81 protein-coding genes, 1 tRNA gene and 2 pseudogenes (2 of these 84 running past the window's edge) are annotated in these 115343 nt (G+C 73.0%); 46 read left to right on the plus strand and 38 right to left on the minus strand.

Translation table 11 applies throughout. The features are described 5' to 3' along the window. Positions 1–900: the 5' portion of an ArsR/SmtB family transcription factor gene (locus tag ACFVFH_RS04215; protein WP_383763062.1), read on the minus strand. 78 nt of this gene lie to the left of the window's left edge; only the first 900 of its 978 coding nucleotides appear in the window; the start codon lies at positions 898–900; its stop codon lies off the left edge, out of view. A gap of 61 nt (positions 901–961) precedes the next feature. On the opposite strand from ACFVFH_RS04215, the gene ACFVFH_RS04220 reads away from it, so the two are divergent. After that, on the plus strand, positions 962–2209 hold the full coding sequence (locus tag ACFVFH_RS04220) for an MFS transporter (protein WP_383763064.1): 1248 nt from the start codon (positions 962–964) through the stop codon (positions 2207–2209). Positions 2210–2243: 34 nt separating this feature from the next. Here the strand turns inward: ACFVFH_RS04220 and ACFVFH_RS04225 are convergent, their stop codons facing one another. Beyond that, a complete protein-coding gene (locus ACFVFH_RS04225) occupies positions 2244–2891 on the minus strand; it encodes a DsbA family protein (RefSeq protein ID WP_383763066.1) in 648 nt (215 codons plus the stop codon). A 131-nt stretch (positions 2892–3022) separates the two neighbouring features. Between ACFVFH_RS04225 and pepN (ACFVFH_RS04230) the strand changes: the two genes are divergently transcribed. The 5 genes from pepN (ACFVFH_RS04230) (at position 3023) to pepN (ACFVFH_RS04250) (ending at position 15070) form a co-directional block, all read left to right on the plus strand. Continuing rightward, the gene (gene pepN / locus ACFVFH_RS04230) at positions 3023–5638 is read left to right on the plus strand and encodes an aminopeptidase N (RefSeq protein ID WP_383763069.1); all 2616 of its coding nucleotides are present in this window, start codon (positions 3023–3025) and stop codon (positions 5636–5638) included. Between the two features lie 606 nt (positions 5639–6244). Further along, positions 6245–7321 carry a hypothetical protein gene (locus ACFVFH_RS04235; protein WP_383763072.1) on the plus strand — a complete coding sequence of 359 codons (1077 nt, stop codon included), beginning with the start codon at positions 6245–6247 and terminating at the stop codon, positions 7319–7321. Between the two features lie 500 nt (positions 7322–7821). Next, positions 7822–11133 (plus strand): S8 family serine peptidase, encoded by a 3312-nt coding sequence (locus ACFVFH_RS04240; protein ID WP_383763075.1) that lies wholly within the window; start codon positions 7822–7824, stop codon positions 11131–11133. Positions 11134–11314: 181 nt separating this feature from the next. Then, positions 11315–12343 carry an aspartate-semialdehyde dehydrogenase gene (locus ACFVFH_RS04245; RefSeq protein ID WP_383763078.1) on the plus strand — a complete coding sequence of 343 codons (1029 nt, stop codon included), beginning with the start codon at positions 11315–11317 and terminating at the stop codon, positions 12341–12343. Positions 12344–12493: 150 nt separating this feature from the next. Beyond that, positions 12494–15070: an aminopeptidase N gene (gene pepN / locus ACFVFH_RS04250; protein WP_383763080.1), complete on the plus strand. Its 2577-nt coding sequence runs from the start codon at positions 12494–12496 to the stop codon at positions 15068–15070. Between the two features lie 407 nt (positions 15071–15477). Here pepN (ACFVFH_RS04250) and alc read toward each other — a convergent pair whose 3' ends face one another. From alc to ACFVFH_RS04275, 5 genes are all read right to left on the minus strand, one after another. Then, positions 15478–16617 carry an allantoicase gene (alc, locus tag ACFVFH_RS04255; RefSeq protein WP_383763083.1) on the minus strand — a complete coding sequence of 380 codons (1140 nt, stop codon included), beginning with the start codon at positions 16615–16617 and terminating at the stop codon, positions 15478–15480. A 55-nt stretch (positions 16618–16672) separates the two neighbouring features. Then, positions 16673–17596: a LysR substrate-binding domain-containing protein gene (locus tag ACFVFH_RS04260; RefSeq protein WP_383763085.1), complete on the minus strand. Its 924-nt coding sequence runs from the start codon at positions 17594–17596 to the stop codon at positions 16673–16675. Between the two features lie 164 nt (positions 17597–17760). Then, on the minus strand, positions 17761–17973 hold the full coding sequence (locus ACFVFH_RS04265) for a hypothetical protein (protein ID WP_383763595.1): 213 nt from the start codon (positions 17971–17973) through the stop codon (positions 17761–17763). Between the two features lie 83 nt (positions 17974–18056). After that, complete coding sequence (gene malQ / locus ACFVFH_RS04270; RefSeq protein WP_383763088.1) at positions 18057–20270, minus strand: 4-alpha-glucanotransferase; 2214 nt, start codon at positions 20268–20270, stop codon at positions 18057–18059. Then, complete coding sequence (locus ACFVFH_RS04275) at positions 20271–20540, minus strand: hypothetical protein (protein WP_383763091.1); 270 nt, start codon at positions 20538–20540, stop codon at positions 20271–20273. Between the two features lie 310 nt (positions 20541–20850). Here ACFVFH_RS04275 and ACFVFH_RS04280 point away from each other — a divergent pair, with 310 nt between their 5' ends. Further along, entirely contained in the window at positions 20851–23856 is a 3006-nt protein-coding gene (locus tag ACFVFH_RS04280) for a beta-N-acetylglucosaminidase domain-containing protein (RefSeq protein WP_383763094.1), read from the plus strand. A gap of 46 nt (positions 23857–23902) precedes the next feature. Here ACFVFH_RS04280 and ACFVFH_RS04285 read toward each other — a convergent pair whose 3' ends face one another. Beyond that, on the minus strand, positions 23903–24439 hold the full coding sequence (locus tag ACFVFH_RS04285; protein WP_018552807.1) for an HNH endonuclease: 537 nt from the start codon (positions 24437–24439) through the stop codon (positions 23903–23905). 321 nt (positions 24440–24760) lie between these two features. Between ACFVFH_RS04285 and ACFVFH_RS04290 the strand changes: the two genes are divergently transcribed. The 14 genes from ACFVFH_RS04290 (at position 24761) to ACFVFH_RS04355 (ending at position 43904) form a co-directional block, all read left to right on the plus strand. After that, a complete protein-coding gene (locus tag ACFVFH_RS04290) occupies positions 24761–25825 on the plus strand; it encodes a mechanosensitive ion channel family protein (RefSeq protein ID WP_383763098.1) in 1065 nt (354 codons plus the stop codon). A gap of 220 nt (positions 25826–26045) precedes the next feature. Continuing rightward, positions 26046–27269 carry an ROK family transcriptional regulator gene (locus ACFVFH_RS04295; RefSeq protein ID WP_383763101.1) on the plus strand — a complete coding sequence of 408 codons (1224 nt, stop codon included), beginning with the start codon at positions 26046–26048 and terminating at the stop codon, positions 27267–27269. A gap of 62 nt (positions 27270–27331) precedes the next feature. Continuing rightward, the gene (locus ACFVFH_RS04300) at positions 27332–28669 is read left to right on the plus strand and encodes an ABC transporter substrate-binding protein (RefSeq protein ID WP_383763104.1); all 1338 of its coding nucleotides are present in this window, start codon (positions 27332–27334) and stop codon (positions 28667–28669) included. Positions 28670–28676: 7 nt separating this feature from the next. After that, positions 28677–29618, plus strand: coding sequence for a carbohydrate ABC transporter permease (locus ACFVFH_RS04305; protein WP_383763106.1), 942 nt, complete (start codon positions 28677–28679; stop codon positions 29616–29618). 1 nt (position 29619) lies between these two features. Beyond that, a complete protein-coding gene (locus ACFVFH_RS04310) occupies positions 29620–30522 on the plus strand; it encodes a carbohydrate ABC transporter permease (RefSeq protein WP_383763108.1) in 903 nt (300 codons plus the stop codon). A 3-nt stretch (positions 30523–30525) separates the two neighbouring features. After that, on the plus strand, positions 30526–31791 hold the full coding sequence (locus ACFVFH_RS04315) for a 6-phospho-beta-glucosidase (RefSeq protein WP_383763111.1): 1266 nt from the start codon (positions 30526–30528) through the stop codon (positions 31789–31791). Then, on the plus strand, positions 31782–32756 hold the full coding sequence (locus tag ACFVFH_RS04320; RefSeq protein WP_383763114.1) for an N-acetylglucosamine kinase: 975 nt from the start codon (positions 31782–31784) through the stop codon (positions 32754–32756). The genes ACFVFH_RS04315 and ACFVFH_RS04320 overlap by 10 nt, the downstream gene beginning before the upstream one ends. A 352-nt stretch (positions 32757–33108) precedes the next feature. Then, entirely contained in the window at positions 33109–34500 is a 1392-nt protein-coding gene (locus tag ACFVFH_RS04325; RefSeq protein WP_383763117.1) for a hypothetical protein, read from the plus strand. Positions 34501–34511: 11 nt separating this feature from the next. Further along, entirely contained in the window at positions 34512–35585 is a 1074-nt protein-coding gene (locus ACFVFH_RS04330; RefSeq protein WP_383763120.1) for a glutamate ABC transporter substrate-binding protein, read from the plus strand. 105 nt (positions 35586–35690) lie between these two features. Further along, positions 35691–37016, plus strand: coding sequence for a hypothetical protein (locus ACFVFH_RS04335; RefSeq protein ID WP_383763123.1), 1326 nt, complete (start codon positions 35691–35693; stop codon positions 37014–37016). A 61-nt stretch (positions 37017–37077) separates the two neighbouring features. Continuing rightward, the gene (locus ACFVFH_RS04340) at positions 37078–39792 is read left to right on the plus strand and encodes a tetratricopeptide repeat protein (protein WP_383763125.1); all 2715 of its coding nucleotides are present in this window, start codon (positions 37078–37080) and stop codon (positions 39790–39792) included. Beyond that, positions 39789–41078: a protein phosphatase 2C domain-containing protein gene (locus tag ACFVFH_RS04345; protein ID WP_383763127.1), complete on the plus strand. Its 1290-nt coding sequence runs from the start codon at positions 39789–39791 to the stop codon at positions 41076–41078. Before ACFVFH_RS04340 ends, ACFVFH_RS04345 begins: the two co-directional genes overlap by 4 nt. A 126-nt stretch (positions 41079–41204) precedes the next feature. Then, the gene (locus tag ACFVFH_RS04350; RefSeq protein ID WP_383763130.1) at positions 41205–42563 is read left to right on the plus strand and encodes a VWA domain-containing protein; all 1359 of its coding nucleotides are present in this window, start codon (positions 41205–41207) and stop codon (positions 42561–42563) included. 108 nt (positions 42564–42671) lie between these two features. Continuing rightward, positions 42672–43904 carry an FHA domain-containing protein gene (locus tag ACFVFH_RS04355; protein ID WP_383763132.1) on the plus strand — a complete coding sequence of 411 codons (1233 nt, stop codon included), beginning with the start codon at positions 42672–42674 and terminating at the stop codon, positions 43902–43904. A 5-nt stretch (positions 43905–43909) separates the two neighbouring features. Here ACFVFH_RS04355 and ACFVFH_RS04360 read toward each other — a convergent pair whose 3' ends face one another. After that, positions 43910–44890 (minus strand): methyltransferase domain-containing protein, encoded by a 981-nt coding sequence (locus ACFVFH_RS04360; protein WP_383763135.1) that lies wholly within the window; start codon positions 44888–44890, stop codon positions 43910–43912. Positions 44891–45092: 202 nt separating this feature from the next. On the opposite strand from ACFVFH_RS04360, the gene ACFVFH_RS04365 reads away from it, so the two are divergent. The 6 genes from ACFVFH_RS04365 to ACFVFH_RS04390 all read left to right on the plus strand — a co-directional run bounded on the left by ACFVFH_RS04365 (position 45093) and on the right by ACFVFH_RS04390 (position 55659). Continuing rightward, positions 45093–45497: a globin gene (locus ACFVFH_RS04365; RefSeq protein WP_383763137.1), complete on the plus strand. Its 405-nt coding sequence runs from the start codon at positions 45093–45095 to the stop codon at positions 45495–45497. A 170-nt stretch (positions 45498–45667) separates the two neighbouring features. Beyond that, on the plus strand, positions 45668–48982 hold the full coding sequence (locus ACFVFH_RS04370) for an ABC transporter permease (RefSeq protein ID WP_383763140.1): 3315 nt from the start codon (positions 45668–45670) through the stop codon (positions 48980–48982). Position 48983: 1 nt separating this feature from the next. After that, positions 48984–51803: an FtsX-like permease family protein gene (locus ACFVFH_RS04375; RefSeq protein WP_383763143.1), complete on the plus strand. Its 2820-nt coding sequence runs from the start codon at positions 48984–48986 to the stop codon at positions 51801–51803. Next, entirely contained in the window at positions 51800–52774 is a 975-nt protein-coding gene (locus ACFVFH_RS04380) for an ATP-binding cassette domain-containing protein (protein WP_383763146.1), read from the plus strand. Before ACFVFH_RS04375 ends, ACFVFH_RS04380 begins: the two co-directional genes overlap by 4 nt. Positions 52775–52912: 138 nt before the next feature. Continuing rightward, on the plus strand, positions 52913–54463 hold the full coding sequence (locus ACFVFH_RS04385; protein ID WP_383763149.1) for an alpha/beta hydrolase: 1551 nt from the start codon (positions 52913–52915) through the stop codon (positions 54461–54463). Then, the gene (locus ACFVFH_RS04390; protein WP_383763152.1) at positions 54460–55659 is read left to right on the plus strand and encodes a serine hydrolase domain-containing protein; all 1200 of its coding nucleotides are present in this window, start codon (positions 54460–54462) and stop codon (positions 55657–55659) included. Before ACFVFH_RS04385 ends, ACFVFH_RS04390 begins: the two co-directional genes overlap by 4 nt. Before the next feature lie 79 nt (positions 55660–55738). Here ACFVFH_RS04390 and ACFVFH_RS04395 read toward each other — a convergent pair whose 3' ends face one another. The 8 genes from ACFVFH_RS04395 to ACFVFH_RS04430 all read right to left on the minus strand — a co-directional run bounded on the left by ACFVFH_RS04395 (position 55739) and on the right by ACFVFH_RS04430 (position 66292). After that, positions 55739–56419, minus strand: a complete 681-nt coding sequence (locus ACFVFH_RS04395; RefSeq protein WP_383763155.1) for a hypothetical protein — start codon at positions 56417–56419, stop codon at positions 55739–55741. Next, entirely contained in the window at positions 56416–56838 is a 423-nt protein-coding gene (locus tag ACFVFH_RS04400) for an acyl-CoA thioesterase (RefSeq protein WP_383763158.1), read from the minus strand. Before ACFVFH_RS04400 ends, ACFVFH_RS04395 begins: the two co-directional genes overlap by 4 nt. Positions 56839–56843: 5 nt before the next feature. Beyond that, positions 56844–58508, minus strand: coding sequence for an energy-dependent translational throttle protein EttA (gene ettA / locus ACFVFH_RS04405; protein WP_383763161.1), 1665 nt, complete (start codon positions 58506–58508; stop codon positions 56844–56846). A gap of 290 nt (positions 58509–58798) precedes the next feature. Beyond that, positions 58799–59989 (minus strand): PQQ-binding-like beta-propeller repeat protein, encoded by a 1191-nt coding sequence (locus tag ACFVFH_RS04410; protein WP_383763164.1) that lies wholly within the window; start codon positions 59987–59989, stop codon positions 58799–58801. Positions 59990–60360: 371 nt separating this feature from the next. Beyond that, positions 60361–61818, minus strand: a complete 1458-nt coding sequence (locus ACFVFH_RS04415; RefSeq protein ID WP_383763167.1) for an LAETG motif-containing sortase-dependent surface protein — start codon at positions 61816–61818, stop codon at positions 60361–60363. 293 nt (positions 61819–62111) lie between these two features. Further along, positions 62112–62639 carry a single-stranded DNA-binding protein gene (locus tag ACFVFH_RS04420; protein WP_383763170.1) on the minus strand — a complete coding sequence of 176 codons (528 nt, stop codon included), beginning with the start codon at positions 62637–62639 and terminating at the stop codon, positions 62112–62114. A 99-nt stretch (positions 62640–62738) separates the two neighbouring features. After that, positions 62739–64634 carry a GTP-binding protein gene (locus ACFVFH_RS04425; protein ID WP_383763173.1) on the minus strand — a complete coding sequence of 632 codons (1896 nt, stop codon included), beginning with the start codon at positions 64632–64634 and terminating at the stop codon, positions 62739–62741. Further along, a complete protein-coding gene (locus ACFVFH_RS04430) occupies positions 64631–66292 on the minus strand; it encodes an ATP-binding protein (protein ID WP_383763598.1) in 1662 nt (553 codons plus the stop codon). Before ACFVFH_RS04430 ends, ACFVFH_RS04425 begins: the two co-directional genes overlap by 4 nt. A 328-nt stretch (positions 66293–66620) precedes the next feature. Here ACFVFH_RS04430 and ACFVFH_RS04435 point away from each other — a divergent pair. After that, positions 66621–66693, plus strand: a tRNA-Arg gene (locus ACFVFH_RS04435). A gap of 204 nt (positions 66694–66897) precedes the next feature. Here the strand turns inward: ACFVFH_RS04435 and ACFVFH_RS04440 are convergent. After that, complete coding sequence (locus ACFVFH_RS04440; RefSeq protein WP_383763176.1) at positions 66898–68418, minus strand: FG-GAP and VCBS repeat-containing protein; 1521 nt, start codon at positions 68416–68418, stop codon at positions 66898–66900. Between the two features lie 630 nt (positions 68419–69048). Here ACFVFH_RS04440 and ACFVFH_RS04445 point away from each other — a divergent pair. The 4 genes from ACFVFH_RS04445 (at position 69049) to rhaS (ending at position 73965) form a co-directional block, all read left to right on the plus strand. Continuing rightward, positions 69049–70596, plus strand: a complete 1548-nt coding sequence (locus ACFVFH_RS04445) for a sugar ABC transporter ATP-binding protein (RefSeq protein ID WP_383763179.1) — start codon at positions 69049–69051, stop codon at positions 70594–70596. Between the two features lie 182 nt (positions 70597–70778). After that, on the plus strand, positions 70779–71828 hold the full coding sequence (locus ACFVFH_RS04450; protein ID WP_383763182.1) for an ABC transporter permease: 1050 nt from the start codon (positions 70779–70781) through the stop codon (positions 71826–71828). Continuing rightward, positions 71812–72852, plus strand: a complete 1041-nt coding sequence (locus tag ACFVFH_RS04455; RefSeq protein WP_383763185.1) for an ABC transporter permease — start codon at positions 71812–71814, stop codon at positions 72850–72852. The genes ACFVFH_RS04450 and ACFVFH_RS04455 overlap by 17 nt, the downstream gene beginning before the upstream one ends. A 45-nt stretch (positions 72853–72897) precedes the next feature. Next, positions 72898–73965 (plus strand): rhamnose ABC transporter substrate-binding protein, encoded by a 1068-nt coding sequence (gene rhaS / locus ACFVFH_RS04460; RefSeq protein ID WP_383763188.1) that lies wholly within the window; start codon positions 72898–72900, stop codon positions 73963–73965. Between the two features lie 17 nt (positions 73966–73982). Here the strand turns inward: rhaS and ACFVFH_RS04465 are convergent, their stop codons facing one another. From ACFVFH_RS04465 to ACFVFH_RS04485, 5 genes are all read right to left on the minus strand, one after another. Beyond that, positions 73983–74453 (minus strand): DUF1772 domain-containing protein, encoded by a 471-nt coding sequence (locus tag ACFVFH_RS04465; RefSeq protein ID WP_383763601.1) that lies wholly within the window; start codon positions 74451–74453, stop codon positions 73983–73985. 98 nt (positions 74454–74551) lie between these two features. Next, positions 74552–76138: a von Willebrand factor type A domain-containing protein gene (locus ACFVFH_RS04470; RefSeq protein ID WP_383763191.1), complete on the minus strand. Its 1587-nt coding sequence runs from the start codon at positions 76136–76138 to the stop codon at positions 74552–74554. Between the two features lie 132 nt (positions 76139–76270). Further along, positions 76271–77149 (minus strand): ABC transporter permease, encoded by an 879-nt coding sequence (locus tag ACFVFH_RS04475; protein WP_383763194.1) that lies wholly within the window; start codon positions 77147–77149, stop codon positions 76271–76273. Further along, positions 77146–79806: an alpha/beta fold hydrolase gene (locus tag ACFVFH_RS04480; protein ID WP_383763197.1), complete on the minus strand. Its 2661-nt coding sequence runs from the start codon at positions 79804–79806 to the stop codon at positions 77146–77148. The genes ACFVFH_RS04475 and ACFVFH_RS04480 overlap by 4 nt, the downstream gene beginning before the upstream one ends. Before the next feature lie 132 nt (positions 79807–79938). Next, positions 79939–80661 (minus strand): DUF981 domain-containing protein, encoded by a 723-nt coding sequence (locus tag ACFVFH_RS04485; RefSeq protein ID WP_383763199.1) that lies wholly within the window; start codon positions 80659–80661, stop codon positions 79939–79941. A gap of 260 nt (positions 80662–80921) precedes the next feature. Here ACFVFH_RS04485 and ACFVFH_RS04490 point away from each other — a divergent pair, with 260 nt between their 5' ends. Then, complete coding sequence (locus ACFVFH_RS04490) at positions 80922–82076, plus strand: DUF3103 family protein (protein WP_383763202.1); 1155 nt, start codon at positions 80922–80924, stop codon at positions 82074–82076. A 53-nt stretch (positions 82077–82129) separates the two neighbouring features. On the opposite strand, the gene ACFVFH_RS04495 is transcribed toward ACFVFH_RS04490, so the two are convergent. After that, positions 82130–82735 carry a DUF4291 domain-containing protein gene (locus tag ACFVFH_RS04495; protein WP_383763205.1) on the minus strand — a complete coding sequence of 202 codons (606 nt, stop codon included), beginning with the start codon at positions 82733–82735 and terminating at the stop codon, positions 82130–82132. A 225-nt stretch (positions 82736–82960) separates the two neighbouring features. Between ACFVFH_RS04495 and ACFVFH_RS04500 the strand changes: the two genes are divergently transcribed. Continuing rightward, positions 82961–83692, plus strand: a complete 732-nt coding sequence (locus ACFVFH_RS04500) for a VC0807 family protein (protein WP_383763207.1) — start codon at positions 82961–82963, stop codon at positions 83690–83692. A gap of 296 nt (positions 83693–83988) precedes the next feature. Here ACFVFH_RS04500 and mmsA read toward each other — a convergent pair whose 3' ends face one another. Genes mmsA through iolC form a run of 5 tightly spaced genes read right to left on the minus strand, consistent with a single transcriptional unit; the run spans position 83989 to position 90195 of the window. Beyond that, positions 83989–85488, minus strand: a complete 1500-nt coding sequence (gene mmsA, locus ACFVFH_RS04505; protein WP_383763210.1) for a CoA-acylating methylmalonate-semialdehyde dehydrogenase — start codon at positions 85486–85488, stop codon at positions 83989–83991. Between the two features lie 12 nt (positions 85489–85500). After that, positions 85501–87381 carry a 3D-(3,5/4)-trihydroxycyclohexane-1,2-dione acylhydrolase (decyclizing) gene (iolD, locus tag ACFVFH_RS04510; RefSeq protein ID WP_383763212.1) on the minus strand — a complete coding sequence of 627 codons (1881 nt, stop codon included), beginning with the start codon at positions 87379–87381 and terminating at the stop codon, positions 85501–85503. After that, positions 87378–88262: a 5-deoxy-glucuronate isomerase gene (iolB, locus tag ACFVFH_RS04515; protein ID WP_383763215.1), complete on the minus strand. Its 885-nt coding sequence runs from the start codon at positions 88260–88262 to the stop codon at positions 87378–87380. Before iolB ends, iolD begins: the two co-directional genes overlap by 4 nt. After that, entirely contained in the window at positions 88259–89203 is a 945-nt protein-coding gene (locus ACFVFH_RS04520) for a deoxyribose-phosphate aldolase (RefSeq protein ID WP_383763218.1), read from the minus strand. Before ACFVFH_RS04520 ends, iolB begins: the two co-directional genes overlap by 4 nt. Then, a complete protein-coding gene (gene iolC / locus ACFVFH_RS04525) occupies positions 89200–90195 on the minus strand; it encodes a 5-dehydro-2-deoxygluconokinase (RefSeq protein ID WP_383763221.1) in 996 nt (331 codons plus the stop codon). The genes ACFVFH_RS04520 and iolC overlap by 4 nt, the downstream gene beginning before the upstream one ends. Positions 90196–90549: 354 nt before the next feature. On the opposite strand from iolC, the gene ACFVFH_RS04530 reads away from it, so the two are divergent. The 5 genes from ACFVFH_RS04530 (at position 90550) to ACFVFH_RS04550 (ending at position 96046) form a co-directional block, all read left to right on the plus strand. Then, complete coding sequence (locus ACFVFH_RS04530) at positions 90550–91485, plus strand: sugar phosphate isomerase/epimerase family protein (protein WP_383763225.1); 936 nt, start codon at positions 90550–90552, stop codon at positions 91483–91485. A 122-nt stretch (positions 91486–91607) separates the two neighbouring features. Further along, positions 91608–92009, plus strand: coding sequence for a peptidoglycan-binding protein (locus ACFVFH_RS04535; RefSeq protein WP_383763227.1), 402 nt, complete (start codon positions 91608–91610; stop codon positions 92007–92009). Between the two features lie 133 nt (positions 92010–92142). Then, the gene (locus tag ACFVFH_RS04540; protein WP_383763230.1) at positions 92143–93141 is read left to right on the plus strand and encodes a PrsW family intramembrane metalloprotease; all 999 of its coding nucleotides are present in this window, start codon (positions 92143–92145) and stop codon (positions 93139–93141) included. A 106-nt stretch (positions 93142–93247) separates the two neighbouring features. Next, entirely contained in the window at positions 93248–93559 is a 312-nt protein-coding gene (locus tag ACFVFH_RS04545) for a heavy-metal-associated domain-containing protein (protein ID WP_383763231.1), read from the plus strand. 120 nt (positions 93560–93679) lie between these two features. Beyond that, positions 93680–96046, plus strand: coding sequence for a heavy metal translocating P-type ATPase (locus ACFVFH_RS04550; protein ID WP_383763234.1), 2367 nt, complete (start codon positions 93680–93682; stop codon positions 96044–96046). A 552-nt stretch (positions 96047–96598) separates the two neighbouring features. On the opposite strand, the gene ACFVFH_RS04555 is transcribed toward ACFVFH_RS04550, so the two are convergent. The 6 genes from ACFVFH_RS04555 to ACFVFH_RS04580 form a co-directional block, all read right to left on the minus strand. Continuing rightward, positions 96599–97888 carry a citrate synthase gene (locus ACFVFH_RS04555; protein WP_093548651.1) on the minus strand — a complete coding sequence of 430 codons (1290 nt, stop codon included), beginning with the start codon at positions 97886–97888 and terminating at the stop codon, positions 96599–96601. A gap of 129 nt (positions 97889–98017) precedes the next feature. After that, entirely contained in the window at positions 98018–100318 is a 2301-nt protein-coding gene (locus ACFVFH_RS04560; RefSeq protein ID WP_383763604.1) for an ATP-dependent RecD-like DNA helicase, read from the minus strand. Positions 100319–100395: 77 nt separating this feature from the next. Continuing rightward, the gene (locus tag ACFVFH_RS04565; RefSeq protein ID WP_383763236.1) at positions 100396–101712 is read right to left on the minus strand and encodes an alpha/beta hydrolase family protein; all 1317 of its coding nucleotides are present in this window, start codon (positions 101710–101712) and stop codon (positions 100396–100398) included. Between the two features lie 504 nt (positions 101713–102216). Then, a complete protein-coding gene (locus ACFVFH_RS04570) occupies positions 102217–103044 on the minus strand; it encodes a sugar phosphate isomerase/epimerase family protein (protein WP_383763239.1) in 828 nt (275 codons plus the stop codon). After that, on the minus strand, positions 103041–104192 hold the full coding sequence (locus ACFVFH_RS04575; protein WP_383763242.1) for a dihydrodipicolinate synthase family protein: 1152 nt from the start codon (positions 104190–104192) through the stop codon (positions 103041–103043). The genes ACFVFH_RS04570 and ACFVFH_RS04575 overlap by 4 nt, the downstream gene beginning before the upstream one ends. 78 nt (positions 104193–104270) lie before the next feature. Then, positions 104271–105422: a Gfo/Idh/MocA family protein gene (locus ACFVFH_RS04580; RefSeq protein ID WP_383763244.1), complete on the minus strand. Its 1152-nt coding sequence runs from the start codon at positions 105420–105422 to the stop codon at positions 104271–104273. 109 nt (positions 105423–105531) lie between these two features. On the opposite strand from ACFVFH_RS04580, the gene ACFVFH_RS04585 reads away from it, so the two are divergent. The 4 genes and pseudogenes from ACFVFH_RS04585 (at position 105532) to ACFVFH_RS04600 (ending at position 108756) form a co-directional block, all read left to right on the plus strand. Beyond that, positions 105532–106638 carry a LacI family DNA-binding transcriptional regulator gene (locus ACFVFH_RS04585; RefSeq protein ID WP_383763246.1) on the plus strand — a complete coding sequence of 369 codons (1107 nt, stop codon included), beginning with the start codon at positions 105532–105534 and terminating at the stop codon, positions 106636–106638. 316 nt (positions 106639–106954) lie between these two features. Beyond that, positions 106955–107578, plus strand: a pseudogene (locus tag ACFVFH_RS04590) (S8 family serine peptidase); the annotation flags it as partial. Between the two features lie 100 nt (positions 107579–107678). Continuing rightward, positions 107679–107918 (plus strand): annotated as a pseudogene (locus ACFVFH_RS04595) (GAF domain-containing protein); the annotation flags it as partial. 46 nt (positions 107919–107964) lie between these two features. Beyond that, complete coding sequence (locus tag ACFVFH_RS04600; RefSeq protein WP_383763248.1) at positions 107965–108756, plus strand: sugar phosphate isomerase/epimerase family protein; 792 nt, start codon at positions 107965–107967, stop codon at positions 108754–108756. 316 nt (positions 108757–109072) lie between these two features. On the opposite strand, the gene ACFVFH_RS04605 is transcribed toward ACFVFH_RS04600, so the two are convergent. After that, positions 109073–109585 (minus strand): DinB family protein, encoded by a 513-nt coding sequence (locus ACFVFH_RS04605; protein ID WP_383763251.1) that lies wholly within the window; start codon positions 109583–109585, stop codon positions 109073–109075. Between the two features lie 254 nt (positions 109586–109839). Here ACFVFH_RS04605 and ACFVFH_RS04610 point away from each other — a divergent pair, with 254 nt between their 5' ends. Next, complete coding sequence (locus tag ACFVFH_RS04610; protein WP_383763253.1) at positions 109840–110574, plus strand: MgtC/SapB family protein; 735 nt, start codon at positions 109840–109842, stop codon at positions 110572–110574. Between the two features lie 217 nt (positions 110575–110791). Here ACFVFH_RS04610 and ACFVFH_RS04615 read toward each other — a convergent pair whose 3' ends face one another. Continuing rightward, positions 110792–111064 carry a DUF6087 family protein gene (locus ACFVFH_RS04615; RefSeq protein ID WP_383763255.1) on the minus strand — a complete coding sequence of 91 codons (273 nt, stop codon included), beginning with the start codon at positions 111062–111064 and terminating at the stop codon, positions 110792–110794. Between the two features lie 215 nt (positions 111065–111279). Continuing rightward, the gene (locus ACFVFH_RS04620) at positions 111280–112248 is read right to left on the minus strand and encodes an EamA family transporter (protein ID WP_383763258.1); all 969 of its coding nucleotides are present in this window, start codon (positions 112246–112248) and stop codon (positions 111280–111282) included. 135 nt (positions 112249–112383) lie between these two features. Here ACFVFH_RS04620 and ACFVFH_RS04625 point away from each other — a divergent pair, with 135 nt between their 5' ends. Both ACFVFH_RS04625 and ACFVFH_RS04630 read left to right on the plus strand, forming a co-directional pair. Next, positions 112384–113307, plus strand: a complete 924-nt coding sequence (locus tag ACFVFH_RS04625; protein WP_383763261.1) for a LysR family transcriptional regulator — start codon at positions 112384–112386, stop codon at positions 113305–113307. A gap of 296 nt (positions 113308–113603) precedes the next feature. Then, on the plus strand, positions 113604–115343 hold the 5' portion of the coding sequence (locus tag ACFVFH_RS04630; RefSeq protein WP_383763264.1) for a glycoside hydrolase family 3 protein. It continues 126 nt past the right edge of the window; only the first 1740 of its 1866 coding nucleotides appear in the window; it begins with the start codon at positions 113604–113606; its stop codon lies beyond the right edge, outside the window.

The raw sequence follows: 115343 nt of genomic DNA on the forward strand, positions 1-115343 counted from the left end.
GCGGTGCGCCAGGCCCGCGTCGAGGAGGATCTTCAGATGGCGGCCGACCGAGCCGAGGGCCTGGCCGGTCAGGGCGGCCAGTTGGGTGGTGCTCTTCGGGCCGGCGAGGAGGACCAGGACCGAGGCCCGACCCGGGCCGAGGAGGCGGGACAGGCTGTCCGGGACCCGGGTGCGGTCCGCGTCGGCCAGGGTGCCGGAGCAGGGGTGGACGATCGCGTACCGCTGGGACTCGTCGTCCCAGGAGACCCAGCCGGAGCGCTGGGTGACCGGGACGAACAGCAGCCGTACGCCGGAGAGTCGCTTCGGGGGGTAGTCGTGCGCGTTGATCCTGAGCCGGCTCCCGCCCAGCCACCGCATCCCCGGGCGCAGCCCGCTCAGGGCCGCCGCCCAGCCGCCCTGGCTCAGCTGTCCGGTCCGCGCGACGATGTCCGCCTCGATGATCCGGCGGCGGCGCGGCCAGTCCGGCAGCACGGTGTGCCGCCAGACCCAGTCCAGGACGTCGGCGGCGCGCTGCGCCAGGTCGTCGCGGTCCAGGGGCGGCGGGAGGGGGGTGCCGCCGAGCGAGACCGTCAGGTCCGAGCGGGCGCGTTCCGAGGTGGTCGCCCGGACGGGGGCCAGCTCCTCCTCGAAGGCCGGGGTGCCCTCGCCCGTGGGCGTCGGGGTGATGAAGTCCGCGTTCCAGCTGCCGCCGAGCGCCGCCGGTACGAGCAGGGCCGCGACCGGGTCGGCGGTCTGCCGGGCCCGGTAGGCGGGCAGATGGGCGTCGAGCCAGGTCCGTTCGCCGGGGTGATCGGGGCGGGCCCGTTCCAGGGCGTTCAGGGCGGAGATGGTCTCCGCGAGCGGCGAGACGACGAACCGGCTCCCGGCCAGCGTGTCCGCGTTGATCTGCCACGTACCCATGACGTTTCGCCTCCGCGCGAAACTCTAACGGTCCGCCCGGACCGCCCCCGAGACTCCCCGCATGCGCACCTACCGGGAACTCTTCCGCACGCCTCAGTTCGGGCCGCTCTTCGCGACCAGTGCCGTGCAGGTGGCCGGAGCGACGATGAGCGGGCTGGCCCTCGGCACCCTCGTCTACACCGCGACCGGCTCGCCCCTGCTCGCCGCCCTCTCCATGTTCGGGTCCTCTCTCGCCCAGGTACTCGGGGCGACCGTGCTGATGTCGGCGGCGGACCGGCTGCCGCCGAGGGCCGCGACGACCGGACTGGCGCTCTTCTTCGGACTGGCCACCGCCCTGCTCGCCGTCCCCGGGCTCCCGCTGCCGGTGGTCTTCGCGATCATCCTGGCCGAGGGGGTGGTCGCCGCCGTGGGCGGCGGGGTGCGGTACGGGCTGCTCAACGAGGTGCTGCCCAAGGACGGCTATCTGCTGGGGCGTTCCGTACTGAACATGTGCTCCGGCCTGATGCAGATCGGCGGCTACGCGCTCGGCGGGCTCCTGGTGGCGACGCTGTCCGCGCGCGGCACGCTGCTGGTCGCCGCCGGGCTGTATCTGGCGGGCGCGGCGGTCGCCCGGTCCGGTCTGGTGCGGCGGCCCCCGCGCGCCACCGGTCGGCCGTCCGCCGCCGAGACCTGGCGGATCAACGCCCTGCTGTGGTCGTCCGGCCCGCGCCGCCGGGTCTATCTGGCGCTCTGGGTGCCGAACGGGCTGATCGTCGGCTGCGAGTCGCTCTTCGTCCCGTACGCCCCCGGGCACGCCGGGCTGCTCTTCGGCTTCGCCGCGCTGGGGATGCTCATCGGGGACACGCTGGCGGGCCGGTTCGTCGCGCGGCACCGGCGGAGGCGGCTTGCCGCACCGCTCCAGCTGCTCCTGGCCGTCCCGTATCTGCTCTTCGCCGCGCGTCCGGCGCTCCCGCCGGCGTACGCCCTGGTGCTGCTCGCCTCGGTCGGGTTCTCGGCGAGCCTGCTCTACCAGGAGCGGCTGATGGCCCTGACGCCGGACGAGTACACCGGTCAGGCGCTCGGTCTGCACTCCTCGGGGATGCTCACCCTGCAGGGCGTCGCGGCGGCGCTGGCCGGCACCCTCGCCCAGCGGACCTCCCCGGCGACGGCGATGACCGTGATGGCGGCGGCCTCGGTCGCGGTCACCCTGGCCCTGACGGCGGCCGGGCGCCGGGCTGCGGGGGCGGTGGGGGCCGCGGAGGCGGTGGACGGCCTCGCGGCCCCGGGGACTTCGGGAGGGGCGATGGGCGGTGCGGGCCCTGTCCGCTGACGGGGCCCGCACCGCGCTCGCGCGGATCGGCGGGTCAGTCGAAGACCGGGCCCTGGGTCCGGGTCCGCTTGATCTCGTAGAAGCCGGGGATCGACGCCACCAGCAGCGTGCCGTCCCACAGCTTCGCCGCCTCCTCGCCCTTCGGAGCGGGGGTGACGACCGGGCCGAAGAAGGCGATCTGCTCGCCGTCCGCGCCCGGCACGGCGATGACCGGGGTGCCGACGTCCTGGCCGACCTTGTCGATGCCCTCCTTGTGGGAGGCGCGCAGCTCGGTGTCGTACGCGTCCGAGTCGGCGAAGTCCGCCAGCTCGACGGGCAGGCCGACATCCTGGAGCGCGCCCACGACGGCCTCGCGGGTGGCGCCCTCGCCCTTGTTGTGGAAGCGGGTGCCGAGCGCGGTGTAGAGGGGGCCGACGACGTCGTCGCCGTGCTTCTGCTGGGCGGCCACGACGACGCGGACCGGGCCCCAGCCCTTCTCCAGCAGCTCGCGGTACTCCTCGGGGAGCTCGTCGAGTTTGTCCTCGTTGAGGACGGAAAGGCTCATCACGTGCCAGCGGACCTCGACGTCGCGGACCTTCTCCACCTCCAGCATCCAGCGGGAGGTCATCCAGGCCCAGGGGCAGAGCGGGTCGAACCAGAAATCGACAGGGGTCTTGCCGGTCGCCGTGCTGTTGTCGGACATGTCTCTCCTCGTAAGAGCGCTCGCATCTGTGCGCAGAACGTTCCCGGGCGCCCCGGCCATTCCCGCATGCCGGGCCGAGTGGCGGCATGGGAGGATCAAACTATTCGAACGTGACACAAAGGAGTGTGCCCGTGCCCGGTGAGAACCTGTCGCGCGACGAGGCCCGCGCAAGGGCCGAGCTGCTGACCGTCGACGGTTACGAGGTCGAGCTCGATCTTCGTTCCGCCATCGGTGGGCCCGACGAGGACGCCGCTGCCGGTCCGCGGACCTTCCGCTCGGTGACGACGATCCGGTTCCGCAACGCGCGGGCGGGGGCGTCGACCTTCGCGGATCTGGTGGCACCGTCCGTGACCGCGGTGACGCTGAACGGCCGGTCGCTCGACCCCGCCGCCGTCTTCGACGGCACACGGGTGGCGCTGGAGGCGCTGCCGGAGGGCGAGAACGTCCTGGTGGTCGACGCGCAGTGCGCGTACAGCCGGACGGGCGAGGGCATGCACCGCTTCGTCGACCCGGAGGACGGCGAGGTCTACCTCTACACGCAGTACGAGCCGGCCGACTCCCGGCGCGTCTTCACCAACTTCGAGCAGCCCGACCTGAAGGCCCCCTTCCGGTTCCAGGTGACGGCGCCCGAGGGCTGGACGGTGTGGAGCAACGGGGCGGAGGAGTCCCGGGAGGACGGGGTCTGGCGGTTCGCCGAGACGAAGCCGATCTCCACGTACATCACGGCGGTCGTCGCCGGTCCGTACCACTACGTGACGGACTCCTACAGCCGTACGTTCGAGGACGGCACGACGCTGGAGATCCCGCTCGGCGCGATGTGCCGCAAGGGGCTCGCCCGGTACTTCGACGCGGACGACGTCTTCCTGATCACCAAGCAGGGCCTGGACTTCTTCCACGACAACTTCGACTACCCGTACCCCTTCGGGAAGTACGACCAGGCGTTCGTGCCCGAGTACAACCTCGGCGCGATGGAGAACCCGGGCTGTGTCACCTTCCGCGAGGAGTACATCTTCCGGGGCAAGGTGACGCAGGCGGCGTACGAGAGCCGCGCCAACGTGATCCTGCACGAGATGGCGCACATGTGGTTCGGCGACCTCGTCACCATGCAGTGGTGGGACGACCTGTGGCTGAAGGAGTCCTTCGCCGACTTCATGGGTGTCTTCGCGATGGTCGAGTCGACCCGGTTCGAGGACGGCTGGATCACCTTCGCCAACAACCGCAAGGCCTGGGCGTACCGCGCGGACCAGCTGCCGTCCACCCACCCGGTCACGGCCGACATCCGTGACCTGGAGGATGCCAAGCTCAACTTCGACGGCATCACCTACGCCAAGGGCGCCTCGGTCCTGAAGCAGCTGGTGGCGTACGCGGGGCGGGACGCGTTCCTGGAGGGCGCCCGGCGCTACTTCAAGAAGCACGCCTACGGCAACACGCAGCTGGGCGATCTGCTGTCCGTGCTGGCCGAGACGTCCGGGCGCGACATGACCGCCTGGTCGCGCTCGTGGCTCCAGACCGCGGGCGTCAACTCGCTGACGCCGGTCGTCACCTACGACGCGGCGGACCGGATCACGGAGCTGGCCGTTCTCCAGGAGGCGGCCGAGTCCCACCCGGAGCTGCGGCCGCACCGGGTCGCGGTCGGCCTGTACCGGCGCACCCCCGACGGCGACCTGGTGCGCTACGCGCGCGCCGAGGCGGACGTGTCGGGGCCGCGCACGGTGATCGAGGAGCTGGCGGGGGCCGAGCGGCCCGAGCTGATCCTGGTCAACGACGACGACCTCACGTACTGCAAGGTGCGCTTCGACGAGGCGTCGCTGGCCACCCTGCGGGCCCACCTCGGCGACATCACGGACCCGCTCGCGCGGGCGCTGTGCTGGTCGGCGATGTGGAGCCTGACCCGGGACGGGCTGATGCCCGCCCGCGACTTCGTCTCCCTCTTCCTGGACTTCGCGGGCCGGGAGACCGAGATCGGTGTGTTGCAGATGCTGCACACCTGGGCCCGGACCGCGCTCGTACAGTACGCGGCGCCCGAATGGCGCAAGGAGGGCGGCCGGGCGCTGTCCGAGGGCGCGCTGCGGGAGCTGAGGATCGCCGAGCCGGGCAGCGAGCACCAGCTGGCGTGGGCGCGGTTCTTCGCGGCGGTGGCCGATTCCGACGCGGACTTCCAGCTGCTGACCGGACTGCTGGACGGCTCGGCCCGGATCGACGGGCTTGATGTCGACCAGGAGCTGCGGTGGGCGTTCCTGTCCCCGCTGGCCTCGCACGGCGTGGCCGAGGAGTCGGTGATCGACGCCGAGCTGGCCCGTGACGACACGGCGTCCGGCAAGCGGCACCAGGTGCGGTGCCTGGCCTCCCGGCCCTCCGCCGCGGTCAAGGCACAGGCCTGGGCGGGCGTCGTGGAGTCGGACGCGCTGTCCAACGCCCTGGTGGAGGCGACGATCGCGGGCTTCGGCCAGTCGTCGCAGCGGGAGCTGCTGGCGCCGTACGCGGACCGGTACTTCGAGGCGATCGAACGGGTGTGGGCCGAGCGGTCCATCCAGATCGGCATGGCCGTGGTGCGGGGCCTGTTCCCGGCCCTCCAGGACGACCCGTCGACGCTCGCCGCGACGGACGCGTGGCTGACGGCCCACGAGGACGCGGCGCCGGCCCTGCGCCGGCTGGTGCTGGAGGCCCGGGACGAGCTGGCGCGGGCCCTGCGGGCACAGACGTGCGACGCGGGCGCGGCCGCGGCGGAGGCATCGGCCGGAATCTGACGCGCGCGGGGCGGTGCGGTGAGCGGTGCGGTAGCGGTGCGGTGAGCGGGGCCGGGGCCGGGGCCGGGGTCGAGATTCCAGGGCCGTTCCCGCACCGCCTGGCCCGGGGCCGGGGTTCTGGGGCCGGGGCTCCGGGGCCTGGGGTTCCGGGGCCGTCTCCGCACCGCCTGGCCGGGGCCTGGGGTTCCGGGGCCCTCTCCGCACCGCCTGCCCCGGGGCCTGGGCCTGGGCCTGGGCCGAAGGGTCCGGGGCCGTCCCCGCACTGCCCGGCCGGGGCCTGGGGTTCCGGGGTTCCAGGGCCGGGGTTCCGGGACCGCCCCGCACCGCCTGCCCCGGGGCCTGGGCCTGGGGTTCCGAGGTTCCAGGGCCGGGGTTCCCGGGCCCTCTCCGCACAGCCTGCCCCCGAGGCCGGGGGCTCCGAGGCCCGGCCCGGGTTCCAGGGCCGCCCCCGCATCGCCCGCGCCGCCCCACCACCGGGGCGGAAGGTGGTGGAGACGGGCCTTTTCGGTCGTCGAACGCGCGTACTTTAGTACGGCGTTGTCCTGAATTGTCGACGAGCGTGTAACAGGGGTTAGCGCCGCCGTGCCGTGCGGGATACCCCGGAGCATGACCCAGAACACGCCGCTCTCCCCCTGCCACCCCCGCCTCACCGGCGACGTCCGCCAACGCGTGCTCTCCACCGCACAGTTGAGGGCGCGAGGCGTGTCCGCCGCGGCGGCCGCCGCGCACTGCCGGACCGGTGGGCCGTGGCAGCAGCCGCTGCCGGGTGTGTACGTCCTGCACCCGGAGCCGCCGACCGGCGAGGAGCGGCTGCGCTCCGCCCTGCTGTACGCCGGCCGGCCACCGGCCTCCGGCCGCCGGGGCGTTCCGGCCCAGCCGGAGCGGGAGACCGGGCCGGAGACCGGGTACGGCGAGGCCATGATCACCGGGCTCGCCGCGCTCGCCCTGCACGGGTTCGCCGCCGTGCCGCCTCCCGCGTCCGCGCCCGTCGTCGACGTACTGGTGCCGCGCACCCGGCGGCTGCGCTCGGTCGGGTACGTCCGTCTGGTGCGCTCCTCCGGGGCGCCCCGCGCCGAGCAGGTGGACGGTCTGCCGGTGGCCCCCGTGGAGCGGGCGCTCGCGGACGCGGTCGCCGGGCTCGCCGACCCCCTGGCCGTACGCGGGCTGCTCATCGAGGCGGTGCGCGGCGGGTACTGCGAACCGGCCGCCGTCGTAGGCGAATTGAGCCGCGCCAAGCTGCTGGGCCGGCCGCAGGTGGTGCGGGCCGTCGATTCGTTCCTCGCCGAGGGGCGGGCGGTGGCGGAGGGCCGGCTGTACGACATGGTGCGGACGCACGGTCTGCCGGAGCCGCTGTGGAACGTGGACCTGCGCCTGCCCGGCGGCCCCTGCCTCGGCGGCGTGGACGCCTACTGGCCCGAGCAGTCGGTGGCCGTGGAGCTCGACGCCAGGGCGCCGCTGCTCGGCGGGCCCGACGACGGCGGACGCCGGGTCGGACACGGGACCGGCCGGACCGGGTACACCGCCGAGCGGGAGCACCTGGAGCGGCTCGGCGTCACCGTCGTCCGCCTGGCTCCGAGGGGGCTCCGCGACGCGAGCGAGCAGCAGGCGGTCGTGGTGCGCACGGCGCTGATGGCGGCGGCCGACCGCGAACCGGCGGCGTACGTGACCGTCCTGCCCCGCTGAGAACGGCGAAGCCGGTCGCGGAGGCTCCGGACGTCACGGGACTCACGAGCTCGCGGGTCTCGTGCACCTCGTGCGGCTCACCAGCCTCACCGACCTCACCGACCTCACCGACCTCATACGCCTCGCAGACCTCATGAGCCTCACGAGCCCCATGGAGACCACAGACGCCACGAGCATCACAGTCACTACGGGCCATGGACGCCACGAGCACCACAGATGAAACAGACACCACCGACGACACCAACGCCACAGGCACCACAGACACCACCAACGCCACAGACGCCACAGACGCCGCAGACGCCGCAGAGCTCACGAACGCCGTGAACATCACGGGCGTCACTTATCCCCCGCTTCATCCCTGGTGGCACATCGGAACCAGTGGCGGAAGTCCGCCATGTCCACATCCAGTCCCCTTCAACTCTCCACAAACCCCTGTCATTTACGAAAGGGTGAGCGGTCATCCGGTACCGAATTCCGGACTCTCTCTTTCATATCCAGGGATGCTGATGACCACCGAGTCCCCCAGTTCCATACCCGGGGCGAGACGCGCGGCCCGAGTCGCGGCTGCCGCCGGCCTGGTGGCCGCGCTGGCCGCCACCGGCGCCGCCCCCGTCTTCGCCGACGACGCTCCTGCCCCGGCACCGGTCAAGACCGCCGCCGAGGGTGCCACGGCCGACAAGCTCGGCACCAACGACGCGCAGCTTCTGGCCAAGGCCCAGGCCGAGGGCGAGAAGAACATCACGATGATGGTCGCCACCGCTCCCGGTGCGACCGCGCAGGTCACCAAGCAGCTGAGTGCCGTCAAGGGCTCGGTGCTGGGACGTGCGTACGACAAGCTCGGCTACGTGCGGGCCACCGTGCCCACCGCGACCGCCGAGGCGACCATCAAGGCGGCCTCCAAGCTGTCGTCCGTCCACGGCATCGATCTCAAGCAGGAGATCAAGCTGGACGACCCGACGCCCGCCGCCGACCGGGCCGCCGGTGCCAAGACCAAGGCCAGGTCGACCGGTTCGTACCCGGCGCCCGGCAAGAAGACCCCGGCGAAGAACCCGTACAACCCGTCCTTCGAGACGGGTGCGGTCGACTTCGTCCAGCAGCACCCGAAGGCCGACGGCCGCGGCGTGACCATCGGCATCCTCGACTCGGGTGTCGACCTCGGCCACCCGGCGCTGCAGAAGACCTCCACCGGCGCCCGCAAGATCGTCGACTGGGTGACCGCGACCGACCCGGTCAGTGACGGCGACGGCACCTGGCTGCGGATGACGGACGCCGTGACCGGCCCGACGTTCACGTACAAGGGCCGTACGTACAAGGCGCCCAAGGGCGACTTCCGGATCAAGCTGTTCGCCGAGGCCGCCACCAAGGGCGGCGACATGAAGGGCGACCTGAACCGGGACGGCGACACCACCGATGTGTGGGCCGTGCTCTACGACCCGGTCACGGGCGCCGTCCGCGTCGACCTGAACGACGACGCCGACTTCACGAACGAGACCGCCCTGAAGCCGTACAAGGAGAAGCACCAGGTCTCCTACTTCGGCAAGGACGACCCGCGGACCGATGTCGCCGAGCGCATCCCGTTCGTCGTCGAGTCGCGCAAGAACGTCGTCTACAACGCCGCCGGCGACACCTCGGACTACGTCAACATCGGCGTCATCGAGAGCGAGCACGGCACCCACGTCGCGGGCATCACCGCCGCGAACGGCCTGTTCGGCGGCAAGATGAACGGCGCCGCGCCCGGCGCCAAGATCGTCTCCTCGCGTGCCTGCACCTGGGACGGCGGCTGCACCAACATCGCGCTCACCGAGGGCATGATCGACCTCGTCGTGAACCGCGGCGTCGACGTCGTCAACATGTCGATCGGCGGTCTGCCGCCGCTCAACGACGGCAACAACGCCCGCTCCGAGCTCTACAAGCGGCTCATCGACATCTACGGCGTCCAGCTGGTCATCTCGGCCGGCAACGACGGCCCGGGTGTCAACACCATCGGTGACCCCGGCCTCGCCGACCACGTCATCTCCGTCGGCGCGTCGATCTCCAAGGAGACCTGGGCCGCCAACTACGGCTCGAACGTCACCAAGAAGTACGACATGCTGCCCTTCTCCTCGCGCGGTCCGCGTGAGGACGGCGGCTTCGCGCCGATCCTGACGGCCCCCGGCGCGGCCATCAACACCACCCAGACCTGGCTGCCCGGCGGCCCGGTCAAGGAGGCGGGCTACGACCTGCCGGCCGGCTACTCCATGCTCCAGGGCACCTCGATGGCCTCGCCGCAGGCCGCGGGCGCGACCGCGCTGCTGCTGTCGGCCGCGAAGCAGAAGCACATCGAGCTGCCGCCCGCCGATCTGCGCACCGCGCTGACCAGCACCGCCACCCACATCAAGGACGTGCCCGCGCACGCCCAGGGCGCCGGTCTGATCGACATCGTCGGCGCCTGGAAGCAGATCGAGAAGCAGGGCGCCCCGGCGCACGAGTACTCGGTGAAGGCCCCGGTCGACACCGCGATCGACTTCGCGCTGAAGACCCCGGGCTTCGGCACCGGCCTGTACGACCGCGAGGGCGGCCTCAAGGCCGGCCAGACCAAGACGTACGACGTCACGGTCACCCGCACCACGGGCCCGGACAAGGCCGTCAAGCACAAGCTGTCGTGGAAGAACAACGACGGCACCTTCAAGCTGGTCGGTCCGGCCACCGTCGCCCTGCCGCTGGACAAGCCGGTGACCGTCAAGGTCCAGGCGAAGCCGGGCAGCGCGGGGGTGCACAGCGCGATCCTGAAGGTGGACGACAGCAAGACCTCCGGTGTGGACCAGCAGATCCTCACCACGGTCGTCGTCTCCACGAAGCTGGTGAAGCCCGCCTACGCGTTCAAGGCGTCCGACTCGGTGCAGCGCAACAGCAGCAAGTCGTACTTCCTGACCGTTCCGGAGGGCGCCAAGACCCTTGAGGTCGCCATCGGCGCGCTGCGCTCGGGCAGCCAGACCCGCTTCATCTCGATCCACCCGTACGGGGTGCAGATGGAGGACAGCTCCACGATCTTCTGCTACCCGAACTACGAGAACCCGACCAACACCTGCCGCCCCGACGTGCGCTCCTACAAGGACCCGCAGCCGGGCGTCTGGGAGATCGAGGTCGAGGCGCGCCGTACGTCGCCGCTGCTGGACAACCCGTACAAGCTGGATGTCTCGCTGCTCGGCGCCACCTTCGACCCGGCGGTGCAGACCATCGCCGAGGCCAAGGTCGGCACCCCCGCCTCGGTGACCTGGAAGGCCACCAACAACGCCGGTGACCTGGCCGGCTCGCTCAAGGGCGGCTCGCTGGGCTCGGCCAAGGTCGACAAGCCGTCGATCAGGACGGGCGAGGAGCGGCAGTACACGGTCACCATCGGTGAAGGCGTCGAGAAGCTGGACGTCGCCATCGGCTCCACGTCGGACGCCAACGCCGACCTGGACCTGTACGTCTACCGGGGCGACTCCGAGGTCGGGAAGTCGACCACGGCCGGTTCCGAGGAGTCGGTCAGCCTGGCGAAGCCCGCCGCCGGTACGTACACCGTCGTGATCGACGGCTACGACGTCCCGGCCGGGACCACCACGTTCGACTACCGCGACGTGTACTACGCGCCGTCGCTCGGCACGATCAAGGTCGACGAGTCGAAGGCCCTGAACCTGGCCAACGGCGCCTCCGCCCAGATCACCGCCGAGGTCTCCGTCGCCGGGGCGGCCCCCGAGGGCCGGCAGTTCTTCGGCGAGGTGCACCTGGTGAACGGCCGCGGCACCGCCGCGGGCACCGGCAGCGTCGTGATCGAGAAGGTCACGCCGTAACGGCCGCCATGTGATCCGTACGACGGTGGGGCGGGGGCTCGTAGGGGCTCCCGCCCCACTGCCATGTGTCCGGCCGGGCGGGCCCTGTCCGTACCGCGGACAATGGATTGGACAAGAAAGCCGTGGACATACGCATCATGGAGCGGCAACCGTCTCAGTTCGTACGTTCGAAGGAGTCCCCGTGAAGGTCGGAATCGTCGGCGCCACCGGTCAGGTCGGCACAGTCATGCGCAGCATCCTGGCCGAGCGGAAGTTCCCGGCCGACGAGCTGCGGCTGTTCGCCTCCGCGCGCTCCGCGGGCTCGACGATCGAGTGGCAGGGCCGGGAGATCACCGTCGAGGACGCCGCGACGGCCGACTACACCGGGCTGGACATCGTGCTGTTCTCGGCCGGTGGCGCGACGTCGAAGGCGCTCGCCGAGAAGGTCGCCTCGCAGGGCGCCGTCGTGATCGACAACTCCTCCGCCTGGCGCAGGGACCCCGAGGTCCCGCTGGTCGTCTCCGAGGTCAACCCGCACGCGATCGCCCACCGGCCCAAGGGCATCATCGCCAACCCGAACTGCACCACGATGGCCGCCATGCCCGTGCTGCGCCCGCTGCACGACGAGGCCGGGCTCGACGCGCTGGTCGTCGCCAGCTACCAGGCGGTGTCCGGCTCCGGGCTGGCCGGTGTCGCCGAGCTGCACGGCCAGGCGTCCAAGGTGGTCGCCGAGGCCGACCGGCTCACCCACGACGGCGGGGCCGTCGAGTTCCCCGAGCCGGGCGTCTACAAGCGCCCGATCGCGTTCAACGTGCTGCCGCTGGCCGGGGCGATCGTGGACGACGGCTCCTTCGAGACCGACGAGGAGCAGAAGCTCCGCAACGAGTCCCGCAAGATCCTGGAGATCCCGGAGCTGAAGGTGTCCGGCACCTGCGTCCGGGTTCCGGTCTTCACCGGCCACTCGCTCCAGATCAACGCCCGTTTCGCCCGCCCGGTCAGCGTCGAGCGCGCCTACGAGCTGCTGGGGGACGCACCGGGCGTCGAGGTCTCCGAGATCCCCACCCCGCTCCAGGCGGCCGGCAAGGACGTCTCGTACGTCGGCCGGATCCGGGCCGACGAGACCGTGGAGAACGGCCTCGCGCTCTTCGTCTCCGGCGACAACCTGCGCAAGGGCGCGGCGCTGAACGCGGTGCAGATCGCGGAGCTGGTCGCGGCGGAGCTGAAGGGCTGACGCCGGACGGAGACGGAAACGGAAAGGGCGGCCACCGGGATGCGGTGGCCGCCCTTTGCCATGCGTCCGGCCACCGCCGCCCAGGCCCCCCGCCGGAGCGGACGACGTGGAAGGATGACCGGAAACATCACATACCAAGGAGATGACCGCGTGCCTGGCACGAATCTGACCCGCGAAGAGGCACAGGAGCGGGCGCGCCTGCTGACCGTGGACGCGTACGAGATCGATCTCGACCTCTCCGGAGCGCAGGAGGGCGGCACCTACCGGTCCGTGACCACCGTGCGCTTCGACTCCGCCGAAGCCGGTGCGGAGACCTTCATCGACCTGATCGCCCCCGCCGTGCACGAGGTCGAGCTGAACGGCAGGGCGCTGGACGTCGCGGCCGTGTTCCGCGACTCGCGCATCGCGCTGCCGCACCTGGCCGCGGGCTCCAACGAGCTGAAGGTCGTCGCCGACTGCGCGTACACCAACACGGGCGAGGGCCTGCACCGCTTCGTCGACCCGGTCGACCAGCAGGCGTACCTCTACACCCAGTTCGAGGTGCCGGACGCGCGCCGGGTCTTCGCGAGCTTCGAGCAGCCGGACCTGAAGGCGACGTTCCGGTTCACCGTGAAGGCGCCGACGGGCTGGACGGTCATCTCGAACTCGCCGACGCCCGAGCCCCGGGACGACGTCTGGTCCTTCGAGCCGACGCCGCGCATCTCGTCGTACATCACGGCGCTGATCGTCGGCCCGTACCACTCGGTGCACAGCAGCTACGAGAAGGACGGCCAGTCCGTCCCGCTCGGCATCTACTGCCGTCCGTCGCTGGCCGAGTTCCTCGACGCGGACGCGATCTTCGACGTCACGCGGCAGGGCTTCGACTGGTTCCAGGAGAAGTTCGACTACGACTACCCGTTCGCCAAGTACGACCAGCTGTTCGTCCCGGAGTTCAACGCCGGTGCGATGGAGAACGCGGGCGCGGTCACCATCCGTGACCAGTACGTGTTCCGCTCGAAGGTGACGGACGCGGCGTACGAGCGGCGTGCGGAGACCATCCTGCACGAGCTGGCGCACATGTGGTTCGGCGACCTCGTCACCATGGAGTGGTGGAACGACCTGTGGCTGAACGAGTCGTTCGCCACGTACACCTCGGTCGCCTGCCAGGCGTACGCCGAGGGCTCCAAGTGGCCGAACTCCTGGACCACGTTCGCCAACGTCGAGAAGACCTGGGCCTACCGCCAGGACCAGCTGCCGTCCACGCACCCGATCATGGCGGACATCCGTGACCTGGACGACGTGCTGGTCAACTTCGACGGGATCACCTACGCCAAGGGCGCCTCGGTCCTGAAGCAGCTGGTGGCCTACGTCGGCATGGACGCGTTCTTCAAGGGCGTCCAGGCGTACTTCAAGGCGCACGCCTTCGGCAACACCCGGCTGTCCGACCTGCTGGGCGCCCTGGAGGAGACCTCCGGCCGCGATCTGAAGACCTGGTCGAAGGCGTGGCTGGAGACGGCCGGGATCAACATCCTGCGCCCGGAGATCGAGACGGACGAGAACGGCCACGTCACCTCGTTCACCGTGCTCCAGGAGGCCCCGGCCCTGCCCGCCGGCGCGAAGGGCGAACCGACGCTGCGGCCGCACCGCATCGCCATCGGCTGCTACGACCTCGACGCCGCGGGCAAGCTGGTCCGCACGGACCGCATCGAGCTGGACGTCGACGGCACGCACACGACCGTGCCGTTCCCGGCCGGGACCGCCCGTCCCGCCGTGATCCTGCTCAACGACGACGACCTCTCGTACGCGAAGGTCCGGCTCGACGAGGAGTCGCTGCGCGTCGTCACCGAGCACCTCGGCGACTTCGCTGAGTCCCTCCCCCGCGCCCTGTGCTGGGCCTCGGCCTGGGACATGACCCGCGACGGCGAGCTGGCGGCCCGCGACTACCTGGCCCTGGTCCTCGCCGGTATCGGCAAGGAGTCGGACATCGGCGTCGTCCAGTCGCTGCACGGCCAGGTGAAGCTGGCGCTGGACCTGTACGCGGCGCCGGAGTGGCGCGAGGCCGGGCTGACCCAGTGGACCGAGGCCACCCTCGCACACCTGCGCGCGGCCGAGCCGGGCAGCGACCACCAGCTGGCCTGGGCCCGTGCCTTCGCGGCGACGGCGCGCACCCCGCAGCAGACGGACCTGCTCCAGTCGCTGCTCGACGGCAAGGAGACGGTCGAGGGCCTGGCCGTCGACACGGAGCTGCGCTGGGCGTTCGTCGAGCGGCTCGCCGCCGCCGGTCTCCTCGAAGAGGACGAGATCGCCGCCGAGTACGAGCGCGACAGGACGGCCGCGGGCGAGCGCCACGCGGCGACCGCGCGGGCGGCCCGCCCCACCGAGGAGGCGAAGGCGGAGGCGTGGGCCTCGGTCGTCGAGTCCGACACGCTGCCGAACTCCCTCCAGGAGGCGGTCATCGCCGGCTTCGTCCAGACCGACCAGCGCGAGCTGCTGGCCCCGTACGCGGAGAAGTTCTTCGCCGCGGTCAAGGGCGTCTGGGACTCGCGCAGCCACGAGATGGCGCAGCAGGTCGCGATCGGCCTCTACCCGGCCCTCCAGGTCTCGCAGGCCACGCTGGACGCCACGGACGCCTGGCTCGCCGCGGCGGCCCCGGGCGCGGCCCTGCGCCGGCTGGTCTCGGAGTCCCGTTCGGGTGTCGAGCGCGCCCTGAAGGCCCAGGCCGCGGACGCCGCGGCGGCCACGGTCTGACGCACCGACCGGTGACACAGTGAGGGGCGCCTCCCGCCGCGGGAGGCGCCCTTTTCTGCGGACGCGACGGGGGTGCGCCCGGCTCACGCGCCTGTCGTGGCGGTGCGCCCCCTCCTGCGGACGTGAGAGCAATGCACCCGGCCCGCGCACCTCCCGTGGCGGGAGACACCCCTCCCCGCGGACATGACGGGGTGCACCCGATCGCCGCCAGGACCGGGCCGATCGGCTCGATCCGCTCGGGACCGGTGCTGTTCTCCCTCGGCATCGGAGCACCGTGGCCCCTGGCGGGTCCGGGCGACGGACGTGGCGGGGATCCGCCGGAATGGAAACCGCCCGTCGGACGGGCGCCGGTCGCGCAGCCGTCCGACGGGCGGGAGCGGGGAGGTGCCCGGAGGGCCCCGGTCCGGTCAGGCGCCGGACTCCTCGTAGCGGCGGGCCAGCTCGGCGGCGCCGGTCTCGGTCAGGCTGCCGTGCAGGCGCATGCGGGCGACGCCGCCGTCCGGGAAGGCGTCGAGACGGACATGGGTGACGATGGCCTGGGCGCGGAGCGGGAAGCGGTGCGGGGTGTCCGGCTGGAGCCTGGTGCGGGGGATGATCTCGAACCACTCGCCGGTCTCGCCGTTGCGGCCCTGGAGGGCGATCCACCCGGCCGCGTTGCCCTTGAGGTAGGCGGTGTCGATCTCGACCGCGCGGACCGCGCCCTGGGCGGGCAGGCGGAAGCGGACCCAGTCGTTGGTGTCGCGGACCCGGCGGCGGCGGTTCTCCCAGCCGTCGTCCATCTTGCGGGAGGTGCCGGGCAGGATGATCTGGGTCGGCGAGGAGTAGAAGCGGTCCGAGGCGTCCTCGTAGCTGCCGCCGTTCAGCACCGAGATCAGGTCGAACGTGCCGAGCGTGGCGAGCCAGGACGGGTCGGGGAGGACCTCGCCGTGGACGCGGAGGCGCGCGATGCCACCGTCGGGGTGCTGGCACAGGCGTACGTGGGTGTAGCGGCGGCCGCCGGTGATCTCGAAGCCGTTGGCGGCGTGGCCGCGCACGGGGGTCGGCGGGACGATCTCCTCCCACTTCACGTCGTCGGCGAGCAGCTCGTCGGGGCCGGGCGAGCCCGCGACGGCGGTGGCCTGGATCGAGACGCGCTGCGGGTAGTTGCCGCGGAAGTGGGCCGTGTCGACGACGATGCCGCGGATGACTCCGGGGGCGCCGAGCCGGATCAGGGCCCAGTCGTGCTCGTCGGGGGCCGGGAAGGGGTGTTCGGCGTCGGCGCCGCGCCGGCGGCGGGTCTCCCAGCCGTCCATGATCTTGCCCTTGTGGCCGAAGTGCTCGGGGTCGAAGACCGCGCGCTCCCGGACGAGGAGGTTCTCCCGCTGGGCGAAGAACTCGTCGTTGGCGGCGATCACACCCGCGCCGAGCCGGCGGTCGGCGAGGTCGACGAGTTCGGTGAAGGGGAGGTCGGTGGTGCGGTAGTCGGCATACGGGTCACCACCGCCGTACGGGGCCGCGTCGTTGGCGTGGGGGTCGTCCTGGTGGTTCTCATTCTGGTCGAAGGTCATGTGCCTACTGTCACGGCGCATGACCCATCAGGTCCATCGAAAGTTTTTGCATTATTTATTCAGTGGAAGTGAACGATTCGGCTGTCGCGGTGAGCGCCCCGAGGACCCTGGCCACCGCGGGGCCCTGTTCCGCGCCCCGCCGTACCGCCGCCACCACATGGCGGCGCGGCTGGTCGGCGTCGAGGACACGCATCACCACGCCGTCCCGGCCGCCGCGTTCCGCCGACGCCATGCGCGGGATCAGCGCGACCCCCATGCCCGCCTCGACCATGGCCAGGATCGCCGTCCAGCCGGAGGCGCTGTGCGCCTGCTCGGGCACGAATCCGGCGGCCTCGCACGCCGCCGTGGTGATCTGCGACCAGGGGCCGGAGCCGCCGAAGATCCAGCGGTCGCCGGAGAGGTCCGCCAGCCGCAGGGCGGGCGCGGCGGCGAGGCGGTGGCCCACGGGCAGGGCCACGTCCAGCGGGTCCGCGAGCAGGGGCAGCACCACGAACCGGGGATCGCGGGCGGCCGGGGCGTGCGCGGCGAGGGAGAGGGCGAGGTCGACGTCGCCGGCGGCCAGGAGTTCGTACGCCTGCGCGGCCTCCGCCTCCCGCACCCGTACCTCGGGCCCCGGGCGGTCCTCGGCGCGCAGCCGCTGGATCGCCGGTACGACGAGGGCGGGCACGGCGGTGGCGAACGCGGCGATCCGCACCTCGCCGGCCTCGCCGCGCAGATAGCCGGTCAGTTCGGCGTCGGCGCGCTCCAGTTGGGCGAAGACGGCCTCGGCGTGGCGCAGCACGAGGTGCGCGGCGTCGGTGAGCCGGACGCGCCGGCCCTGGGCCTCCAGGAGCGGTACCCCGAGCTGTCTGGAGAGGCTGGACAGCTGCTGCGACACCGCGGAGGGCGTCATCAGCAGGGCCTGCGCGGTGGCGGTGACCGTGCCTCGGTCGCGCAGGGTGCGCAGGATGCGGAGCTTCTTGACGTCCCACTCGATCATGGCCGCAACCTATCCGGCGCCGGGGGCGGGGCGCCCGGTCGCGGACATGCGTGTGCGCCGCGCGGTACTCGGGGAGTACCCGCGGCGCACCCGGGACGAGCGTGTGGGTCCTGGGGTCGTTCGTACGGATCGGCCCGGGTCGGGCACGATCCGGACGAGGGTCCCTAGACCTGCTTCTTGGACTTGTCCAGGACCATGACCAGGCCCGCGATGACCAGGAACAGGACGATGGGCGCCACGACGTAGAGGCCGATGGTCTCCATCGCGCTCAGGCCGGGTCCCGGGTCGTCGCCGTCGTCGCGGGTGAGCGCGAGCGCGGGGGACGACATGAGCAGCATCATCAGCGTCGTTCCGGCCGCGACGGCGCCGGCGCGCATAGCGTTCTTCTTGTCCACGGTGCAAACGTAGCGAACGCCCGCGAGGGGCGCGCGCCCGGGGGTGCCGTACGGGCCCGGCGGGATCACGGATGGGGGTGCGGGGGCGCGTGCGGAGGGGTTCCGGGGCCGGGTTCCCGGAGGTCGCCGGGCGGGCGGAAGACCTCCATCAGCCGGTGCAGGCGGGGCGCGGCGGCCAGTTCCTCCAGGGTGACCGGGTGGCCCTCCGCGTCGGCGACGGGCAGGCGCCAGTTGGGGTACTGGTCCCAGGTGCCGGGGAGGTTCTGCGGGCGGCGGTCGCCCAGCGCGTCGGGCAGCCAGACGCCGGTCAGGCGGGCGGGGGTGCGCAGCAGGAAGCGGTGCACGGCGCGGACGGCGCCCTCCTCGTCGCCCTCGCCCTCGGGGAGCAGTCCGAGTCTGGCGAGATACCCGAGCCACTCGGCGGTTTCGGCCGCGTCCGCCGTCAGCTCCTGGTCGAGGGGGCGGGTGAGCAGGCCCAGGCGGTGGCGGAGCGTCACGTGATCGCCGGTCAGCCGGGCCGCGGTGGAGGGCAGATCGTGCGTGGTGACGGTGGCGAGGCAGTCCTCGCGCCACTCCTCGGGGGGCAGCGGGCGGCCGGTGCCGTCCCAGTCGCGTTCGAACCAGAGGACGGAGGTGCCGAGCACACCGCGCCGGGCCAGCGCCTCGCGTACCCGCGGCTCGACCGTGCCGAGGTCCTCCCCCATGACGACCGCGCCCGCCCGGTGCGCCTCCAGGACGAGGACGGCGAGCATCGCCTCGGCGTCGTGGGTGACATAGGTGCCCTCGGTGGGCGGGCGCCCCTCGGGCACCCACCAGAGCCGGGACAGGCCCATGACGTGGTCGATGCGCAGGGCGCCCGCGTGGGCGAGGAGCCCGCGCAGCAGTCCGCGGTACGGGGCGTAGCCGGAGGCGGCGAGGACGTCCGGGCGCCACGGGGGCAGGCCCCAGTCCTGGCCGCGGGCGTTGAAGGCGTCCGGGGGCGCCCCGACGGACATGCCGTGCGCGAAGGCGTCCTGCTGGGCCCAGGTGTCGGCGCCGCCGGGGTGCACGCCGACGGCGAGGTCGTGGACGATGCCGACGGACATGCCCGCGTCGAGCGCGGCGCGCTGGGCGTCGGCGAGCTGGCCGTCGGTCAGCCAGGCGAGCCGGCAGTGGAGGTCGACCCGGTCCAGGAGGGCGCCGCGGGCGCGGGCGGTCTCCTCGGAGCGGGGGTCGCGCAGTCCGGCGGGCCAGGAGTGCCAGTCGGGGCCGTGCACCTCGGCGAGGGCGCACCACAGGGCGTGGTCCTCCAGGGCCTGCCCCTGCTCGGCCAGGAAGTCGCAGTAGGCGGCGCGGCGGCCGGGGGTGAGGGGAACCTCGCGGATCAGTTCGAGCGCCTGGAGCTTGAGGTCCCGGACGGCGTCGCGGTCGATGAGGGCGCCCTTGTTGAGGACGGTGTCGCTGAGCGTCGCGGCACTCTGCCGCAGGTCGTCGAGGGTGCCCCGGTCCGGCACGTGCCCGTACTCGGGGACGGACTCGATCCGCAGGTGCACCGGGTCGGGGAAGCGGCGCGACGAGGGGCGGTACGGGGACGGGTCGGTGGGGTGGCCGGGCACGGCGGCGTGCAGGGGGTTGACCTGGATGAATCCGGTGCCGAGGGCGCGTCCGGACCAGGCGGCGAGGTCGGCGAGGTCCCCGAGGTCGCCCATGCCCCAGGAGCGGGCGGAGAGCAGGGAGTAGAGCTGGACGAGAAAGCCGTGGGCGCGGGCGGGCGGGCGAGGCGCACGGGGCGGGGCGACGACGAGCGTGCCGGTCGCGCTCCGGCCGCCGGGCGCCCGTACGGCCAGCCGGTGCACCCCGAGCGGCGGCTCGGTCCACCAGGCGGGGAGCGGGGGCGCCGCCGTCCCCTCCTCGTCCGCCGGGTCGGTCCGTCCGGCGGCCTCCCGTGGCGGAACGGCCGGATCCGGCCGGTCGGCGCCGGGCACGCGCATCCGCGGGGGCGGGGCCTGGCCGGGGTCTTCGAGGGCGAGCTCCAGCGTGGTGCCGGGCGGCAGGGCGGTCAGGGGCTCGGGCAGCGGCTCACCGCTCCACACCACCAGGGTCGGCGGGAGCAGCCGGGAGCGGGCCGCGGACTCGGCGGCGGCGAGCGCTTCCCGCACCGCCCCGGGGGTGGTGGCGTCCACCCCGAGCGCGCCGAGCACGGCGACGACGGTGTCCTCGGGGACGGGCACCGTCGCGTCTGCGGACGGGGAGTAGGAGGTGGCGACGCCGTGCAGGGCGGCGAGCCGGGACAGGCCCATTCAGACTCCTGGGTACTCCATGCCCCATGTGCCGCCGTACGCGGCCGGCTCGCTGGTCAGCGGGGCGTGTACGGCGAGCGGGGGCTCGCTGGTCAGAGGGGTGGCTTCGGCGAGCGGGGGCTCACTGGTGAGGGGTATCGCGTCGGCCAGCGGCGGCTCGCTGGTCAGCGGGCCGGGCACGGCGTCCGGGAACGCGCCGAACGGCGGGTCGGCGGGACCGGTCGCCTGCTCGGGGAGGACGGGGAGCAGAAGCTTCGCGGCAGCGTGCATGGCGGCCTCCTGGCCTTGGGGAATCAGGACACGGCACGCCTACCCGGCGGGCTCGGCCACAGACATCGGCGTCATCACAACGAATTGAACGTGCCCTGAGTCACATTCCGTTCCCCTCGGGCCCGTTCTCCGTAAGTTGTCCGCTGATTTCGGCCATCCGGCGTCATCCTTGCCGTCCGCCGCCGGGACCGCCGGCCCCCGCCCCACCTGCGGCAGCGGGCATTTCCGGCACACCACCCACGTGCATTGACACCCTCGCGCCCCGGGTGGTGGGCTCGGAGCCCATCGGCGGTGACGAGGGAGACGGGCGATGCGGCTCAGGCGCGGGAAGCAGGCAGCGGCCATCGCGGTCGCCGTGCTCGGCGGACTGCTCTCCGCGGGAGCGCCGGCCGCCGTCGCGGCCCCTTCGGACCCCGGCTCCCCCGCCCTCAGCACCCCCGACCGGGCGGACGACGCCGCGCCGCCCGCCGTATGGCCCCGCCCCCGGTCCATCGAGGCCGCCGGGGCGTCCGTGCCGCTCCCCGCCGACGCCACCCTGGTCGCCGGTCCCGGCGCCGATCCGTACGCGGTCGGGGCGCTCCGGCGGGTGCTGCGGGACGCGGGCGTGCGCACCGTCCACGGAGCCCTGCCCGGCCGCGGCCCGGTCATCAGGCTCGGCGGCGACGGCGCCCGGGACGCGCTGCGCGCGCTGCGCGCCCCCGGGGGCGGCGACCTGCCGTCGGGGGGCTACCGGATCGCGGTCGGCCGGGTCGCGGGCCGGGACACCGTCGCGGTGGACGGCGTCGGCGAGGACGGCCTCTTCCACGGCGTGCAGACGCTGCGTCAGCTGATCCGGGGCGGGGGCGTCGCGGGCGTCACCGTCAGGGACTGGCCGGGCGCCGCCGTGCGCGGGCTGACCGAGGGCTTCTACGGGCGGCCGTGGACCCATGAGGAGCGGCTGGCCCAGCTCGGCTTCATGGGACGCACCAAGCAGAACAGATATCTGTACGCGGCGGGCGACGACCCCTACCGCCAGGCCCGCTGGCGCGACCCGTACCCGGCCGGGCGGCGCGCCGACTTCCGGGCGCTGGCCGAGCGGGCCCGCGCCGAGCACGTGACCCTCGGCTGGGCCGTCGCCCCCGGCCAGGCCATGTGCATGTCCTCGGCCGACGACGTGCGGGCGCTGACGAAGAAGCTCGACGCGATGTGGGCGCTGGGCGTGCGGGCCTTCCAGTTGCAGTTCCAGGACGTCAGCTACAGCGAATGGCACTGCGCCGACGACGCCGACACCTTCGGCAGCGGCCCGCGGGCGGCGGCCCGCGCGCAGGCGCGGGTGGCCGGCGCGGTGGCGCGGCACCTCGCGGACCGGCATCCGGGCTCACAGCCGCTGTCGGTGATGCCGACGGAGTTCTACCAGGACGGGTCCACCGACTACCGCACGGCGCTCGCCCGGGAGCTGGACGACCGGGTCCGGATCGCGTGGACCGGTGTCGGTGTGGTGCCGAGGACCATCACCGGCGGGGAGCTGGCCGGTGCCCGTGCCGCGTTCGGGCATCCGCTGGTCACGATGGACAACTACCCGGTCAACGACTACGCCCAGGACCGGATCTTCCTCGGCCCGTACACCGGCCGGGACCCGGCGGTGGCCACGGGGTCCGCGGCGCTGCTCGCCAATGCCATGGAGCAGCCGTCCGCGTCCCGCGTCCCGCTCTTCACCGCCGCCGACTTCGCCTGGAACCCGGAGGGCTACCGGCCGCAGGAGTCCTGGCGGGCGGCGATCGACGACCTGGCGGGCGGTGACACGCGCACCCGGGACGCGTTGCGCGCGCTGGCCGGGAACAGCGCGGGGTCGGTGCTGGGCGGTGACGAGTCCGGCTATCTGCGGCCGCTGCTGGCGGCGTTCTGGAAGTCCCGCGCCGCGCACGACGCCACCGCGCGGGACGACGCGGCGCGCAGGCTGCGGGAGGCGTTCACCGTGATGCGGGAGGCGCCGGAGCGGCTGAAGGGCCCGGCGGACGGGCGTCTGGACGGCGAAGTGCGTCCGTGGTCCGAGCAGTTGTCCCGGTACGGCCGGGCGGGCGAGCTGGCCGTCGATCTGCTCCAGGCGCAGTCGCGCGGCGACGGCGACGCCGCCTGGCGGGCCTCGCTGGCCCTGGAGCCGGTGCGCCGGGCCACGAAGGCGGGCGGCGCCACGGTCGGCAAGGGGGTCCTCGGCCCGTTCCTGGACCGGGTGCGCAAGGAGGCGGACGCCTGGACGGGCGCGGACCGCGGCGCCGGCACGGTGACGAAAGCCCCGGGCAGCTACACGGTCCGGCTGGACCGGGCCCGTCCGGTGGAGACCGTGACGGCGATGACGCTGCCCGGCGACGCGGTGGCCGGTGCGGTGCTGGAGGCCCATGTGCCCGGTGAGGGCTGGCGCCGTCTGGGCGCGCTGTCGGCCACCGGCTGGACCCAGACGGCGGTGAAGGGGCTGCGGACCGACGCGATCCGGATCAGCCGGCCCACCGGCGCCCCGGCCCTGCCCCCCGTCGTCACGGGTCCGGTGGCGCCGATGGCCCCGGGCCGCGGCTCCGCCCCGGGCGCCCCGGCGCCCCGGGTGCGCGCGCTGGTGCCCTGGTTCGGCGACGAGCCCGCGGCCCGGCTCGACCTCGCGCGCGGCGAGACGGACGCCGAGATCGGCGGCGGCCCGCAGCGGGTCGAGGCACACCTCGCCGCCCGCCGCCCCGCCGAGGTGCGGGGCAGGCTCACCGCGAAGGCGCCCGAGGGCATCGAGGTGGACGTACCGGAGCGGACGAGGGTGGCGCGCGGTTCCCGTACGGAGGTCCCCGTCGAGATCACCGTCCCGGCGGGCACCCCCGCCGGGGAGTACGAGGTGCCGTTCAGCTTCGGCGACGAGCGCAGCACGCTCACCGTCCGGGCGTTCCCGCGCACCGCGGGCCCCGATCTGCTGCGCGCCGCCACCGCGTCCTCCTCCGGCGACGAGACCCCGGACTTCCCGGCGGCTGCGGCCTCCGACGGCGATCCGGGCACCCGCTGGTCCTCCCCGGCCGAGGACGGCGCCTGGTGGCAGGCGGAGCTGCCGCGCACCGCCCGGATCGGCCGGGTGGCGCTGCACTGGCAGGACGCGTACGCGGCCCGCTACCGCGTCCAGGTCTCCGCGGACGGCCGGGCCTGGCGCACGGCGGCGACCGTCCGGGACGGCCGGGGCGGCCGCGAGTCGGTCCGGATGGACGCGAAGGACGTCCGTTTCCTCAGGGTCCGGGGCGATGCCCGGGGCACCGAGTTCGGTTACTCGCTCTGGTCGGTGGAGGCGTACGCCGTCGCCGGGTCGGAGTGACGGTCCGGGCCCGCACCGCCCCGGGGACGACGAAGGCCCGGATCTCTCAGGCTGAGATGCCGTCGATCCGGGCCATGGCGTCGTCCGCGCCGAACGGTTGCAAGTACGGCAGCCAGCGGGGGTCACGGTGTCCCGTGCCGATGATCCGCCAGGCCAGGCCCGTCGGCGGGGCGGGTTGCTGGTGCAGCCGCCAGCCGAGCTCCGGCAGGTGGCGGTCCGCCTTGACGTGGTTGCAGCGGCGGCAGGCCGCCACCACGTTGTCCCAGGCGTGCTGTCCGCCGCGGCTGCGCGGAATCACGTGGTCGACGCTGGTCGCGGCGGCGCCGCAGTACATGCAGCGGCCCCCGTCCCGGGCGAACAGCGCCCTGCGGGTCAGCGGCACGGGCCCCCGGTAGGGGACCCGTACGAACCGCTTCAGGCGGACGACGCTGGGGGCCGGGACGGCCCGGGTGGCACTGTGCATGAAGGCGCCGGACTCCTCTAGGCAGATGGCCTTGTTTTCGAGGACGAGGACGAGCGCGCGGCGGAGCGGTACGACGCCGAGTGGCTCGTACGACGCGTTGAGAACCAGGACATGCGGCACGGCGGATGCCTCCTTGTACGCCGGCGGCGCGTGGCTCGCGCCGGGACGATCCGATCTCAGTCTCTACTCCTGCCTGGTCGGAGCGCCACCACGTGCGGGTAACGGGCCGGGAGGATTTTCTTCCCGGCCCTCCGTCCCGGCGGTGGCGGGACCCGCTGTGCGATCGGCCACAGGCAGCCGCCGACGGCACCCTCGCTCCCCGGCCTCCCGCCTCCGGTATCCCCCCGTGCGGCGTGTCCCTCCGCTCGGTCACGGCAACGGAGCACTCGCGGTGCCCCGTTAGTGTGGTCGGGCCGCCGTCGCCCATCTGGAGGTCCCACCGTGTCCCTGTCCGCCCTGTTGGCCGCAGCCCCGTCACCCGGGCCCGGCAGCTCGTTGGACGAAGCCGCCAAGCAGGCCGGCGACGCCGCGGGCTGGGTGGAGGAGAACTGGTCCACCTGGCTGAACACCGGTCTGCGGATCATCCTCATCGCGGCCATCGCGATCGTGTTGCGCATCGCGATCCGGCGTGCCCTCACCAAGCTCATAGAACGGATGAACCGCAGCGCCCAGGCGGTGGAGGGCACCGCGCTCGGCGGGCTGCTGGTCAACGCGGAGCGCCGCCGCCAGCGCTCGGAGGCGATCGGTTCGGTCCTCCGCTCGGTCGCGTCGTTCCTGATCCTCGGCACGGCCGCGCTGATGATCCTGGGCGCGTTCCAGATCAATCTGGCGCCGCTGCTGGCCTCCGCCGGGGTGGCGGGGGTGGCGCTCGGTTTCGGTGCGCGCAACCTGGTCACCGACTTCCTCTCCGGCGTCTTCATGATCCTGGAGGACCAGTACGGCGTGGGCGACACGGTCGACGCGGGCGTCGCCTCCGGCGAGGTCATCGAGGTCGGATTGCGGGTCACCAAACTGCGCGGCGACAACGGGGAGATCTGGTACGTCCGCAACGGCGAGGTGAAGCGGATCGGCAACCTCAGCCAGGGCTGGTCGACGGCGGGCGTCGATGTGACGGTGCGCCCCACGGAGAACCTCGACACGGTCCGTACGGTGATCGCCGAGGCGGCCGCCGCGATGGCCAAGGAGGACCCGTGGAACGAGCGGCTGTGGGGCCCGGTGGAGATCCTGGGCCTGGACTCCGTGCTGCTGGACTCGATGACGGTCCGGCTGAGCGCCAAGACGATGCCGGGCAAGGCGCTGGGCGTGGAACGCGAGCTGCGCTGGCGGATCAAGCAGGCGTTCGACGAGGCGGGCATCCGGATCGTCGGCGGTCTCCCGGCCCAGGCGGACGAGCCCTCCAAGGCCGACCCGGCGGCCGGTATGGCCGCCCCCTCGGCCTATGCCTCGGCCACCTCGCCCCAGTCGCTGGCCACCGCGCCGATCCCCCCGCCGAACACGGCGAAGTAGCACCCGCCGCACACGCGTCCGGCGGGCAGCCGCGGCCCCAACTCGGTTCGGCGGCGAACCGAGTTGGGCATGCGTCTCCCTGGACCCGGATATTCCGGAAGTGTGCCAGGTAACGCTTTGGTTGCCACCACGGCGCTGCCCATTGACGGCCAGGTGACGCGCGCATACGGTCCTCTCACCGAATAGGAAACTTTCCTAACAGAGGGCAGGTGCAGCGCTCATGGCCGGAACCACACCGGGAACCCCCCGCGTCCTGCGGGCCATGAACGACCGGGCCGCCCTCGATCTGCTGCTGGAGCACGGCCCCCTCTCGCGGACCAGGATCGGAAAGCTGACCGGCCTCTCCAAGCCCACCGCCTCCCAGCTGCTGGCACGGCTGGAGGCGGCCGGGCTGGTCGTCGCGACCGGGACCGTGGCCGGCCGGCCCGGACCCAACGCCCAGCTGTACGGGGTGAACGCGGGCGCCGCCCATGTCGCGGGGCTGGACGTGAACGCCCGCCGGATCGTCGCCGCCGTCGCCGATGTGACCGGGGAGACCGTCGGCCACTTCGAGCTGCGCACCCGCGGACGGCGCGCCGACAGCGTGGTGCGGCAGGTGACGGAGTCCCTGGACGGGGCGGTGAAGGACGCCGGGCTGACCCGCGCCGATGTGCACCGGGTCGTCATCGGCACCCCGGGCGCCTTCGACCCCGGCACCGGGCGGCTTCGCTACGCCTCGCACCTGCCGGGCTGGCACTCCCCCACGCTGCTGGAGGAGCTGGCCGCCTTCCTGCCGATGCCGGTCGAGTACGAGAACGACGTGAACCTGGTCGCGGTGGCCGAGCAGCGGCTGGGCGCGGCGCGCGGGCACGAGGACTTCGTCCTGCTGTGGAACGAGGAGGGGCTGGGCGCCGCCCTCGTCATCAACGGGCGGCTGCACCGGGGCTTCACCGGCGGCGCGGGCGAGGTCGGCTTCCTGCCGGTGCCGGGCGCCCCGCTGGTCCGTCAGGTCACCAAGGTGAACGCGGGCGGCTTCCAGGAGCTGGCCGGTGCGCAGGTGCTGTCCCGGCTGGGCCGGGAGCTCGGCATCGACGACGAGCTGATCCGCGCCCCGGGCACCCACCACGAGGTCGCCGCCCGGCTGCTCGCCCACGCCGCCGAGGCCGCCCAGGCGGGCGAGGACGGCCCGTACCCCCGGCTCCTCGATCTGTTCGCCACCGGCCTCGCGACCGGCCTCGCCTCCATGATCGCCGTGCTGGATCCGGAGGTCGTCGTGCTGTCCGGCGAGGTGATCGCGGCGGGCGGGGAGCCGCTGCGCTGCCGGGTGGCGTCCGAACTCACCGAACTCTCCGCCTCCCGGCCCCGGCTGATCGCCGGGGAAGTGAAGCACCGCCCCGTACTGCGGGGCGCGCTGGAGAGCGCCCTCGCCACCACCCGCGACGAGGTCTTCGACACGTCCCGCTGATCCCTTCTCGGCCAGCCTCTTCCCTCCGTACCTCCGCCCCCATCCTCCATCGGGAGACCGCCATGTCCGGAAACCGCCGGAAGACGGCCGCCGCGTTCGCCGCGACCGCCGCCCTGTCCCTGCTCGCCTCGGCCTGTACCGGCCAGAGCAACTCCGGTGCCAGTGATGACCCGTCCAAGGAAACGACCATCACCTTCTGGCACGGCTGGAACTCCCCGAACGAGGTCGCGGGCATCGAGGCGTCGGTGGCCGCCTTCCGGAAGGCCCACCCCAACATCCATGTGAAGGTCGTCGGCGGCATGACCGACGACAAGATCAACCAGGCGCTACGGGCGGGCGGTTCGAACGCCCCGGACGTCGTCTCGTCGTTCACCACGAACAATGTCGGCAAGTTCTGTTCGTCGAAGGCGTTCTCCGACCTCGATCCCTTCCTGAAGAAGGACGGGATCGACCCGGACAAGACCTTCCCGAAGGCGATGAACGAGTACACGCAGTTCGACGGGGTGCGCTGCACCGTGCCGCTGCTCGGTGACGCGTACGGCCTCTACTACAACAAGGACGCATTCGCCGCGGCCAAGATCACCAGGCCGCCGAGGACCTGGTCGGAGCTGGCCGAGGTCGCCAAGAAGCTCACGAAGACCAAGGGCGACTCGTACGAGCGGCTCGGCTTCATGCCGAACTACCACGGCTACGAGACGACGACCGAGCACTACCTCGGCTCCTGGGACCCGAAGTACTTCGACGCGGACGGCAAGTCGAACATCGCCAAGGACCCGTCGTTCGCCGACATGCTCACGACCCAGAAGAAGCTGGTCGACGACCTGGGCGGCTACGAGAAGCTGGAGAAGTTCCGTACGTCCTTCGGCGACGAGTGGGGGGCCAAGCACCCGTTCCACACCGGCCAGGTGGCGATGCAGCTGGACGGCGAGTGGCGGCTGGCGATGGCCGAGGAGACCAAGCCGGGGTTCGAGATCGGGGTCGCCCCGCCGCCGGTCGCCGACGACCAGGCCGACAGCTACGGCAAGGGGTATCTGACCGGCACCATCGCCGGGATCGCCGCCACCTCGAAGAAGCAGAACGCGGCCTGGGAGCTGGTGAAGTTCATGACCACCGACACCGACGCCGTGGTGAACTTCGCCAACGCCATCCACAACGTGCCCTCGACCCTGGCGGCGCTGAAGTCGCCGAAGCTGAAGTACGACCCGCGGTTCAAGACCTTCCTGGACATCGCCGCGAACCCGGCCAGCACCACCACCCCGGCCTCGGTGAACGGCGGCGCCTACCTGACCTCCCTGCAGAACCTCGGATTCGACATCGAGAAGGGCAAGCAGAAGGACGTCGAGGCGGGCCTGGAGAACACCGCCAAGGAAATCGACGCGGCGATCGCACAGGCGAAGTAGCACCGCGATGACCACCTACACACTCCGGTCGAAGCGCCGCCGCTCGGCGCTGCGAACCGCGGCCTTCATGTCGCCCTGGCTGATCGGGTTCTGCGTCTTCTTCGCCTACCCGCTGATCTCCACCGTCTACTTCTCCTTCACCGACTACGACGGTTTCACGGACCCCGTGTTCAGCGGGCTGAAGAACTGGTCGTTCGTCTTCAACGACTACCCGCTGTTCTGGCCGGCGCTGCGCAACACGCTCTGGCTGGTCGTGGTCATGGTCACCTGCCGGGTGGTGTTCGGCCTCGGCGTCGGGATGCTGATCACCCGGATCAAGACGGGCGCCGGGGTCTTCCGCACCCTGTTCTACCTGCCGTACCTGGCCCCGCCGGTCGCGGCGACGCTCGGCTTCGTCTTCCTGCTCAACCCCGGTACCGGGCCGGTCAATTCGATCCTCGGCGAGCTGGGGCTCCCCACGCCCGGCTGGTTCACCGACGCCGCCTGGTCCAAGCCGGCCCTGACCGCGCTCGCGGTGTGGGGGGTGGGCGACCTGATGGTGATCTTCATGGCCGCCCTGCTCGACGTACCGAAGGAGCAGTACGAGGCGGCGGAGCTGGACGGGGCGACCTCGTTCCAGCGGTTCCGCTTCGTCACCCTGCCGAACATCTCGCCGATCATCATGTTCGCGGTGGTCACCGGGATCATCCAGACGATGCAGTACTACACCCAGCCGTTCGTGGCCGGGAAGGTCGCCTCGGGCGTGATGGGCGGCTCCGGGCAGCAGTTCGAACCGGGCTATCCCGACAAGTCGACACTGACGCTTCCGCAGGTCGTCTACAACCTCGGTTTCCAGCGCTTCGACTACGGCTCCGCCTGCGTGGTCGCACTCGTTCTCTTCGTGCTCGCCATGGCGTTCACCACACTGCTGATGCGACGCCGCAGCGGACTGATCCAGGCAGGTGAGTGACGTGGCGCAAGTACTCGACGCGGTCAAGGAAGCCGACCCCGCGACCGGCGCGGTCACCCCGGCCGAACGCACGGCGCGCCGCAAGTCGCTGCTGAACTGGATCGCCGTGCACTCGCTCGGGGTCGCCGCCGCGCTCTTCTTCGTGCTGCCGTTCGTCTTCCTGGTGCTCACCTCGCTGATGAACGGCCAGCAGACGCTGACCCGCGATCTGTGGCCGCACCCCTTCGAATGGAGCAACTACCAGCGGGTCTTCGACACCGACGGCTTTCTGACCTGGTGGAAGAACACCCTGCTGTACGCGGGGCTCGGCACCGTCCTCACGGTCGTCTCCTCGCTGCCCGTGGCGTACGCGCTCGCCAAGTTCCGCTTCCGCGGCCGGCATCTGTCGCTGATGCTGGTCATCTCGATGATGATGCTGCCGCCGCAGGTCGTCGTCATCCCGATGTACCTGTTCTGGGCGAAGCAGCTGGACCTGTCCGGCACGCTCTGGCCGCTGATCATCCCGATGGCCTTCGGCGACGCGTTCTCCATCTTCCTGCTGCGGCAGTTCCTGCTGACCATCCCGAACGAGTACCTCGACGCGGCGAAGGTCGACGGCTGCGGCGAACTGCGCACCCTGCTCAAGGTCGTCGTGCCGATGGCCAAGCCGGGCATCGCCGCCGTGGCCCTCTTCCAGTTCTTCTACGCCTGGAACGACTACTTCGGCCCACAGATCTACGCCTCGGAGAACCCGGCCGCCTGGACGCTCAGCTACGGCCTGGAGACCTTCAAGAGCGCACACCACACCGACTGGAACCTGACCATGGCCGCGACCGTACTGGTCATGGCCCCCGTGATCCTCGTCTTCTTCTTCGCCCAGAAGGCGTTCGTCGAGGGCGTCACACTGACCGGAGTAAAGGGCTGACCTATGAAGCTGGCAGTAGTTGGTGGCGGGTCCACCTACACACCTGAACTGATCGACGGCTTCGCCCGGCTGCGGGACACGCTGCCCATCGAGGAGCTGGTGCTCGTCGATCCGGCGGCCGACCGCCTGGAGCTCGTCGGCGGCCTCGCCCGTCGGATCTTCGCCAAGCAGGGCCACCCGGGGCGGATCGTCACCACCTCGGACCTGGACGCGGGCGTCGCCGACGCCGACGCCGTCCTGCTCCAGCTGCGCGTCGGCGGCCAGGCCGCCCGCAACCAGGACGAGACCTGGCCGCTGGAGTGCGGCTGCGTCGGCCAGGAGACCACCGGCGCAGGCGGCCTCGCCAAGGCGATGCGGACCGTGCCGGTCGTCCTGGACATCGCCGAGCGGGTCCGGCGCACCAACCCGGACGCCTGGATCATCGACTTCACCAACCCGGTGGGCATCGTCACCCGGGCACTGCTCCAGGCCGGCCACAAGGCCGTCGGCCTGTGCAACGTGGCCATCGGCTTCCAACGGAAGTTCGCCCGGCTGCTCGACGTCACCCCGGCCGAGGTCCACCTGGACCACGTCGGGCTCAACCACCTGACCTGGGAACTCGGCGTCCGCCTCGGCGGCCCGGACGGCGAGAACGTCCTGCCGAAGCTGCTCGCCGAGCACGGCGACGCGATCGCGGACGACCTGCGCATGCCCCGGGCGATCACCGACCGCCTCGGCGTCGTGCCCTCGTACTACCTGCGCTACTTCTACGCGCACGACGCGGTCGTGCGGGAGCTCGGCACCAAGCCGTCCCGGGCGGCCGAGGTCGCCGCGATGGAGAAGGAACTCCTCGCCATGTACGGCGATCCGGCGCTGGACGAGAAGCCCGCGCTGCTCGCCAAGCGCGGCGGCGCCTTCTACTCGGAGGCCGCCGTCGATCTGGCGTCCTCGCTGCTTGGCTCGGGCGGCTCCGCGGTGCAGGTGGTCAACACGTACAACAAGGGCACGCTGCCGTTCCTGCCGGACGACGCGGTGATCGAGGTGCAGGCCCGGGTCGACGGCACGGGGGCGACCCCGCTCGCCGTTCCCGAGCTGGACCCGCTGTTCGCCGGTCTGATCGCCAACGTGACGGCGTACGAGGACCTCGCCCTGGAGGCCGCGCTCCGCGGGGGCCGCGACCGGGTGTTCAAGGCGCTGCTGGCCCACCCGTTGATCGGCCAGTTCGAGTACGCCGAGGCGCTCACCGACAAGCTGATCGCGCACAACCGGGAGCACCTGGCGTGGGCGTGAACGCTTCGGTCCTCGCGATCGACGCGGGGAACAGCAAGACCGACGTGGCACTGATCGGTGCGGACGGGACGGTGCTCTCGACGGCCCGCGGCGGCGGTTTCCAGCCGCCGGCCGTGGGGGTCGAGACAGCCGTCGACGTCCTCGGCGCGGCCGTCGGCCGGGCGCTGGAGCTCGCCGGCGAGGCCGCCGGTCCGGTCGCGCACGTGTCCGCCTGTCTCGCCAACGCCGACCTCCCGGTGGAGGAGGAACAGCTGGCCGCGGCGCTGCGCGCGCGGGGCTGGGGCGACACCGTCGAGGTGCGCAACGACACCTTCGCCATACTGCGCGCCGGGGTGGACGAGCCGCGCGGAGTGGCCGTGGTCTGCGGCGCGGGGATCAACTGCGTCGGCATGGTGCCGGACGGGCGGACCGCGCGGTTCCCCGCCATCGGCCGGATATCCGGCGACTGGGGCGGCGGCGCCGGGCTCGCCGAGGAGGCCATGTGGTTCGCCGCGCGGGCGGAGGACGGCCGCGGCGCGCCGACCGAGCTGGCCCGCGCGCTGCCCGCGCACTTCGGGCTGGGCTCGATGTACGCGCTGATCGAGGCGCTGCACCTGGGACGGATCGAGTTCGAGCGGCGCCACGAGCTGGCCCCGGTGCTCTTCGCGACCGCGGCCGCCGGTGACGCGGTGGCGGGCGCCCTGGTGGAGCGGCTGGCGGAGGAGGTCGTCGCGATGGCGTCGGTCGCGCTCGGCAGGCTGGACCTGCTGGACGAGGAGGCGCCGGTGGTGCTGGGCGGCAGCGTGCTGGCGGCCCGCCACCCGCAGCTGGACGCGGAGCTCACCGGCCGCCTCGCGGCACGCGCCCCGAAGGCGGTGCTCCGGGTGGTGACCCAGCCGCCGGTGCTGGGGGCCGCGCTGCTCGGCCTGGACCGCACGGGTGCGCCCGCCGCCGTCCATGAGAGGCTGCGCGCGCAGTACAACTGACATGCCGTGACCCGCCGGAGCCTGTCCGGCGGAAGCGGGGGGCCTGACGGGTCCGAGGGGCGTTCCGTGGCGATTTCACGCCGTGGGACGCCCCTTGCGCACGGGAACCGATCAGTTGTCCCGGACGTGTTCATGAGTGGGGAGATCGGCCCGCTCCGGGTACTGGTCCGCCGATCGGCTTGATCGGCGGCGCAGGCCTTGATCGAATGCGTGCGAGGGCATCCGCGGACCGATGCGGGATCCGGCCGTTCCTGGTGTGGATGCCGGTCCCTGCGGCCATACTTCATGGCCGGGCACCAGTCCCCGACCGGCCGGGGGCCGGGCCACCGTCAGTGACCGAGGGGGAGGTCGAGTGACACACCCGCCGAATGTGCGCACGGCACCGGAACACGAGCGGGCACAGCCGCCCGTGCCCACGGCCGTACCCGTTCCGCCGCAGCGCGGCGCGCTGTCCGTGACGGCCGACAAGGTGCGCGCGGCGGCCACCACCGAGCCGGGCCGCCTCCAGATCATCGGGGCCGTACTGGCCCTGCTCGTCGTGGCGTTCGGGGCCGTGACGGCGTTCGAGATCGCCGACCGGGCGTCCGCCGCCGACGACGTGGTGGGCCGCAGCCAGCCGCTGAGCGCCGACGCGGCGGCCGTCTACCGCTCGCTGGCGGACGCCGACACCGCCGCGGCGAGCGGTTTCCTCGCCGGGGCGCAGGAGCCGCGTGACCTCCACGACCGGTACGAGAAGGACATCCGGGAGGCGTCCCGCCTCCTGGTGAAGGCCGCCGCCAACACGGACGCGTCGACCGAGTCCGGCCACGAGATCACCACCCTCAACGAGGAACTCCCCCGGTACACCGGCCTGATCGAGCGGGCCCGCGCCAACAACCGGCAGGGCCTCCCGCTGGGCGGCGCCTACATCCGGTACGCCAACCAGCGGATGAGCAAGGTGCTGCTGCCGGCCGCCGAGCGGCTGTACGCGGCGGAGACCGGCCGGCTCGGCGAGGACAGCGACGCGGCGCGGGCCCGGCCGTACCTCTCGCTCGCGCTCGGAGTCGTGGCGCTGGCCGCGCTGTTCTGGATGCAGCGGCGCAACTACCGCAGGACGAACCGGGTGTTCAACCATGGGCTGCTCGTCGCGACCGCGGCGTCCACCGTGGTGCTGCTGTGGCTGGCCGTGGGGCACACGGTGGCACGGTCCGAGCTGCACGGCGCGGATGCGAACGGGCAGCAGTCCCTCGATGTGCTCAACCACGCGCGGATCGATTCGCTGAAGGCGCGCGCCAATGAGAACCTCACCCTGGTCGCCCGCGGCGCCGTGCTCACCGCGGACGGTCAGCACGACAAGTACGAGACCGACTACACCGCGGACATGAAGGCCCTCGGCGCCGAGCTGAAGAAGGCCGGGCAGCTGGCCGACGACGCCCGCGGCGGCGACCCGGTGAAGAAGGCGGTCGACGCCGTCTCCGAGTGGCAGGACCGCCACCGGACGGCCCGTACGGCCGACGACGGCGGCGACTACGAGGGCGCGCGGGCGCAGATCATCGGGCCGGAGGACTCGACGGGTGAGTCCTTCGAGCGGGTGGACGACGCGCTGGAGCGGGCGCTCGCCCATGAGCAGGACGAGTTCACCCGGGCCGCGAAGGACGGGCGCGGGGCGCTGGGCGGGCTGCCGGTCGGGGCCGCCGCGCTGGCCGTGCTGGGTGCCGCGGCCACGATCGTCGGTATCAACCGCAGGCTCTCGGAGTACCGGTGAGCGGAGGAGCGATGACCAGGAAGCTCAGGGGCGCGAGGGCCGGGGCGGGCCCCGGGTCCGCCCGCGGCAGGCTGCACGGCTGGGGCGGGGTGACCGGCATGGCCGTGGCCTGCGCGGTGACGGCCGCCGTCACCCTGCTGCCGCTCTCCCACAACGGCTCCGAGGTCCTCGGCGGGGGCTTCGCGGGGCGGGGCGCGGCCCAGGCGGTGCAGACCAGGGCCGACAGCTGCACGGACCCGGAGGCGAGTCTCCCGCCGTCGTCCGGCGGCGGTCCGAACATCGAGAAGATCAAGCAGCGCGGAAAGCTGATCGCGGGCGTCGACCAGAACAGCTTCAGCTGGGGATACCGCAATCCAGCGGCCGGCCGGGGCAAGGACGGGCTGGAAGGGTTCGACATCGATCTGGTGCGGGCCATCGCCGAGAACATCCTGGGCGACCCCGACGCGGTGATCTTCCGGGCCATCCCCACCAACCAGCGGATCGCCGCCCTGGAGAACGACAAGGTGGACGTCGTCGTCCGGACGATGACCATCAACTGCGCCCGGCTGAAGCAGGTCTCGTTCTCCACGGCGTACTTCCAGGCCGGGCAGCAGGTCCTCGCGCCCAAGGGCTCGACGATCACCGGGTACGACAGGTCCCTGGCCGGCAAGCGGGTCTGCACCGCCGAGGGCTCCACCGCCTACGAGGCCCTGGAGAAGCAGTCGTTCGGCGCGGTCTTCAAGGACCCGCACGACGGCACCGAGGCGGACGAGGACCAGCTCACCGTCCCCAACCAGCTGGACTGCCTGGTGCGGCTCCAGCTGGACGAGGTCGACGCGGTGGTCACGGACAACGCGCTGGCGGCCGGTCAGGCGGCCCAGGACCCGGCGGTCGAGCTCAAGGGCGACAAGCCGTTCACCACCGAGTACTACGGCGTGGCGGCGAAACTCGGCGCCGACGACCTGGTGGCGCGGGTCAATCAGGTGCTGGTCGACTACCGCAGGGGCGGTGCGGACAGCCGCTGGATGCAGTCCTACCGGCACTGGCTGGAGGACGGCCTGCCGGGGATCAAGGCGCCGCCGGCCCCCAAGTACCGGAACGACTGACAGCCCGGCCGGCCAGGGGCGCTTCGGAGCCGACCCGGCCGGAGAGAGACAGTGGCAGTGATCTGGCCGGGGCCCGTCCCGGCAGGAAGAGCGGAGAGGTGATCGATGGGCGTCGCGGGCCCCTACCCCGGCCGGGCGGCCGGGCCCCCCGTCCCGGTCATGGACCGGGACGAGGCGGACCGTGCGCTGGCCCGGCTCGGCGCGGAGCACGAGGCGATCGAGACCTCGCTCCTCGCCCTCCAGGACCACGCCGGCCGCCGTCTCCTGGAAGGCGCCGAGCTGACCGGCCTCACCAAGGAGCGCTGGGCCTCGACCGATCGGTCGATCACCCTGCTGTGGGGGTACTTCGACGCCTACACGGGGGCGCTCGCCCAGGCCCGTACGGTGCGGGCCCGCCGCCGCCATCCCAACCGGGACGATCTGGTGGCCCTCACCGAGCTGCTGCGCGGCCAGGGAGTCACCGTGGCGCACGCCGCGGCTCGCCCCGATCCGTCGATCACCGGTCCCGCCAAGCTCTCCGAGCAGTTCACGCTGGAGGAGCTGGTCGCCCGGATGAACGAGCTGTACGCCCGCTCGCTGGACATGGTCGTCGCCTCGGACTCGGTGTGGTCCGCGCTGCCCGCCCGGATAGACCTGCTCGCCGCCGAGCTGCACCGCACCCGCTCGCTGGCGCACTCCGTGGGGGTACGGCCCGGTGAGCACCCGGCGGGGGACGACCTGGAGGCGATCACTCACGAGCTGACCACGCTGCGCGTGCAGGTGATCTCCGATCCGCTCGCGTTCTGGCTGCCGGGGCCCGGCAGTTCGGCGCCCGGCGGCGGCCGCCCCGACACGGCGCGCTACGACCGGGCGGCCCGCGCCCTGGACGACGTGCGCCGCGAGATCGAGGCGGTGCTCGCGGTCCGGCAGGACGCCGAGCAGCGCCTGGTCCAGCTGCGCGACGTGCTCTCCCGGGCGGACCGCACCCTGACCGAGGCCCGGTCGGCGCGCGGCGAGGTGCTGGCGAAGATCGCCGCCTCCGAGGTGCCCGCGGTCAGCGGCCCGGCGACCGTGCTCCAGGAGCGGCTGGCCGCCGCTTCGGAGTACCGCAGGCATGCCCAGTGGCACCGGCTGTCCCCGCTCCTGGAGACGCTGGAGCGGGAGGCGGAGGAGGAACTGCTGCGGGCCCGCGAGTCGTTGACCGCGGTCACGGCCCCGCTGGCGGTGCGGGCGGAACTGCGCGGCAGGCTCGACGCGTACAAGGCGAAGGTGGCCCGGCACGGTCTGGCCGAGGATCCGCTGCTGATCGAGCGGTACGACGCGGCGCGCCGGATGCTGTGGAGTGCGCCGTGCGATCTGCGGGTCGCCGGACAGGCGGTGCTGCGCTACCAGGAGGCGGCGGCCGAACTGCTCTCCCAGCAACGGACTCCGGGGCCGGAGGACCGGCGATGACCACAGGGGTACGCAAGGCGGAAGGGCCGCTGCGGCGGCGGGGCGACCAGGGGGACCGACGATGAGTACGCAGTGCCAGCGCCCCGCGTGCGAGGGCAGTTACGAGGACATGGGCGGCGGTGAGCTGTACTGCGACACCTGCGGTCTGGCTCCGGTCGTGTCACCGAGCGGTCTGGTGAGCTCGCCGCCGACCGGGATCGCGGGCGGCGGGGCGAACAGCCGGGGCAGCAGGAGCGGTTCGGCCTCCTCGTCCCGGGCGTCCTCGCGGTCCTCCCGGTCCTCCCGCTCGTCGACCTCCCGGCGTTCGGTGTCGGGGCGGCTCTCGCGTTCGCTCTCCGGCGCCGCCACCTCCCCCTCGGTCTCGGTGCGTTCCTCCGGTTCGTCGTCGAGCCCCTCCGCCCGGGGCAGGCTGGGCGTGGGCCTGGTGCAGGTGCCGGACGTGCCGCGTCCCGATCCGCGCTCGGCGGTGATGGAGAACCCGGAGGTGCCGGAGCGGAAGCGGTTCTGCTCGCGGTCCGACTGCGGGGCCCCGGTCGGCCGCTCCCGCGGTGACCGGGCGGGCCGTACGGAGGGGTTCTGCACCAAGTGCGGCCACCCCTACTCGTTCGTGCCCAAGCTCCGCGCGGGCGACATCGTGCACGGCCAGTACGAGGTCGCCGGATGTCTGGCGCACGGCGGGCTGGGCTGGGTCTACCTCGCGGTCGACCGCGCGGTCTCCGACCGCTGGGTGGTGCTCAAGGGGCTCCTCGACACGGGTGACCAGGACGCCATGGCGGCCGCGATCTCCGAGCGCCGCTTCCTCGCCGAGATCGAGCACTCCAACATCGTCCGGATCTACAACTTCGTCGAGCACCTCGACCAGCGCACCGGCTCGCTCGACGGCTACATAGTCATGGAGTACGTCGGCGGCAAGGCGCTCAAGGACATCGCCAACGAGCGCCGCACCGCCGCCGGGAAGCGCGATCCGCTGCCGGTCGAGCAGGCCTGCGCGTACGGCATCGAGGCGCTGGAGGCGCTCGGCCATCTGCACAGCCGCAACCTGCTGTACTGCGACTTCAAGGTCGACAACGCGATCCAGACCGAGGACCAGCTGAAGCTGATCGACATGGGCGCCGTCCGCAGGATGGACGACGAGGAGTCGGCGATCTACGGCACGGTGGGGTACCAGGCGCCGGAGGTCGCGGAGGTCGGTCCTTCGGTCGCCTCCGACCTGTACACCGTCGCGCGGACGCTCGCGGTGCTCACCTTCGACTTCCAGGGCTACACCAACGTCTTCGTGGACTCGCTGCCGGACCCGGACAACATCGAGGTGTTCCGGACCTACGAGTCGTTCTACCGGCTGCTGGTGCGGGCCACCGACCCGGATCCGGCGCGGCGGTTCGCCTCGGCGGCGGAGATGGCGGAGCAGCTGACGGGTGTGCTGCGCGAGGTGGTGGCGTTGCAGACGGGGCGGCCCCGCCCGGCGCTGTCGACGCTGTTCGGCACCGAGATCCGGGTCACGGACACGCAGTTGTTCCCGGAGCCGGCGGAGGACGTGTCCCGGCTGGGGGCGCGGCCCACCGGCCCGGTTCCGTCCGGCCGCTTCGGGCGGCGGCGCGGCGGCGCGGGGCGGTCCGCCCCGGCCGTGGCGCCGGTGCCGGGCGCGCCGCCCGCTCCCGGGTACGCCGCGCCGGGGGCCGCCCTGCCGACCGTGCCGCCCGCCCACGTCCTGCCCGGCGCGAACGGTCGGGCCCCGGCGCACCCGCAGGCCGGGCCCTCGGTCCCGGCCCCCCGTGTCCCGTCCGGCGGCCCCGGTGCGCCGGCCGGGGCCCCCGTCTCAGGCGGCGGCCACCCGGCCGGGCTGGACGCGCGCTCCACCGCGCTCGCGCTGCCCGTGCCCCGGGTCGACGCGAGCGACCCCAACGCGGGTTTCCTCGCCGGGCTGATGGCCACCGCCCCGGCCGAGCTGATCGCCGCGCTGGACGCGGTGCCCGCGGCCTCGCTGGAGACCCGGCTGCGTGAGCTGCGGGCCCGGCTGGAGCTGAGCGAGCTCGGGGCGGCGGGCCAGGCCCTGACCGCGCTGGAGGGCCGCCACCCGGACGACTGGCGGGTGGTCTGGTACCGCGGCGTCACCTCGCTGGTGACCGGCGACAACGAGAACGCGGCGCTCTCCTTCGACGCGGTGTACGACGCGTTCCCCGGCGAGCCGGCGCCCAAGCTGGCGCTGGGGATCTGCGCGGAGGTCCTGGGCCAGCTGGACAACGCCGCCGAGTACTACCGGCTGGTGTGGACGACCGATCCGAGCTTCGTCAGCGCCGCCTTCGGGCTGGCCCGGGTGCGGTTCGCGGCCGGGGACCGGACCGGGGCCGTCGCGGCGCTGGAGTCGGTGCCGGAGGCGTCGATCCACTACACGGCGGCCCGGGTGGCCGCGGTGCGTGCCCGACTGCGCGGACGGGCCCCGGACGAGCCGCTGATCGATGATCTGATGGCCGCCTCGGCCCAGGTCTCGGGGCTGGCCGGTTTCGGGCTGGACGCCGTGCGCCGGGAAAAGCTGTCGACCGAGGTGCTGGGGACGGCGCTGGACTGGGTGCTCGCGGGCGGCCCGGCGGCGCAGGCCCCCGCACCCGCCGGGTCGGCCGGACCGGGAACGCTGCTCGGCAGTGAGCTGGACGAACGGGGCCTGCGCTTCGGGCTCGAACGTTCGTACAGGATGCTCGCCAGGCTTGCGGAGCCCGGCGATGAGAGGATCGAACTGGTGGAGCGGGCCAACCGCTTCCGCCCCCGGACGTGGGTGTGAAAATGTCGCAGAAGCCCCAGGAGACGGCCCTGTCGAAGTGCCCCGGCTGCGAGGAGCCGCTGGAGCCGGGGGACCTGTTCTGTGGTGCGTGCGGGTACGACCTGTCGGCCGTGCCCCCCGTTCCCCAGGACCGCCCCGCGGCCGCGCCGGCCACGCCGCCGGAGGGCAGTGCGGCCGATCCCGCGCCCGAGAGCCGTTCCGGACCGGACGGGGCGGGTGAGCCGGAAGGATCGGGCGACTTCGAGCTGGCCGCGCCCGACCCGGCGGGTGCGGCGCGGGCCGCCGTCCCGGCGGGTGCGCCCGACCCCCGTACCTCCGCCGCGGAGCCGGTGGCGGCCACGCCGTCGGCCGGTACCCGGGTGTGTGTGGCCTGCCGGGCCGGCCGGGTCGACACCGACGGCTACTGCGAGAACTGCGGTCATGCCCAGCCGCGCGAGCGCGACCACATGGAGCAGGAGCTCGGTTCGGTGGCCGCCGTCAGCGACCGCGGACTGCGCCATCACCGCAACGAGGACGCGTTCGCGGTGTCGACCACCGCGCTGCCCGACGGCTCCCCGGCCGTCGTCGCGATCGTCTGCGACGGCGTCTCGTCGGCCAGCCGCCCCGACGAGGCGTCGGCGGCCGCGGCGAGCGCGGCCAACGAGGCGCTCCTGGAGTCGCTGCCGCGCGGCACCCATCCGCAGCAGGCGATGCACGAGGCGATCCTCGCGGCCGCCGAGGCGGTCAACGCCCTGGCGCAGGAGCCCGGCCGGGCCATGGAGCACGACCGGCCCCGCCACCAGAACTCCCCGGCGTGCACCCTGGTCGGCTCGATCCTGGCGAACGACCTGCTGATCGTCGGCTGGGTCGGGGACAGCCGTGTCTACTGGGTGCCCGACGACCGCGCCCACCCGGCGGCCCGGCTGACCGAGGACGACTCCTGGGCCGCGCAGATGGTGGCGACGGGCCTGATGAACGAGGCCGAGGCGTACGCGGACGAGCGCGCCCACGCCATCACCGGATGGCTCGGCGCCGACGCGTACGAGCTGGAACCGCACACCGCGTCCTTCAAGCCGGACCGGTCCGGTCTGGTGGTCGTCTGCACGGACGGTCTGTGGAACTACGCGGAGTCCGCGGCCGAGATGGCCGCGGCGGTGCCGGCCGACGCGCACCAACGGCCGCTGCACGGCGCGCAGGTGCTGGTGGGGCATGCGCTCGACGGTGGGGGCCACGACAACGTAACAGTGGCTCTGCTGCCGTTCGCCGTGGAGCCCCAGGGGGCAGGATCGGCCTGCGGCACCACGTGAGTCCCGTTCCGTAACGCCTGGTTCCAGTTCCGACCGATCGACCGACCCGGCACCGCTGCCTCCGCCCGCTTTTCTTCCCTCTCAGCTGTCTTCATCCGACATCTGGAGTCCCAAGGAGCCGACCAGATGGCCAACTTCTCCAAGTCGAACGTGCCGCAGTTCTCCGTCGAGGTGTACCAGAACGAATACCTGCCGGAAGGCGGGCGCGAGGTCAACGCGATCGTCACGGTCACCTCGACCGGGGGCGGGACGACCGGTGGCGTCCCGCTGTCCGGTGGCGCCCCGGCGCCCGCGCGCGTTGTCGGCCGGGCACCGGACGCCGCCGTGGTGATCATGGTCGACTGCTCGGGTTCGATGGACTACCCGCCGACGAAGATGCGCAACGCCCGGGACGCGACGGCCGCGGCCATCGACACCCTGCGCGACGGCACCTCCTTCGCCGTCGTCGACGGTACGCATGTCGCCAGGGAGGTCTACCCCGGCAACGGCAGGCTCGCCGTGGCGGACGCGCGGACCAGGGCCCAGGCGAAGGAGGCCCTGCGGTCGCTCAAGGCCGGTGGCGGCACGGCGATCGGCACCTGGCTGCGGCTGGCCGACCGGCTGCTCGGCGCCGCCGATGTGAGCATCCGGCACGGCATCCTGCTCACCGACGGCCGCAACGAGCACGAGGCGCCGGAGGACCTGCGGGCCGCGCTCGAATCCTGCGCGGGCCGTTTCACCTGCGACGCCCGCGGTGTCGGCACCGACTGGGAGGTGAAAGAAGTCACAGCGATCGCCTCCGCGCTGCTCGGCACGGCCGACATCGTCGCCGACCCCGCGGGGCTCGCCGCCGACTTCACGCGGATGATGGAGAACGCGATGGGCAAGGAGGTCGCGGATGTCGCGCTGCGGCTCTGGACGCCCGTCGGGGTCGGGATCACCTTCGTGAAGCAGGTCGCGCCCACGGTCGTCGACCTGACCGGCCGACGCACCGAGGCGGGCCCCCGCGCCGGGGACTACCCCACCGGATCCTGGGGCGACGAGTCCCGCGACTATCACGTGTGCGTGACCGTGCCGCAGGCCGGAATCGGCCAGGAAATGCTGGCGTGCCGGGTCTCGCTGGTCCTCCCCGACCCTGCGGGCGGGGCCCCGCAGACCCTCTCGCAGGGCCTGGTCCGGGCCGTGTGGACCGAGGACATGGTGGCCTCCACCTCGATCAATCCGCAGGTCGCGCACTACACCGGCCAGGCCGAACTGGCACAGGTCATCCAGCAGGGGCTCGATGCCCGCAAGTCGGGAGACTTCGACGGCGCGACCGCGAAACTGGGCCGTGCGGTGCAGCTGGCGTCGGTGTCCGGGAACGAGGACACTGCGAAACTGCTTTCGAAGGTGGTGGACGTCGTCGACGCGGCGACCGGTACTGTGCGACTGAAGGCAAAGGTCGCGGACGCCGACGAGATGACTCTCGAAACGCGCTCGACCAAGACCGTCCGCGTCAAGAAGTAAGCACAGAGCCACACGACCGAACCGCCGGGCCGGAGCGATCCGCCGGGGGCGAAGAGCTGGACAATACGCCGGCCCCGGGGCCGGCCCAGGAGAGGGGGAAGCGCCGACATGCCGACCTGCCCGAACGGACACCAGTCGGGTTCCGATGACTGGTGCGAGGTCTGCGGCCATCGCATGACCGGCGCGGGCGCGCCTGCGGGCGCGGTCCCCCCGCCGCCGCCTCCGCCGCCCGCCGCCGGTTACGGCTTCCCGCCGCCGGGCCCGGGAGCCGACGCGACCCAGCAGGCGGAACTCTGCCCGCAGTGCCGTACGCCGCGCGAGGCGATGGCGCCGTTCTGCGAGGAGTGCCGCTGGAACTTCCTCACGAACACCGCGACGTCGTACACGCCGCTGGCCCCGGCCCACAGCGTTCCCGGTCCGCCGCCCGGTCTCAACCTGCCGCCCGGCTTCCAGGCCCAGCAGCCGCCCGCCCCGCAGCAGCGGCGCGATCCGTTCGAGTACCAGGGCTCGCGGCCCTCGCAGGTGAACCGTCCGGCCGAGCCGCTCTCCCCGGAGCAGGGAAACCGTCCCGGCCCCCCGGCGCCCGGTCCGGGCCCGCAGTCGCCCCCGTCGCCGTTCCAGCAGCAGGGTCCGCCGCCTCCGCCGCCCTTCCAGCAGCAGTCCGCGCCGCCCGCGCCGTTCCAGCAGCAGTCCGCGCCGCCGTTCCAGCAGCAGTCGGCGCCGCCCGCGTTCGAGCAGCCCGGTCCGCCGGCTCCGCAGCCGCCCGCCCCTCAGCAGCAGCAGTCGCCGCAGCCGCCCGCCCCGCCGCAGGGGCCGCAGGGCGGGGACGACGACTGGATGCTGTCGCCGCCGTCCCGTACCGAGGGCCCGCCGCAGCAGTCGGCGCCGCAGCGGGAGCAGCCGCCGTTCCCGGGGCAGCCGCAGAACCAGTCGTCCGCGAGCTGGACCGCCGTCATCGCCCCGGACCGTGAGTACTTCCTGGCGATGATGCAGCGCAGCGGCCCCGAGGCGACCGGGCTGAACCTGCCCGCGTACTCCCCGGAGCAGCAGCTTCCGCTGTCCGGCAACCAGATCACCATCGGCCGCCGCAGGCAGAGCACCGGCGAGTCCCCGGACATCGACCTGTCGGTGCCGCCGGAGGATCCGGGTGTCTCGCACCAGCACGCGGTGCTGGTGCAGCAGCCCGACGGCGGCTGGGCCGTGGTCGACCAGAACTCCACCAACGGCACCACGCTCAACGGCGCCGAGGACCCGATCCAGCCCTATGTCCCCGTCCCGCTCCAGGACGGCGACCGGGTGCACGTCGGGGCGTGGACGACGATCACGGTCCGCCGGGACTGACCGCCTCACGCGGTGGGCAGTGGCCAGGCGTACGGCCCCGCGGGGTCGTCCAGCCAGGCCCACTGCCGCCCGTCGGTGACGGTGATGCCGAACCTCTCCCGCTCGGGGTGGTGCTCGCGCCGCCAGAGGGAGAGGGCCTCGTGCGGATCGAGGGTGGCCCCGGTGAGCGCCAGCAGGAACCGGAAGAGATCGTTCTCGCTGATGCGCCGGGGCACGGCGCCGGTCCGCGGGCGCGGCGCGCTGCGCACCGGGCCGCCGCGCAGCGGTACGAAGTAGGCCGCCGTGTGCAGGAACCTGCCCTCGGCGTACTTCCCGTGCGCCCCTTCCCGTACCCGCAGTGCGATCAGCCCGGTGGCGAACGGGGCCAGGATCCGGGCGCCCGGGACGCACTGTTCCAGCCAGGGCTGCGGGACGCAGGGCAGGGTGCAGGTCGCGATGATCCGGTCGTAGGGGCCGCGCGGGGGCCAGCCCCGTGCCCCGTCCCCGGTGATCACCGCCGGGCGGTACCCGGCCGCGGCCAGGTGCCGGCGGGCCGACTCGGTGATCTCCGGATCGAGGTCGACGGTGGTCACGGCGTCGTCGCCGAGCCGGTGGGCGAGCAGCGCCGCGTTGTAGCCGCTGCCCGCGCCGATCTCCAGGACCCGCTGTCCCTCGTGCACGTCCAGCTCTTCGAGCATCCGGGCCATCAGGGAGGGCTGGCTGCTCGACGAGATCAGTTCGCCGTCCCGGACGCGGGTGGCCAGCGGCCCGTCCGCGTACGCCCCGCGCAGCCACCGGGCCCGCCGGTCCGGGTCGGGGTCCTCGCACCACAGGCGCTCGTGGCCGCCGTCCGCGAAGTAGTACGGCACGAACAGATGGCGCGGCACCTCCTCGAAGGCCGCCCGCCATCCGGGGTCGGCCAGCGCCCCGCCCGCCACGATGGCGCGCACCATCGCCCACCGCTCCTCGGCGGCGGCCGCGGCGAACCGGTCGGTGTGCGCGTCCATACCTCCACCTTCCTGCGCCGACGGCCCGGGAGCCAGGAAGCCGGGCGGACCGGGGCCGCCGGGTCACCGCGCTGCCGGACGGCCCCGGGTCCTTTGTCCGGATCGGGCCGGATCAGGGAGCGGGGCACGCGGGTCCGGCCCCTTCCGGGCGAAGGGTCCTAGGACCCGGGTCCTCGGCCGGTGCGTCTGCGACGATGGACGGGTGACTGAGATTCCGCGCGACACGCTTCAGGAGCAGACCTTCTACGAGCAGGTCGGCGGCGAGGAGACCTTCCGGCGCCTGGTGCACCGCTTCTACCAGGGTGTGGCAGGAGATCCGCTGCTCCGGCCGATGTACCCGGAGGAGGATCTGGGCCCGGCCGAGGAGCGGTTCGCGCTGTTCCTGATGCAGTACTGGGGCGGGCCCCGTACCTACGGCGAGCGGCGCGGGCACCCCCGGCTGCGGATGCGGCACGTCCCGTTCCGGGTGGACCGGGCGGCGCACGACGCCTGGCTGAGCCATATGCGGGTGGCGCTCGACGAACTCGGGCTGGCGCCGGAGCACGAGCGGCAGCTGTGGGACTACCTGACGTATGCCGCCGCGTCGATGGTGAACACCGAGGGCTGACCTCCCCTCACTTCTCCGCGACGAAAGAGCGGAATTCGCTCCTCCCTCACCGATAAACGATCACAATCGCATCAAGTACGCACGCAAGCGGTTTCCAAGAGCCCCTGAGCCTTGAAAGCATCCATGGAACGCCGGGGGGCGTCGTGTGATGAGGGCCCAGGGGGGCGCGAGTGACGGGGTTCGTCTTTCTCCGGGTGCGGGCCCATCGGCTCCTGCTCTCCGCGGCCGTTCTCGCCGTACTGCTGACCACCTCGGTGCTGGCCGCGCTCACCGCGTTCTCCGGCTCCGTGGGCGACGCCGCGCTCCGCCACGCCCTCACCCACCGCTCGGCGGCCGACGCCTCCCTCGTGATGTCCGCTCAGGTGGCGCCCGCACAGCGGGAGGCGGCCGACGCGATCGCCCGGAAGGCGGCCCGCGAGGGCTTCGACGGCCTTCCGGTCACGGTCCGGACCCTGGAGACCTCCGGGGCGTACGCGCTGCCGCCCGCGCCTGGGGCCACGCGCGCCGGGGACGGCGAGCCCGATCTCACCCACTTCGCCTCGCTCGACCGCAGCCGGGTCCGGATCGCCGCCGGACGCATGCCCGCGGCGGACGGCGGGAAGCCGGGCGGGCCCGTCCAGGTCGCTCTGCCGAGGACGGCCGCCGAGGCGCTGAAGCTGAGCCCCGGTGCGCGGATCACCCTCACCGACCGGCTGACCGACAAGCCGCTGCGCGTCCTGGTCACGGGCGTGTACGAGGTGTCCGACGCGGCCGATCCGTACTGGCAGCTGGACGAGCTCGGCGGGCGCGGCATCCGCAGGCTCGCCTTCACGACCTACGGCCCGCTGCTCACCGCCCCCGGTGTGACCGGTTCCGGACGGGTCAGCTCCGGAACGATGTCCTGGCTGGCCGCCGCCGACTTCCGTACGGTCACCACGGGCCGGATCGACGCGCTGCACGACGCCGCCACGGCCGCTCCGAAGACGGTGACGGCCGCCCCCGAGTTCAAGAGCGGCGCCACCGCGCGGACCTCGCTCCCCCAGGTGCTGGAGCAGATCGACCAGGCCCTGCTGGTCTCCCGCTCGACGCTGATGATCGTGGCCGTCCAGCTGGTGCTGCTCGCGGGGTACGCGCTGCTGCTGGTGGCCCGGCTGCTGAGCAGCGAGCGCGACGGGGAGACCCGGGTGCTGCGGGCCCGGGGCGGCTCGCGCGGCCGCATCACGGCGCTGGCCGCGATCGAGGCGCTGCTGCTCGCGCTGCCCGCCGCGCTCGTCGCCCCGCTGCTGGCCGAGCCGCTGACCCGGCTGCTCGCCGGGCGCGGCGCGCTGTCCCGGATCGGACTGCGGCTCGACGCGAGCGCCACCCCCGCCGTGTGGCTGGTCGCCGTCGTCACCGCACTCGTCTGCGCCCTGGCCGTCGTGGCGCCCGCGCTGGCGGCGGGTGCCGGGGACCGCCGGTCCGGCCGGGCCGCGTCCCTGCCCGCGCCGCTGCGGGCCGGGGCCGACCTCGGCCTGCTGGTGATCGCGGGGGTGGCCTACTGGCAGCTCGACCGCCGGGCCACGGAGGTCGGCGGCGGCGGTGTGCTGAGCGGGGACCGGCAGGGCCGACTCGGGATCGATCCGCTGCTGGTCGCGGCGCCCGCGCTGCTGCTGCTCGCGGGCACCGTGCTGACGCTGCGGCTGCTGCCGCCCGCGGCCCGGCTCGCGGAGCGCGCCGCGGCGGGCGGCCGGGGGCTGATCGCGGCCCTGTCCGGCTGGCAGTTCAGCCGGCGCCCGCTGCGCAACGCCGGACCCGTGCTGCTGCTGGTCCTCGCGGTGGCGATGGGCATGCTGGCCGTCGGGCAGAGCGCTTCCTGGGACCGTTCGCAGCAGGACCAGGCGGACTTCCGGGCCGGTGCGTCGCTGCGCGTGCTGACCGGGGCCGACGACGATCCGGCGAAGTCCGGCCAGTACGCCCGGCTGCCGGGCGTACGGACCGCGGCCCCCGCGTTCCGTACCACCACCGAGCTCTCGGGCAACCGCACCGCCGCGGTCCTCGCCCTGGACACCGCGCACGCCGCCGAGCGGATGCTGATCCGCGACGACCTCGGCGACCGGCCGCCCGCCCGGCTGTTCGAGCCGCTCGGCGCGCCGAGGAGCGCGCGGGCCGGGCTGGTGCTGCCGGAGCACAGCGAGCGGCTCCGGTTCGACGCCCGGATCACGGTGGCCGGCGGGCACCGGACGACGGCCGACGACCCGGTCCTCGCCGTGCTGCTGGAGGACCGCTACGGCCTGCCCTACCGGGTGGCGGCCGGGACCGTGCCCGTGGACGGCAAGGCACATCCGGTCGACTTCGCGGTGTCCGCCGGAGGCGGGTTCGCGGTGACCGGATTCGAGCTGAGCGGCAACCGGCCGACCGGCCCGGGGGAATCCGGTGAGAACCAGCGGCTCGGCATCGGCTCCCTGCGGACCGCGGCAGCCGAGGGCACCGAGCACCCGGTCCCGGTCCCCGAGGGGTTCGGCTGGCGCGCCGAGCTGACCGGCACCGGCAACGGTGGCGAGCCGGAGGCGGGCGAGGCGGTGGACGCCACGGCCTCCGCGAAGAGCCCGCTGACCGTCGGGTACGACACCGGCTCCGCGCCCAACACGTGGAACTACACGCCTGCCTTCTCCGTACGGGTCACCGCACCGCGCCCCGAGGCCCCGATGCCGAAGGCCGTCGTCACCGACGCGTATCTGAAGGCCGCCGGAGCGAAGAAGGGCCAGAGCGTCGATGTCACGCTGGCCGGGGAGACGCTCCGGGTGCGGATCGTGGACTCGGTGCACCGGCTGCCGACCACCGGTACCGGATCGGACGACTCCGCTTCCGGCCGCGCCGAGGACCGCGACGGCGGCGCCCTGCTGCTCGACCTGCGGGCCGTCGGCCAGGTCCTCGCGCAGCGCCCCGGCGCCGTGCTCACCGCCAACGAGTGGTGGCTGAGCACCGCCCCCGGGCAGGCCGCGAAGGCCGCCGCCGCGCTGCGGGCGCGGCCCGACACCGATCCGGCACAGGTTCTGGTGCGGGACGAGATCGCGCGGGAGCTGGTCGGCGATCCGCTGGGTGCCGGGCCGCAGTCCGCGCTGCCCGCGGTGGCGGTGGTCGCCGCCGCCCTGGCCGCGGTCGGCTTCGCGGTGAGCGCCGTGGGCGCGCAGCGGGAGCGGGCCGCGGAGTTCGCCGTCCTGAGGGCGCTGGGCACTCCGCGACGGCGGCTGACCAGGATGATCGCGGCCGAGCAGGGCGTACTGATCGCGATCGCGCTGCTGGTGGGGACGGTGCTCGGGGCCGTGCTGAACCGCGCCGTGGTCCCGCTCGTCGTACTGACCGGACGGGCCACCGCGCCGGTGCCCGGGGTGCTGGTGCAACTGCCGGCCGGGCAGATCGTCGCGCTGCTGGCGGGGGTCGCCGTACTGCCGCTGCTGACCGTGGTGTTCCTCGCCCTGCGTCGCACCGATCCCGCCGCCTCGCTGCGCGTCCAGGGGGACAGCTGACATGACTCCGCCTTCCGTCCGCACCGGCCACCACCCGGCCGACGCGCCCTGGGTCCGTACCCGGCTGCGTACCGCGCCCGGCACCGCCTGGTCGCTGGCGCTGCTGGTGCTGGTCACCTCGTTCCTCGCGGCCCTCTTCCCGCGCGCGGTGGAGCACCAGGCGATCGAGGGGCTGCACCACGACATCACCGCCGCCGACCCCGCGCGCAGCGTCCTGGAGCTGAACAGCCCGCAGCCCGGACTCCAGCTGCCCCCGGCCGAGCGCGAGGCGGCGGTGCGCGGCGCGGCGCTGAAGACCGTCCACGACAAGGTGCGCGGCGCGCTGCCCGCCGAGGTGCGGCCCGGTGCCGCCGATTCCGCGTACGGCTTCCGCACCAGCCGGCCGACACCCGCGCTGGAGCCGTGGCTGGCCCGGCCCGAGGGGGCCGACCCGCAGCTGAACTACGCCTCCGTGTCGGACCTCCGCGGCCATGCCGCCCTGCGCTCCGGCTCCTGGGCCGCCGTGCACGGCACGGTCACCGAGGGCGCCGACGAGGTGGAGGGCGTGGTCACCGAGGAGACGGCGAAGGCCCTGCGGATCGTGGTCGGCGCGACGATCTCCGTACCGACCCGGGCCGGGGAGCATCTGACCGTACGGATCACCGGCATCGTCGCCCCCAGGGCGCCCCGGAGCACCTACTGGTCGGCCGAGCCCCTCTTCCGGACCCCGGCCCTGGTGCCGGAGCCGGAGACGACCCCGCCCAGCCTCGACCCGCCGCGCTACTACTGGACCGCGACCGTGCTGCTGCCGCAGGACGCCGCGCCCGCGCTGCTCGGCTCCACGGGCGAGCCGGAGATGTTCTGGCGGTTCGCGCCGGACACCGCCGGGCTGACCGCCGCCGACGTGCCGGGGCTGCGCTCGGCGCTCGCCGCGCTGGAGAACGGTCCGGGGCTGGTGCGGCTGCGGGGGATGGCCGGTGACGACGCGGCCTTCCGGACCGACCTGGACGAGATCCTCGCCGGGTACGACACGCTGCGCGCGGCGATCGAGCCGGTCGTGACGGTGGCCGCCGTGGGCGCCGGGACCGTCGCCGCCGTGGTGCTGCTGATGACCGCCGGGCTGGTCGGCGGGCGGCGCCGGGAGGAACTGGCGCTGCTGCGGGCGCGCGGCGGTTCGCTGGCCGGGCTGGGCGGGCGGCTGCTGGCCGAGACGGCGGTGGTCGCGGCGCCTGCGGCCGTGCTGGGGCTGCTGGCCGCGCTGCCGTTCTTCGGATCGGCCCGGCCGTGGCCCTCGGTGGCGGGGCCGGTCGCCGTCGCTGTGCTGATCTGCGTCGCGGTGCCGGTGGGCGCGGTGCTGCCGCACCGGCGGCCGCGGCTGCCCGGGACCCGCGACGACCTGATGCACGCCCGTCCGTCCCGGCTGCGTACGGTCGCCGAACTCACCGTGCTGGTGCTGGCGGTGGGCGCGGTGGCCGGACTGCGGCGGCGCGGTGCGGCGGACGGCGGCGATCTGCTGCTCAGCGCGGCACCCGTGCTCGTCGGGCTGATCGGGGCGCTGGTCCTGGTGCGGCTGCTGCCGTGGCCGCTGCGGCTGGCCTCGCGGGCCGTCGCCCGGCGGCGCGGGGCGGTGGGCTTCCTGTCGCTGACCCGGGCCGGGCGGAGTCCGGCGGGCGGTGCGCTGCCGCTGCTCGCGCTGCTGCTGGCGCTGACCACGGCCGCGTTCGGCGGTTCGGTCCTCGCGGGGATCGCGGACGCCCGGGACCGGGCGGCGGTGCTCACGGTCGGCGCGGACGCCCGGATCAGCGGGCTGCTCGACGCGGCGCAGCTCCCGGCCCGCCTGCTCCGGGAGGTCCGGGCGGCGGACGGCGTACGGCAGGTGGCCGAGGTGCAGGTGGTGACCGGGGTGCCGCTGCCGCCCGGCGCGGACGGCAGCGGCGTGAAGAAGACGGTCGTGCTGGGCGTCGACCCGGACACGTACGCGAAGCTGGCCCGTTCGGTGGACCTGGGGACGTTCCCGGCCGACCGGCTGCGGGCGCCCGGTGGCAAGGACAAGGCCGGGAACAAGGACGGGGCCGGGAGCGCGGTCGTGCCGGTGATCACGTCGCCGTCCGTCGCCGCGGATCTGGGCGACGGGCCGCGTGACATGAGCACCCCGGCCGGGGACCTCCGGGTGCGGGTGGCCGGGACCCTGCCGCGTACCGCCGCCGTCCCCGACCACGAGTTCCTGATCGTCGACACGGCGGCGCTCACCCGGCAGTGGACCACCACCCTGCTGGTGGCCGGTGACCCGGACCCGAAGGCGCTGCGGGCCATGGTCCGGGACGCGGGCAAGAACATCTCCGTACGGCTGCGCGCCGAGGAACGGGCCACCTTCGTCGACACCCCGATGCAGCGGGGTGCGGGCGGCATCTACGCCGCGGCGGTCGTGGCCGGGGCGGGCTACGCCCTGCTGGCCGTCCTGCTGTCGCTGCTGCGCTCCTCGCCGGAGCGCACCGCCCTGCTGGCCCGGCTGCGGACCATGGGCCTCACCTCGCGGCAGAGCAGGCGGCTGCTGGTCCTGGAGTCGCTGCCGCATGCCCTGCCCGCGGCCCTCGGCGGGCTGCTGGTCGGCTGGGCGACGATCGGGTTGCTGGCCGCGGGCGTCGACCTCGCGGGGCTGGCGCTCTTCAACGGTCCGGGCACCGCCGTGCCGGACGCCGCCCCGCTGCGGTCCGACCCGTGGTCGCTCACGCTCCCGGCGCTCGGCGTGGTCGTCCTCACCGTCGGGGCGGCCGCCGTCCAGGCGTGGTGGGCGGGCCGCCGCGGATCGATCACCGAACTCAGGTCAGGAGACCCCCGATGACGTCGACGTCGGACGACACCAGCCTCAGCCTCGCCGAGCTCGAACGGCGCGCCAACGCGCGCCGCGACCGGCCCTCGTACGGGCACGACGCGCTGATCGCCTGCGACCGGCTGGTCCGCATCTTCTCCGCGGACGGGGTGGAGGTGCAGGCCCTCCAGGGCCTCGACCTCCTGGTCACCGAGGGCGAGTTGATGGCCCTGGTCGGGGCGTCCGGCAGCGGCAAGTCGACGCTGATGAACATCCTGGCGGGCCTGGACGTGCCGACGGCCGGGTCGGCGAAGGTCGCGGGGTGCGATCTGCTGTCGATGGGGCCGAAGGAACGGCTCCGCTACCGGCGCGACGTCGTCGGCTTCGTCTGGCAGCAGACCTCCCGCAATCTGCTCCCGTACCTCACCGCCGTGCAGAACGTCACCCTGCCGATGCAGCTGCGCGGCCGGGGCCGGATGCGGGGCGCCGAACGGGCCGCGCGCGCCGAGGAACTGCTCCGGATCCTGGAGGTGGCGGAGTGCCGCGACCGGCGCCCGCAGCAGCTCTCCGGCGGCCAGCAGCAGCGGGTGGCGATCGCGGTCGCGCTGGCCAACAACCCGTCGGTGCTGCTCGCCGACGAACCGACCGGCGAGCTCGACTCGGCCACCGGCGAGCAGGTCTTCGCGGCGTTCCGCCGGGCCAACGAGGAGCTGGGCACCACGATCGTGATCGTCACACACGACCAGGCCGTGGCCGACGAGGTCCGCCGCACGGTCGCCATCCGGGACGGCCGTACCTCCTCCGAGGTGCTGCGCCGCACCGAGGTCGACGCCGCGACGGGCCTGGAGTCCCAGGTGGCCCGGGAGTACGCGATGCTCGACCGGGCGGGACGGCTGCAACTGCCCGCCGACTACACGGAGGCGCTCGGCATGGAGCACCGCGTGATGCTGGAGCTGGAGCACGACCACATCGGGGTCTGGCCGGACGAGCAGCCGCGCCCCTGAGGGGGCGGGCGGCGCCCTCCCCTCCGGGGGCGGGGTGGTGCTGGCCCCAGGGCGCTTCGGCCGGGTGGCCCGATGTTCTCGCACCGCGTACGCCCCTAGCGTCGTGCGGGAGTCATCCACCTGATCCCGAGGAGCACGATGCGCGTCGCCCCCCTGCTCACCGCCGGTCTCGGCCTGACCGGTTTACTCGCGGGCGGTGTGCCCGCTTCGGCCACCCCCGCCACCCCCGCCGCACCGGCCCACCAGCGACTCGTCTGGGGCCCCTGCTCGCCGCAGCAGCAGGAGCTGAACGAAGCGGGCGCGCGGTGCGCGAAGGTGACGGTCCCCCTCGACTACGCGGATCCCGGCGGCCCGACGATCAAGATAGCGATCTCCCGCGTCGGGGCCCGCGCGAAGCACGGCGGACGCCGCGGCGTCCTGCTCTCCAACCCGGGCGGTCCGGGCGGCACGGGACTCGCCAACACCCTGTATCTGCGGCCCGCGCTGAAGGACGTCGCGGACCGCTACGACCTGATCGGCTTCGATCCCCGCTTCCTCGGCGAGTCCACCCCCGTCGTCTGCGACCCCGCCGCCCCGGAGCCCGCGCCCGGCCCGGCCACCACCCGCCGCGAGGACTTCGAGCGGTCGGTACGGTCCGCCCGCGACACCGCGCGCCGCTGCGAGGAACACGGGGACAACGCCCGGCTCCTGCCGCACGCCACGACCAGGAACGTCGCCCGCGACATGGACGCGATCCGCGCGGCGCTGGGCGAGCCCAGGCTGTCGTACTACGGCGTCTCCTACGGCGCCGATCTGGGCGCCGTCTACACCCAGATGTTCCCCCGCCGCGCCGACCGCGTCGTCATCGACTCCTCGACCGACCCGACGGCCACCCAGTACGAACTCTTCCAGCGGGCGGGCAGGCCGCTCGAAGAGGCACTGGACGCCTGGGCCGCGTGGACCGCGCGGCGGAACGGCACCTACCACCTCGGCGGCACGCCCGCCCGGGTGCGGTCGGGCGTCCAGCGGTTGCTCGACGGGGCCGAGCGGCACCCGGTCACGGTCTCCGGCGTCCGGCTCGACGCGTCGTTGCTGCGGCTGGTGCTGCGGCAGTTCATCCAGCACGAGGAGTACGACCCGGCGCTCGCCGGCACCGTGCGCGATCTGACCGACGCGGCGGCGGGCCGACCGGTCGAGCCCGGCCCGGAGCTCGCCGGTCTGCTGGAGCTGCTCGCCTCGCCCGAGCTGGCGGACAGCATGCTGGGCGGGACCCTCTTCATGTGCGGCGACCGCGGCTGGCCGGCCGGTGGCTGGCCGAAGAACCCGGAGACGTACTGGCGGAACATGGAGCGCAGCCGCGCCGCCCAGCCCGTCTTCGGGCCGCTCGTCAACGGCATGATCGCCCCGTGCGCGTTCTGGACCAGCGGGTCCCGCGAGCCCGCCACGGTGATCGGCAACGACGTACCCGTGCTGATGCTCCAGGCCCGGCGGGACAACAACGTCCCCTACGAGGGGGCCCTGGCCCTGCACCGGCGGCTGACCGGTTCACGGCTGGTGACGGCGGACATCCGCTCGCACGGGGTGTACGGGCGCGGACTCGACGGCCTCACCCCCGTCCCCTGTGCCGACGACGCCGTGAACCGCTATCTGCGCGACGGCGCACTGCCCGGCGCCGACCTGACCTGCGAGCGCGCCGGGGAGGACCGGTGATCAGCAGACGTACGGGCCTGGCGGCCACGGCAGCGGCCCTGCTCACCGGCGCGTCCGGCCCCGCGGCGGCGGCCGCCGAGCCCCGCCCTCGCGGGTCCGGCCCCCGGAGCCGTCTCCAGAGCGATGTGGACGCGGTCCTGGCCACCGGCGCCACCGGCGTACTGGCCGAGGTGCAGAGCGCCCGTGGCCGGGCGACGGCCCGTGCCGGAGCCGCCGCTCTGCGGACCCCGGACCGCCCGGTCCCCTGGGACGCCTCCTACCGGATCGGCAGCGACACCAAGACGTTCACGGCCACGCTCGCCCTCCAGCTGGTGGGCGAGGGCAGGCTCGCGCTCACCGACACCGTCGATCGGTGGCTGCCCGGCGCCGTGCGGGGCAACGGCAACGACGGCCGCCGGATCACGGTCGCCGATCTGCTGCGCCAGACCAGCGGGCTGAACGACTACCTCGCCGTCTCGCCGGACGCGGCCGAGGCGTTCACCCCGGACGGCTACCGCCGGTCCCGGTTCCGCGCCACGGCCCCCGAGGACCAGCTGAAGGCGGCTCTGAGCAGGCCGCCCGAGTGGCTGCCGGACCCCCGACGACCCGCCGGGGAACGGCGCTGGGGCTACTCCAACACCAACTACGTGGTGGCGGGCCTGATCATCGAGGAGGTGACCGGCAACCCCTGGGCGCAGGAGATCCACGACCGGATCATCGAACCCCTGGGCCTGCGCCACACGTTCACCCCGGGGACCTCACCGTACCTGCCCCCTCCCACGGCCACCGCGTACACCTGGTTCCCCGGCCGCGCCGAGCCGACGGACACCACACTGGCCTCCGGCGGCGGGGCGGACGGCTCCGTCGTCAGCACCACCCACGACCACGGGGTCTTCCTGCGCGCCCTGATGAGCGGGCGGCTGCTGCGCCCGGTCCAGCTGGCCGCGATGAAGGAGACGGTGGTGGCCGAGGACTGGAGTGCGGCGCCGGGGGTGCGTTACGGGCTGGGCATCGCCTGGCGCCCGGTGGCGGGGAGCAGGGGCGGGGTCTGGTTCCACGGCGGAACCCATCTGGGGATCGTCTCCGAGAGCGGGGTGACGCCGGACGGCGCGCGGGCCGCGACCAGCGCCACGTTCTCCCTGCGGATGGGCGACCCGGCACAGGACGCCCAGAACCTGGCCACCCTCCGGCTGGTGGACCGGGCCCTGACCGCTTAGGACCGGGCCCCGGCTGCTTGGGTCCTCCGACCACGGGCACGGGCCCCGACCGGGTGGGGCGGGCCCTCGGGGCGCTCGCTCAGCCCGTGCCGACCGTCACCGCGAGGGTGCCGAGCCCGCCGCCCGGACCGCGCAGGGCGACCGAGCCGAACGGGGTCCGCAGCCGCAGCCAGGATCCGGCCGCGAGCAGGGCGACCGGGAAGTCCGGCGCCGGGCGGAGGAAGCCGAGGGACTGGGCGGCGTGCACGGCCCGCAGCGGGAGTCCGGTGCCGGCGACCGTCCGCGACCAGATCTCGCGGCCGATCAGATCCCGCTCCGCCCTGGTGCGGCGGTCCTCGGGCAGGGCCGCGTCGCGGGAGCGGAACTCCGCGACCGCGGTGGTGACCGCCTTGTGCAGGGAGGCCGGGCCGGGCAGGCCCGGCTGCTCCCGCCAGCCGCCGCGCGGCGGGAGGACACCGGTCCACGGGGGCCCGGTGACGGGGGCCGGGATCGCGCCCGCGTGGGCGGACTCCCCGAGCGATTCGAGGAGTTCACCCGCGGAGACGGTCAGGTCGAAGTCGTCCGGCACGGCCAGCCGGGCCGTCCGGATCGCCAGGACCTCGAACGACGGCGGCCTGCCGAACACGGCCAGCGCACCGCCGCCCGCCTGCATCCGCACGGCGGCGGCCCGGTCGTAGTGGAGCAGCCGGCCGAGGAAGGCCGCGAGATCCGCGGCCTCCCTCGTGTCGGCGAACTCCAGCGACCGTACGGGCACCGTCATGCTGCGGCGGGCTCCTCGGCCAGGTACTGCTGGAGGAAGAGCTTCTCCTCGGCGGAGATCCGCCGGGGCCGCTCCTCGGCCAGGTCGTACGGCACGACGACGGTCGAGGCCCGGACGTAGACCTGGTCCGGGTCCTTGATCTCGTACGCGATCGTCAGCGACGCGGCGCCGATCTTCGTGACCCACGACTCGACGGTCACCGGCTCGTGCCGGTGGACCAGCGGCCGCACGTAGTCGATCTCGTGCCGGGCCACGACGGAGCCGCCCGCGAAGGACGGCGAACCGTCCCCCGGCGCCAGCCGGAACATGAAGTCGATGCGGGCCTCCTCCAGGTAGCGGAGGAAGACCACGTTGTTGACATGGCCGAAGGCGTCCATGTCCGACCAGCGCAGCGGGCAGTGGTAGAGGTGACGAGCCAAGACGATCAGCCTCGCGTGAGCTTCTTGTACGTGGCGCGGTGCGGGCGGGCCGCGTCCGCACCGAGGCGCTCGACCTTGTTCTTCTCGTACGACTCGAAGTTGCCCTCGAACCAGTACCACTTGGAGTCGCCCTCGTACGCCAGGATGTGCGTGGCGACGCGGTCCAGGAACCAGCGGTCGTGGGAGATGACCACGGCCGCACCCGGGAACTCCAGGAGGGCGTTCTCCAGCGAGGACAGGGTCTCGACGTCGAGGTCGTTGGTGGGCTCGTCGAGGAGCAGCAGGTTGCCGCCCTCCTTGAGCGTCAGCGCGAGGTTGAGGCGGTTGCGCTCACCACCGGACAGGACACCGGCCGGCTTCTGCTGGTCCGGGCCCTTGAAGCCGAACGCGGAGACGTAGGCACGCGAGGGCATCTCGACCTGGCCGACGTTGATGTAGTCCAGCTCGTCCGAGACGACGGCCCAGAGGGTCTTCTTCGGGTCGATGTTGGCGCGGGACTGGTCGACGTAGGAGATCTTGACCGTGTCGCCGACCCGGATGGAGCCGGTGTCCGGGGTCTCCAGGCCCTGGATCATCTTGAACAGCGTGGTCTTGCCCGCGCCGTTGGGACCGATGACGCCGACGATGCCGTTGCGCGGCAGCGTGAACGACAGGTCGTCGATGAGGACCTTGTCGCCGAAGGCCTTCGAGAGGTTCTCGACCTCGACGACGATGGAACCGAGCCGCGGGCCCGGCGGGATCTGGATCTCCTCGAAGTCCAGCTTCCGCATCTTGTCGGCCTCGGCCGCCATCTCCTCGTAACGGGCGAGACGGGCCTTGGACTTGGTCTGCCGGCCCTTGGCGTTGGACCGCACCCACTCCAGCTCTTCCTTGAGCCGCTTGGCGCGCTTCTCGTCCTTGCGGCCCTCGACCTTGAGGCGGGCGGCCTTCTTGTCGAGGTAGGTGGAGTAGTTGCCCTCGTAGGGGATGGCGCGGCCGCGGTCGAGTTCGAGGATCCACTCGGCGACGTTGTTCAGGAAGTACCGGTCGTGCGTGACGGCGACGACGGCGCCCGCGTACTTCGAGAGGTGCTGCTCCAGCCAGTTCACCGACTCGGCGTCGAGGTGGTTGGTGGGCTCGTCGAGGAGGAGCAGGTCGGGGGCCTCGATCAGCAGCTTGCAGAGCGCGACGCGGCGCTTCTCACCACCGGAGAGGTTGACGACGGGCCAGTCGCCGGGCGGGCAGCCCAGGGCGTCCATGGCCTGCTCCAGCTGGGCGTCCAGGTCCCAGGCGTTGGCGTGGTCCAGGTCCTCCTGGAGCTTGCCCATCTCGTCCATGAGCGCGTCGGAGTAGTCGGTCGCCATGAGCTCGGCGACCTCGTTGAAGCGCTTGAGCTTGCCCATGACCTCGGCGGCGCCGTCCTGGACGTTCTCCAGGACCGTCTTGGTCTCGTCGAGGTGCGGCTCCTGCATGAGGATGCCCACGCTGAAACCGGGCGACAGGAACGCGTCGCCGTTGGAGGGCTGCTCCAGGCCCGCCATGATCTTCAGCACCGTGGACTTACCGGCGCCGTTGGGACCCACCACACCGATCTTCGCTCCGGGCAGGAAGCTCAGCGTGACGTCGTCAAGGATCACCTTGTCGCCGTGCGCCTTGCGCGTCTTGCGCATCGTGTAGATGTACTCAGCCAAGAGAAACCGTCCGGCAATCGATGTGTGGGCAGATACACCCCATCTTGCCTGACGGCCACCTCCTGACGGAAACCAGTATCACCGGGCGCCCGTGACCTGCCCCGGCGCGCCGCGCTCCTTCGGGGGAGGCGGGCCGGGGGCGGCCGCCGGGCGCCCCGGCGACCGCCCCCACCCGCTGTGCGTACGCCCTGCTCACCGTGTGTGCGCCCCGCTCACCGCGCGTACGCCGCTCACGGCTCGTACGCACCGCTCGCGTTCCGTACGAGCGCGTCGCCGCCCGTGTGCGCGGCTCAGTGTCCGTACGCGACCAGCAGGTCGGTGGCCGGGACCACCACGAGGCCGCCGCCCGCGCCGAGACCGGTCAGCGGTGCGGACACGTTGTGCTCGTCGGGCTCGTCGATCGGCGCGCCGACGTCGGTGGACCAGACGGACTGGCCGGTGGCGCCGTTGAGCGCCCACAGCCGGCCGGACTCCGAGCCGACGTAGACGTAGCCGTTGACGACGATCGGCGCCGTGCTGATCCTGCCGTCGCCCTCGAACGTCCAGCGGGTCTCCAGGGTGCGGCTGTGCCGCTCCTTGAGGACGCCCTCGTCGACGAAGTAGCCCTGGCGGCCGTCGAAGGCCGGTGCGGGCGACCAGCCGTCGGCCTCGTAGCCGCCGCGGCGGCGTCCGTCGGAGGTGTCGAGGACCGACGGGGTCATCCCCGCGTCGTCCCGGACCCAGACACCGCCGTCGGCGAGGACGGGGGTGCGGCCGCCGCCTCCGGAGCACTCCGTCTCGTGGCGCCAGAGCGGCTCGCCCGACCTGGGCGCGAAGGCATAGGTCTGCTCGCAGCCGTACGAGACGTAGACCCCGTCCGCGGTGACGGCGGGCGAGCTGTTGTCCCCGTACTCGACGGGCCGGGTCCAGAGCACCGTGCCGTCGGCCGCGTCCACCGCGTACACGGTGCCGCCCGAGCCCGCGCCGCCCGTGTACACCACCCCGGCCCTGAACGTGGGCGGCGAGGTGAAGGAGCTCTGCCCCGGCAGCGTGACGCTCCAGCGCTTCGCCCCGGTCGCCGGGTCGAACGCGGTCAGCACCCCGTCGTAGTTCTGGGCGTAGAGCCGGCCGCCCCCGTAGGCGAGCGCGGACCACCAGTAGGTGCCGCCGAGGTCGACGGGCCCCCAGGCGTCCTCGCCCGTGGCCGCGTCGATGGCGTGGAGGACGGTGCCGTGGCCCTCCGGCGCGGCGGAGGTGGCGAAGACCCGGCCGCCGGCCACGACGGGGTAGGAGACGCTCCCGCCCAGGTCGCGGGACCACTTCCGGCTGAGCGGCGGCGCCCCCACGGCGGTGTCGACGAGGCTGCCGTCGTGCCGTGCGTCGACCTGGTAGGTGGTCGAGGCTCCGACGGTCCCCGTCGGCTGCGCGCCGACCGGGGTCACCAGCAGGGCGGCCGACAGTGCCGCGCCGGACAGGACGGTGATGGTTCTTCGAAGTCTCACTCGGACACCCCTCGTCATCCGGCATCGCCGTGGCGATGCGCACAGGGCGGACCGGCCCCCTGGTTCGGTGGCCCGCCTCCAGACCCCATGGTCACCCGGACGTATCTCAACCGCCTTCTATTTTCCGGCAGTTGAACTACGGCTGAACGGCCCGCCGCCCCCGCACGACGGGACCGCGGGACGGACGGAGGGCCCACGGAACGCAGGGCCCGCGGAACGAAGGGACGGCGGAACGAGGCGGAACGGAAGGACGGCGAGCGCGCGACGGCCCCGGTACGCGTCTGCGTACCGGGGCCGTCGTCAGGAGGGAAACACGGAGGCCGGTCCTCCGTCCGTCGCCCCGCGATCAGCGTGCGGGGCGACGGGACGCGTCACTGCGCGGTGGTCTGCGCCTTGCGCTTGCGGAGGAGGAAGACCGCGCCGCCGCCGACGACGACGAGGGCGATCGCGACGCCCGCGATGACCGGGGTGGCGCTGGAGCCACCGGTCTCGGCGAGGTCACCCGAGCCGCCGGTGGTGCTGCCGGTGGAGCTGCCGCCGGACGTGGCCGGGGTCTTGTCGCCACCGGTCTGGGTCTCGGTGCCGCCCGTGGCGCTGCCGCTGGTCTTGCAGTCCAGGACACCCTTGAAGGTCTTCGTGAAGCCACCGGGGCCGGTGATCGTGAAGTCGTACGCCTGGTCCTCGGCGACCGGGACGGTGATCGTCTCGGACTTGCCGGCCTCGATGGTGTGCTTCGCACCGGCCAGCTCGAAGGTGAAGGCCTCGTCACCCGTGTTGGAGGCGGTGACGTCCACGCCGCCCTTGGCGCAGTTCTTCTTCGCCGTGACGGCCGGGATCGCGCCCTTCTTGGCCCAGGTGCCGGTGGCGGTCGCGGAGACCGTCGACTCGCTGGAACCGGCGAGGATCATGGTCTGGCTCTTGGTCACACCGGCGAAGGCCCGGCCGACCGGCACCGAGGTGGTGGCCTGGACCGTCAGCGAGGCGGAGCCGTCGGCGGTGCCCGCGGGCACGTCGAAGTACAGCTCGGCACCGTCGGCCGCGGCGGTGACGGGCTTGCCCGCCTTGTCGGTGATCTTGACGCCGCTGGCGGCGTCGGCGGGCGGGGTCACGGATGCCTGGCCCGCGTTGGTGTGGACGGTGATCGGGCCGAGCCGCTCACCGGACTTGCCGGAGACCGCGGACGGGTCCAGGGCGAGGGACGCCTTGGGCTCGGCCTGGTCGACGGCGCTGCGCTCCAGCCAGTCGGCCAGCTTCTCGGCCTGGCTGTCCCTCGCGTCGACATCGGCGTCGTCCGAGTAGCGCCAGATGGCGACCTGGGTGCCCGCCGCCGCGGTCTTCTCGGTGAGCGGTCCGGTGCCGGCCGCCTTGGCGAGCGCCGCGAGGTCGTCGACCTGCGGGTAGGAGTGCTCCAGGATCCAGCGGATCTTGCCGGCGTTCTTGTTGCCGCCGAGCGAGGTCTGGTTCCAGGGGGTCTCCAGGTACTTCGCCTGGTCCTGGGTGGGGTTGTGGATGTCGATGCAGTACGTCTTGAGCTTGCCGCCGCCGTCGACGGTCATCTCGAAGAGGCCGGCGGGCAGCTGCTGGTCCCTGCCGTTCGTGTGCAGCACGGCGCGGTCGAAGGTCTTCAACCCGTCGAGCACCGCGGCCGCGCCGCCCTGGTGCTGCGGCGTCTCGTCGGCGACCGCGTTGCCCGCGCCGGCGAGGGCGCCTGCCATGACCAGACCGGATGCCACCACCGATGCGGCCAGCCGGGCTATGCCGCGCCGCCTCGGAGATTGGGCCGTCGTCACCGAGGACGACGAAACGGTCGCTGAAGAAGCAGAAAACACAGAATTCCCCTCCGGGCGGGACCCTCCGCGCCTGATGCGCGTGTGGGGACTGCCCCGCCAGTCGACTCAAGTGCCCCGTGAGTAATGGGAATCCTAAGGACGAACCAATGAACAGTCCCCCGTCATACCGTCGTACAACCATTCCGAATCGGAATCGTTATCGCCGGTATCACTTCCGTTCGCCTCCCCGGCCGGCTCCCCGCCCGCCCACGGCCCGCTTCCGGCCTGCCCCGGCCCCCCTTTCGCCCCTCCCCGGCACGCCCCCGGCCGGCCCGGGGCCGGTCACGGGTCCGTCACGGCGCCGACACCAGCTCCTGCCGCACCTTCTGACGCCCCGTCGACCGTTTGCTCCCGGAGCGTTCCGCCGCTGCCCCGGTCCCCTCGGGGCCGTCCGGCGCGTCCGGCTCCTCCGGTCCGCCGGTCCGGTCGGCGCTCCCCACCCGGGCCGTCAGCGCGGGCTCGCCCCTCATCACCCGCCGGAACGCGGAGGTCCCGCGCGTCAGGTCATGGCCCACCGCGACCGCCTCGACGTCCACGAACGTACGGCGCTGCCCCTCCCGTTCCTCCTCACGCACCTTCAGCCTGCCGTGCACCATCAGGGGTTCCCCGACGGAAACGGAACCGGAGAGATTGAGTGCCAGGGTCCGCCAGGCGAACACGGTGTAGAAGCTCGTGTGCCCGTCGGTCCAGAGCTGTTTCTCCCGGTCCCAGCGGCGCGGTGTCACCGCCAGCCGGAAGCGCGCCATTGCGCCCGTCGCGGTCTCCCGGAACTCCACGCCCGTCGCCGCGTTGCCCACCAAGGTCACCAAGGTGTCGTTCATGACTCCGCCTCCCCTTCTGCCTTCGGATCGGCGACCGCCTCCATGCGGTCACCGGTCCCAGACTGACGGGGAGGCGGAAATCCTGCCGACGCCTGTGGACTACCCGCCGGTTGTGGAAATCTCCGTCACCGCCGCGAACCTCTCCCGCACCTCTCGGTACCGCACGAGTTCCGCCGCCACCGGATCGAGCACCCGGGCCCGGCCGCAGGCCGACGCCGTCTCGCGCAGCCGCCGTTCGGCCTCCTGCCCGTACCGGCGCGCGGGCCCGCGCGCCGCGGCCGCGCACGACCACTCCACCAGCGGACCGCCCACGACTCCGGTCAGCATCACCAGGGCGGGCGTGAGGTACCCCGGTGCGAGCACGCCGACGATCTGGCCGACCAGCCAGAGGCCGCCGAAGATCTGCAGCAGGGTCATCGACGCCTGAGCCAGTACGGCGGCGGGCCACCACTTCGGGCGCGGCGGCTTCCCGCCCACCCGGCCGCCGTGCGCCACGCCGGAGGCCCCGGCCACCCCCGTCGCCACCACCGCCGGAGGGCCCGGCACGGGCTCGCCGCCGGTCCGCTGCGCCAGCGTGTCCAGCGCCTCCGGCAGCCCGTCCGCGCCGTGCACCGCGGCCTCGCGGACCGCCTGCGCCCAGGGGCCCGGCAGCCCGTCCGCGGCCTCGTCCGCCAGCGTCCGTACCGCCTGCTCGACCAGCTGGCGGGCGGTGAGCTGCTCCTCGGGGGGCTCGGGCCGCGCCGGGCGCTCCAGGCTTCCGGGCCGCCGGGTGGACTCGTACCAGCGCCACAGCCGCAGCCAGGGCGTGCCGCACGCCCGTCCGGCGTTCCTGCGCCACTCGCGCTCGGCGGCCTGGCCCGCAGCGGCCGCCCCGAGGGCCTCCGCCAGCCGGTCGGCGAACTCCTCGCGGGCCCGTTCGCCGAGGCCGGGGCGGCCCTCGGCCACGTACACCGGGCGGAGCCTGGCCGCGGCGGCGTCCACGTCCGCGGAGAGCCTGCGCGCCGCCGCGGTGCGCTCCTGGACGAACCGGCCGAGCACCTCGCGCAGTTCGTCGACGCCCTCACCGGTGAGGGCGGACAGGGACATGACGGTGGCGCCGGGTTCTCCGTGCTCGCCCAGGGCCATGCCGTCCTCGTCGAGCAGCCGACGCAGATCGTCGATGACCTGGTCGGCGGCGTCGCCGGGCAGCCGGTCGATCTGGTTGAGGACGACGAAGGTGACCTCGGCGTGCCCGGCGAGCGGCCGTAGATAGCGCTCGTGGAGGGCCGCGTCCGCGTACTTCTCCGGGTCGACGACCCAGATCACCGCGTCGACCAGCGCGAGCACCCGGTCGACCTGTTCGCGGTGTTCGGTCGCCGCCGAGTCGTGGTCGGGCAGGTCGACGAGGACGAGACCCTGGAGGGCCTCGTCGGTGTCCGCGGCGCCCTGCTGCGGCCTGCGCCTGAGCCGTCCGGGGATGGCGAGCCGGTCCAGCAGTCCGGCGGCGCCGTCGGTCCAGGAGCAGGCGAGGGGCGCGGCGGTGGTCGGCCTGCGGAGCCCGGTGTCGGAGATCTGGGCGCCCGCGAGGGCGTTGAAGAGCGTCGACTTGCCGCTGCCGGTGGCCCCGGCGATGGCGACGACGGTGTGCCGGGAGGAGAGCCGCCGGCGGGCCGCCGCCTCGTCGAGCACCCGTCCCGCCTCGGCGAGGGTGGCCGCGTCGAGCCGGGCCCGGGACAGCCCGACGAGTTCGCGCAGCGCGTCGAGCCGGGTCCGGAGCGGCCCGCCGGAGGGTCCGTAGGCCTCCACCTGGGGCGGCCGCGCGTCGTCGTCCGGGGCGGTCTCGGGCTCGGGTTCCACCGTCTTGGCCGCCGCCCGCCGGGCGATGAGCCCGTCGTTCCAGTCCCGGCTCGCCTCCGGGATCCGGGCCCGCCGGTCCGTTTCCCGTTCCTCCTGCGCGTCGGGACTCCCGGTCCGGTCGGCGGTCCGGCCGGTCTCCTCGTCAGTGACGGCAGTCATCGCTGCCACCTCTCCTTCTGCAGTACGGACAGCGCGGCGATCAGTTCGGCCTGCGGCTCGGGGGCCACGTCGAGCGCGTCCAGCGGTGCGAGCCGCCGGTCGCGCTCGCCGTTCATCACCCGGTCGAGGCAGTCGGTGAGCAGGGCCCCGCCCTTGTCGCGCAGGCGCAGCGCGCCCTGGACGCCGATGCGTTCGGCGAGCTGCTCCCCGGCGCCCCGGGTGCGGCGGCCGCCGAGCAGTGCGGCGGCCAGCAGCGCCGCCACGGTCTCGGCGTCGGGCGCGGCGTTGCGTTCCAGGCGGCGCACCTCCTCCTCGGCCAGCTCCTCCAGGACCCGCCACCAGCGCCGTACGGCCATGGTGATCCGGCCCCGGATGTCCTCGGCGGGTCCCCAGCCCCCGGCTTCCCGGCCGACGTCCTCGAAGCCGAACTCCCCGGCGGCGGGATCGCGCCGCCAGGCCGTACGGATCTGTTCGTCGGCAGCGGCCACGGCGCACTGGAGGAGCGCGGAAAGGCTCTCGACCAGCGCTTCGAGGAGCTCCCCGGAGGTGCTGTACAGCGGGTATCCGCGCCATCTGGTCCGGGCGTCCCCGGCGAGCACCCCGCCGCCGCGCAGTCTGCGCCGGACCCGGGCGCCCTCCGCGCGGTACACGTCCTCGACCACGCCGGTCAGCCGCACGGCCGCCGCGTACTGCGCCGCGACGGCCCCGGCCAGCTCGGGCATCCGTACGTCCAGCGAGTCGATGACCCCGGCGGCCGTGCGGCCGACCGCCTGCTGGCGGGCCGCCGGGTCCTGGGCGCGGTGGCTGAGCCAGGCCCGCAGCGGGGCGACGGCGGTCGTGGGCAGGAGCCCGCTGCCGCCCCCGGCCGACTCGGGGAGTTCGGGGATGGTGAAGCGCGGCACCTCGCCGAGGCCCGCGCGGGTGAGCAGCGCTCCGTACTGCCGCGAGACCTCGGCGATGACCTGGTGCGGCACCCGGTCGAGGACGGTGACGAGCGAGGCGTCGTACTGCTTGGCGGTACGCAGCAGGTGCCAGGGCACCGCGTCCGCGTAGCGGGAGGCCGTGGTCACCATCACCCAGACGTCGGCGGCGCAGATCAGCTCGGAGGCCAGCATCCGGTTGCGCACCACGAGCGAGTCGATGTCGGGGGCGTCGAGCAGCGCGAGGCCGCGCGGCAGACCGGGCGAGGTCTCGACCCGCAGTGCGGTGCCGTTCTCCTCGTCACGGCCGCCGAGCACGTCCAGCCCGTCGAGGTCCCCGTACCGGTCCGGTCCCCCGGGCTCCTCCGGCGGCAGCCAGACCCGGGTGAGCTGTGGCAGTACGCGTACCCCGGCGAACCAGTGGTGATCATCCGGATGGCAGACGAGCACGGGCGTCCGGGTGGTCGGCCGCAGCACTCCGGCCTCGCTGACCGGTCGTCCCACCAGCGAGTTGACCAGTGTCGACTTCCCCGCCCCGGTCGACCCCCCGACGACCGCGAGCAGCGGTGCCTCGGGGTCCCTGAGCCGGGGAAGCAGATAGTCGTCGAGCTGGGCGAGCAGCTCGCTCCGGGTGCGCCGGGCCCGCGCGGCCCCCGGCAGCGGAAGGGGAAGACGCACGGCAGCGACACGGTCGCGCAGGGCGGAAAGTGCGTCGATGAGCTGAGGCCGTACGTCCAAGGTCACCACATGCGAAGAATGCCCAACTTTGGAGCCTTTTTGAAGCGTATAGCCACCTCTGCGCGCCGGTTCCCTCCCAGGAACGAAGTCAGGACAGAGGGGACGAGTGGGGCGCAGGCATAACGAGTGCACAACACCCGGGGCGCGAGGCGTGAAAAGCGCTGCGCGAATCCCACCTACCTGCGATTATCGGTTCGCTTCACCGAACCTCCACATCGTGCCACGCAGGTGAAGCAACCAGCACCAGGCGATCGGAGCCCTATCCTTGTCCCGGCAGGTCACCGACCGGCCCGGCCCCAGGGCTCCAGGCCGCCGAGGCCACTACCCGGCCCCCGTAGCTCAGTGGATAGAGCAGGCGCCTTCTAAGCGCTTGGCCGCAGGTTCGAGTCCTGCCGGGGGCGCATAGCGCGCACCACTGTGAGGCCCTCCACCCCGGAGGGCCTTTTCGCTGGTCGAACGCACACTAAAGGGTGGCCCGTAGCGGGCGCGTAAGCACCGGACCGACCCGGGCGGTGGTGCGGGCGGCGGTCCGGTGGTGTCCGGCTGCCGCCGGGGTTCCGCGGGGGCCTCCCCCGGGGCGTCGTGCTCGCGGGGGAGGCGGGCGGTCAGCGGTTGAAGGACGAGCCGAGCGCCGCGGACTTCGCCACCGTGCCCAGGGTTCCGTGGCCGAAGGTGAACGAGCCCTTGGCCGTCAGGCCCTTCTCGGCGGTCGGGAAGACCCACAGGGAGCCGGCGCCGGTGTTCTCGCCCGGGGCGCCCACAGCCAGTTCGCTGCGGCCGTCGTGGTTGGCGTCGACCAGTTTGACGGCGCCGCCGAACAGATCGCCGGCCTCGGCCACGCCGGGGACGTCCGGGGTGTCCTGGTTGAAGCCGATCGTGCCGGTGCCGGTCGGGCCGGACGCGGTGCCGGGGAGGACGAGGACGGAGCCCGCCTTCTTCTTCGTGCCGAGGGCCTCGTCGGGAACGCCGACCGCGATGTCGCCGTAGCCGTCGCCGTTCATGTCACCGATCGAGAGCGAGCCGCCGAATCCGTCGTGCACCTCGGCGGCGCCGGGGACGCCCGGGGAGTCCTGGTTGAAGACCTTGGCGCGGTCGCCGCGGGGGCCGGTGGCGCTGCCCGGTACGTAGGTGATCATGCCGCCCAGGGCGAGCGGGTGGTCCAGGTCGCTGTCGTAGCCCTCGACGGTGCGGCCCACGACGAGGTCCGCGTACTTGTCACCGTTGACGTGGCCGGCCGTGATGGTCTCGCCGCCCTGGAGGCGGTAGCCGTTGGACGCCTTGACGGTGGTGTACTTCTCGGCGAGGCCACCCGCGCCGCCGTCGCGGATCAGGATGCGGCGGGCGTCGTACTCGTCGCCGTCGTGGACGACGGAGGCCAGGTCGTCGCGGCCGTCGCCGTTGAAGTCGCCCGCGACGACGTCCAGGTAGCGCAGATCGTCCGTGTCGCGGATCAGCCGGGCGGGGGCCGAGGCGCTGCCGTCGCGCTTGAACGGGCCCGACAGGACGTAGGTGTCGCCCGAATCGAGGGTGGCGATGTCCGGGGTGCCGTCGCCGTCGAAGTCGCCGACGGCGGTCTTGGAGCCGATCCCGGCGTACTCGTGATCGCCGGTCAGGAGGGTCGCGCCGCCGGACAGTCCGTTCGCGCCGCCCCAGATGACGGTGAGCGAGCCGGCGTCCTTGAACGTACCGATCTTCTCGTTGCCCGAGCCGACGACCAGGTCGGTGTATCCGTCCCCGTCGAGGTCGGCGGAGACCACCGAGCTGCCGAAGGTGTCACCGCTCTCGGCGGAGTCCGGTATTCCGGGCGAGTTCTGGGTGAAGACCTGTTTGGTGGCGGTCTTCAGCCCGCTCTTGGAGCCGTACACCACACCCACGGAACCGGCCTTGGCCACACCGTCGACGGTGGCGTCGGGGGCGGCGAAGGCCAGGTCCGGGTAGCCGTCCCCGTTGAAGTCGTCGCGCCGCGGGGCCGGTGCGGGCGCGTTCGCGGACGCGGGCGCGTTCGCGGGCGCCGAAGCGGTGGCGCGGGCGGGCGTCGATGCCTGGGCGGTGGTGGAGAAGGTGGTCACGGCGGTCGCCACGGTGATGGCGAGGACCACGGTGGTTCCTAGGGCACGGGATGCCACGTGGACTCCTTCGTTCGGGTTCGGAAAGGTCTGTGCGGACAGCGGGGCGCGCCGGTCGGTCTCCCGCGCCACGCAGAATCAGACCGGCGGTGGCGTACGGGGGTTGCACCGCCCGGACGACTGTTACAGCTCCACGACGTGAACGGCCGACGAATCCTCGGCGAGCAATTCCGGTCGCGCCGGGCGGAGTCGGGCGAGGGCGGAGCCTGTCCCGGCGAAGTCGGGCAAGGACGGATACCTGTCCGGGCGGCGGCGCGCGGCCGTGTCTGGGCTGGGCATCGACAGCGCCCCGACGCCCCGTTCGGAGAGCGAACGCGTCCCGACGCCCCGGGCTAGGCGCCGACAGCGTCCCGACGCCCCGGACGGAGAGCGAACGCGTCCCGACGCCCCAGGCTGGGCGCCGACAGCGTCCCGACGCCCCGGGCGGGCCTCGACAGCGCCCCCGGCGCCCGTGCGGGCCGCCGATACGCGCCCGTGTCCGGTCCCCCGGTACGCGGGGCGGAACAGGGCCGCCACCGCACCATTGACTGCGCCCGCGCTCCCCGTCTAGCTTCCGAGCTACCTCATTGAAACCTTTCACGGTGCTCCGGCACCGCGCTCCACCCGCGTCCGCCACCGCCGAGGAGCCCCATGAACCAGCCTGCCGAGGACCCGCCACCGGCCCCGGTCCCCGCCACCGCCCCGGTCCTGGCGCTGAGGAACGTGAGCAAGTCCTTCGGCGCCGTACGCGCCCTGCACGACGTATCCCTGTCGCTGCGGTCCGGCGAGATCCACGCGCTCGCCGGGGAGAACGGCGCGGGCAAGTCCACCCTCATCAAGACGCTCGCCGGAGTGCACCGCCCGGACGGCGGGCGGCTGTTGCTCGACGGCGCGCCCGTCGCCTTCCACGGCCCCGCCGACGCCCGTGCCGCCGGGGTCGCCGTCATCTACCAGGAACCGGCCCTCTTCCCCGATCTGTCGATCGCCGAGAACATCTTCATGGGCCGTCAGCCCCGGCGCCGTCTCGGCCGGATCGACCACCGCGCCGTGCGCGACGCCACCGCGGCGCTGATGCGCCGGCTCGGGGTCGGCCTGGCCCCCGACCGGCCGGCCCGCGGGCTCTCCATCGCGGACCAGCAGATCGTCGAGATCGCCAAGGCGCTCTCCTTCGACGCCCGGGTCCTGATCATGGACGAGCCGACGGCCGCGCTCACCGGCGGCGAGACGGCCCGGCTCTTCTCCGTGGTGCGGGCGCTGCGCGACGAGGGCGCGGCCGTGCTGTTCATCTCGCACCGGCTCGACGAGGTCTTCGAGCTGTGCGAGCGGGTCACGACGCTGCGCGACGGCCGCCTGATCGCGTCCGAGCCGCTGGCCGGGCTGACCGCGGACGATCTGGTGCGCCGGATGGTCGGCCGCGACCTGACCGCCCTCTACCCGAAGCAGGACGCGGCGGTCGGCGAGGTCGCCCTGTCGGTCCGGCGGCTGACCCGCGAGGGCGTCTTCCGCGATGTGTCGTTCGAGGTCCGGCGCGGGGAGATCGTGGCGCTCGCCGGGCTCGTCGGCGCCGGGCGGACCGAGGTCGCCCAGGCGGTCTTCGGCGTCGACCGCGCGGACGCCGGGGAGGTCCGGGTCGGCGGCACCGTGCTGCGCCCCGGCTCGCCGACCGCCGCGATGGCCGCCGGACTGGCGCTCGTCCCGGAGGACCGCCGTCGGAGCGGGCTCGTCATGGAGATGTCCATCGAGCGCAACGTGGGGCTCACCGCCCTCGGCGGGTTACGCGGACACGGGCTCGTACGCCGCGCCCGGGAGCGCGACCGGGCCGCCGCCTGGGCGGTGCGCCTGCGGCTCAAGTACCACCGCCTGGCCGATGCCGTCGGCGTGCTGTCCGGCGGCAACCAGCAGAAGGTCGTGCTCGCCAAGTGGCTCGCGACCGGGCCGTCGGTGCTCGTCGTGGACGAGCCGACCCGGGGCATCGACGTCGGCACCAAGGCCGAGGTCCACCGGCTGCTCTCCGCGTCGGCGGCGGACGGGCTCGCGGTGCTGATGATCTCCTCCGACCTGCCCGAGGTGATCGGGATGGCCGACCGGGTGCTCGTCATGCGTGAGGGCCGGCTCGTCGCCGAACTCCCGCGCGGGAGCGCCACCGAGGAGACGGTCCTGGCCGCGGCGGCCGGACTGGTCGGACGGGAGGCACCGTGACCACCACCGACGAAACGGACCCGACCACGGCCACCGCACTCGCCGGACAGGAAGCGCCGTGACCACCACCGACGAAACCGACCCGACCACGGCCACCGCACTCGCCGGACAGGAAGCGCCATGACCACCACCGACGAAACCGACCCGACCACGGCCACCGCACTCGCCGGACAGGAGGCACCGTGACCACCACCGTCGGCGGTCCGCCGGGCACCGGTGCCGGGGTCCCGGTGCGCGGCGCGTCCTCGCTCGTGGAAGCGGTGTTCCGGGCCCGTGAGCTCTCCATCGCCGGGGCGCTGGCCCTGCTCGTCCTCGGTACGTACCTCGCCAACCCGCGGTTCCTGTCCGGCCAGGGCGTCCGCGACCTGCTGCTCAACGCCTCGATCCTGGTGCTGCTCGCGGTCGGCCAGTCGGCCGTGGTGATCACCCGCAACATCGACCTGTCGGTCGGCTCCGTGGTCGGGCTCTCCGCCTTCGCCTGCGGCAGGTTCGTCGCCGGGACGGACCACGGCGTGCTCGCCGTGATGCTGCTGGGCCTCGCCGTCGGAGCGGTCTGCGGGCTCGTCTCCGGCTCCCTGGTCGGCTTCGGCGGGGTCCCGGCGCTCGTCGTGACGCTGGGCATGCTCTACGTCATCCAGGGCGTCGACTACTGGTGGGCGCAGGGCGACCAGATCGGCGCCGCCGAGGTGCCCGACCCGGTGCTGCGGCTCGGCAGCGTTCTCGGGGTGCCGTACCTGCCGCTGATCGCCCTGGTGGTGCTCGCCGCGACCGCCTCCTTCCTCCGCGACCGGGTCTCGGGCCGGGAGCTGTACGCGATCGGTTCGAACCCGGAGGCCGCGCTGCTCGCCGGCATCCCGGTGCGCCGCCGGGTCCTCGCCGCGTACGTCTTCTCCGGAGCCGTCGCCGGTTTCGCCGGGGCGCTGTGGCTGGCCCGGTTCGGCACGGTCGTCGCGGACAACGCGCACGGCTGGGAGCTGACCGTCGTCAGCGCCGTCGTCGTCGGGGGCGTCGCCATCACCGGCGGTACGGGGACGGTCTGGGGCGCCGCCCTGGGCGCGCTGCTGCTCACCACCATCGGCAGCGTCCTGGTCGTCCTGAAGGTCGACGCCTTCTGGCAGGGCGCCCTCACCGGTGCGCTACTGCTGCTCGCCATCGGCGTCGACCGGGTCGTGGACCTGCGGCTGACCGCCGCCCTGAGGAAGAGGAGCGCCCGGCATGGGAACGCGGTCTGAGACCCGGGCGGCGGCGGACGGCGCACGGAGGGGAGGAGATCTTCCACGGCGCCTGGCGCTGCGCTGGGACACCGCGGTCGGAGTGCTCCTGGTGGCGGTCTTCGTCGTCGGCCTCGGCTCCACGGACGGCTTCGGCTCCGGCGAGAACCTCGCCTTCGCCTTCAACGACATCGTCGAGGTCGCCTTCATCGCCCTGCCGATGACGCTGCTCGTCGTCGCCGGGCAGGTCGATCTCTCGGTCGCCTCGATGCTGGGCCTGGGCAGCGCGCTGACCGGTGCGCTGTGGAACGGCGGCTGGGCCTTCGAGGCGATCGTGCCGGTGGTGCTGCTGGCCGGTGCGGCGGGCGGGCTGCTCAACGGCTGGCTGGTCACCCGGGTGGGGCTGCCGTCGCTGGCCGTCACCATCGGCACCCTGGCCCTCTACCGCGGGCTGGCCTCGGTGGTGCTGGGCAGCGACGCGGTGACGGGCTTCCCGCCGAAGTACGCGGACTGGGCCGTCGACACCACCACCGTGCCCGGCACCTTCCTCACGTACCCGGTCCTGCTGTTCGCCGTCCTCGCGGTGCTCACCGCGGTCGTGCTGCACGCCACCGGCCTGGGCCGGGCGCTGTTCGCGATCGGCGCCCAGGAGGAGGCGGCGTACTTCGCGGGGATCCGGGTCAAGCGGATCAAGCTGCTGCTGTTCGTCGTGACGGGGCTGTTCGCCTCGTTCACCGGTGTCCTGTTCACCCTGCGGTACGGCAGTGCCCGCGCCGACAACGGACTCGGCTTCGAGATGCTCGTCATCGCCTCGGTGCTGCTCGGCGGCATCGACTTCGACGGCGGGAAGGGCACCGTCTTCGGCGCGGTCGCCGGGGTGCTGCTGATCGGAGTGCTGAAGAACCTCCTGACGCTCAACGACATCGCCAACGAGGTGCAGGTGATCGTGACCGGCCTGCTGCTCGTGGCGTCCGTGCTCACGCCCCGGGTGATCGCCGCCGTCGCCGCGCGACGGCACCGGCGCGCCATGGACTCCCCGTCCTGAACCCGGCCCCGTCTCCCGCCTCCTGTCGAAAGGGCCCTCACCGCCATGATGCTCCGCACTCTCGCCACCGCCGCCACCGCCGTGTCGCTCGCCCTCGCCCTGAGCGCCTGTTCCGGCACCACCAAGGACAGCGCGGACCAGGGCTCGGCGAAGGCCGGGACGACGGCGAAGGCCGATCCGGACGCGCCGCTGAAGAAGGGCCTCAAGCTCGCCTTCCTGCCCAAGCAGATCAACAATCCGTACGAGAAGATCGTGGACGACGCGGGGATCTCGGCCGCCCGGGAGTTCGGCGGCACGGGCAAGGAGGTCGGCCCTTCCGACGCCGGGGCCTCCTCGCAGGTCAGCTACATCAACACACTGATCCAGCAGCGTCAGGACGCGATCCTGGTGGCGGCCAACGACCCCAACGCGGTGTGCGGCCCGTTGAAGCAGGCGATGCGCAAGAACATCAAGGTCGTCGCGTACGACTCCGACACCGCGAAGGACTGCCGGCAGCTCTTCATCAACCAGGCGGGCTCCGAGGAGATCGGCCGCGGTCTGGTCCGGCATCTCGGTGCGCAGCTCGGCTACCGGGGGAAGATCGCGATCCTCTCGGCCACCCAGAACGCCACCAACCAGAACACCTGGATCGGTTTCATGCGGGAGGAGTTGAAGCTGCCCAGGTACAAGGAGATGAAGCTGGTGAAGGTGGCGTACGGGGACGACGCGGACCAGAAGTCGTTCCAGCAGACGCAGGGCCTGATGCAGGCGTACCCGGACCTCAAGGGCATCATCTCGCCCACCACCGTCGGCATCGCCGCCGCCGCCCGCTATCTCGGCGACTCCTCGTACAAGGGCAAGGTCGTACTGAACGGCCTGGGCACCCCGAACCAGATGCGCAAGTACGTCAAGGACGGCACCGTCGAGCAGTTCTCGCTGTGGAACCCGGAGGATCTGGGCTACCTCGGCTCGTACGCCGCCGCCGCGCTGGCGTCGGGGCGGATCAGCGGTGCGGAGGGAGAGACGTTCCGGGCGGGCCGGCTCGGTACGTACACGGTCGGCAGGGACGGTGAGGTCGTCCTCGGCGAGCCGACCGTGTTCGACCGGAAGAACATCGACAAATTCGACTTCTGAGCGCGGGGGACCGGCCGCTAGAACTCCGCGCCGACCACGGCCAGCAGGGCGAACGCGGCGAGGGACAGCACCGTCCGGACCCGGTGGAGCCGGTTCCAGGGGGCTTCGAACGCGGCGCGGGCCGCGCTGTCGTCGCCGCCCTCGGACTCCGCGAGCGCCTTGTTGAGCGGGATGTTGCCGACGATCGTGACCAGGTGACCGGCCACCGCGCAGACCAGCGCCACGACGGCGAGCACCCGGTCCCGGCCGCCGTCGCCGCCGAGGGCCACGACGGCCGGGAAGGCGATCACCCCCAGGAAGAGGACCAGGAAGGCGGGGCCGGGCACCTTCTCGTTGAAGCGGCGCATGGCCGCCGTGAACCGCTCGTCGGGCAGGGCCCCGATGCCCGGCATGACCGCGATCAGGAACGTCAGCATGAATCCGGCGTAGAGGCCCGTCGTGATCACGGCGAGCGTCAGGAACAGGGAGGAGGACATGGCGGCCATCATGTCCTCGCCGGGCGGTCCGCACATCCGACTTCCGGGGGACGCCCGGCTTCCGGGGGACGCCGTGAATCGTCCGGCCCTGCCCGCCCCCGCTCCCCCGGTCAGCCCAGTTCGCCCTCCGGCGCTTCCCCCGAACCGCCTTCGCCCGCGCCGTTCTTGAGCCGGCCGGCCTGTCCGATCATGGTCGCCAGCTTCCGCACCGAGTCGTCCTCGGTCGCGGACGCCAGCTTCCGGGCCCGCGAGGCGAGTTCACCGAGTCCGGGCGCGCCCGGCAGCCGTCCGCCGCGCAGCTCCTCGGCGAAGTAGGCGGCGACGGCGTCCACTTGGAGGCGCTTGCTGCCGCCACCCCACAGCGGTTGGCCGATCGCACCGGTGCCCACCGTGCCCCGCTGCTCGTGCGGGGCCCTGGTGCGGGGGTCCAGCCAGCGCACGGTGGCGGTCGCCACCCGGCCCTCGGCGCCCGGCCTCAGCTGTACGGCGTAGAGCGCGGTGACCGTGTGGCCGGGGCCGACCTCGCCGCCGTCGACGCGGTCGTTGCGGAAGTCCTCGTCGGCGACCTTGCGGTCCTCGTACCCGATGAGCTCGAACCGGGCGACGGTCTTCCGGTCGAACGCGACCTGGGCCTTGGCGTCGCGCGCGGTCAGTTCGAGGTGGGCGGGCAGCTGGTCGACGAAGACCTTGCGGGCCTGCTCCTCGTCGGCGACGTACGTGGTGTGGCCGTCGCCCTTGTCGGTGAGCCGCTCCATCAGCGCGTCGCCGTAGTCGCTGCCGACGCCGACCCCGAAGAGGGTGATGCCGTAGTCGCGGCGGGCCGAACCGATGCGTTCCAGGATGGCGTCGGCGTCGGTCTCGCCGGTGTTGGCGAGGGCGTCGGAGAGCAGCACGACCCGGTTGTTGGCGCCCTCGACGTGGCCGTCGACCGCCTCCTCGTACCCTCGGCGGACGCCTGCTTCCACGTTGGTGGAGCCGGTGGGTTCCATGGCGTCGACCCGGTCGCGGATCCTGCCCCGGTGGTCGCGCAGCCGGGTCATCGGCAGCAGGGTCCGCGTCTCGTCGCTGAAGGTGACCAGGGAGACCGAGTCGTCGTCGCGGAGTTCGTCGGTGAGGAGGTCCAGGGACTTCTTCACCAGGTCGAGCCGGTCCGCCTCGGCCATCGAGCCGGAGGTGTCGACGACGAAGGTGAGGGCGGCGGGCGGGCGTTCGTCGCGGGCGGGCGCGGCCCGGGTGGCCAGCCCCACCCGCACCAGCGACCAGTCGCCGCCGCCGGCGCGGGCCCCGTCGACGTTCACGGAGAAGCCGTTGCCGTCCGGGCGCCGGTAGCCCTGGCGGAAGCTGTTGACGAACTCCTCGGGCCGCACGGTGGACGGCTCCGGCAGTCCGCCGTCGGCGAGGGTGCGGCGGGCGTAGCCGTACGAGGCGGTGTCGACGTCCAGCGCGAAGGTGGAGAGGTAGTCGGGCGGCGCGGACTCCTCCAGGCCGTTCCGCTCCTCGGCGCCGTCGGCGGCACCGCCCGAGGCGGCGGGTCCGGGTGCGGGGAGCGCGCCGCCCCTGCGGTCGGCGGTGGACTTGTTCCCGGTGGACGTTCCGGAGCAGCCGGTGAGCAGCATCCCGCCCGCCAGCAGCAGCCCGAGGGCCCCCTGCCACGTCCGCACGTACTTCTTCGGGTACCTGTCTGTCCGTCGTTGCATCGTCTGCCCCCAGTGTCGTCGTGCCGGCTCGTGTGAATGTGACGTACGGGACGGCACCGGGGAGCAGACGAAGACGTTGCGGAATCGTCTCGATGCGGCAACGAGGGCCGGGGGCGGGGCGGAACGTCAAGCTCAGGACACGATGTCCTTACGACTGAACCCCCGGAAGGCGAGGGCGAACAGGATCAGGGCATACGTCACCGAGATCGCCGCCCCCTTGGCCATGCCGCCCCATTCGATGCCGGGCTGGAGCGCGTCCGCCCAGGCGAACTGCCAGTGCGCGGGGAGGAATTCGCGCCAGGAGCCGAGCGCGGTGACGGCGTCCAGCACATTGCCGACGATGGTCAGCCCGACCGCGCCGCCGACCGCGCCCAGCGGGGCGTCGGTCTTCGTGGACAGCCAGAACGCCAGCCCGGCGGTGACGAGCTGGGACACGAAGACGAACGCGACGACGAGCGCCAGCCGGGGCACGGCCGACGAGGCGGCGAGCGCTCCCCCGGTGGGCAGTTCGAGCGGCCCCCAGCCGTACGCGACGGCTCCCGCGCCCAGGGCGACCAGGGGCAGCAGCACCATCGCGGCCAGGCTGAAGCCGAGCGCCACGACGAGCTTGCTCCACAGCAGCCTGGCCCGGGGCACGGGTGCCGCCAGCAGATAGCGCAGCGACGACCAGCTCGCCTCGGAGGCGACGGTGTCCCCGCAGAACAGCGCGACGGGGACCACCAGGAGGAACCCGGCGGAGACGAAGAGGCAGGTCGCGGCGAAGTTCGCGGCGGACGCGGTCGCGGTGTCCATCAGGGTGATCCGGCCGCTGCCGCCGCCCCGCGAGGCCGGGGTGCCGCCGATCGCGAAGGCGGTGATCAGGACGAAGGGCAGCACGGCCAGCACCCCGCCCATGAGCAGGGTGCGGCGTCTGCGCAGCTGGCGCACCGCCTCGACGCGCAGCGGCAGGGTGTGCCGGGCGCGGTAGCCGGGGGCCTCGGCGGTCTGGGCGAGATCGGCTGTGGCACTCATGCGGAGCCTCCGGAGATGAGGGTGAGGAACGCGTCCTCCAGACGGCGGTGCGGTCCGACACCGGTCAACGGCACGTCCAGCCTGACCAGTTCGGCGATCAGTCCGGACGGGGTGGCGCCGTCGAGCCGGACCAGCAGTCCGCGTCCGTCGTCGGTGCGGACCGCCGAGCCGATCCCGGCCAGTGCGGAGACCTTCTCCACCAGTGGTTCGGCGACCGTCCCGGCGGTGGTGACGAGGAGCATGTCGCCGGAGCCGGTGATCTCGGCGACCGGGCCCGCCTGGACGAGCCGGCCCCGGTCCATGACCACGAGGTGGGTGCAGGACTGTTCGACCTCGGAGAGCAGGTGGCTGGAGACGATGACGGTCCGGCCCCCGGCCGCGTAACGGATCATCACGTCACGCATCTCGCGGATCTGGGGCGGGTCGAGGCCGTTGGTCGGTTCGTCGAGGATGAGCAGGTCCGGCAGGCCGAGCATGGCCTGGGCGATGGCGAGCCGCTGCCGCATGCCCTGCGAGTAGGTGCGGACGGCGCGGGCCAGGGCGTCGCCGAGACCGGCGATCTCCAGGGCCTCCGTCAGGTGCGCGTCCTCGGCGGGGCGCCCGGTGGCCTGCCAGTACAGCTCCAGGTTGGCGCGGCCGGACAGGTGCGGCAGGAAGCCCGCGCCCTCGACGAAGGAGCCGACCCGGGACAGCACGGGGGCGCCGGGCCGGATGGCGTGTCCGAAGACCCGGATCCCGCCGTCGTCGGGGGTGATCAGCCCCATCAGCATCCGCAGGGTCGTGGTCTTGCCCGCGCCGTTGGGCCCGAGGAGCCCGAGGACCTGCCCCTTCTCGACCCGGAAGGAGAGGTCCTTCACGGCGTACCGGTCGCCGGTCCTGGTGTACTTCTTCGACAGGCCGGTGATCTGGAGGGGTACGTCGGCGAGTGCCGGATCGGGTGCGGGGGTCGCGGTGCGGCGGCGGGCGGTGAGCAGCAGCAGGGCGGCGATCACCGCGGCGGCGGCCGGGAGGCCCCAGATCCACCAGGGCAGCGCGGTGGCCGCGGTCCTCAGGCCGGGGGCGGTGGGGACGGTCAGCGTGCCGGTGGGGGTCACGGTGTACGTGGTCGGCTCGGCGGGTGAGGCGTAGCCGAGGTCGGTGGCGGAGAGGACGAGGCGGAGGCGGTGCCCCGCGTCGAACCGGTGGTCGATGGCGGGGAGGGTCAGCCGGACCGGCTTCCCCTGCTGGGCCGGGGTGATGCGGAAGGGTGCGACCAGCTGGGAGGGCAGCACCTGCTGCTTGCCGTCCGGGGACACGTCGTACACCTTGCCGAACAGCACCGCGTCGCCGTGGCCGGCCCGGACGTCGACCTGGACGGTCGGGGTGCCGGTGACGCTCAGCGGCTTGTCCAGCGGGGCCGATTCGAAGCGTGCGTACTGGCCGGGGAAGTCGACCGAGAGCCCGACGCCGAGGGACGAGAGCCGTGCGAGGCCGCCACCGGCTCCGGGAACGGCGGAGATGGCGGGCGGGTTGGCCCCGGCGGGGTTGCGGAACGTCTCCGTGCGCCGGTCCAGGGCGACGCTCTGCGCGCCGCTGTCCAGCCCCGGGTACGTATCGCTGCTCGCCCCGCGGGTGAGGGCGGCGCCGTCGGTGGAGTCGACGCCTCCGGTGCGGGTGACGCGGAAGGCGGGGCCGGTGTCGGCGTTCCTGTCGTCCTTGAGGTAGCGGTCGAACCAGTCGCCGATCCGGCGTTGGACCCGGTCGGTCTCCAGGTCGCCGCCGTCGTGGCCCCCGGCGGTCCAGTCGACGGCGACCGGGGCGCCGTTGCCGCTGATGGCCCTGGCCATGGCGTCGGCCTGGCCGAGCGGGAAGAGGGAGTCGGACTGCCCCTGCACGATGAGCGCGGGCACCTTGATGCGGTCCGCGACGGCGCTCGGTGAGCGCTCGGTCAGCAGCGCCCGTGCGGCGGCGTCGGGTTTCCCGCTGACGGCGACCCGTTCGTACATCGCGCAGAGCCGCTTCTCGAACTTCTGGCAGCCGCCGCCGGTGGTGACGAAGACGCCGGCCCAGAGCTTCTTGAAGACCCCGTCGGGGAACAGGGCGTCGGCGAGGTTCCAGTACGTGATCTGCGGGGCGATGGCGTCGACGCGCTTGTCGTGCCCGGCGGCGAGGAGCGCGGCTGCTCCGCCGTAGGAGGCTCCGGTGATCCCGACGCGGGGGTCGCCCTTCGCGTCGAGCCGTACCTCGGGCCGGTCCGCCAGCCAGTCGATCAGCCGGGACACGTCCTTGATCTCGCGGCCGGGGTCGTTGAGCGCGATGTCGCCGCCCGACTTCCCGAAGCCGCGGGCGGACCAGGTCAGCACGGCGTATCCGGAACGGGCCAGCCGCTCGGCCTGGGCCCGCACATCGTCCTTGCTGCCGCCGAATCCGTGCCCGATCAGCACGGCGGGCCGCCGCCCGGTGCCCCCGGCGGTGAAGTACGAGGTGTCGAGGGACACCCCGTCGGTCTTCAGCATCCGGTCCTGGCGGTGCACGGCGGGCCCGCCGTCGTCGGCCACGGCGTTCCAGGTGCCCGCGCCGGCCAGCACGGCGAGGGCCGCGAGGCCCGCGGTCCACCGGCCACGACTGCGGGACAGCGGGCGCCGCCACCGGGGCGTGCGCGCAAGAGGGGTCTCCATGGTTCTCGACCCTAAGCGGCCCGCCGCCGCGCGGGGGCAGCCCCCCGGGGCGAACTCTCCGGCCTCCTCGCGGAGTACGGTGTTCCCCCGCCGTACTCCGTACGCGGTATGCCGGCCCCGGGGCGCCGGGGTTCACATGGTGTTGACGATGAGGCCGATGTGGGTGAAGTAGTTGAGCCCGCCGAAGAGCAGGAACGCCAGACCGGCCAGTCCCCAGACGACGCCGGTCACCGGGGCCATCCAGCCCGACGGCCTGCGCAGCACGAACGGGAACAGCAGGGCGCCGATGCCGACCAGGACGTACAGCCCCGACATGAAGCTCGCCTCCAGGATCGGCCACCGCGCGAACTCCCCGGAGATGGGTTCCTCGGGCGGTGCGGCGAAGAGGGTGTACTTCCAGCCCGCGGCGGCGATCCCGAAGCAGGCGAGCCCGAGTCCGAACACGAGGACAGAGATGGGCAGGGCGACCCGGGCCGACCGGACGATGCGGTCCGCGCTGTTGAGTTCGGCTCCGCGTCTCCAGAGGTAGAAGGAGGCGGCGAAGAGGAGGACGCCGAAGGCGAGCGCCGGTTCGCCGAAGATGATGTTGTCGAACGGGAAGCCCTGTCCGGCGAGCGGCCAGGTCAGGGTCATGTGGAGACCCGTGGTGACCAGGATGAAGCCGAGGGCCCCGAAGGCGAGGACCCAGCCTTCGGGGTTGATGGTGCGTTCGGGCGTGAGGAGCTGGCGCCCCAGCGCCACCACGAGCAGCAGCCCCGCCCCGGCGGCCACCGACATGATCGTGTTGTACGTCGGCATCCTGGCCCAGTCGATCTTCAGGCCGGATGCCGCCAGGGGGATGACATGGTGGATCATCCCGGGAGCCTATCGATGCATATGGGCATGATGCGGCATTTGTTCGCTTGCCCGAGTGGCTCGGCGCGCGGGCACCACCCCCGCCGGACGGCCCGCCGCACACCGGTGCCGTCCAGCCGGGCGCGGGGGCACTCTTGTCATGGACACAAAGGCGCGCTCTACTCGCATAGACCGATGCGATCCCCTTCCCCCGCTCGCCGGATTCCGGTGGTCGCTCCGTCACCCCCGTAGCGCTCCCACTGCCGTCAGGAGAGATCCTCTTGAGTACTTCCACACCGCTGCGCACGGCACTGATCGGCGTCACCCTGGCCGCGACCGCCCTGATCCCGCTCCAGGGCAGCGCCCTGGCGGCGCAGCCCGGAACGGCCAAGGCCACCGCCCCCTCCGCTCCTTCCTCCTCGGTCTCCGCCATCGAGGAGGCCACCGCGCTCGCGCTCGCCCGCTCGCTGGCCGATCCCGCCTGGAGCAAGGAGGTCCGCAGAGCGGCCCTGGCGGCGGACGCGGTCGGCCTCGGCGGGCTGACCGACGACGCCAACGCGCCGGCAGGGCGGAAGCTCGCCGCCGGGATCACCCGGGCCGACCGGGGCGTCGCCGCCGCCAAGGGCCTGGGCGACGGCGCGGGTTCACTGCTGCGGGTCGGTCTGGCGGACGCGTCGATGCGGAACCGGCTCGCCTCGGGCGCGGCCCCGCTGGTGGCCGCCGCCCCGTCCGACGACGGGGACCGCTCGACGTTCACCGCGTACGACAGCACGGGCGCGGCCCATGAACTGGCCCTGGACAGCGCCCCCGACCGGCCCGTCTACCTCGTCGGCATCGACGGCGCGAAGGCCGTCGCCCAGGGCCTGGAGGTCATCGACAGGACCCTGGCGTCCAAGGGCCTCGGCCGCACCGCCCAGGCCGCCGGAACGGGCCTGGCCGCCGCGTCGGGCATCGACACCACCCGGATCGACTCGGTGCGGGTCGGCGACGTCAAGGAGCCCTTCTTCAAGGGCGACGCCGAGATCTTCACCCTCGTCACCGGCTTCGGCAAGGACGGCACACCGCGCGTCGACACCGTCGAGATGCCCTATCTGAACGACGAGGACACGACCTACTACCCGGGCCAGGTCCTGGTGAACTGGTCCGTCTACAAGTACGACATGGCCGACGCGGTCATGATGGAGGACGACGGGGACACCAACTACCAGGCCCTGGCCAAGGCCATCGCCGCGGTCCTGCTCACCATCACCGACCAGGGCGCGTACATCCCGCTGGCCGACGCGCTGCTCGACGCCGTCCCCACCAACTGGTGGACCGACGACCCGGACTACGTCGACTCCTGGTACACCCTCGCCAGGACCAGCAGCGGCCTGCGCAACGGGGCCGCGGGCAACGGCTGGATGACCGTCTCGCCGTACCACGTGCCGGAGCTCTGACCGCCCGCGGCCGACGCGCCGTGCGCGGAGCACGCCTCCGCGCACGTGCCGGGTCAGGCCGCCGTCTCCACCGGGAGCGGGACGCCGCCCCGAGGGTACGGCGACTCCCGCGGCAGGAGCGCCGCCGCCTCGTCGAGCCGTCCGGCGCGCACCCGTTCATGGACCTGCCGGGCGAGCGGGGTGACATCGCGGATCGACACGGTCCACTCGTCGGCGTACCGCCGTGCCGCCTCGCCGGAGAGCCCGAGCTGGAGGGAGCGGTACGGCAGCCGCTCCAGACGGAGGTCGCGCTCGGGGTCCCACTGGACGCGGGCCGGGGCGCTGCGCAGATTCCGCTGCCAGGTGGCGCGGTCGGGGTGGACGCCCCTGACGTAGTGCGAGAGCTCGGCGTTCCCCAGGGCCCAGTCGAAGCCCTCGCGGGTGATCTCGACGGCCAGCACGGTCTCCTGACCCTCCTTCACCGCCCAGCCGCAGCGGTACATCATCCACAGGAAGCTCGGCTTGATCCAGGTCATGCGATCGCGCTTCCAGATGTCGGGGAAGCGGCCGTCACGGGCGGCGGGCAGGCCGATGGCGGGGGCGTACGCCTGGTAGACGGTGACGGTGGTGCCGGTGTGCTGGGCGCGGATCTCGTACCGCGGACTGGTCGGAGCGGTCATGGCCCCATCAGAACACCGGCCCGCGCGGCACGGCGAACGGTTTACCGGCGCACCGGAATTCAGGGTTCCGAGGGATGGCGGGCGGAGGTGTCACCGCCCGGGGCTGACATTCGTCATAGGGAGTCCGGTACACCTGGCTCTGCCGGGCGCCGGGCCCCGGAGGCCAGTCTGTACGTATCGAGAGCGGGCCGCGAAGGCGCCGCCGACACGGGAGAGGAACCCGTCATGAGCAGCCCGGCAGCCACCGTCACCGCCCCCGTCGCAGATGTTCCGGCCGCCATCGCCCCGTCGACCGCGCCGCGCAAGGCCCTGCTGGACAGCCTGATGCCGCTGCTCGTGGACGTGGGCGTGCCGCTCGTCTCGTACTACGCGCTGAAGGCGGCGGGGCTGAGCACCTTCGCCGCGCTGGCCTGGAGCAGTGTGCTGCCGGCCGTGCGCACCGTGTGGGGCGTGGTGCGCGAGCGGCGGCTCAACGGGCTGGCGGCGCTGATGGTGACGGTCAACGTGGTCAGCCTGGCGACGAGCCTGGCGGTCGGGGACCCCCGGCTGATGCTCGCCAAGGACAGCGGGGTGAGCAGCGTCATCGGGCTGGTCGTCCTGGTGACCGCGCTGAAGGGGCAGCCGATGATGACGGCGGGGGTGCGGCCGATGCTGGTCAAGGGCGACGCGGCCAAGGACGCCGCCTGGCAGCGGCTCTCGGCCGGGTCGGCGGCGTTCCGGCGGGCGGAGGTCCGGTTCTCGGCGGTGTGGGGCGCGGCGCTGCTGGCCGAGTGCGTGGTGCGGGCCGTGGGCGCGTACACGGTGCCGGTGGAGACGATGGTGTGGCTCGGCACGGTGATCATGGTCGCGACGCTGGTGCTCGCGTTCCTGGTCTCGGGCCGGGTGGGCGCGGTCCCGATGGAACGGATGATCGAGGAGGAGGCCGGCGCGGGGAAGTCCGGGGACACCGCGCGCTGACCCCACGGACCACGGGCCCGAGAGGGGGAACGGGCCCGGAGGGGGACGGGGCCGGAGGAGAAGCCGCTCGTGGCTTCCCTCCGGCCCCTTTCCGTGTGCCGCGGGGTGATCCCGCTTCGACGGGTACGGCGACGGCCCGTACGGGCGCGCGATGCGTCCGTACGGGCCGTCGGGGCAGGCCGTGCCGGTCGGCCGGGCCGGGCCAGTCGGCCGGGCCGGGCCAGTCGGCCGGGCCGGGCCAGTCGGCCGGGCCGGGCCAGTCGGCCGGGCCGGGCCAGTCGGCCGGGCCGGGCCGGTCAGTGGTTGCGGGGGAAGCCCAGGTCCACACCGGCCGGGGCGTCGGCCGGGTCCGGCCAGCGGGTGGTGACGACCTTGCCGCGGGTGTAGAAGTGCACGCCGTCGTTGCCGTAGATGTGGTGGTCGCCGAAGAGCGAGTCCTTCCAGCCGCCGAAGGAGTGGTAGCCCACCGGCACCGGGATCGGCACGTTGACGCCGACCATGCCCGCCTCGATCTCCAGCTGGAAGCGGCGGGCGGCGCCGCCGTCGCGGGTGAAGATCGCGGTGCCGTTGCCGAACGGCGAGGCGTTCATGAGGGCGACGCCCTCCTCGTAGGTCTCGGTGCGCAGCACGCACAGGACCGGGCCGAAGATCTCGTCCTTGTACGCGTCCGAGTCGGTGGAGACGTTGTCGAGGAGGGAGAGGCCGATCCAGTGGCCGTCCTCGAAGCCCTCGACGGTGAAGCCGGTGCCGTCCAGGACGACATCGGCGCCCTGGGCCGCGGCGCCCGTGACGTAGGAGGCGACCTTGTCGCGGTGGGCGGCGGTGATCAGCGGGCCCATCTCGGAGGCCGGGTCGTTGCCGGGGCCGATCTTGATCTTCTCGGCGCGCTCCTTGATCTTCGCGACCAGCTCGTCGGCGATGGAGCCGACCGCGACGACCGCGGAGATCGCCATGCAGCGCTCGCCGGCGGAGCCGTACGCGGCGGAGACGGCGGCGTCGGCCGCGGCGTCGAGGTCCGCGTCGGGCAGCACCAGCATGTGGTTCTTCGCGCCGCCGAGCGCCTGGACGCGCTTGCCGTTGGCGGAGGCGGTGGCGTGGATGTGGCGGGCGATCGGGGTGGAGCCCACGAAGGAGACCGCGGCGACGTCCGGGTGGTTCAGCAGCCCGTCGACGGCGACCTTGTCACCGTGCAGGACGTTGAGCACCCCGTCCGGCAGACCGGCCTCGGCGGCCAGCTCGGCCAGCAGGTTGGCGGCCGAGGGGTCCTTCTCGCTGGGCTTGAGGACGAAGGTGTTCCCGCAGGCGATGGCGAGCGGGAACATCCACATCGGCACCATGGCCGGGAAGTTGAACGGGGTGATGCCCGCGACCACACCGAGCGACTGGCGGATCGAGGAGACGTCGACCCGGCTGGAGACCTGGGTGGACAGCTCGCCCTTGAGCTGGGTGGTGATGCCGCAGGCCAGCTCGACGATCTCCAGACCGCGGGCGACCTCGCCCAGCGCGTCCGAGTGCACCTTGCCGTGCTCGGCGGTGATCAGCGCGGCGATCTCGTCGCGGTGGGCGTCGAGCAGCGCCCGGTAGCGGAAGAGCACCGCGGTGCGGGCGGCCAGCGAGGAGGTGCCCCAGGTGGCGTAGGCGTCCTTGGCGGCGGCGACCGCGGCGTCGACCTCTTCGAGGGAGGCGAGCGCGACCTGGGTGGTGACGGCGCCGGTGGCCGGGTCGGTGACCGGGCCGTAGTTGCCCGACGCGCCCTCGACGGTCTTGCCACCGATCCAGTGGTTGACGGTCTTCATGACGGAACTCCTTCAGAGGTGGTGGCGTCGGTCGGCGACGTGACGGTCGTACTCTTCCCGGGCTTTCACGGCCGATGGCCGGGTGGCCGTTTCGGCTACGGGAACATCCCACCACGCCTGCGCCGGAGGGGGGCCCGACACTGTGTCTGCCGTTTCGGTCTCGACGTAGACACAAGTGGGACGGTCCGCCGCCCGTGCTTCGGCGAGGGCTTCGCGCAGGTCACGCACGGTCTTGGCGCGCAGTACCCGCATCCCGAGCGAGCCCGCGTTGGCCGCGAGATCGACGGGGAGCGGCGGGCCGGTGAAGGTGCCGTCCGCGGCCCGGTGCCGGTAGGCGGTGCCGAGGCGCTCGGCGCCGACCTGCTCGGAGAGGCCGCCGATGGACGCGTAGCCGTGGTTCTGGAGGACGACCAGCTTCACGGGAAGCTGCTGCTGCACGGCGGTGACGATCTCGGTGGGATTCATCAGATACGTGCCGTCGCCGACGAGCGCCCAGACGGGGCGGCCGGGGGCGGCCAGCTGGACCCCGATCGCGGCCGGGATCTCGTAGCCCATGCAGGAGTAGCCGTACTCCACGTGGTACTGGCGCGGGGAGCGGGCCCGCCAGAGCTTGTGCAGGTCGCCGGGGAGCGAACCGGCCGCGTTGATCAGGATGTCGTCCTCGGTGACCAGGGCGTCGAGGAGGCCGAGGACCTGGGCCTGGGTGGGGCGGGCGCGCGGGTCGTCGGCGGTGAACGCGTCGGTGACGCGCCGCTCCCACCGCTCCTTGGCGTCGGTGTACTCCGTCTCGTAGGCGGGGTCGACGCGGTGGTTGCGGGCGGCGAGCGCGGTGGTGAGGGCTTCGAGGGCGGTACGGGCGTCGGCGACGAGCGGGAGGGCGCCGAGCTTGTGGGCGTCGAAGCCGGTGAGGTTGATGTTGAGGAAGCGGACCGCCGGGTCCGCGAAGAGGGTGCCGGAGGCGGTGGTGAAGTCGGAGTAGCGGGTGCCGATGCCGATGACGAGGTCGGCGGTGCGGGCCAGGTCGTCGGCGGTCGCGGTGCCGGTGTGGCCGATGCCTCCGACGTCGGCGGGGTGGTCGTGGCGCAGCGCGCCCTTGCCCGCCTGGGTGGCGGCGACGGGGATGCGGGTGGCGGCGGCGAAGGCGGCCAGGGTCTCCTCGGCGGCGCTGTGGTGGACCCCGCCGCCCGCCACGATCAGCGGCCGTCGGGCGGTGCGCACCGCCCGTACCGCCCGGCCGAGTTCCTCCGGATCGGGGGCGGGGCGGCGTACGTACCAGACGCGCTCGGCGAAGAACTCCTCCGGCCAGTCGTACGCCTGGGCCTGCACGTCCTGCGGCAGCGCCAGCGTCACCGCGCCGGTCTCCGCCGGGTCGGTGAGGGTCCGCACGGCCTGGAGGGCGGCCGGGACCAGGGCCTCGGGGCGGGTGATCCGGTCGAAGTAGCGGGAGACGGGGCGCAGGCAGTCGTTGACGGAGACATCGCCCGCGGCCGGGACTTCGAGCTGCTGGAGCACGGGGTCGGCGGGCCGGGTCGCGAAGGTGTCCCCGGGCAGCAGGAGGACGGGGAGGTGGTTGACGGTGGCGAGGGCGGCGCCGGTGACGAGGTTGGTGGCGCCGGGGCCGATGGAGGTGGTGACGGCGTGTGCGGAGAGCCGCCCCGACTGGCGGGCGTAGCCGACGGCGGCGTGCACCATGGCCTGTTCGTTGCGGCCCTGGAGGTAGGGCATGGCTCGGCCGGACTCGACGAGCGCCTGGCCGACCCCGGCGACGTTGCCATGGCCGAAGATCCCCCAGGTGGCGCTGATCAGGCGCTGTCTGCGGCCGTCGCGCTCGGTGTACTGGCGGGACAGGAAGGTCACCAGGGCCTGCGCCGTGGTGAGCCGGCGGGTGCTCATGGGCGTGCCTCCGTCCCGTAGAAGGGGAGTCTGGGGTCCACCGGCTGCGCGGGCCAGGTGTCGCGGATCCAGCCGTGGTCCGGGTGGTCGCTGATCAGCCACTCCCGCTGCTCCCCCGGGCCCGCCATCACGTTGAGGTAGTAGAGGGTGCGGCCCGGGGAGGCGATGGAGGGGCCGTGCCAGCCGTCCGGGATCAGGACCGTGTCGCCGCTGCGGACCTCGGCGAGGACGTCCGTGCCGCCGGTCCGGGACGGTGACACCCGGTGGTAGCCGAGGCCGTCGTGCTCCACCTCGAAGTAGTAGATCTCCTCCAGCACGGACTCGGCCCCGGGGCGGTGCTCGTCGTGTTTGTGCGGCGGGTACGACGACCAGTTGCCGCCGGGGGTGAGCACCTCGACGGCGATCAGCCGGTCGCATTCGAAGGTGTCGGCGGCGGCGAAGTTGTTGACCTGGCGGGAGCAGTTGCCGGAGCCGCGCAGTTCGACGGGTACCTCCGGCGCGGGGCCGTAGCGAGCGGGGAGTCGTCGCTCGCACTTCGCTCCTGCCAGGGCGAAGCGGCCTCCTGCGCCGGAGGCGATCTGCGCATGGGCGTCGCGCGGCACGTACGCGAAGTCGGATACCCCGCTGAACACGCTTTCCCGGCCCAGCAGTTCAAAGATCTCACCTGAGGAGTGCACCGTACAGCCACCGGTCAACGGCAACACGATCCACTCGCTCTCCCCGGTGACGAGCGTGTGAACCCCGCCGGGCCCGAGCTCCAGGATCCGCAGGCCCGACCGGTCCCAGCCGGCCCGCTCCGGGCCGATGTCGAGGGCGTAGGGGCCGCTCGCCGTGCTCCCGGCCCTCAGGTGGCGGCGCGGTCCGTGGTCGTCCGTCGTCATGCTCCCGTCTCCTCTTCTCCTGGTTCCGTACGCCGTCCTCGCGTCGCCCTCGGCTCCAGCAGCGAGACCGCCGTGTCGACGGCCGCGGCCACCTCCCCGTCGGCCGGGTAGAGCAGGGAACGCCCCACCACCAGGCCCTGGACGGTCGGCAGCCGCAGCGCCCCGCGCCACTTCTCGAACGCTCCGTCCAGGTCGTCGCCCACCTCCCCGCCCAGCAGCACCGCGGGCAGCGTGGACGTCTCCATCACCCGGGCCATGTCCCCGGGGTCCTGGGTGACCGGGACCTTGAGCCAGGTGTACGCGGACGTCCCGGCCAGCCCGGAGGCGATGGCGATCGAGGTGGTGACCGCCTCCGCGCCGAGGTCGTTGCGGACCCGGCCGCCGGTGCGGCGGCAGAGGAACGGTTCGACGAAGACCGGCAGCCGGTGGGCGGCCATCGCGTCGATGGCGCGGGCGGTGGCGTGCATGGTGTCGAGCGAGCCGGGGTCGTCGTAGTCGATGCGGAGCAGCAGCTTGCCCGCGTCGAAGCGGAGGCGGGCGAGGTCCTCGGGGCGGTGGCCGGTGAACCGGTCGTCCAGCTCGAAGGCGGCACCGGCGAGTCCGCCCCGGTTCATCGAGCCGATGACGACCTTGTCCTCCAGCGCGCCGAGGAGCAGCAGGTCGTCGAGGATGTCGGCGGTGGCGAGCACTCCGTCGACGCCGGGGCGGGAGAGCGCCAGCCGGAGCCGCTCCAGCAGGTCGAAGCGGTTGGCCATGGCCAGGGCCCGGTCGCCCACGGCGAGGGAGCCGCGGGCCGGATGGTCCGCCGCGATGATCATCAGCCGTCCTCCGCTGCCGACGAGGGGGCGTCTGCGGCGGCGCGCGGCGGCCTCGGCGACGGCCTCGGGGTGGTGCATGCGCACCTGGACGAGTTCGGAGACGGAGGAGGCCGGGGACGTCATGGGGTGGCTCCGGTGGGGCGGGGGGTGACGGCGCCTTCGGTCAGGGCCGCTTCGACTTCGTACGGGAACGGCATGGCGGACGAGCAGGCGAGCCGGGAGGCGACGATGGCCCCCGCCGCGTTGGCGTACCGCATGACGCGGCCGGTCTCCCAGCCCGCGAGGAGCCCGTGGCAGAGCGCGCCGCCGAAGGCGTCCCCGGCGCCGAGGCCGTTGACGACGTCGACGGGCAGCGGTGGCACCTCGGCCACCGTTCCGTCGCGGTGGACGGCGAGGACGCCGTCGGGGCCCTGTTTCACGACGGCGAGTTCGACGCCCGCGCGGATCAGGGCGCGGGCGGCCGCGTGCGGTTCGCGCTCGCCGGTCGCGATCTCGCACTCGTCGAGGTTGCCGACGGCGACGGTGGCGAGGGCGAGGGCCTCGCGGTAGCGGGCGGCCGGGGTGTCCGCCGGCGTGCCGTCCCCGGTGTCCCAGAACATCGGGCGCCAGTCGAGGTCGAAGACGGTGATGCCGGAGCGGGCGCGGGCGCGGAGTGCGGCGAGGGTCGCGGTGCGGCTCGGTTCGGCGCAGAGCCCGGTGCCCGTCATCCAGAAGACCCGGGCGGAGACGACCGCTTCGAGGTCCAGTTCGGCGGTGTGGATCTCCAGATCGGGGGCCTTGGGCTGCCGGTAGAAGTAGAGCGGGAAGTCGTCGGGCGGGAAGATCTCGCAGAAGGTGACCGGGGTCGGGTAGGCGTCGACGGGCGTCACCCACCGGTCGTCCACCCCGAACTCCCGCAGCTGGTGGTGGAGATACTCCCCGAAGGCGTCCCGGCCGGTGCGTGTCACCACCGCGGTCCGCCGGCCGAGCCGGGCCGCCGCGACGGCGACATTGGACGGCGAGCCGCCGAGGAACTTCCCGAAGGTGTCGACCCGGGCGAGTGGCAGACCGGTCTGGAGGGGGTAGAGATCCACACCGATGCGGCCCATGGTGATGACGTCGTACCGCTCAGACATGGCCATCCCTCCGTCCGGCGTGCGGCACGGCCGGTGCCCTCCGTCCGGCGTGCGGCACGGCCGCTCCCGGGCCCGGTGCCCTCCGTCCGGGGCGTGCCGGGCCCGCGCGCCCCGGTGCCGCGCCTCGCCGCGTGGTCGTCGGTGACCATGGCTCCGCCATGCTTCCCTCCTCCGCCTTGCCACGCACGGCACCGGACCCGCCCGCCCCACCGGTCCGGCCGTGCGGCGTGATCCGGTGGGTCGGCCTGATCCGGACGAAGGACGCTAGCCCTCCCCCGGAACCCTGTCAATGGTTTGTCCGGACATACGGACGAATGATTGACACCCGCTCGCGCGCCGGGAAGTCTGGACGGCATGACGTCCTCCGCAGTGGCCCCGTCCCGTATCCGCATCGGTTCGGCACCCGACTCGTGGGGGGTCTGGTTCCCCGACGATCCGCGCCAAGTGCCCTGGCAGCGCTTCCTCGACGAGGTGTCCGCGGCGGGTTACGAGTGGATCGAGCTCGGCCCGTACGGCTACCTCCCGACCGATCCGGCCCGGCTGGCCGACGAGACCCGCGGCCGCGGGCTCTCGGTCTCCGCCGGGACGGTCTTCACCGGATTGCACCACGGGCCGGACGTCTGGGACCGGACCTGGGAGCATGTCGCCGGCATCGCGGCACTCACCCGGGCGATGGGCGCCGGGCATCTGGTGGTCATCCCCTCGTTCTGGCGCGACGACCGGACGGGCGAGGTCCTGGAGGACCGCGAGCTCACGGCCGAACAGTGGCGCCATCTCACCACCCAGACGGAGCGGCTGGGCCGCGAGGTGCAAGACCGTTTCGGACTGCGCATCGCCGTCCACCCGCATGCCGACACCCACATCGACACCGAGGAGAACGTGAGCCGCTTCCTCGACGCCACCGACCCCGGGCTCGTCTCGCTCTGCCTCGACACCGGGCACTACGCCTACTGCGGCGGCGACAGCGTCGAGCTGATCGAGACCTACGGGGAACGGATCGGCTATCTGCACCTCAAGCAGGTCGACCCGGAGATCCTGGCCCGGGTCGTGGCGGAGGAGGTGCCGTTCGGCCCGGCCGTGGCGCGCGGCGTGATGTGCGAACCGCCGTACGGGGTGCCCGCCCTGGAGCCCGTGCTGGCCGCGGCCCGCGGACTGGACGTCGATCTGTTCGCCATCGTCGAGCAGGACATGTATCCGTGCCCGCCCGACAAGCCCCTCCCCATCGCCCGCCGCACCCGGGAGTTCCTCCGCTCCTGCGGCGGCGACGCCCCGGCGCGGCGGACGCCCTGACCCACCGGACGGCTCCGGGAAGTGACGTAGCGGCGGTGTGCGGTGTTGTCCTCGGCGAGAGGGCGGGGCACGGCCCCGGCCGTGCCCCGCCGCACCCACCACCGCACGAGGAGCCGCCCACCATGATCCGCATGACATCACCGCCGCACAGGACGGTCTGGGCACTGGCCGCCACCGCCCTGCTCGCCGCCCTCGCCTCGGCGCCGGGCGCCTCGGCCGACGGGGGCCGCCAGGCACCGCCGCCCGCCGCCGGCCCGGCCTGCGCCTTCTACGACGGCGACCGGACGACCTCCTTCGGCGAGCGGGGCGAACGTGTCTCCCAGGCGCAGTGCCTGCTGGCCAACCGCCACTATCTGCCCTGGTCCGCGGTGGACGGGACGTTCGGATCCGAGACGCTCGTCGCCGTGCAGCGCTTCCAGGCGGACCATCCGCCCCTGGTGCCGGACGGCCTGATCACCCGGGCCACCTGGTCGGCGCTCTGGCACGCGGGGCCGAACCGCGTGACCCCGCTGCCCTTCCCGTAACCCGCCCCTCACCCGGTCCCGTACGGGGACGAGCCCCCGTACGGGACAGCCCTCGCCCGAATGCCGCACGGCACCGCACACCCTAGGATTCGGACAAATAAGGAGATATGCGCGAGGTGTAGAGGGAGTCCGTGTGAACCGGCCCAGCGATCCCGGCAGCCCGTCGTCCGGCACGCCCTCCGCCCGGCGGTCTCCGCCCGCTCCCCCGCCGTATCCTCCCGGCCCGGCGCAGCCCCGCCCCGGGCTCTGGAAGCGGTGCCTGTGGGGCGGCATCGCCCTCTGGCTGCTGACCGCGATCGTCACGTACGCCACCCGGAACTCCAATCTGCTGCCGACGCTGATCCTGCTCGGCAGCTTCCTGGTCCCGGCCGTCTTCGTCCTGTGGGCGTACGAGCGGCACGGCCGCGACCTGGGCGCGACCGTCATCCTCGGCTGCTTCCTGACGGGCGGGATCCTGGGCGTCCTCGGCGCCTCGGTCGCGGAGTCCTATCTGCTGCATCCGTCCGTCTGGGTCTTCGTGGGCGTCGGCCTGATCGAGGAGGCCGTCAAGCTCCTGGCCCTGATGTTCGTACTCCGCCGCCATCCCGGCATCCGCGGCATGCGGGCCGGGCTGGTGCTCGGCGCGACGGTCGGGTTCGGGTTCGCCGCCTTCGAGAGCGCGGGGTACGCCTTCAACGCGGCCGTGACGATGAAGGGCATCGATCTGCGCGCCCTGCTGGAGACCGAGGTGCTGCGCGGGGTGCTCGCGCCGTTCGGGCACGGGCTCTGGACCGCGATCGCCGGCGGCGTGCTCCTCGCGTACCGGAAGCCGAACGGGCGTTTCCACCTCGCCGCGCCCGTGATCGGCGCGTATATCGGCGTCGCCGTGCTGCACTCGCTCTGGGACTCGATGCACGGCATCGCGCTCTGGCTGGTCGCCGAGCTCACCGACACGGGCCTGAGCCGTGAGCTCTTCGCCCAGGGCTACATCGTGGCCCCCACCGACGAACAGCAGCATCTGTTCACGCTCTTCTCGGTCGGCGGCATGGTCGTGATCACGCTCGTCGCGCTGGCCTGGCTGCGCTCGCTGGCACGGCGGGCGCGGGACACCGGGGCGGAGGGACGGCAGGGCACTCGCATTCATACCCCCTAGGGGTATAGAGTGGGGAGTGTCGGGGCACACCGGGTCTCCTGGGGTCCCTGACGCCGCACACTTCTGCGCACACCGAAACCCTGTGCCCGTCGAAGAGGAGAACACCATGACCGCCGAGACCCAGCTCCCCCAGGCCAACGGCTCCTGCTGCTCGCCCAGCGGCTCCTGCCACGACGGCGCGGACGCCGGCGCCACGGCGGACGCCGGGGTGACCACCGTCTACCAGGTGACCGGGATGACCTGTGGACACTGCGAGGGCGCCGTCTCCGAGGAGATCTCCGGCATCGAGGGTGTCACCTCGGTGAAGGCCGTGGCCTCCACGGGCCAGGTGACCGTCATCTCCGCGGCCCCGCTGACCGACGACGCCGTGCGCGCCGCGGTCGACGAGGCGGGCTACGAGCTCGTCGGCCGGGCCTGAACACCGCCGGGCACCACCGCTGCGCCGGATACGCCCGTATCACCCTCCTTTGCCACCGGGCCGGACCGACCAGCGGATACTGGTGGGGCACGGCCCGGTCGGCATTTCAGGAGCTCGAACATGCACAGCGCAACGGAGGCCGGGGCCCGGACGGCGGAGCGCTCGACCGCTGAACTCACGATCGGCGGAATGACCTGCGCCTCCTGTGCGGCCCGCGTCGAGAAGAAGCTCAACCGGATGGACGGGGTCACCGCCACCGTCAATTACGCGACCGAGAAGGCCGAGGTCGCCTTCGGCCCGGAGACCGGCCTCGCGGATCTGATCGCCACGGTCGAGAGGACCGGCTACACGGCGCAGCCGGTGCGCCACCCCGCGCCGCCACCGACGCCGCCACCGCCGGCCCCGCTCCGGACCGGCGACGAGGCCCCGGCCGGGGGCCGGACCGACGACGGGAACGCCCCCGGGACGCGGGCCGGGGCCGACAACACCTCCGACGCCACCGACGCCACCGACGACCATGCTCCCGACCCGCTGCGGCAGCGTCTGATCGTCTCGGCCGTCCTCGCCGCCCCGGTCGTCCTGCTGGCGATGGTCCCCGCCCTCCAGTTCGACAACTGGCAGTGGCTCTCACTGACCCTCGCCGCCCCCGTCGTCGTCTGGGGCGGACTGCCCTTCCACCGCGCGGCCTGGGCCAACGCCCGGCACGGCGCGGCCACCATGGACACCCTGGTCTCGATCGGCACGCTGGCCGCCTTCGGCTGGTCCCTGTGGGCGCTCTTCTTCGGCGACGCGGGCATGCCCGGGATGCGGCACGGCTTCGACCTCACCGTCCCGCACGCCGGTGACACGTCCACCCTCTATCTGGAGGTCGCGGCCGGGGTCGTCACCTTCATCCTGCTGGGCCGCCATCTGGAGGCGAGGTCCAAGCGGAAGGCCGGGTCCGCCCTGCGCGCGCTGATGCACCTGGGCGCGAAGGACGTCTCCGTCCTCCGGGACGGTACGGAGGTGCGCGTTCCCGTCGCCCGGCTCGCCGTGGGCGACCGCTTCGTGGTCCGCCCCGGCGAGAAGATCGCCACGGACGGCACCGTCGTCGAGGGCGCCTCGGCCGTGGACACCTCGATGCTCACCGGCGAGTCCGTGCCCGTGGAGACCGGTGTCGGCGACCCGGTCACCGGGGCCACCGTGAACGCCTCCGGCCGGCTGGTCGTCGAGGCCACCAGGATCGGCGCCGACACCCAGCTGGCCCGGATGGCCCGGCTCGTCGAGGACGCGCAGAGCGGCAAGGCTGCGGCCCAGCGCCTCGCGGACCGGATCTCCGCCGTCTTCGTCCCCGTGGTGCTGGTGATCGCACTCGTCACCCTGGTCGCGTGGCTGCTCGTCACGGACGACGTGACCGCCGCGTTCACGGCCGCCGTGGCCGTACTGATCATCGCCTGCCCCTGCGCCCTGGGCCTCGCCACCCCGACCGCCCTCATGGTCGGCACCGGACGCGGCGCCCAGCTCGGCATCCTGATCAAGGGCCCCGAAGTCCTGGAGACCACCCGCCGCGTCGACACCATCGTCCTCGACAAGACCGGCACCGTCACCACCGGCCGCATGACCCTCCTCGACGTCCACACCACCGACCGGACCGACGAAACCGACGTACTCCGGCTCGCGGGCGCACTGGAGCACTCCTCCGAACACCCCATCGCCCAGGCCGTCGCCGCCGGAGCCACCGAACGCACCGGCGCACCCCTCCCCGCACCCGAGGACTTCACCAACATCCCCGGCCTCGGCGTCCAGGGCGTCGTCGAGGGGCACCGGGTACTCGTCGGCCGTACGCGGCTGCTGACCGACGCGGGCATCGGCCTCCCCGACGCCCTGTCCGCCGCCGTCGCGGACGCGGCGGCCGAGGGGCGTACCGCCGTGGTGGTCGCCTGGGACGGACGGGCGCGCGGCGTCCTCGCGGTGGCCGACAAGATCAAGGACAGCAGCGCGGAGGCCGTCGCCGAGCTCCGCGCCCTCGGCCTCCACCCCGTCCTGCTGACCGGCGACAACCGGGCCGCGGCCGATGCCGTGGCCCGCGCGGTCGGGATCGACGAGGTCCACGCCGAGGTGCTGCCCGAGGAGAAAGTGCACGTCATCGAGCGGTTGAGGGCCGAGGGGCGGTCGGTCGCCATGGTCGGTGACGGGGTCAACGACGCGGCCGCGCTGGCCACCGCCGACCTCGGTCTGGCGATGGGTACGGGCACGGACGCCGCGATCGAGGCGAGCGATCTGACCCTGGTTCGTGGAGATCTCAAGGTGGCCGCCGACGCGATCCGGCTGTCCAGGCGCACCCTGGCCACCATCAGGGGCAACCTCTTCTGGGCATTCGGCTATAACACAGCCGCCCTGCCCCTTGCGGCATTTGGCCTGCTCAACCCTATGATTGCAGGAGCGGCGATGGCCTTCTCCTCGGTCTTCGTCGTGACGAACAGCCTGCGGTTGCGCGCCTTCACTTAATTTCCACAAAGAGATCCAGATCACATGGATTTCGGGGTAACCATCCGGCGGGTTCGTGAGTCTAAGAGTGCGATGCCAAGGATGTCTTGGGGGACGTCCGTCGGAGCGTCTTGGGGGACGCTGCGGGCAAGCGTTGGCCGGGGCACGTGCACCGGGGAGCTTTGAGCGGCCCTCCCGTGCGTACGTACCCCGGCAGACCGCACAGGAAGTACAGGAAGTACAAGTGAAGAGCACGGCGCGCAGTTCTCAGTAGCTGAGAAACGCAGGGGCTTCGGCCCCCATCGGACGCCCGGCCGGATCCCGTGGGGGGAATCCGCTCCGGGACATGGGAAGCGCCTCGCTGTCGGCCCGTGGGGGGATCGATGGCGGGGCGCTTCTCGCTGCCCGCCGGACGCCACACCGCACCCGCCCCGCCACCGGGCGCACGCCGCGTACCTCACCGCCGGGCACGCAAATCGCCCCGGACACCGCGCTCTGTGCGAAAGCGCGGTACGCGGGGCGAAGTCGACCGGCCTCGGCGGCCGGGGTCGTGCGAGGGCGTTACGCCGTGGTTCAGCGGCCCTCGACCGGGACGAAGTCGCGCAGGACCTCGCCGGTGTAGATCTGGCGCGGGCGGCCGATGCGGGAACCCGGCTCCTTGATCATCTCGTGCCACTGGGCGATCCAGCCGGGAAGGCGGCCGATCGCGAAGAGCACGGTGAACATCTCGGTCGGGAAGCCCATGGCCCGGTAGATCAGACCCGTGTAGAAGTCCACGTTCGGGTAGAGGTTGCGCGAGACGAAGTACTCGTCGGAGAGCGCGTGCTCCTCCAGCTTCAGCGCGATGTCGAGCAGTTCGTCGGACTTGCCGAGCGCGGACAGCACATCGTGGGCGGCGGCCTTGATGATCTTGGCGCGCGGGTCGAAGGACTTGTAGACGCGGTGGCCGAAGCCCATCAGCCGGACGCCGTCCTCCTTGTTCTTCACCTTGCGGATGAAGGAGTCGACGTCGCCGCCGTTGGCCTGGATGCCTTCGAGCATCTCCAGCACCGACTGGTTGGCGCCACCGTGCAGCGGGCCCCAGAGCGCCGAGATACCGGCGGAGATCGAGGCGAACATGTTCGCCTGCGAGGAGCCGACCAGACGCACGGTGGAGGTCGAACAGTTCTGCTCGTGGTCCGCGTGCAGGATGAGCAGCTTGTCGAGCGCGGAGACGACGACCGGGTCCAGGTCGTACTCCTGGGCGGGGACCGAGAAGGTCATGCGCAGGAAGTTCTCGACGTACCCGAGGTCGTTGCGCGGGTAGACGAAGGGGTGGCCGATCGACTTCTTGTACGCGTACGCGGCGATCGTCGGCAGCTTGGCGAGCAGCCGGATCGTCGAGAGGTGGCGCTGCTCCTCGTCGAACGGGTTGTGGCTGTCCTGGTAGAACGTGGACAGCGCGCTGACGACCGAGGACAGCATGGCCATCGGGTGGGCGTCGCGCGGGAAGCCGTCGAAGAAGCGCTTGACGTCCTCGTGCAGCAGCGTGTGCTGGGTGATCTCGTTCTTGAAGGTCGACAGCTCGTCGACCTTCGGAAGCTCACCGTTGATGAGCGTGTACGCGACCTCCAGGAACGTCGAGCGCTCGGCGAGCTGCTCGATGGGGTAGCCGCGGTAGCGGAGGATGCCCTGCTCACCGTCGAGGTAGGTGATGGCGGATTTATAGGCTGCGGTGTTGCCATATCCGCTGTCCAGCGTCACGAGACCGGTATTGGCCCGGAGCTTCCCGATGTCGAAGCCCTTGTCGCCGACGGTGCTGTCGATCACCGGGTAGGTGTACTCGCCGTCGCCGTACCGCAGTACTACAGAGTTGTCGCTCACGTCATCCCTCACCGACGTAGTGCCTCTTCTTCGAGGTTCCCTGACTGTCTCCACCCTCCCCCATTTGGCTCAGGAGAGTGCACTCGGGGTCGTCCATTGGACCTACTCGCGGCACTGAGTGCCGCGAGCTTACTCATCCTGCCCCCTCGGTTCCGGTTCCGGAAGGGCTGCGTGATGTTTCCCACCGATTTGATCGATCATTTTTTCCGCCGATCCTCCGCCCGAGCCCCCCGACAGCCGGTAATCCAGCGCCGTACAGCGCCTGCCTGCGGAAACCGTGCGGACCGCCTGGCCGATCGCCTGCCGTGACCCGACCAGCACGACGAGTTTCTTGGCCCTGGTCACAGCGGTGTAGAGGAGGTTCCGCTGGAGCATCATCCAGGCGCTTCTGGTCACGGGGATGACCACGGCCGGGTACTCGCTGCCCTGGGAGCGGTGGATCGTCATGGCGTACGCGTGGGCCAGCTCGTCCAGCTCGTCGAAGTCGTAGCCGATCTCCTCGTCCTCGTCGGTGAGGACCGTCAGCGTCTGTTCGTCCAGGTCGAGGGCGGTGACGACGCCGACCGTGCCGTTGAAGACGCCGTTCTCGCCCTTGTCGTAGTTGTTGCGGATCTGGGTGACCTTGTCACCGACCCGGAAGACCCGGCCGCCGAACCGCTTCTCGGGGAGGTGGGGGCGGGCCGGGGTGATGGCCTGCTGGAGGAGCCCGTTGAGCGTGCCCGCGCCGGCCGGGCCCCGGTGCATCGGGGCGAGGACCTGTACGTCGCGCCGTGCGTCGAGGCCGAATTTGGCGGGAATACGACGGGCCGCGACATCCACCGCGAGGACTCCGGCGTCCTCCGTCTCGTCCTCCACGAAGAGGAAGAAGTCGTTGAGGCCCTGGGTCAGCGGCGGCACCCCGGAGTTGATCCGGTGCGCGTTGGTGACGACACCGGACTGCTGGGCCTGGCGGAAGATCGTGGTGAGCCGGACGGCGGGCACCGGGCTGCCGACTGCGAGCAGATCGCGCAGCACCTCCCCCGCGCCGACCGAGGGCAGCTGGTCGACGTCCCCGACGAGCAGCAGATGGGCGCCGGGCGCCACCGCCTTCAGCAGCTTGTTGGCGAGCAGCAGATCCAGCATCGACGCCTCGTCGACGACCACCAGATCGGCGTCCAGCGGACGGTCCCGGTCGTACGCGGCGTCGCCGCCCGGCTTCAGCTCCAGCAGCCGGTGCACGGTGGAGGCCTCCGCGCCGGTCAGCTCGGAGAGCCGCTTGGCCGCCCGCCCGGTCGGTGCGGCCAGCACCACCTTGGCCTTCTTGGCCCGCGCCAGCTCCACGACCGACCGGACGGTGAACGACTTCCCGCAGCCGGGCCCACCGGTCAGCACCGCGACCTTCCGGCTGAGCGCGAGCCGGACCGCCGCCTTCTGCTCGGGCGCCAGATCCGCCCCCGTACGCGTGGCGAGCCAGGCCAGCGCCTTGTCCCAGTCCACGTCCGCGAAGGCCGGCATGCGCTCCTCGGGGGTCCGCAGCAGCCGCTGCACCTGGGAGGCGAGGGCGACCTCGGCACGGTGGAAGGGGACCAGATAGATGGCCGTGACCATCTCGCCGCCCTCGGGCGACGGCACCTTCTCCCGTACGACTCCCTCCGGGTCCTCGGCCAGCTCGGCGAGGCACTCGATGACCAGGCCCGTGTCCACCTGGAGCAGCTTCACCCCGTCGGCGATCAGCCGCTCCTCGGGGAGGAAGCAGTGCCCCTGGTCGGTGGACTGCGACAGGGCGTACTGCAAGCCCGCCTTGACCCGTTCCGGGCTGTCGTGCGGGATGCCGACCGCCTGCGCGATCTTGTCGGCGGTGAGGAAGCCGATGCCCCAGACGTCGGCGGCCAGCCGGTAGGGCTGGTTCTTCACGACGGAGATCGAGGCGTCCTCGTACTTCTTGTAGATCCGGACGGCGATGGAGGTGGAGACGCCGACGCCCTGGAGGAAGACCATCACCTCCTTGATCGCCTTCTGTTCCTCCCATGCGGCGGCGATCATCTTCGTCCGCTTCGGCCCGAGGCCGGGGACCTCGATGAGCCGCTTCGGTTCCTTCTCGATGATGTCGAGGGTGTCGACGCCGAAGTGGGTGGTGATCCGGTCGGCCATGACCGGGCCGATGCCCTTGATCAGCCCGGAGCCGAGATAGCGGCGGATGCCCTGGATGGTGGCGGGCAGGATCGTCGTGTAGTTCTCGACGGTGAACTGCTTGCCGTACTGGGAGTGCGAACCCCAGCGCCCCTCCATGCGCAGCGACTCACCGGGCTGCGCCCCGAGCAGCGAACCGACCACGGTGAGCAGGTCGTTGGCCCCGCGCCCGGTGTCGACGCGGGCGACCGTGTATCCGTTCTCCTCGTTGGCGTACGTGATGCGCTCCAGCACGCCTTCGAGGACGGCCAGGTTCGGCATGGTGGACATGGACCGACGGTATCGCCTGTCACTGACACCGCGGGGTGCCGGTTCGGTGCGGTGCCACGCACTCCGGTTCAGTGCGGTGCCACGTACTCCACCTTCACCGCGTCCGGTACGCCGGGCAGCTTCTTCCGACCGGTCAGGAGCGCGTCCGCCGAGGTGTCGCCCAGCAGGTACCGGCGGAAGAACGCGACGGTGTAGCCCGTGGCGATCCGGCGCTGGGTGGTCTCGTCGAGTCCCCGGTCCTGCCGGTCCGTGCCGTCCTGCGCGACGCACCGCCCGCGCCGCTGGCCCGGGATCGCGTCGTCCACGGCGGCCACCTGACCGCTGCTGGGGGACCACTGGGTGTTGAAGTAGTCGTGGTTGCCGCCGGTGAGGGTGATGCCGTGCAGCGGCGCCTTGTTCCGCTGCCGGTTCCACCTCACGTACTCACCGGTGTTGACCTGGTCGCACGTGCCCCACAGCACGGCCAGCGGGACCTTGGTGACCGGCTCGACGTCCCAGGTGGCGGTGGGCGCGAGGCCGAGCGCCGCCTTGATCTTCACCCCGGCGGGCCAGTCGCCGTGCCGCCGGTCGGAGACCTGCTGCATCACGCCTCCGCCGCCCATGGAGTGACCGAGGGTGCCGACGCGCCCCAGGTCCAGATGCCCGGTGAAGACGGCGCCGCCGGTCCGGCCGGTCCGCGGGTCCTTGAGCGCACCCTTCAACGGCCCCTGGCCCGCGTCGAGTCGGCGCCACAGATCCAGATGCCTGTTGATGAGGGCGGCCCGCGCCCCGTACACCGAGTCCGCCTGTCCGGCGCTGGTCGCGTTGATCCCGTTGGCCCCCATGGAGACCACCACGAAGCCCTGCCGGGCCAGGCTCTCGCCCAGGTAGTCGTAACCGGATCGGCTGGGCAGCGGTTCGGTCCCCGCCCGGCACGGCCAGGCCCACAGTCGGTCGCTCATCCGCTCGATGATCTCCGTCTGCCGGGCCTCCGCGGCCTCGTCCCCGGCCTTCTCGGCCAGCGCCAGCGCCTTGCGCGCCTTCGTCAGCGCGAGCTGTGCGGCCCGGTCCGCGCAGGTGGCCCACTGCCCGTGCTGTATGACGACCAGCGGGTGCCGGCCGGGCGCAAGCCCCTTGCCGCCCGGCCCCCGGGGATACCGTACGACCGCGGCGATCTCGTTCTTCCCCTGGTAGGGCGCCCCGGGGACGAAGGCCAGATCGCCCAGGTCGTAGACGAGCCGCCCGACCGTCACCGCGGCCGCCGGAGCCGATCCGGGCGAGGGTTCCCCGCCCGCGGCCGGGACGGGCGCCAGGGCCGCGAGCGCGAGCACGGCGGCTCCCGTGCCGAGAGCCGCCGCACGGACCCGGCCGCCGGAAACCTTGCCGCTGTCCTTCTCCACCGCCATGCGCGGTCCACCCTCCCAGGTCGCCTCGGGTCCCCATGGCCGACCGCGAACGCACCGCTGTGCTCCACTCGCCGGGGACGGACGCGCCCACTGTGACCGGCGGTTGTCAGGAAACTGTGAGCCCGGTGCAAGGAAACCGTCTGCTCGCGGCGCGGCGCCCACGAGCTCCCGGTGAGTGGGCGCAGGGGCGGGTTCGCCCGGTGGGAGGGGCTGGGATCGACGCGCCGAGGGCCGGATCACCTGCCACGTGGCGGCCGACCGCCCGGGGTGCCCCGGGCTCCTGACACGTCGTGGCCGGGGGCTCCTGCCGGGGAGTCGGGCCCCGGAAAGACGAAACGGGGCCCGGTCGAAACGACCGGACCCCCCTCGTATTCCCCCACCGTCAGGGCTTCCCGATCCCCCCAGATCCCTCCCCGGAAGCACCCGACGCCAGATACGACTCCGTGCGCTGCCGAACGGTTGCACGTCTTGACGATCTCTTTGCCTTCGAGGCAAAGAGCCTCGTCAGCAGGCGTGCTCGGCGTACCGGGACGCGACCTCCGCGAGGACTTCGGCGCCGTCGCGGGCCCAGAGGCCCTCGTTGAAGATCTCCACCTCGATCGGGCCGTCGAAGCCGGTGGCCTCGACCAGGGTGCGGAAGGCGCGGAAGTCCACCGATCCGTCGCCGAGTTGGCCCCGGCCGAGCAGGACGCCCGCCGGGAGCGGGGTGATCCAGTCGGCGAGCTGGAAGGAGTGGATCCGGCCGCCCGCACCCGCGCGGGCGATCTGCGCGGGCGCCTGGTCGTCCCACCAGATGTGGTAGGTGTCGACGACCACCCCGACCTGGTCCGCGGGGAAGCGTTCCGCGAGGTCCAGGGCCTGGGAGAGCGTGGAGACCACACAGCGGTCCGAGGCGAACATCGGGTGCAGCGGTTCGATGGCGAGGCGTACGCCGCGTTCGGCCGCGTACGGGGCCAGTTCGGCGAGCGCGTCGGCGATCCGCTCACGGGCGCCGTGCAGGTCCTTGCTGCCCTCGGGCAGGCCGCCCGAGACCAGGACCAGGGTGTCGGTGGACAGAGCAGCCGCCTCGTCGAGCGCGGCGCGGTTGTCGTCCAGGGCGCGGGCCCGTTCCGCCGGGTCGGTCGCGGTGAAGAAGCCGCCCCGGCAGAGACTGGTGACGGAGAGGCCGTGGTCGGCCAGGAGGGCGGCCGCGCGCTCGACGCCGTACTCCTGGACGGGGGCCCGCCACAGGCCGACCTTGTCGATGCCCGCCTTGGCGCAGCCCTCGGCCAGCTCGGGCAGCGACCACTGCTTGATGGTCTCCTGGTTGATGGAGAGACGGCCGTCGCTCATCGGGTGCCTCCGTTGCCGCCGTTGACCGCGAGGAGAGCGCGCATCCGGGACTCGGCCAGCTCCGGGTCCGGGAACAGGCCCAGCCGGTCGGCGAGTTCGTACGCCTTCGCCAGATGCGGCAGCGAGCGCGCGGACTGGAGGCCGCCGACCATGGTGAAGTGGTCCTGGTGACCGGCCAGCCAGGCGAGGAAGACCACGCCCGTCTTGTAGAAGCGGGTCGGGGCCTGGAAGAGGTGCCGGGACAGCTCGACCGTGGGGTCGAGGAGGTCCCGGAAGCCCTGGACGTCCCCGGTGTCCAGCACCCGTACCGCGTGTGCGGCCAGCGGGCCCAGCGGGTCGAAGATGCCGAGCAGGGCGTGGCTGAAGCCCCGGTCGTCGCCCGCGATCAGCTCGGGGTAGTTGAAGTCGTCGCCGGTGTAGCAGCGCACCCCGCCCGGGAGGCGGCGGCGGACGTCGATCTCGCGTTCGGCGTCCAGGAGCGAGATCTTGATGCCGTCGACCTTGTCCGGGTGTTCGGCGATGACCTTCAGGAACGTGTCGGTGGCGGTGTCGAGGTCCGAGGAGCCCCAGTAGCCGTCCAGCGCGGGGTCGAACATCGGGCCCAGCCAGTGCAGGACGACCGGTTCCGAGGACTGGCGCAGGAGGTGGGCGTACGTCTCCAGGTAGTCCTCGGGGCCCTGCGCCGCCGCGGCGAGCGCGCGGGAGGCCATCAGGATGGCCTGGGCGCCGCTCTCCTCGACCAGGGCCAGCTGCTCCTCGTAGGCGGAGCGCACCTCGGCGAGGGTGGCGGGGCCGGTGAGCTGGTCGGTGCCGACGCCGCAGGCGATGCTGCCGCCGACCGCCTTCGCCTCGGCGGCGGAGCGGCGGATCAGCTCGGCCGCCCCGGCCCAGTCCAGGCCCATGCCGCGCTGGGCGGTGTCCATCGCCTCGGCGACGCCCAGGCCGTGCGACCAGAGGTGGCGGCGGAAGGCGAGGGTGGCGTCCCAGTCGACGGCGGCCGGGGAGTCCGGGCTGATGTCGGCGTAGGGGTCGGCGACGACATGGGCGGCGGAGAAGACCGTGCGCGAGGCGAGCGGGCCGGTGCCGGGGGCCAGGTCGAGCGGGGTGGCGCGGGGTTCGTAGGGCCCCTGCGGGAGGTGAATGGTCATGAGGTCGGCTCCGGTGTGCCGTGTGTGGGACGAGTGGTCATGGGGTCGGCTCCGGTGCGCCGTGTGCGGGGCGGATCGTCACAGCGACAGCTCCGGGACGTCGAGGCGGCGGCCCTCCGCGTGGGACTTCAGGCCCAGCTCGGCGAGCTGCACGCCACGGGCGCCGGCCATCAGGTCCCAGGTGTACGGCTCGTCGAGGACGATGTGGCGGAGGAACAGCTCCCACTGGGCCTTGAAGCCGTTGTCGAAGACCGCGTTGTCGGGGACTTCCTGCCACTGGTCGCGGAACGGCTCGGTGACCGGGAGGTCGGGGTTCCAGACCGGCTTGGGGGTGGCCGAGCGGTGCTGGACGCGGCAGTTGCGCAGGCCGGCGACGGCGGAGCCGTGCGTTCCGTCGACCTGGAACTCGACCAGCTCGTCGCGGTTGACGCGGACCGTCCAGGAGGAGTTGATCTGCGCGACGGCGCCGCTCTCCAGCTGGAAGATGCCGTACGCGGAGTCGTCGGCGGTCGCGGCGTACGGCTTGCCCTGCTCGTCCCAGCGCTGCGGGATGTGCGTCTGGATGTGCGCCTGGACGGTGGAGACCGGGCCGAACAGCTCGTGGAGCACATACTCCCAGTGCGGGAACATGTCGACGACGATGCCGCCGCCGTCCTCCGCGCGGTAGTTCCACGACGGGCGCTGGGCCTCCTGCCAGTCGCCCTCGAAGACCCAGTAGCCGAACTCGCCGCGCACGGACAGGATCTCGCCGAAGAAGCCGCCGTCGATGAGGCGCTTCAGCTTCAGCAGGCCCGGCAGGAAGATCTTGTCCTGGACGACGCCGTGCTTGATGCCCGCGTCGCGGGCGATGCGGGCCAGCTCCAGGGCGCCCTCGACGTCCGTGGCCGTGGGCTTCTCGGTGTAGATGTGCTTGCCCGCCGCGATGGCCTTCTTGATCGCCTCGACGCGGGCCGAGGTGACCTGGGCGTCGAAGTAGATGTCGATGGTGTCGTCGGCGAGGACCGCGTCGAGGTCGGTGGACCACTCCGTCAGCCCGTGCCGCTGGGCCAGCTCCTCCAGGGCGTGGGCCCGGCGGCCGACCAGGACCGGCTCGGGCCACAGCACGTCGCCGTTGCCGAGGTCGAGGCCGCCCTGCTCGCGGATCGCGAGGATCGAGCGCACCAGGTGCTGCCGGTACCCCATGCGACCCGTGACGCCGTTCATGGCGATGCGCACTGTCCTGCGTGTCACGAAACTTCCTCCATACAGCCGTAGCAAGCGCTTTCTATCTGTGATGACGCTAGCCTGCCGACAGCGGCCCGGACAAGAGGGCCCGGCCCGAAACCCTCGGAGGAAAGCGATGACAGTCACCCTGGCGGATGTGGCGGCTCGCGCCCGGGTGTCGCCGGCCACCGTCTCCCGCGTGCTCAACGGCAACTACCCGGTGGCCGCGTCCACCCGGGAACGGGTCCTGCGCGCGGTGGACGAGCTGGACTACGTGCTCAACGGGCCGGCGAGTTCGCTCGCGGCGGCCACCTCCGACCTGGTCGGCATCCTGGTCAACGACATCGCCGACCCGTTCTTCGGGATCATGGCCGGGGCGGCGCAGACCGAGATCGGCGGGCCCGGGGACGGTTCGGGCCGGGCGGGCGGCGAGAAGCTCGCGGTCGTCTGCAACACCGGCGGCTCCCCCGAGCGCGAGCTCACCTACCTCACCCTGCTCCAGCGCCAGCGCGCCGCGGCCGTCGTCCTGACCGGGGGCGCGGTGGAGGATCCGGCACACCAGGCCGCGGTCTCCGCCAAGCTGACCAAGCTCGCGGACGCGGGCACCCGGGTGGTGCTGTGCGGGCGGCCCCCGCTGCCGGACGGTGAGGCGGTCGTGGCCGCGCTCGCCTTCGACAACCGGGGCGGCGGGCGGCGGCTCACCGAGCATCTGCTCTCGCTCGGCCACCGGCGGATCGGCTACGTCGCGGGCCCGCTGGAGCGGACGACGACCCGCCACCGGCTGGAGGGCCACCGCGACGCGATGCGGGCGGCGGGGCTGGTCGGCGACGGTACCGGCGTGAAGGCGCGCCTCGCCGGGATGTACGACGAGGAACGCCTCACCGTCCACGGCCCCTACGACCGCCGCTCGGGCTACGACGCCACGCTCGAACTCCTGCGCCGCGAACCGGAGGTGACCGCGATCGTCGCCGCCAACGACACGGTGGCGCTGGGCGCGAGCGCGGCGATCCGGGACCGGGGGCTGCGCATCCCCGAGGACCTCTCGGTGGCGGGCTTCGACGACCTGCCGTTCTCGGTGGACGCGGTCCCGGCGCTGACGACCGTACGGCTGCCGCTCTTCGAGGCGGGCGCGCGGGCGGGCCGCCTGGCGATGGGCAAGGAGACACCGCCGCCCGGAGGGATCGCGACGATCTCGGCGGAGCTGATGGTACGGGGATCGACGGCGCCGCCGCGGGGGCGCTAGGCCCTGTCTTCACACTGCGGCCGTCCGGCCGGAGGCCGGGCCGTGCGGCGTCCGGTGCGTGCGGCGTCCGGGCCGTGCGAGCGCAAGGCGGAGGGTCGCCCCGATCCTGGATGTATCGAGGTGACCCCGACAACGCGGCGAGCGTGCGTGCCGGACGCCGCACGGCAGACGGCAGTTCGAAGACAGGGCCCAGGGGCGGGAGACCCGTACGGGGCCCGCTCCCGCTCCTGTTCCCGTTCCTGTCCTCGCGAACCCGGGCCCCGGGCACGGTGCCGGGGCCCTGCCGGGCACCGGGCAGGGCGTACGGGTCTGCGTGGTGGACTCGGGCGTCGAGCGCGACCATCCGGGCGTCGGCCCGGTCGACGGTTCCTGGGTGATGGCCAAGGACCCCGAAACGGGCGGCACCGAGGTGCGGCCGACCGACACCGGGGACTCCTGCGGACACGGCACGGCCTGCGCGGGCATCATCCGGCGGACCGCCCCGGAGTGCGAACTGCACAGCGTGCGGGTGCTGGGCGAGCGGTTCTCCGGCACCGGGGACGTGCTGCTGGCCGGGCTGCGCTGGGCGGTGGAGCAGGGGTTCGACGTGGTGAACCTGTCGCTGTCCACCACCCGCGCACGGTTCGCGGAGGAGCTGCACGCGCTGGCCGACCACGCCTACTTCAACCGCACGGTCGTCGTCGCCTCGGCGCACAACTCCCCCGTGGAGAGCTGTCCGTGGCGGTTCGCCTCGGTGATCTCCGTGGGCAGCCATCAGGGGGCGGACCCCGACCTGCACCTCTACAACCCCGACCCGCCGGTGGAGTTCTTCGCCCCCGGCCAGAACGTGACGGTGCCGTGGCTGGGCGGCACCTCGATCCGTACCACCGGGAACAGCTTCGCGACCCCGTACGTCAGCGGGCTGTGCGCGCGTCTGCTCTCGGCCCATCCCAGGATGACGGCCTTCCAGCTCAAGAACGCCCTCCATCTCTCCGCGGCCGACGTGCGGTTCGGCCCGCGGCCCTCCACCCCGGCGAAAGAGGTCTGTGATGACTCCGAGAAGCGACGGCAGGGTGCTCGGTGTGCTGGAGGTCCTCGACCCGTCCCCGCGCGCCCGCACGGACATCCGGGCACTGGACCTGCTCGCCATGTTCGCCCGTCAGGCCGCGGCGGCGTCGCGGGTGGTGGCGTACGCCCCGGCCGGGGCGACCGAGCCGGGCGGACGGCTCGGGCCCCGCCAACGGGCTGACTCGTTGAGGCTGCTGGATAGTCTGGGGCAGCTGCTCCGGGAGCCCTGCTGAGGCCGGGCCGGAAGGGCGGCCGGACGACGACGGAAGGACCACCCACGTGAAGCTCGCTTTCTCGACCCTCGGAGTCCCGGGGCTGCCGGTCGCCGATGTCGTCCGGCTCGCCGCCGAGAACGGCTACCAGGGAGTGGAGCTACGCGCCCACCCGGAGGAGCCGGTGCACCCGGGCCTCTCCGCACCCGAACGGGCCGCCGTGGTCCAGGAGTTCAAGGCGGGCGGCGTCGAGATCCTGACCGTGGCGGGTTACGTCCGGGTCGCCGCCGAGGGTGACGACGCCCCCGTACTGGCGGAGCTGGCCGAACTGGTCGACCTGGCGCACGACCTGGGCGCGCCGAACGTCCGGGTCTTCCCGGGCGGCGGCGGGCAGGACCCCGCCACCGCCGACGCGACCGCCGCCCGCCGACTGGCCGCCGCCGCCCCGCACGCCGCCGACCAGGACGTACGCATCCTGCTGGAGACCCATGACTCGCACCGGGCCGGTGTCGACGTGGCCCGGATCGTCGGCACGGTCGGGCACGCCCGGATCGGCGCGCTGTGGGACGTCATGCACACCTGGCTGTCCGGCGAGGAACCGCCCGCGAGCCACGCGGTACTGGCCCCGCACCTGGGCTACGTCCAGGTGAAGGACATCGCCTCGGCCGAGAACACCGAGCCGTTGCCCCTGGGCACCGGCGTACTGCCCCTGGAATCCTGCCTGGCCACGCTCGACCCGGACAGCTGGGTCTGCTGGGAGTACGAGAAGCGCTGGCACCCGGACGCGCCGGAGCTGCCGGGGCTGCTGGCCGCGGGCCGGGAGTACCTGCTGCGGGTGGGCGACGCACCGGGGCGGTAGGGCGGTGCGCCCGGGGCCGGGGTTGAGGCCGGGGCCGGGGTTGAGGCCGGGGCCGGGGTTGAGGCCGGGCATCGCCCGGACCGCGGCTCGGGAACGGTGCACCCCGCGCGGGCGGGGGCGCTCCGGGCTCGGGCGGGGGCGCTCCGTGCTCGGTGAAGTCGTCCAGGACCAGCCGGACGTGGTCCCCGCGTGCGCGGGCCCGCGGCTTCGGGGCCAGACGGGCCGCGTCCCCCGGGCACGTGGTCCCCGCGTGCGCGGGCCCCGCGTGCCTCCCGGGGGCGCACCAGTCAGGGGGCCGGTGCGCCACGATCCGGCGCTACACGCCGGTGGCGCCGTCGATGCGCTCCCGGACCAGGTCCGCATGGCCGTTGTGCCGGGCGTACTCCTCGATCATGTGGACATAGATCCAGCGCAGGTTGACGTCCTGCTCCATGAAACGGCCCGTATCGGTCAGGGCCCGCTCGGCGCAGAGCTCACGGGCGCGGGCGATCTCCGCCTGCCAGGTGGCGAGGGCACCGCTCAGGGTGGCGCCCTCGGCCACGTCGAAACCACCGTCGGGGCCGTCCGGGGCGGCCCCGGGATCGTGGATGGGCGGGACCTGTTCCCCGGCGAACACGCGGCGGAACCAGTTCCGTTCCACCTCCGCCATGTGCTGGACCAGGCCGGTCAGCGTGAAGCCCGACGGCGGCACGGCCGCCGTGGCGGCCTGTGCGTCGTCCAGCCCCTCGCACTTCATGGCCAGTGTGGCGCGGTGAAAGTCGAGCCAGCTCGCAAGGGTCGTGCGCTCGTCGGCGTTCAGGGGCGGCATGGGGCGATCGATGGTGCTCATCGGTCGATTATCACCGGCCGCCCCGCTCGGCACACCGTGCGCCGGACCTCCCGTCAGTTCGTCGGCACAGAAGCGATCGCCCCGGCCTCCGGGCCCGCCACCCGGTCCGGCGCGGCCTCCCCTCCTCGTCCTCGGACCGTGTGCGCGGCGAGTGGGAAGCGACGCGACCGGCGTGCGTGCCCGTCCGCCCTTCCGGGCAGGGGGCAATTGAGGCGATAGCGTCAAGTGTTACCCCAGGGACAGGAGGTTGGGACATGACGGCGGCGGTGTGGCCGGGTGAGCCGGTGGGGCAGGGGTGGGCCCAGGTCGTGGAGTTCGCGGTGGCGCTGCTGCTGTCGGGGGTGATCGGGGTGGAACGGCAGATCCGGCAGAAGGCGGCGGGTCTGCGGACCTACACCACGGTCGGTGCGGGCGCGGCGCTGTTCACGCTGGTGAGCAAGTACGGATTCACCGATGTGCTGCACACGGGCACGGTGGTGCTGGATCCCTCGCGGATGGCGGCGCAGATCGTGTCGGGGCTGGGCTTCATCGGCGCCGGTGTGATCTTCGTGAACCGCGGCTCGGTGCAGGGGCTGACCACGGCGGCCACGGTCTGGCTGACCGCGGCGGTGGGCTCGGCCGCCGCCGCCGGCCTGCCCCTGCTCGCGGTGCTGGCCGTCGCCGGCTACTTCGGAGTCTCCTACGGGGTACGACCGCTGCTGCGCCGCCTGTCCTCGGGGCACGAGGCGCCGACCGGATTCCGCATCGTCTACCTCCAGGGCACCGGGCTGCTGCGGGAACTCCTGGACCAGTGCACACGGGCCGGGTTCTCCGTGTGCGAACTGCGCACGGTCACCGAACCGACGACGCCGGGCGTGGAGTCCGACGGGCGGACGGTGGAGATCGCCCTGGCGCTCCAGGGCCACGGCGACGCCGCCGCGCTCACCGCCCGGCTGGCCGCCGTGCCCGGCGTGCTCGCGTGCAGCCGCAGCCGCCCGGACGAGGAGTGACCGGCCGCCCCGGCCTCCGGCGCGACTCCGGCCCGTACCCCCTGGAACAGGTGGCCCGGCCCCGGCCACGGGTCGGGCGGGCTCCGGCGACGTGGTGGCATCGGCAGGCGGGAGACGCATTCGGCGCGGCGGCCGACCGGAGCGACATCGACGACCACCTGACCACCGGCAGGCCCGGCCCCCGTCCCCCCGGAGGCCGGGCCCACCGGTGTCGGGGTCAGTGCCGCCAGAACTCCTCGGCGGGCCGCCCCGGTTCCGGATCAGGTGACGGCGCGCCGGAACGCGGAAGAGGAACGCGCCCCGCCGCACCCTGGGGACCGGTCTGCTGCGCGGCTGCGGCACAGCCCCCAGCCACACCGAAAGGCGCCCACGCCTGGCCGTCCCCCTCCAGCATCCCGCGCGGCACATCCGGGCCGACATCACGGCCACGCACGGAGCCGTCACCGAGAAGGACAGCCTTGCGCGCCCCGGGGGCGTCCGCGTGGAGCATCCACGATGTCCGGGAGCCATCGTCGTCGGCGCCGGTCCGGGCCGTCGGCGAACGGCCGGTCGGCTACGCCTACAGCAACCCGATCCGGCACGGTGACCGGTACCGAAGCACCGTGCCCCCACGTGAGAACCACCTCTCGACGTGTTCCCGCGCGGGCTGCGCATCCCGGCCTCCCGGATGGCGCGGCCGGTGCCGGCGGGGTGTTCCGATCAGCGTCACCTCGGAACCCGGGCATCGCACTCCACGACCGCCGGCACTCCCGCCCCGGCCTCCGAGCCCGCCGCCCGATCCGGCGCGGCGCCCTCCTCCGCCACCGCCGCCCCCTTCCGCCCCGCCCCCGCCAGGGACGTCAGTGCCACTCCCCCGACCAGCAGCGCCGCCGCGCACCACCGCAGCGGGCTCACCGACTCGTCCAGCAGCAGGGCGGCCGAGGACATCCCGAAGACGGGGACGAGCAGGGTGAAGGGGGCCACCGAGGAGGCCGGGTGGTGGCGGAGCAGGAAGCCCCAGGCGCCGAAGCCGAAGACGGTGGTGATCCAGGCGACGTAGACGATGATCCCGGCGCCGCTCCAGTCCAGTGCGGCCAGCGCCTCCGTGTCGCGGTCCCAGCCCTCGAAGAGGAGGGAGAGGCCGAGCAGGGGGAGTACGGGGACGGTCGAGACCCACACCATGAAGTTGAGCGGGTCGGGCGGGGCCGCCTTGCGGGTGAGGACGTTGGACACGCCCCAGCAGGCCGCCGCCACGATCACCAGGACGAAGGCGAGCATGGGCCCGCCCGCGCCCTCGTCGACCGCCGCGACCCCGATTCCGGCGAGGGCCACGCCCATCCCCAGCACCCGTACCCCGCCCGGCCGTTCGCCGAGTGCCACGGCGGCGAAGAGGACCGTGAAGACCGCCTGGACCTGGAGCACGAGGGAGGAGAGACCGGCGGGCATCCCCCGGTCCATGCCGATGAAGAGCAGGCCGAACTTCGCCACCCCGAGGGCCAGTCCGACGCCCACGATCCACTTCCAGGCGACCTTGGGACGGCCGACGAAGAAGACCGCGGGCAGCGCGGCGACCAGGAAGCGCAGGGCGGAGAAGAGCAGCGGCGGGAAGTGCGCGAGGCCGAGCTCTATGACGACGAAGTTGACACCCCAGACGGCGGCCACCAGGGCGGCCAGGGCGATGTGGAGGGGACGCATGCCCCGAGGATCACCCGCACCGACCATGTAGCACCAGCGCGGATTTCTTCATGGTGGAATTGAGTGTTGCTAATGAATCGCGTGAGGGTCCGGCAGGCGCGCCGACCGACGCCTCACCGAGGTCCGGGAGGTCCGGTGCTCGATCTCGCCCGGCTGCGCGCGCTGCACGCGGTCTTTGTCCACGGCTCCGTCGCGGGCGCCGCCGCCGCGCTCGGCTACACCCCGTCCGCCGTCTCGCAGCAGATCACCAAGCTGGAGCGGGAGACCCGTACGACGCTGCTCGAACGGCGCGGGCGCGGGGTCGCGCTGACCGAGGAGGCGCTGCATCTGGCCGAGACGGCGCAGCAGCTGCTGGCGATCGTGGAGCGTGCCGAGACCTCGCTGGAGGAGCGCAGGGGGCTGCCGACCGGGCGGCTGTCGGTCGGTGCCTTCGCCTCCGCGGCGCGCGGGCTGCTGCCCGGGGTGCTGGCGGGGCTGGACCGGGACCATCCGGCCCTGGACGTCCGGATGACCGAGGTCGATCCGCATCTCTCGGTCGACCTGGTGGCCAAGGGGGTGATCGATCTGGCGGTCGCGCACGACTGGGACATCGCCCCGCTGCCCGCCCCCGAGGGCGTGGCACAGGCGGTGATCGGGGACGACCGGTGCGATCTGCTGGTGCCTGAGGGGCACCGCCTGGCCGGGCGGGAGGCGGTGCGGCGCGAGGAGCTGGCGAAGGAGCGGTGGATCTGCCAGCCACCGGGGACGGTCTGCCACGACTGGCTGGTGCGCACCCTGCGCGCGGCGGGTTACGAGCCGGACATCCGGCACCAGGCGGAGGAGAACCACACCCAGCTGGCCCTGCTCGCCGCCGGGCTCGGGGTCGCGATGATCCCGCGTCTGGGGCGGGGGCAGCTGCCGCCGGGGGTGGTGGCGGTGCCGCTCGATCCCGTGCCGGTACGACGGCTGTACGCGCTGTGGCGTACGGAGGCGGCCCGTCGGCCCGCGATCACGGCGACGGTGTCCGCGCTGCGGACGCACGGGGCCGCGGTGGGGCTGAGGCCGCCCGTGTGTCCGTGACCCCTCACCCGGCCGACACCCCGCACCGCCCCCACCACCAGCCCCCGCCCGGCCGACACCCCGCACCGCCCCCACCACCAGCCCCCGCCCGGCCGACACCCCGCACCGCCCCCGCCGCAAGCACCCTCCCAACCACCACCCCGCACGGAACCCACCACGAGCCCCCTCCCGACCGGCGCGCCGCACGGGACCGAAACGGTCCGGGCCCTTGACCGGAAGTTATTTTCTGGATATCCGTGCTCCTTGGCAGTTTCTTTCACCACCCCTCGTTCCCGAGTACGGCCGAAGGAGCTCACGTGCACCACCGCACCTCCAGACGCACCCTCCTCACCGCCACCGCCGCGACGGCAGTCGCCGCCGTCACCGGCACGGGCCTCGCCCCCGGCGCGGTCGCCGCCCAGCGGTCCGCGAGCAGCGGCCACGGCGGCGGGCAGCACCACACAGCCGCCACCACCAAGCGCCTCAGGCGGATCATCTCCGGGATGACCCTGGAGGAGAAGGTCGGCCAGCTCTTCGTGATGCGGGTGTACGGGCACTCCGCCACCGACCCCGACCAGGCCGACATCGACGCCAACCTGGCCGAGATCGGGGTCCGCACCGCCGCCGAGATGATCGCCAAGTACCACGTCGGCGGGATCATCTACTTCACCTGGGCGCACAACACCCGCGACCCGCACCAGATCGCCGAGCTCTCCAACGGCATCCAGCGCGCCGGGCTCGCCGGGCCCACCCCGCTGCCGCTCCTCGTCTCCACCGACCAGGAGCACGGCATCGTCTGCCGGGTCGGCGAGCCCGCCACCCTGATGCCCGGGGCGATGGCGCTCGGCGCGGGCGGTTCGCGCTCCGACGCCCGCCGGGCCGGGCAGATCGCGGGCGCCGAGCTGGCCGCGCTCGGCATCAACCAGAACTACGCCCCGGACGCCGACGTCAACGTCAACCCGGCCAACCCGGTGATCGGCGTACGGTCCTTCGGCTCCGACCCGCAGTCCGTGGCGGGCCTGGTGGCCGCGCAGGTGAAGGGATACCAGAGCAGCAACATCGCCTCGACGGCCAAGCACTTCCCGGGCCACGGCGACACCAGCACCGACAGCCACACCGGCCTGCCCGTCATCACCCACACCCGGGAACAGTGGGCCGAGCTGGACGAGCCGCCGTTCCGGGCCGCCATCGCCGCCGGCATCGACTCGATCATGACCGCGCACATCGTGGTCCCGGCCCTGGACCCGGCCGAGGACCCGGCGACGCTCTCCCACCCGATCCTCACCGGCATCCTGCGTCAGAAGCTCGGCTACGACGGCGTCGTGGTGACCGACTCGCTCGGCATGGAAGGGGTGCGGACCAAGTACGGCGACGACCGCGTGCCGGTCCTCGCGCTCAAGGCCGGCGTCGACCAGCTGCTCAACCCGCCGAGCCTGGACGTCTCCTGGAACGCCGTCCTGGCGGCCGTGAAGAGCGGCGAGATCAGCGAGGCCCGGATCGATGAATCGATCCTGCGCATTCTGCGGCTGAAGGCCAAGCTCGGGCTCTTCGACCACCCGTTCGTCAGCCGCTCGGGGGTGGACCGCACCGTCGGCACCCGGTCGCACCTCGCCGCCGCCGACCGGATCGCGGAGCGCACCACCACCTTGCTCGCCAACGACGGCGCGGTGCTGCCGCTCTCCCGCCGCTCCCACCGGAAGCTGCTCGTGGTGGGCGCCGATCCCGCCTCCCCCTCCGGCACCACCGGACCCCCGACCACCACCCTGGCCACCGCCTTCGGCGAACTGGGGTACGCGGCGACCGCGCTGTCCACCGGCACCGCCCCCGCCAAGGCGAAGATCGACGAGGCGGTGGCGGCCGCGCGGGGCAAGGACGCGGTGGTCGTGGCGACGTACAACGTCTCGGCGAGCAGTTCCCAGCGCACCCTGGTGAGCGCGCTGGCGGCGACCGGCGTCCCGGTGATCACGGTGGCGATCCGCAATCCGTACGACGTCGCCCAGCTGGCCGGTACCGGCTTCGCGGCGAACCTGGCCACGTACTCCTGGACCGATGTCGAA

Source organism: Streptomyces sp. NPDC057697 (assembly GCF_042799335.1).
Classification (GTDB): domain Bacteria; phylum Actinomycetota; class Actinomycetes; order Streptomycetales; family Streptomycetaceae; genus Streptomyces.

Coding starts and splice junctions, on each gene's coding strand:
- ACFVFH_RS04220 (WP_383763064.1), top strand. CDS start 962: ATGCGCACCTACCGGGAACTCTTCCGCACGCCTCAGTTCGGGCCGCTC.
- ACFVFH_RS04225 (WP_383763066.1), bottom strand. CDS start 2,891: ATGTCCGACAACAGCACGGCGACCGGCAAGACCCCTGTCGATTTCTGG.
- ACFVFH_RS04235 (WP_383763072.1), top strand. CDS start 6,245: ATGACCCAGAACACGCCGCTCTCCCCCTGCCACCCCCGCCTCACCGGC.
- ACFVFH_RS04240 (WP_383763075.1), top strand. CDS start 7,822: ATGCTGATGACCACCGAGTCCCCCAGTTCCATACCCGGGGCGAGACGC.
- alc (WP_383763083.1), bottom strand. CDS start 16,617: ATGACCTTCGACCAGAATGAGAACCACCAGGACGACCCCCACGCCAAC.
- ACFVFH_RS04260 (WP_383763085.1), bottom strand. CDS start 17,596: ATGATCGAGTGGGACGTCAAGAAGCTCCGCATCCTGCGCACCCTGCGC.
- ACFVFH_RS04265 (WP_383763595.1), bottom strand. CDS start 17,973: ATGCGCGCCGGCGCCGTCGCGGCCGGAACGACGCTGATGATGCTGCTC.
- malQ (WP_383763088.1), bottom strand. CDS start 20,270: ATGGGCCTGTCCCGGCTCGCCGCCCTGCACGGCGTCGCCACCTCCTAC.
- ACFVFH_RS04275 (WP_383763091.1), bottom strand. CDS start 20,540: ATGCACGCTGCCGCGAAGCTTCTGCTCCCCGTCCTCCCCGAGCAGGCG.
- ACFVFH_RS04280 (WP_383763094.1), top strand. CDS start 20,851: ATGCGGCTCAGGCGCGGGAAGCAGGCAGCGGCCATCGCGGTCGCCGTG.
- ACFVFH_RS04295 (WP_383763101.1), top strand. CDS start 26,046: ATGGCCGGAACCACACCGGGAACCCCCCGCGTCCTGCGGGCCATGAAC.
- ACFVFH_RS04300 (WP_383763104.1), top strand. CDS start 27,332: ATGTCCGGAAACCGCCGGAAGACGGCCGCCGCGTTCGCCGCGACCGCC.
- ACFVFH_RS04305 (WP_383763106.1), top strand. CDS start 28,677: ATGACCACCTACACACTCCGGTCGAAGCGCCGCCGCTCGGCGCTGCGA.
- ACFVFH_RS04315 (WP_383763111.1), top strand. CDS start 30,526: ATGAAGCTGGCAGTAGTTGGTGGCGGGTCCACCTACACACCTGAACTG.
- ACFVFH_RS04330 (WP_383763120.1), top strand. CDS start 34,512: ATGACCAGGAAGCTCAGGGGCGCGAGGGCCGGGGCGGGCCCCGGGTCC.
- ACFVFH_RS04335 (WP_383763123.1), top strand. CDS start 35,691: ATGGGCGTCGCGGGCCCCTACCCCGGCCGGGCGGCCGGGCCCCCCGTC.
- ACFVFH_RS04340 (WP_383763125.1), top strand. CDS start 37,078: ATGAGTACGCAGTGCCAGCGCCCCGCGTGCGAGGGCAGTTACGAGGAC.
- ACFVFH_RS04350 (WP_383763130.1), top strand. CDS start 41,205: ATGGCCAACTTCTCCAAGTCGAACGTGCCGCAGTTCTCCGTCGAGGTG.
- ACFVFH_RS04355 (WP_383763132.1), top strand. CDS start 42,672: ATGCCGACCTGCCCGAACGGACACCAGTCGGGTTCCGATGACTGGTGC.
- ACFVFH_RS04360 (WP_383763135.1), bottom strand. CDS start 44,890: ATGGACGCGCACACCGACCGGTTCGCCGCGGCCGCCGCCGAGGAGCGG.
- ACFVFH_RS04375 (WP_383763143.1), top strand. CDS start 48,984: ATGACTCCGCCTTCCGTCCGCACCGGCCACCACCCGGCCGACGCGCCC.
- ACFVFH_RS04380 (WP_383763146.1), top strand. CDS start 51,800: ATGACGTCGACGTCGGACGACACCAGCCTCAGCCTCGCCGAGCTCGAA.
- ACFVFH_RS04385 (WP_383763149.1), top strand. CDS start 52,913: ATGCGCGTCGCCCCCCTGCTCACCGCCGGTCTCGGCCTGACCGGTTTA.
- ACFVFH_RS04395 (WP_383763155.1), bottom strand. CDS start 56,419: ATGACGGTGCCCGTACGGTCGCTGGAGTTCGCCGACACGAGGGAGGCC.
- ACFVFH_RS04420 (WP_383763170.1), bottom strand. CDS start 62,639: ATGAACGACACCTTGGTGACCTTGGTGGGCAACGCGGCGACGGGCGTG.
- ACFVFH_RS04425 (WP_383763173.1), bottom strand. CDS start 64,634: ATGACTGCCGTCACTGACGAGGAGACCGGCCGGACCGCCGACCGGACC.
- ACFVFH_RS04445 (WP_383763179.1), top strand. CDS start 69,049: ATGAACCAGCCTGCCGAGGACCCGCCACCGGCCCCGGTCCCCGCCACC.
- ACFVFH_RS04455 (WP_383763185.1), top strand. CDS start 71,812: ATGGGAACGCGGTCTGAGACCCGGGCGGCGGCGGACGGCGCACGGAGG.
- rhaS (WP_383763188.1), top strand. CDS start 72,898: ATGATGCTCCGCACTCTCGCCACCGCCGCCACCGCCGTGTCGCTCGCC.
- ACFVFH_RS04465 (WP_383763601.1), bottom strand. CDS start 74,453: ATGATGGCCGCCATGTCCTCCTCCCTGTTCCTGACGCTCGCCGTGATC.
- ACFVFH_RS04470 (WP_383763191.1), bottom strand. CDS start 76,138: ATGCAACGACGGACAGACAGGTACCCGAAGAAGTACGTGCGGACGTGG.
- ACFVFH_RS04475 (WP_383763194.1), bottom strand. CDS start 77,149: ATGAGTGCCACAGCCGATCTCGCCCAGACCGCCGAGGCCCCCGGCTAC.
- ACFVFH_RS04480 (WP_383763197.1), bottom strand. CDS start 79,806: ATGGAGACCCCTCTTGCGCGCACGCCCCGGTGGCGGCGCCCGCTGTCC.
- ACFVFH_RS04485 (WP_383763199.1), bottom strand. CDS start 80,661: ATGATCCACCATGTCATCCCCCTGGCGGCATCCGGCCTGAAGATCGAC.
- ACFVFH_RS04495 (WP_383763205.1), bottom strand. CDS start 82,735: ATGACCGCTCCGACCAGTCCGCGGTACGAGATCCGCGCCCAGCACACC.
- ACFVFH_RS04500 (WP_383763207.1), top strand. CDS start 82,961: ATGAGCAGCCCGGCAGCCACCGTCACCGCCCCCGTCGCAGATGTTCCG.
- mmsA (WP_383763210.1), bottom strand. CDS start 85,488: ATGAAGACCGTCAACCACTGGATCGGTGGCAAGACCGTCGAGGGCGCG.
- iolD (WP_383763212.1), bottom strand. CDS start 87,381: ATGAGCACCCGCCGGCTCACCACGGCGCAGGCCCTGGTGACCTTCCTG.
- iolB (WP_383763215.1), bottom strand. CDS start 88,262: ATGACGACGGACGACCACGGACCGCGCCGCCACCTGAGGGCCGGGAGC.
- ACFVFH_RS04520 (WP_383763218.1), bottom strand. CDS start 89,203: ATGACGTCCCCGGCCTCCTCCGTCTCCGAACTCGTCCAGGTGCGCATG.
- iolC (WP_383763221.1), bottom strand. CDS start 90,195: ATGTCTGAGCGGTACGACGTCATCACCATGGGCCGCATCGGTGTGGAT.
- ACFVFH_RS04530 (WP_383763225.1), top strand. CDS start 90,550: ATGACGTCCTCCGCAGTGGCCCCGTCCCGTATCCGCATCGGTTCGGCA.
- ACFVFH_RS04535 (WP_383763227.1), top strand. CDS start 91,608: ATGATCCGCATGACATCACCGCCGCACAGGACGGTCTGGGCACTGGCC.
- ACFVFH_RS04545 (WP_383763231.1), top strand. CDS start 93,248: ATGACCGCCGAGACCCAGCTCCCCCAGGCCAACGGCTCCTGCTGCTCG.
- ACFVFH_RS04550 (WP_383763234.1), top strand. CDS start 93,680: ATGCACAGCGCAACGGAGGCCGGGGCCCGGACGGCGGAGCGCTCGACC.
- ACFVFH_RS04560 (WP_383763604.1), bottom strand. CDS start 100,318: ATGCCGAACCTGGCCGTCCTCGAAGGCGTGCTGGAGCGCATCACGTAC.
- ACFVFH_RS04565 (WP_383763236.1), bottom strand. CDS start 101,712: ATGGCGGTGGAGAAGGACAGCGGCAAGGTTTCCGGCGGCCGGGTCCGT.
- ACFVFH_RS04570 (WP_383763239.1), bottom strand. CDS start 103,044: ATGAGCGACGGCCGTCTCTCCATCAACCAGGAGACCATCAAGCAGTGG.
- ACFVFH_RS04575 (WP_383763242.1), bottom strand. CDS start 104,192: ATGACCATTCACCTCCCGCAGGGGCCCTACGAACCCCGCGCCACCCCG.
- ACFVFH_RS04585 (WP_383763246.1), top strand. CDS start 105,532: ATGACAGTCACCCTGGCGGATGTGGCGGCTCGCGCCCGGGTGTCGCCG.
- ACFVFH_RS04605 (WP_383763251.1), bottom strand. CDS start 109,585: ATGAGCACCATCGATCGCCCCATGCCGCCCCTGAACGCCGACGAGCGC.
- ACFVFH_RS04610 (WP_383763253.1), top strand. CDS start 109,840: ATGACGGCGGCGGTGTGGCCGGGTGAGCCGGTGGGGCAGGGGTGGGCC.
- ACFVFH_RS04615 (WP_383763255.1), bottom strand. CDS start 111,064: ATGCTCCACGCGGACGCCCCCGGGGCGCGCAAGGCTGTCCTTCTCGGT.
- ACFVFH_RS04620 (WP_383763258.1), bottom strand. CDS start 112,248: ATGCGTCCCCTCCACATCGCCCTGGCCGCCCTGGTGGCCGCCGTCTGG.